The organism is Streptomyces sp. NPDC093064 (assembly GCF_044754605.1).
Taxonomy (GTDB): domain Bacteria; phylum Actinomycetota; class Actinomycetes; order Streptomycetales; family Streptomycetaceae; genus Streptomyces.
The window spans coordinates 1-112733 of the sequence record NZ_JBIVPK010000025.1 but is presented as its reverse complement, the minus strand read 5'-3'; the positions used below and the strand labels follow the sequence as shown (position 1 = coordinate 112733).

General features: G+C 72.4%; 98 protein-coding genes and 4 pseudogenes (1 of these 102 running past the window's edge). 61 read left to right on the top strand and 41 right to left on the bottom strand.

From position 1 onward, the window contains the following. Positions 1 to 65, top strand: partial view of a cold-shock protein gene (locus ACIQFZ_RS26805; protein ID WP_311699250.1) — the end only. 139 nt of this gene lie to the left of the window's left edge; 65 of the gene's 204 nt are visible here — the last part of the coding sequence; its start codon lies beyond the left edge, outside the window; its stop codon occupies positions 63 to 65. A gap of 173 nt (positions 66 to 238) precedes the next feature. After that, positions 239 to 1723: a DEAD/DEAH box helicase gene (locus ACIQFZ_RS26800; protein WP_402692334.1), complete on the top strand. Its 1485-nt coding sequence runs from the start codon at positions 239 to 241 to the stop codon at positions 1721 to 1723. 54 nt (positions 1724 to 1777) lie between these two features. Here the strand turns inward: ACIQFZ_RS26800 and ACIQFZ_RS26795 are convergent. Then, positions 1778 to 2056 (bottom strand): annotated as a pseudogene (locus ACIQFZ_RS26795) (class I SAM-dependent methyltransferase); the annotation flags it as partial. A gap of 88 nt (positions 2057 to 2144) precedes the next feature. After that, positions 2145 to 3332 (bottom strand): cytochrome P450, encoded by a 1188-nt coding sequence (locus ACIQFZ_RS26790; RefSeq protein ID WP_402692333.1) that lies wholly within the window; start codon positions 3330 to 3332, stop codon positions 2145 to 2147. 640 nt (positions 3333 to 3972) lie between these two features. Here ACIQFZ_RS26790 and ACIQFZ_RS26785 point away from each other — a divergent pair. Together ACIQFZ_RS26785 and ACIQFZ_RS26780 are read left to right on the top strand one after the other, a co-directional pair. Next, entirely contained in the window at positions 3973 to 5172 is a 1200-nt protein-coding gene (locus tag ACIQFZ_RS26785) for an RNA-guided endonuclease InsQ/TnpB family protein (protein ID WP_402692332.1), read from the top strand. Positions 5173 to 5516: 344 nt separating this feature from the next. Beyond that, positions 5517 to 5783, top strand: coding sequence for a hypothetical protein (locus ACIQFZ_RS26780; RefSeq protein ID WP_402692331.1), 267 nt, complete (start codon positions 5517 to 5519; stop codon positions 5781 to 5783). Positions 5784 to 5826: 43 nt separating this feature from the next. On the opposite strand, the gene ACIQFZ_RS26775 is transcribed toward ACIQFZ_RS26780, so the two are convergent. Together ACIQFZ_RS26775 and ACIQFZ_RS26770 are read right to left on the bottom strand one after the other, a co-directional pair. Further along, on the bottom strand, positions 5827 to 6567 hold the full coding sequence (locus ACIQFZ_RS26775; protein ID WP_402692330.1) for a class I SAM-dependent DNA methyltransferase: 741 nt from the start codon (positions 6565 to 6567) through the stop codon (positions 5827 to 5829). An 84-nt stretch (positions 6568 to 6651) separates the two neighbouring features. Beyond that, positions 6652 to 7047, bottom strand: coding sequence for a DUF5997 family protein (locus ACIQFZ_RS26770; RefSeq protein ID WP_402692329.1), 396 nt, complete (start codon positions 7045 to 7047; stop codon positions 6652 to 6654). Positions 7048 to 7105: 58 nt separating this feature from the next. Between ACIQFZ_RS26770 and ACIQFZ_RS26765 the strand changes: the two genes are divergently transcribed. Further along, on the top strand, positions 7106 to 7987 hold the full coding sequence (locus ACIQFZ_RS26765; protein WP_402692328.1) for a LysR family substrate-binding domain-containing protein: 882 nt from the start codon (positions 7106 to 7108) through the stop codon (positions 7985 to 7987). Between the two features lie 10 nt (positions 7988 to 7997). On the opposite strand, the gene ACIQFZ_RS26760 is transcribed toward ACIQFZ_RS26765, so the two are convergent. Then, positions 7998 to 8474 carry an Lrp/AsnC family transcriptional regulator gene (locus ACIQFZ_RS26760; RefSeq protein ID WP_402692327.1) on the bottom strand — a complete coding sequence of 159 codons (477 nt, stop codon included), beginning with the start codon at positions 8472 to 8474 and terminating at the stop codon, positions 7998 to 8000. 285 nt (positions 8475 to 8759) lie between these two features. Here ACIQFZ_RS26760 and ACIQFZ_RS26755 point away from each other — a divergent pair, with 285 nt between their 5' ends. Together ACIQFZ_RS26755 and ACIQFZ_RS26750 are read left to right on the top strand one after the other, a co-directional pair. After that, on the top strand, positions 8760 to 10301 hold the full coding sequence (locus ACIQFZ_RS26755) for an FUSC family protein (RefSeq protein WP_402692326.1): 1542 nt from the start codon (positions 8760 to 8762) through the stop codon (positions 10299 to 10301). 100 nt (positions 10302 to 10401) lie between these two features. Beyond that, positions 10402 to 11436, top strand: a complete 1035-nt coding sequence (locus ACIQFZ_RS26750; RefSeq protein ID WP_402692325.1) for a lactonase family protein — start codon at positions 10402 to 10404, stop codon at positions 11434 to 11436. A gap of 156 nt (positions 11437 to 11592) precedes the next feature. Here ACIQFZ_RS26750 and ACIQFZ_RS26745 read toward each other — a convergent pair whose 3' ends face one another. Continuing rightward, positions 11593 to 12513, bottom strand: coding sequence for a hypothetical protein (locus ACIQFZ_RS26745; RefSeq protein ID WP_365434370.1), 921 nt, complete (start codon positions 12511 to 12513; stop codon positions 11593 to 11595). A gap of 187 nt (positions 12514 to 12700) precedes the next feature. After that, positions 12701 to 13693, bottom strand: coding sequence for an N-acetylglucosamine kinase (locus tag ACIQFZ_RS26740; protein ID WP_383062474.1), 993 nt, complete (start codon positions 13691 to 13693; stop codon positions 12701 to 12703). 246 nt (positions 13694 to 13939) lie between these two features. Here ACIQFZ_RS26740 and ACIQFZ_RS26735 point away from each other — a divergent pair, with 246 nt between their 5' ends. Both ACIQFZ_RS26735 and ACIQFZ_RS26730 read left to right on the top strand, forming a co-directional pair. Then, positions 13940 to 14617, top strand: coding sequence for a uracil-DNA glycosylase (locus ACIQFZ_RS26735; protein WP_365779214.1), 678 nt, complete (start codon positions 13940 to 13942; stop codon positions 14615 to 14617). Positions 14618 to 15105: 488 nt separating this feature from the next. Further along, a pseudogene (locus tag ACIQFZ_RS26730) lies at positions 15106 to 15910 on the top strand (SAM-dependent methyltransferase). 9 nt (positions 15911 to 15919) lie between these two features. On the opposite strand, the gene ACIQFZ_RS26725 reads toward ACIQFZ_RS26730, so the two are convergent. Next, positions 15920 to 17005 (bottom strand): exo-alpha-sialidase, encoded by a 1086-nt coding sequence (locus tag ACIQFZ_RS26725; RefSeq protein ID WP_365433986.1) that lies wholly within the window; start codon positions 17003 to 17005, stop codon positions 15920 to 15922. A gap of 284 nt (positions 17006 to 17289) precedes the next feature. On the opposite strand from ACIQFZ_RS26725, the gene ACIQFZ_RS26720 reads away from it, so the two are divergent. Continuing rightward, positions 17290 to 17877 (top strand): hypothetical protein, encoded by a 588-nt coding sequence (locus ACIQFZ_RS26720; RefSeq protein WP_376654026.1) that lies wholly within the window; start codon positions 17290 to 17292, stop codon positions 17875 to 17877. Positions 17878 to 17926: 49 nt separating this feature from the next. Here the strand turns inward: ACIQFZ_RS26720 and ACIQFZ_RS26715 are convergent, their stop codons facing one another. Continuing rightward, on the bottom strand, positions 17927 to 19675 hold the full coding sequence (locus ACIQFZ_RS26715; RefSeq protein ID WP_402692324.1) for an acyl-CoA dehydrogenase family protein: 1749 nt from the start codon (positions 19673 to 19675) through the stop codon (positions 17927 to 17929). Between the two features lie 73 nt (positions 19676 to 19748). On the opposite strand from ACIQFZ_RS26715, the gene ACIQFZ_RS26710 reads away from it, so the two are divergent. After that, positions 19749 to 20498, top strand: coding sequence for a PaaX family transcriptional regulator C-terminal domain-containing protein (locus ACIQFZ_RS26710; protein WP_402692323.1), 750 nt, complete (start codon positions 19749 to 19751; stop codon positions 20496 to 20498). A 67-nt stretch (positions 20499 to 20565) separates the two neighbouring features. On the opposite strand, the gene ACIQFZ_RS26705 is transcribed toward ACIQFZ_RS26710, so the two are convergent. Together ACIQFZ_RS26705 and ACIQFZ_RS26700 are read right to left on the bottom strand one after the other, a co-directional pair. After that, positions 20566 to 21369 (bottom strand): pectate lyase, encoded by an 804-nt coding sequence (locus ACIQFZ_RS26705; protein ID WP_402692322.1) that lies wholly within the window; start codon positions 21367 to 21369, stop codon positions 20566 to 20568. A gap of 43 nt (positions 21370 to 21412) precedes the next feature. Beyond that, the gene (locus ACIQFZ_RS26700; protein ID WP_402692321.1) at positions 21413 to 22387 is read right to left on the bottom strand and encodes a polysaccharide lyase family 1 protein; all 975 of its coding nucleotides are present in this window, start codon (positions 22385 to 22387) and stop codon (positions 21413 to 21415) included. A 430-nt stretch (positions 22388 to 22817) separates the two neighbouring features. On the opposite strand from ACIQFZ_RS26700, the gene ACIQFZ_RS26695 reads away from it, so the two are divergent. The 3 genes from ACIQFZ_RS26695 to ACIQFZ_RS26685 all read left to right on the top strand — a co-directional run bounded on the left by ACIQFZ_RS26695 (position 22818) and on the right by ACIQFZ_RS26685 (position 29515). After that, positions 22818 to 24119 (top strand): SGNH/GDSL hydrolase family protein, encoded by a 1302-nt coding sequence (locus ACIQFZ_RS26695; RefSeq protein WP_365778026.1) that lies wholly within the window; start codon positions 22818 to 22820, stop codon positions 24117 to 24119. A 524-nt stretch (positions 24120 to 24643) separates the two neighbouring features. Continuing rightward, positions 24644 to 25186 (top strand): hypothetical protein, encoded by a 543-nt coding sequence (locus ACIQFZ_RS26690; protein WP_365424473.1) that lies wholly within the window; start codon positions 24644 to 24646, stop codon positions 25184 to 25186. A 9-nt stretch (positions 25187 to 25195) separates the two neighbouring features. After that, the gene (locus ACIQFZ_RS26685; RefSeq protein ID WP_402692320.1) at positions 25196 to 29515 is read left to right on the top strand and encodes an HAD-IC family P-type ATPase; all 4320 of its coding nucleotides are present in this window, start codon (positions 25196 to 25198) and stop codon (positions 29513 to 29515) included. A 148-nt stretch (positions 29516 to 29663) separates the two neighbouring features. Here ACIQFZ_RS26685 and ACIQFZ_RS26680 read toward each other — a convergent pair whose 3' ends face one another. The 4 genes and pseudogenes from ACIQFZ_RS26680 to ACIQFZ_RS26665 form a co-directional block, all read right to left on the bottom strand. Then, complete coding sequence (locus tag ACIQFZ_RS26680) at positions 29664 to 31016, bottom strand: FAD-dependent oxidoreductase (RefSeq protein ID WP_365778008.1); 1353 nt, start codon at positions 31014 to 31016, stop codon at positions 29664 to 29666. Between the two features lie 143 nt (positions 31017 to 31159). Further along, positions 31160 to 31837, bottom strand: a complete 678-nt coding sequence (locus tag ACIQFZ_RS26675; protein ID WP_402692319.1) for a TetR/AcrR family transcriptional regulator — start codon at positions 31835 to 31837, stop codon at positions 31160 to 31162. A 206-nt stretch (positions 31838 to 32043) separates the two neighbouring features. Continuing rightward, positions 32044 to 32741: pseudogene (locus ACIQFZ_RS26670) on the bottom strand (HAD family hydrolase). A gap of 76 nt (positions 32742 to 32817) precedes the next feature. Further along, the gene (locus ACIQFZ_RS26665; RefSeq protein WP_365778010.1) at positions 32818 to 33753 is read right to left on the bottom strand and encodes a M56 family metallopeptidase; all 936 of its coding nucleotides are present in this window, start codon (positions 33751 to 33753) and stop codon (positions 32818 to 32820) included. Between the two features lie 440 nt (positions 33754 to 34193). Here ACIQFZ_RS26665 and ACIQFZ_RS26660 point away from each other — a divergent pair. Continuing rightward, a pseudogene (locus ACIQFZ_RS26660) lies at positions 34194 to 35355 on the top strand (RNA-guided endonuclease InsQ/TnpB family protein). 32 nt (positions 35356 to 35387) lie between these two features. On the opposite strand, the gene ACIQFZ_RS26655 reads toward ACIQFZ_RS26660, so the two are convergent. Further along, complete coding sequence (locus tag ACIQFZ_RS26655; protein ID WP_402692318.1) at positions 35388 to 35939, bottom strand: DUF5134 domain-containing protein; 552 nt, start codon at positions 35937 to 35939, stop codon at positions 35388 to 35390. A 207-nt stretch (positions 35940 to 36146) separates the two neighbouring features. Between ACIQFZ_RS26655 and ACIQFZ_RS26650 the strand changes: the two genes are divergently transcribed. Further along, complete coding sequence (locus ACIQFZ_RS26650) at positions 36147 to 37823, top strand: FUSC family protein (RefSeq protein ID WP_365436538.1); 1677 nt, start codon at positions 36147 to 36149, stop codon at positions 37821 to 37823. Continuing rightward, positions 37820 to 38413, top strand: coding sequence for a MarR family transcriptional regulator (locus ACIQFZ_RS26645; protein ID WP_365778012.1), 594 nt, complete (start codon positions 37820 to 37822; stop codon positions 38411 to 38413). The genes ACIQFZ_RS26650 and ACIQFZ_RS26645 overlap by 4 nt, the downstream gene beginning before the upstream one ends. A 63-nt stretch (positions 38414 to 38476) precedes the next feature. Here the strand turns inward: ACIQFZ_RS26645 and ACIQFZ_RS26640 are convergent, their stop codons facing one another. Then, complete coding sequence (locus ACIQFZ_RS26640; protein WP_361419268.1) at positions 38477 to 39244, bottom strand: VOC family protein; 768 nt, start codon at positions 39242 to 39244, stop codon at positions 38477 to 38479. Positions 39245 to 39347: 103 nt separating this feature from the next. Beyond that, a complete protein-coding gene (locus ACIQFZ_RS26635) occupies positions 39348 to 39740 on the bottom strand; it encodes a VOC family protein (protein ID WP_376552656.1) in 393 nt (130 codons plus the stop codon). 71 nt (positions 39741 to 39811) lie between these two features. On the opposite strand from ACIQFZ_RS26635, the gene ACIQFZ_RS26630 reads away from it, so the two are divergent. Further along, positions 39812 to 40351, top strand: a complete 540-nt coding sequence (locus tag ACIQFZ_RS26630; protein ID WP_365433292.1) for a GNAT family N-acetyltransferase — start codon at positions 39812 to 39814, stop codon at positions 40349 to 40351. A gap of 18 nt (positions 40352 to 40369) precedes the next feature. Here the strand turns inward: ACIQFZ_RS26630 and ACIQFZ_RS26625 are convergent, their stop codons facing one another. Then, the gene (locus ACIQFZ_RS26625; protein WP_402692317.1) at positions 40370 to 41053 is read right to left on the bottom strand and encodes a glycerophosphodiester phosphodiesterase; all 684 of its coding nucleotides are present in this window, start codon (positions 41051 to 41053) and stop codon (positions 40370 to 40372) included. A gap of 436 nt (positions 41054 to 41489) precedes the next feature. Between ACIQFZ_RS26625 and ACIQFZ_RS26620 the strand changes: the two genes are divergently transcribed. From ACIQFZ_RS26620 to ACIQFZ_RS26600, 5 genes are all read left to right on the top strand, one after another. After that, complete coding sequence (locus tag ACIQFZ_RS26620) at positions 41490 to 42887, top strand: DUF6421 family protein (protein WP_402692316.1); 1398 nt, start codon at positions 41490 to 41492, stop codon at positions 42885 to 42887. Between the two features lie 41 nt (positions 42888 to 42928). Next, entirely contained in the window at positions 42929 to 43687 is a 759-nt protein-coding gene (locus ACIQFZ_RS26615) for an SDR family NAD(P)-dependent oxidoreductase (RefSeq protein ID WP_376608673.1), read from the top strand. Continuing rightward, positions 43684 to 44754 (top strand): threonine aldolase family protein, encoded by a 1071-nt coding sequence (locus tag ACIQFZ_RS26610; RefSeq protein ID WP_376654015.1) that lies wholly within the window; start codon positions 43684 to 43686, stop codon positions 44752 to 44754. The genes ACIQFZ_RS26615 and ACIQFZ_RS26610 overlap by 4 nt, the downstream gene beginning before the upstream one ends. Positions 44755 to 44911: 157 nt before the next feature. Then, complete coding sequence (locus ACIQFZ_RS26605) at positions 44912 to 45505, top strand: transglutaminase domain-containing protein (RefSeq protein WP_402692315.1); 594 nt, start codon at positions 44912 to 44914, stop codon at positions 45503 to 45505. Between the two features lie 17 nt (positions 45506 to 45522). Beyond that, positions 45523 to 46218, top strand: coding sequence for a B3/4 domain-containing protein (locus tag ACIQFZ_RS26600; RefSeq protein ID WP_402692314.1), 696 nt, complete (start codon positions 45523 to 45525; stop codon positions 46216 to 46218). A gap of 540 nt (positions 46219 to 46758) precedes the next feature. On the opposite strand, the gene ACIQFZ_RS26595 is transcribed toward ACIQFZ_RS26600, so the two are convergent. From ACIQFZ_RS26595 to ACIQFZ_RS26585, 3 genes are all read right to left on the bottom strand, one after another. Beyond that, entirely contained in the window at positions 46759 to 47073 is a 315-nt protein-coding gene (locus tag ACIQFZ_RS26595) for a hypothetical protein (protein WP_365431682.1), read from the bottom strand. Positions 47074 to 47123: 50 nt separating this feature from the next. Further along, positions 47124 to 47414: a hypothetical protein gene (locus tag ACIQFZ_RS26590; RefSeq protein WP_402692313.1), complete on the bottom strand. Its 291-nt coding sequence runs from the start codon at positions 47412 to 47414 to the stop codon at positions 47124 to 47126. 206 nt (positions 47415 to 47620) lie between these two features. Then, a complete protein-coding gene (locus tag ACIQFZ_RS26585; protein ID WP_365431688.1) occupies positions 47621 to 48205 on the bottom strand; it encodes a TetR/AcrR family transcriptional regulator in 585 nt (194 codons plus the stop codon). 168 nt (positions 48206 to 48373) lie between these two features. Here ACIQFZ_RS26585 and ACIQFZ_RS26580 point away from each other — a divergent pair, with 168 nt between their 5' ends. Then, a complete protein-coding gene (locus tag ACIQFZ_RS26580; protein WP_402692312.1) occupies positions 48374 to 50884 on the top strand; it encodes an MMPL family transporter in 2511 nt (836 codons plus the stop codon). Positions 50885 to 50991: 107 nt separating this feature from the next. Here ACIQFZ_RS26580 and ACIQFZ_RS26575 read toward each other — a convergent pair whose 3' ends face one another. The 3 genes from ACIQFZ_RS26575 to ACIQFZ_RS26565 form a co-directional block, all read right to left on the bottom strand. After that, positions 50992 to 51138, bottom strand: coding sequence for a hypothetical protein (locus ACIQFZ_RS26575; protein ID WP_402692311.1), 147 nt, complete (start codon positions 51136 to 51138; stop codon positions 50992 to 50994). Between the two features lie 60 nt (positions 51139 to 51198). After that, complete coding sequence (locus ACIQFZ_RS26570; RefSeq protein ID WP_402692310.1) at positions 51199 to 51723, bottom strand: Tn3 family transposase; 525 nt, start codon at positions 51721 to 51723, stop codon at positions 51199 to 51201. Positions 51724 to 51788: 65 nt separating this feature from the next. After that, positions 51789 to 52517, bottom strand: coding sequence for a lysophospholipid acyltransferase family protein (locus ACIQFZ_RS26565; protein WP_365431697.1), 729 nt, complete (start codon positions 52515 to 52517; stop codon positions 51789 to 51791). 316 nt (positions 52518 to 52833) lie between these two features. Here ACIQFZ_RS26565 and ACIQFZ_RS26560 point away from each other — a divergent pair, with 316 nt between their 5' ends. From ACIQFZ_RS26560 to ACIQFZ_RS26540, 5 genes are all read left to right on the top strand, one after another. Further along, positions 52834 to 53184 carry a thioredoxin family protein gene (locus ACIQFZ_RS26560; RefSeq protein ID WP_365431703.1) on the top strand — a complete coding sequence of 117 codons (351 nt, stop codon included), beginning with the start codon at positions 52834 to 52836 and terminating at the stop codon, positions 53182 to 53184. A 208-nt stretch (positions 53185 to 53392) separates the two neighbouring features. Further along, the gene (locus ACIQFZ_RS26555) at positions 53393 to 53911 is read left to right on the top strand and encodes a flavin reductase family protein (protein ID WP_365431700.1); all 519 of its coding nucleotides are present in this window, start codon (positions 53393 to 53395) and stop codon (positions 53909 to 53911) included. Positions 53912 to 54130: 219 nt separating this feature from the next. After that, positions 54131 to 54925 carry an electron transfer flavoprotein subunit beta/FixA family protein gene (locus tag ACIQFZ_RS26550; RefSeq protein WP_402692309.1) on the top strand — a complete coding sequence of 265 codons (795 nt, stop codon included), beginning with the start codon at positions 54131 to 54133 and terminating at the stop codon, positions 54923 to 54925. Between the two features lie 52 nt (positions 54926 to 54977). Then, positions 54978 to 55940 carry an electron transfer flavoprotein subunit alpha/FixB family protein gene (locus ACIQFZ_RS26545; protein WP_402692308.1) on the top strand — a complete coding sequence of 321 codons (963 nt, stop codon included), beginning with the start codon at positions 54978 to 54980 and terminating at the stop codon, positions 55938 to 55940. Positions 55941 to 56176: 236 nt separating this feature from the next. After that, on the top strand, positions 56177 to 57481 hold the full coding sequence (locus ACIQFZ_RS26540) for a DUF6986 family protein (RefSeq protein ID WP_365434570.1): 1305 nt from the start codon (positions 56177 to 56179) through the stop codon (positions 57479 to 57481). Between the two features lie 315 nt (positions 57482 to 57796). Here ACIQFZ_RS26540 and ACIQFZ_RS26535 read toward each other — a convergent pair whose 3' ends face one another. Next, complete coding sequence (locus ACIQFZ_RS26535; protein ID WP_402692307.1) at positions 57797 to 58867, bottom strand: LacI family DNA-binding transcriptional regulator; 1071 nt, start codon at positions 58865 to 58867, stop codon at positions 57797 to 57799. Between the two features lie 225 nt (positions 58868 to 59092). Between ACIQFZ_RS26535 and ACIQFZ_RS26530 the strand changes: the two genes are divergently transcribed. Beyond that, entirely contained in the window at positions 59093 to 60046 is a 954-nt protein-coding gene (locus ACIQFZ_RS26530) for an ROK family protein (protein WP_376654564.1), read from the top strand. 60 nt (positions 60047 to 60106) lie between these two features. Continuing rightward, complete coding sequence (locus ACIQFZ_RS26525; RefSeq protein WP_402692306.1) at positions 60107 to 60694, top strand: hypothetical protein; 588 nt, start codon at positions 60107 to 60109, stop codon at positions 60692 to 60694. A 66-nt stretch (positions 60695 to 60760) separates the two neighbouring features. Here ACIQFZ_RS26525 and ACIQFZ_RS26520 read toward each other — a convergent pair whose 3' ends face one another. Further along, a complete protein-coding gene (locus ACIQFZ_RS26520; RefSeq protein ID WP_402692305.1) occupies positions 60761 to 62821 on the bottom strand; it encodes an NPCBM/NEW2 domain-containing protein in 2061 nt (686 codons plus the stop codon). 210 nt (positions 62822 to 63031) lie between these two features. On the opposite strand from ACIQFZ_RS26520, the gene ACIQFZ_RS26515 reads away from it, so the two are divergent. From ACIQFZ_RS26515 to ACIQFZ_RS26495, 5 genes are all read left to right on the top strand, one after another. After that, a complete protein-coding gene (locus ACIQFZ_RS26515) occupies positions 63032 to 64357 on the top strand; it encodes an ABC transporter substrate-binding protein (protein WP_383061944.1) in 1326 nt (441 codons plus the stop codon). 19 nt (positions 64358 to 64376) lie between these two features. Next, positions 64377 to 65291 (top strand): carbohydrate ABC transporter permease, encoded by a 915-nt coding sequence (locus ACIQFZ_RS26510; protein WP_402692304.1) that lies wholly within the window; start codon positions 64377 to 64379, stop codon positions 65289 to 65291. Beyond that, entirely contained in the window at positions 65288 to 66211 is a 924-nt protein-coding gene (locus tag ACIQFZ_RS26505) for a carbohydrate ABC transporter permease (protein ID WP_402692303.1), read from the top strand. The genes ACIQFZ_RS26510 and ACIQFZ_RS26505 overlap by 4 nt, the downstream gene beginning before the upstream one ends. 68 nt (positions 66212 to 66279) lie before the next feature. Then, positions 66280 to 66477, top strand: coding sequence for a hypothetical protein (locus tag ACIQFZ_RS26500; RefSeq protein ID WP_376654569.1), 198 nt, complete (start codon positions 66280 to 66282; stop codon positions 66475 to 66477). A 140-nt stretch (positions 66478 to 66617) separates the two neighbouring features. Further along, on the top strand, positions 66618 to 67658 hold the full coding sequence (locus ACIQFZ_RS26495) for an NUDIX domain-containing protein (RefSeq protein ID WP_402692302.1): 1041 nt from the start codon (positions 66618 to 66620) through the stop codon (positions 67656 to 67658). Positions 67659 to 67850: 192 nt separating this feature from the next. Here ACIQFZ_RS26495 and ACIQFZ_RS26490 read toward each other — a convergent pair whose 3' ends face one another. Then, a complete protein-coding gene (locus ACIQFZ_RS26490) occupies positions 67851 to 69206 on the bottom strand; it encodes a dipeptidase (RefSeq protein ID WP_376653409.1) in 1356 nt (451 codons plus the stop codon). A 216-nt stretch (positions 69207 to 69422) separates the two neighbouring features. Between ACIQFZ_RS26490 and ACIQFZ_RS26485 the strand changes: the two genes are divergently transcribed. Next, positions 69423 to 70667, top strand: a complete 1245-nt coding sequence (locus ACIQFZ_RS26485) for a geranylgeranyl reductase family protein (protein ID WP_365777384.1) — start codon at positions 69423 to 69425, stop codon at positions 70665 to 70667. Here the strand turns inward: ACIQFZ_RS26485 and ACIQFZ_RS26480 are convergent. Next, positions 70657 to 71073 carry a nitroreductase family deazaflavin-dependent oxidoreductase gene (locus tag ACIQFZ_RS26480; protein WP_365421589.1) on the bottom strand — a complete coding sequence of 139 codons (417 nt, stop codon included), beginning with the start codon at positions 71071 to 71073 and terminating at the stop codon, positions 70657 to 70659. The two genes, ACIQFZ_RS26485 and ACIQFZ_RS26480, sit on opposite strands and share 11 nt — an antisense overlap. A gap of 196 nt (positions 71074 to 71269) precedes the next feature. Here ACIQFZ_RS26480 and ACIQFZ_RS26475 point away from each other — a divergent pair, with 196 nt between their 5' ends. From ACIQFZ_RS26475 to ACIQFZ_RS26465, 3 genes are all read left to right on the top strand, one after another. After that, positions 71270 to 71959 (top strand): TetR/AcrR family transcriptional regulator, encoded by a 690-nt coding sequence (locus ACIQFZ_RS26475; RefSeq protein ID WP_365421564.1) that lies wholly within the window; start codon positions 71270 to 71272, stop codon positions 71957 to 71959. A 191-nt stretch (positions 71960 to 72150) separates the two neighbouring features. Then, complete coding sequence (locus ACIQFZ_RS26470; protein ID WP_402692301.1) at positions 72151 to 73383, top strand: sensor histidine kinase; 1233 nt, start codon at positions 72151 to 72153, stop codon at positions 73381 to 73383. Continuing rightward, positions 73380 to 74045: a response regulator gene (locus ACIQFZ_RS26465; protein ID WP_383060582.1), complete on the top strand. Its 666-nt coding sequence runs from the start codon at positions 73380 to 73382 to the stop codon at positions 74043 to 74045. The genes ACIQFZ_RS26470 and ACIQFZ_RS26465 overlap by 4 nt, the downstream gene beginning before the upstream one ends. Here ACIQFZ_RS26465 and ACIQFZ_RS26460 read toward each other — a convergent pair. Both ACIQFZ_RS26460 and ACIQFZ_RS26455 read right to left on the bottom strand, forming a co-directional pair. Continuing rightward, positions 74006 to 74290: a DUF6332 family protein gene (locus ACIQFZ_RS26460; RefSeq protein ID WP_365777380.1), complete on the bottom strand. Its 285-nt coding sequence runs from the start codon at positions 74288 to 74290 to the stop codon at positions 74006 to 74008. The two genes, ACIQFZ_RS26465 and ACIQFZ_RS26460, sit on opposite strands and share 40 nt — an antisense overlap. A 52-nt stretch (positions 74291 to 74342) precedes the next feature. After that, positions 74343 to 75080 (bottom strand): maleylpyruvate isomerase family mycothiol-dependent enzyme, encoded by a 738-nt coding sequence (locus tag ACIQFZ_RS26455; RefSeq protein ID WP_402692300.1) that lies wholly within the window; start codon positions 75078 to 75080, stop codon positions 74343 to 74345. 137 nt (positions 75081 to 75217) lie between these two features. On the opposite strand from ACIQFZ_RS26455, the gene ACIQFZ_RS26450 reads away from it, so the two are divergent. Beyond that, on the top strand, positions 75218 to 77728 hold the full coding sequence (locus ACIQFZ_RS26450) for an ATP-dependent Clp protease ATP-binding subunit (RefSeq protein WP_402692339.1): 2511 nt from the start codon (positions 75218 to 75220) through the stop codon (positions 77726 to 77728). Positions 77729 to 77766: 38 nt separating this feature from the next. Here the strand turns inward: ACIQFZ_RS26450 and ACIQFZ_RS26445 are convergent, their stop codons facing one another. After that, positions 77767 to 79053, bottom strand: coding sequence for a cytochrome P450 (locus ACIQFZ_RS26445; RefSeq protein ID WP_402692299.1), 1287 nt, complete (start codon positions 79051 to 79053; stop codon positions 77767 to 77769). A gap of 92 nt (positions 79054 to 79145) precedes the next feature. After that, a complete protein-coding gene (locus ACIQFZ_RS26440) occupies positions 79146 to 80501 on the bottom strand; it encodes a glutamine synthetase family protein (RefSeq protein ID WP_402692298.1) in 1356 nt (451 codons plus the stop codon). Positions 80502 to 80844: 343 nt separating this feature from the next. Here ACIQFZ_RS26440 and ACIQFZ_RS26435 point away from each other — a divergent pair, with 343 nt between their 5' ends. From ACIQFZ_RS26435 to ACIQFZ_RS26390, 10 genes are all read left to right on the top strand, one after another. After that, on the top strand, positions 80845 to 81033 hold the full coding sequence (locus ACIQFZ_RS26435; RefSeq protein ID WP_141363829.1) for a ferredoxin: 189 nt from the start codon (positions 80845 to 80847) through the stop codon (positions 81031 to 81033). A gap of 3 nt (positions 81034 to 81036) precedes the next feature. Continuing rightward, positions 81037 to 82245, top strand: coding sequence for an NAD(P)/FAD-dependent oxidoreductase (locus ACIQFZ_RS26430; RefSeq protein ID WP_402692297.1), 1209 nt, complete (start codon positions 81037 to 81039; stop codon positions 82243 to 82245). A gap of 12 nt (positions 82246 to 82257) precedes the next feature. Then, positions 82258 to 83064 carry an acetoacetate decarboxylase family protein gene (locus ACIQFZ_RS26425; protein WP_402692296.1) on the top strand — a complete coding sequence of 269 codons (807 nt, stop codon included), beginning with the start codon at positions 82258 to 82260 and terminating at the stop codon, positions 83062 to 83064. 34 nt (positions 83065 to 83098) lie between these two features. Further along, complete coding sequence (locus ACIQFZ_RS26420) at positions 83099 to 84589, top strand: aldehyde dehydrogenase (protein ID WP_376653403.1); 1491 nt, start codon at positions 83099 to 83101, stop codon at positions 84587 to 84589. Next, positions 84582 to 85517, top strand: coding sequence for a 3,4-dihydroxyphenylacetate 2,3-dioxygenase (locus ACIQFZ_RS26415; protein ID WP_383060571.1), 936 nt, complete (start codon positions 84582 to 84584; stop codon positions 85515 to 85517). Before ACIQFZ_RS26420 ends, ACIQFZ_RS26415 begins: the two co-directional genes overlap by 8 nt. Before the next feature lie 11 nt (positions 85518 to 85528). Continuing rightward, complete coding sequence (locus ACIQFZ_RS26410) at positions 85529 to 86374, top strand: fumarylacetoacetate hydrolase family protein (RefSeq protein ID WP_365424265.1); 846 nt, start codon at positions 85529 to 85531, stop codon at positions 86372 to 86374. Positions 86375 to 86906: 532 nt separating this feature from the next. Continuing rightward, the gene (locus tag ACIQFZ_RS26405; RefSeq protein WP_365424266.1) at positions 86907 to 87473 is read left to right on the top strand and encodes a TetR family transcriptional regulator; all 567 of its coding nucleotides are present in this window, start codon (positions 86907 to 86909) and stop codon (positions 87471 to 87473) included. Between the two features lie 171 nt (positions 87474 to 87644). Beyond that, positions 87645 to 89099 carry an APC family permease gene (locus ACIQFZ_RS26400; protein ID WP_402692295.1) on the top strand — a complete coding sequence of 485 codons (1455 nt, stop codon included), beginning with the start codon at positions 87645 to 87647 and terminating at the stop codon, positions 89097 to 89099. 53 nt (positions 89100 to 89152) lie between these two features. Further along, complete coding sequence (locus tag ACIQFZ_RS26395) at positions 89153 to 90643, top strand: aldehyde dehydrogenase (RefSeq protein WP_402692294.1); 1491 nt, start codon at positions 89153 to 89155, stop codon at positions 90641 to 90643. Next, entirely contained in the window at positions 90640 to 91356 is a 717-nt protein-coding gene (locus ACIQFZ_RS26390) for a gamma-glutamyl-gamma-aminobutyrate hydrolase family protein (RefSeq protein ID WP_365424271.1), read from the top strand. Before ACIQFZ_RS26395 ends, ACIQFZ_RS26390 begins: the two co-directional genes overlap by 4 nt. Before the next feature lie 39 nt (positions 91357 to 91395). Here ACIQFZ_RS26390 and ACIQFZ_RS26385 read toward each other — a convergent pair whose 3' ends face one another. Both ACIQFZ_RS26385 and ACIQFZ_RS26380 read right to left on the bottom strand, forming a co-directional pair. Continuing rightward, a complete protein-coding gene (locus tag ACIQFZ_RS26385) occupies positions 91396 to 91968 on the bottom strand; it encodes a MarR family transcriptional regulator (RefSeq protein ID WP_365424273.1) in 573 nt (190 codons plus the stop codon). A 341-nt stretch (positions 91969 to 92309) separates the two neighbouring features. After that, on the bottom strand, positions 92310 to 92882 hold the full coding sequence (locus ACIQFZ_RS26380) for a hypothetical protein (RefSeq protein WP_365424274.1): 573 nt from the start codon (positions 92880 to 92882) through the stop codon (positions 92310 to 92312). A gap of 218 nt (positions 92883 to 93100) precedes the next feature. On the opposite strand from ACIQFZ_RS26380, the gene ACIQFZ_RS26375 reads away from it, so the two are divergent. Continuing rightward, positions 93101 to 93481 (top strand): luciferase family protein, encoded by a 381-nt coding sequence (locus ACIQFZ_RS26375; protein WP_365424275.1) that lies wholly within the window; start codon positions 93101 to 93103, stop codon positions 93479 to 93481. Positions 93482 to 93503: 22 nt separating this feature from the next. On the opposite strand, the gene ACIQFZ_RS26370 is transcribed toward ACIQFZ_RS26375, so the two are convergent. Beyond that, entirely contained in the window at positions 93504 to 94283 is a 780-nt protein-coding gene (locus ACIQFZ_RS26370; RefSeq protein ID WP_365424277.1) for a DeoR/GlpR family DNA-binding transcription regulator, read from the bottom strand. Positions 94284 to 94414: 131 nt separating this feature from the next. Between ACIQFZ_RS26370 and ACIQFZ_RS26365 the strand changes: the two genes are divergently transcribed. Together ACIQFZ_RS26365 and ACIQFZ_RS26360 are read left to right on the top strand one after the other, a co-directional pair. Next, positions 94415 to 95296 carry a sugar isomerase gene (locus tag ACIQFZ_RS26365; RefSeq protein ID WP_365424279.1) on the top strand — a complete coding sequence of 294 codons (882 nt, stop codon included), beginning with the start codon at positions 94415 to 94417 and terminating at the stop codon, positions 95294 to 95296. Positions 95297 to 95335: 39 nt separating this feature from the next. Further along, positions 95336 to 96208, top strand: coding sequence for a ketose-bisphosphate aldolase (locus tag ACIQFZ_RS26360; RefSeq protein ID WP_365424281.1), 873 nt, complete (start codon positions 95336 to 95338; stop codon positions 96206 to 96208). Here the strand turns inward: ACIQFZ_RS26360 and ACIQFZ_RS26355 are convergent. Then, positions 96198 to 97328 (bottom strand): methyltransferase, encoded by a 1131-nt coding sequence (locus ACIQFZ_RS26355; protein WP_365424283.1) that lies wholly within the window; start codon positions 97326 to 97328, stop codon positions 96198 to 96200. The two genes, ACIQFZ_RS26360 and ACIQFZ_RS26355, sit on opposite strands and share 11 nt — an antisense overlap. Positions 97329 to 97396: 68 nt before the next feature. On the opposite strand from ACIQFZ_RS26355, the gene ACIQFZ_RS26350 reads away from it, so the two are divergent. The 5 genes from ACIQFZ_RS26350 (at position 97397) to ACIQFZ_RS26330 (ending at position 103253) form a co-directional block, all read left to right on the top strand. Continuing rightward, positions 97397 to 98047: an alpha-ketoglutarate-dependent dioxygenase AlkB gene (locus tag ACIQFZ_RS26350; RefSeq protein ID WP_365424284.1), complete on the top strand. Its 651-nt coding sequence runs from the start codon at positions 97397 to 97399 to the stop codon at positions 98045 to 98047. Positions 98048 to 98107: 60 nt separating this feature from the next. Continuing rightward, on the top strand, positions 98108 to 99346 hold the full coding sequence (locus tag ACIQFZ_RS26345; RefSeq protein ID WP_365424286.1) for an ROK family protein: 1239 nt from the start codon (positions 98108 to 98110) through the stop codon (positions 99344 to 99346). 261 nt (positions 99347 to 99607) lie between these two features. Next, a complete protein-coding gene (locus ACIQFZ_RS26340; protein ID WP_361420738.1) occupies positions 99608 to 99913 on the top strand; it encodes an SHOCT domain-containing protein in 306 nt (101 codons plus the stop codon). Next, positions 99910 to 100695: an ABC transporter ATP-binding protein gene (locus ACIQFZ_RS26335; protein WP_402692293.1), complete on the top strand. Its 786-nt coding sequence runs from the start codon at positions 99910 to 99912 to the stop codon at positions 100693 to 100695. Before ACIQFZ_RS26340 ends, ACIQFZ_RS26335 begins: the two co-directional genes overlap by 4 nt. Continuing rightward, entirely contained in the window at positions 100692 to 103253 is a 2562-nt protein-coding gene (locus ACIQFZ_RS26330; RefSeq protein WP_402692292.1) for an ABC transporter permease, read from the top strand. Before ACIQFZ_RS26335 ends, ACIQFZ_RS26330 begins: the two co-directional genes overlap by 4 nt. Positions 103254 to 103831: 578 nt before the next feature. On the opposite strand, the gene ACIQFZ_RS26325 is transcribed toward ACIQFZ_RS26330, so the two are convergent. Then, positions 103832 to 104383: an ATP-binding protein gene (locus tag ACIQFZ_RS26325; protein WP_376549777.1), complete on the bottom strand. Its 552-nt coding sequence runs from the start codon at positions 104381 to 104383 to the stop codon at positions 103832 to 103834. Positions 104384 to 104565: 182 nt separating this feature from the next. Next, positions 104566 to 104889 carry a hypothetical protein gene (locus ACIQFZ_RS26320; RefSeq protein WP_376404259.1) on the bottom strand — a complete coding sequence of 108 codons (324 nt, stop codon included), beginning with the start codon at positions 104887 to 104889 and terminating at the stop codon, positions 104566 to 104568. A gap of 367 nt (positions 104890 to 105256) precedes the next feature. Between ACIQFZ_RS26320 and ACIQFZ_RS26315 the strand changes: the two genes are divergently transcribed. Next, positions 105257 to 106381, top strand: a complete 1125-nt coding sequence (locus ACIQFZ_RS26315) for a PLP-dependent cysteine synthase family protein (protein WP_383063502.1) — start codon at positions 105257 to 105259, stop codon at positions 106379 to 106381. A 110-nt stretch (positions 106382 to 106491) separates the two neighbouring features. Here ACIQFZ_RS26315 and ACIQFZ_RS26310 read toward each other — a convergent pair whose 3' ends face one another. Next, on the bottom strand, positions 106492 to 107319 hold the full coding sequence (locus ACIQFZ_RS26310) for a DeoR/GlpR family DNA-binding transcription regulator (protein WP_402692291.1): 828 nt from the start codon (positions 107317 to 107319) through the stop codon (positions 106492 to 106494). A 295-nt stretch (positions 107320 to 107614) separates the two neighbouring features. On the opposite strand from ACIQFZ_RS26310, the gene ACIQFZ_RS26305 reads away from it, so the two are divergent. Then, complete coding sequence (locus ACIQFZ_RS26305; protein WP_402692290.1) at positions 107615 to 110032, top strand: hypothetical protein; 2418 nt, start codon at positions 107615 to 107617, stop codon at positions 110030 to 110032. Here ACIQFZ_RS26305 and ACIQFZ_RS26300 read toward each other — a convergent pair. Next, entirely contained in the window at positions 110002 to 112440 is a 2439-nt protein-coding gene (locus ACIQFZ_RS26300) for a right-handed parallel beta-helix repeat-containing protein (RefSeq protein ID WP_402692289.1), read from the bottom strand. The genes ACIQFZ_RS26305 and ACIQFZ_RS26300 overlap by 31 nt on opposite strands. Positions 112441 to 112733 lie beyond the last annotated feature (293 nt).

The following is a 112733-nucleotide window of genomic DNA, read 5'->3' as shown; positions in this document are numbered from 1 at the left end:
AGGTGAACTTCGACATCACGCAGGGCCAGAAGGGTCCGCAGGCGGAGAACATCACTCCCGCCTGACGTCGAAGCGTATGAGTAAGCTGGGACCCCGTCTTGCGGCGGGGTCCCAGCTTACTGTTTTTTGAATTCCGGTGGAATTCTTTTAGTCTCACATTCGGCTCGTTCTTGCAATTCATCCGGCTCATTCCTGTCGGGAATTCCTCGATGCGCGCCCTGTCGAGGAGAGGTTCTCCATGAGCCGTTCAGCTCGCACGAATGACCGTTTCCGCTCACAGGATCAGAGGCGCCCCGGCGCCGGCCCAGGTGATACCGGGCGCCGCCCCTCCGCACCACAGGGGGAGTTCGCGCTGCCGGTCACCGTCACCCCGGCCTTGCCCGCGGTCGCGACCTTCGGTGAACTGGACATGCCCGTCGAGTTGCTGAAGATGCTCACCAGTCTCGGCCTGAACGAGCCGTTCCCGATCCAGGCCGCCACGTTGCCGAACTCCCTCGCAGGGCGCGACGTCCTGGGCCGCGGGCGCACCGGATCGGGCAAGACGCTCGCCTTCGGCCTGGCGCTCCTCGTGCGTACGAGCGGGCAGCGTGCCGAGGCGCGGAAGCCGCTGGCCCTGATCCTCGTCCCCACGCGCGAGCTGGCCCAGCAGGTCACCGATGTGCTCGCCCCGTACGCCCGGCTGCTGAAGCTGCGACTGGCCACTGTGGTCGGCGGCATGTCGATCGGCAGGCAGGCCGGCGCACTGCGTGCCGGGGCCGAGGTGGTCGTCGCGACTCCTGGCCGCCTCGCGGATCTCGTCGAGCGCAAGGACTGCCGCCTGGACCGGGTGAAGATCACCGTCCTGGACGAGGCCGACCAGATGGCGGACATGGGTTTCATGCCGCAGGTCACCGAACTGCTGGACCAGGTACGTCCCGACGGCCAGCGCATGCTGTTCTCGGCCACGCTGGACCGCAACATCGACCTCCTGGTCCGTCGTTACCTCCATGACCCGGTCGTCCATTCGGTCGACCCGTCGGCGGGCGCGGTCACCACGATGGAGCATCACGTGTTGCAGGTGCACGGCGCCGACAAGTTCGCCACCGCCACCGAAATCGCTGCCCGCGAGGGGCGCGTAATCATGTTCCTGGACACCAAGCACGCCGTCGACCAGTTCACCAAGCACCTGCTGAGCAGCGGCGTCAAGGCCGCGGCGCTGCACGGTGGCAAGTCGCAGCCCCAGCGCACCCGCACCCTGGCACAGTTCAAGGCCGGCGACGTCACGGCGCTGGTGGCCACCAACGTCGCGGCTCGGGGCATTCACGTCGACAACCTCGATCTCGTCGTCAACGTCGACCCGCCCAACGACCACAAGGATTACCTGCACCGCGGTGGCCGAACTGCCCGCGCCGGCGAGTCCGGCAGTGTCGTCACACTGGTCCTCCCCGGCCAGCGCCGGGACATGGCCCGTCTCATGTCCGACGCAGGCATCAGGCCGCAGATCACGCAGGTCCGCTCTGGCGAGGCCGAGCTGAGCCGCATCACCGGCGCCCAGGCTCCCTCCGGTGTCCCCGTTGCCGGCAGCGGGCCGGTCGCGGAGCGCCCGAAGCGCGGCGGTGCCCCTTTCCGCGGTCTGGGCACCCGCCCGGGGCGGGCCGGCGGCGGTGGCGAGTCTCGCCGGTCTGCTGAGGCCCGCCAGATTGCCGAGGCCCGCAAGGCCGCACGGGTCCGTCGTGGCGCATAGACCGGCATGCGTGCCCTCGTACGCTGTGTCCGTGACTCAGGCCGGCTCGCGCCAGAACCGGCCGCCGGGCGTCAGGTGACGTGCGGCGTTGCGGAAGCATTCGACCTGCTCGTCCCGGGTGAGCAGGTTCGTGATCGTGTTGCACACGAGGCAGACGAGGGTGAACTCGCCGGAGACGGTGGTCGTGGCCATGTCCCCGATGGTGGCCGGGAGCGTGCCCTCGTCGGTCTTGCGCCGCAGGACCGCCGCCATGTGGTCGGACGGTTCGACCGCACGCGCCCTGTACGGCCTTTGCCGTCGGCGGACGTGATCGCCTTGAGGGCCCAGCCGTCCTCGGCGTGCTGGTCGCCGGAACCGTTCGCCACCTGACCTTCTTCGGCGGTGCCGGTACCGCGCAAAGCGGAGGTGACCAGGCGTCGCGTCAGCGCTGCGCCGGCACGTCCCAGCGGACGCGCAGAGCCGGGGGCTTCCGGAAGACCAGGCCTCTGGGCGCGGTGGGCGAGGCCGGGTCGAGCCGCAGGTCGGGGAGACGGTCGAGGAGTGCGAGGAGGCAGGCACGGGTTTCCAGGCGGGCAAGGTGGGCGCCCAGGCAGAAGTGCGGGCCGTGCGCGAAGGCCAGCTGGAGGCGGGAGTTGCCCCGTCGCAGGTCGAAACCGTCGGGGTCCTGGAAGACCTCGGGGTCGCGGTTCGCGCCGGCGAGCGAGACGACCACCAGATCACCGCGCCGCACGTCGGCACCGCCGATCGTCACGTCGGCGGTTGCGTAGCGGTCCACGACCGCCGCAGCGGGTTCCAGGCGAAGCGATTCCTCGATCGCCGCGTCGACCAGGTCCGGATCGGCACGCACGAGGGCGAGTTGACCAGGGTGTGCCAGCAAGTGCAGTACGGCGTTGGCGATCATGCCCTCGGTGGTCTCGATACCGCCGAACATCAGCACGGCGGCGTTGGCGACCACCTCCGGCAGCTTCAGGCGCTTGCTCTCGGCCGCCGCGACCAGCAGCGACGCGTCGCCTCCTGCCGCGACCGTCGCCTCGACGCTTCCTCGCAGCTGGTCGAACGCCGCCGCCCCGGCGGGGTTCGCCGACAGCCCGGCGGTGATGTCGGAGACCGCGCTCACGATGGCGTCATACCAGGACAGCACCGCCTCGGCGTCCGCGCCGACCAGGCCCAGCGACTCGGCAACAACGGAGACGGCCAGAGGCCCGGCCACCTCCCGGCGCAGTTCGGCGCTGCCACGCGGCCGGACGCCTTCCACGAGCCGGGCGGCTTCCTGTTCCACGAACCCGGTGAACCGGGCGTGTACATCTTGCGTGCGGAACGGGTCGGTGAAGGGGGCGCGGTGCCGCTTGTGCTCGGCGCCCTCCACGGAGAGCATGCTCGGACCGACCACCTGGGCGGTGGAGAAGCGGGGGTCGTCCACCGTGAAGGTCGCCGCGTCGCGCATCACGCCCAGCGCGAGATCACGCCGGGTCACCAGCCAGCCGCCCAGCACGGGGAGCCACGAAACCGGTTCGCGGGCGCGCAGCAGGGCCAGCCGGGGGTGAGGGTCGTCCTCCAGCTCCGTGAGCGTGGTCGCGGAACCGAGCGGAAACCGGCGCGCTGTCACCATAGAAGCTCCCCCTGTTCCCGTTCCTGGAATGGCTTCTGTGGAGCCCACTCAGAGCGTATGCGTCTCCGGCGGTGCGTTGAGCTGGTCCCACACCGTGGGTGACTCGCCCCCTGCGGTCCTCGGATGGTTCCGGCGCCCCGCATCGCCGCCGTCCCTGCCCGGTGCGTTGCCGCAGTCGGCACCGGGCCGCAGGGGGCCGGCCAGCCGCCCGTTGTCAGTGGCCCCTGCCAGGATGGCGGCGTATTCCACAGAACGGGAGCAGCAGCGCATGGTCGAGCAGGTAGCCCGCCGCATGGCCGAGCAGATCGTCAGGAGCGCGCCGGAGGGATGGACACGGGCCGTGCTCTCCGGTCACGCGGGCCGCGGTGGTACCGGGTTCACCTGCTCTCTTGCGAGGAGGGCCCGGCGTTCAGGCCGGGTGGGAATCGCATCCTGTGACAGCGGCGCGGAGCGCCACCGCATCCGGGTTCCGGGGCGCGGAGCGTCCTGGCAGCCTGCCCGGCGGAGCCGGACGAGCGCGAACACGTGTACCAGTGTTCGCTGATTGGGGTGATCGCATCGGAAGGGGGGTGCGGCTGTTCGGGTGTCGTGCGTACGGTCGCATGGTGGGTGCCGGGTGATCGGGACAAGGCCTGGGGGGATGGCGGTGCGGGAGGGCGACGGGGGCGGACATGCCCGGTATACGTACCGGTTGCGGGTGTCGGCCACGGCCGGGGCGGGGCTGGAGGGGGAGTGGGGGCGGTGCCGGTGGGTGTGGAACGAGTGCGTGGCCCGTTCCAGGAAGGCACACGCCGAAGGCGAGCCGTGCGGTCCGGCCCGGCTGGACCGGATGCTGACCCAGGCCCGCGCGGTGACGCCGTGGCTGGCCGCGGGCTCCTGTGTGCCACAGCAGCAGATCATCCGCGACTTCGCCGCATCCCGCACGAAGGCACTCAAGGGCATCAAGGACCGGCTGCCTGTGAGGCGGCGGGCCGGAATGCCCCGGCACAAGAGGAAACGCGAAACGGATCCGACGCTGAACTACACGCGGCGCGGGTTCCGGCTCAAGGACGGGCGGCTGCACGTGGCGGGCGGGATCGTCCTGACGGTGGTGTGGTCCCGTCCCCTGCCGGCCGAGCCCTCCTCGGTGCGCGTCTACCGCGACCGTCTGGGCGCCTGGTACTGCTCGTTCGTCGTCCCCGTCACGATCGAGCCACTCCCGCCGACCGGTGCGGTGATCGGCATCGACTGGGGAGTGAGGGAGACCGCGACCACCACCTCCGACGCCCATGATCTCCCCCACGCCCAGCACGGTCAGAAGGCGAAGGAGAGGCTGTCCCGCTACGACCGGATGATGGCCCGGCGCAGGCCCAAGAAGGGGCAGCCCGCGTCGAAGGGATATCGGGAGGCGAAGAGGTGGCGGGCGAAGACCTACGCGAAGATCGCCCGGCAGCGGCAGGACACCGCCCGCAAGTGGGCGAAGAAAGTCGTGCGCGACCACGATGCGATCGCGGTGGAGGACTTCCGGCCCAGATTCCTTGCCCGGACGTCGATGGCCCGCAAGGCGGCCGACGCCGCGATCGGTGCCACCAAGCAGGCGTTGATCGAGATGGGCCGCAAGCACGCGCGGGACGTGCGTCTGGTGCATCCTGCGCACACCACTATGGACTGCGCGCGGTGCGGGGCGAGAACCAAGCACGCACTGCCGCTGTCGGAACGCACCTATACCTGCACCGGGTGCGGAGCCGTCTGTCCCAGGGACAAGAACTCTGCCCGCGTGATGCTCGTCCGGGCAGGTCTGGACCCGGCTGGTGTCGAGGGCACAAGACCTCCTGGAGCGCTGCTCCAGGAGGCGGCCTGAGCCAGGAATCCCCTCTCCTTCAGGGAGGGGAGCAGTCAAGGGCGGCTACATCCTCCCCGGGGGCCGCGTACTCCCATAGGGCTGCCCGAGCTGCATTCCCGGTTGACGGAACTCGCGGAGGCGGTACGCGGCGACCGCGGCTGGGATCCCGTCAGCTGGGCACGCGTCAGCAGAGGGGCAGGGCCGCCCCCGCAGGCGATCCGGGACTGGCCGCGCCCCTGCGCGACCTGCCGGTCGAGTCCGTCCGCGTCGCACTCACCGGCGGCGACCTCACCGCGCTGGCAGGTCACCCCCACCTCGCGTCGCTCGACCTGAACACCACCGCACCGGCCGACCTCACGCCGGTGCGCGGCGCCCCCAACCTGCACGGACTCGACCTCTCCGGCGCCGAGACAGCCGACCTGACCGTCCTCGCCCACCTCGCGAACCTGCGTTACCTCGCCCTGGGCCGGCAGCAGTGGACCACGCTGCTCGACCACGGCAAGGTCCCACCCGCGCCAGCCGCCGTCCGCCTCGCCGGCGACGACGTCACTTTCGACGACGCCCTCGCCCTGGCCTCCCGTGTCGGCCTGGACACCGGCGACGCGCTCCACGTCGCCGGCAGCCTCTGAGCGGTTACGGGAGGCAGGGCCAGGAAGGCGAGGCAGGGGTGTCTCAAGCCGGCTTGCGCCACACGGAGATGTGCTTCGGGGAGTCCTGGGCGAACGGCGCCCCGTCCCAGTCGGCGACGCGCCGTTCCAGCTCGAGCCCCGCGATCCGCGCCATCAGGTCGAGTTCCGCCGGCCACGCGTACCGGTGCCGGGAGTCCGCGCGGCGGTAGCGGCCGTCCTCACCGTCACGGCTGAAGTGGTGCGAGACGAGGATCTGCTCGACGAGGTCGAAGGTGTCGAAGCCGAGGTGCCGGTCGGAGACGTCGAACGGCACCGCGATCTGCCCGGGCGGCAGGAACCGCAGCGGCGGCACGCCCAGTTCGATGACGAACCGGCCGCCGGGCGACAGATGGCGCGCGGCGTTGCGGAAGCATTCGACCTGCTCGTCCTGGGTGAGCAGGTTCGTGATCGTGTTGTAGACGAGGTAGACCAGGGTGAACTCGCCGGGGACGGTGGTCGTGGCCATGTCCCCGAGAGCGACCGGGAGCCCGTCCTCGTCGATCTTGCGTCGCAGCACCGCCGCCATGTGCTCGGACAGTTCGATGCCCACCACGGGCACGCCGCGTTCCCGCAGCGGGACGCCGACGCGTCCGGTCCCGATGGCGAACTCCAACGCCCGGCCGTCACCGGCGAGTTCGGCGAGGAAGTCGAGAGTCGGGCCGAGGAAGGCGGCCGAGGACCTCTCGGCCTCCCCGGCGTCGTAGCGTTCGGCGGTTTCGCGGCTCCACAGTTCGCTGCTCGTCACGGGCGGCCACTCTGCCGGGCGGGTCGGGACGCTGTCCACGCATTTTCCCGCCACCGCCCCGTCGGCAGGTCAGTGGCCCGGCGGTTACTCCGAGTCCTGCTCGGCGCGTTCGGCGGCGCGCTGCTTCAGGCGTGCTGTCTCCTTGCGCACCTCGGCCTGCGTGGCGCGCTCCTTCTCCAGCCACTCGGGCTGCTCGTGCTTCAGCGCCTCGATCTGCTCGGTGGTCAGGGCCTCGGTGACGCCGCCGCGCGCGAGACCGGAGACGGAGACACCCAGCTTGGCCGCGACCACCGGACGCGGGTGGGGGCCGTCGCGTCGCAGGTCCCGCAGCCACTCGGGCGGATCGGCCTGGAGCTCGTTGAGCTCGGCACGCGAGACGACGCCCTCCTGGAACTCGGCGGGCGTGGCGGGGAGGTACACACCCAGCTTCTTCGCCGCGGTGGCGGGCTTCATCGTCTGGGCGGTCTGGTGCGACTTCATGGTGTCCAGACTATCGACCGCGGACGAGGGGGCCGACCACGCCGGGTAACCTGGCGGCGTGACCGGCTCGGATGCATCTGCCTCGTTCCGGCTCGCGTACGTCCCCGGGGCGACGCCCGCCAAGTGGGTGCGCATCTGGAACGAGCGCCTGCCGGACGTCTCCCTCGCCCTCGTCCAGGTCCCGGCCGCCGAGGTGGCCGAGGCGCTGCGCGGTGGCGCTGCGGACGCGGGGATCGTACGCCTGCCGGTGGACCGTACGTACTTCAGCGCGATCCCCCTTTACACCGAGACCACGGTGGTGATCGTCCCCAAGGACCATCTGGTGACCGCCGTGGACGAGGTGTCCGTGGCGGACCTGGCCGACGAGGTCGTCCTCCACCCGCTCGACGACGTCCTCGGCTGGGACCGGCCGCCCGGTGAGGAGGCCTTCGAGCGGCCCGCCACCACGGCGGACGCCGTGGAGCTGGTGGCGGCCGGAGTGGGGCTGCTCGTCGTTCCCCAGTCGCTGGCCCGCCTCCACCACCGCAGGGACCTCACGTACCGGCCGGTCGCCGACGCCCCGCAGTCGAGCATCGCGCTGTGCTGGCCGGAGGAGGCGCACACCGACCTGGTGGAGCACTTCATCGGGATCGTCCGCGGCCGGACCGTCAACAGCACCCGGGGCCGCGCGCAGGCCCGGCCCGAGGAGCAGTCCCGGGGCAAGGACCGGCGTGCCGAGGCGGCGGACACCCGCCGCAAGCCCGCTGCCGGTGGAAAGACCGGTGGAAAGACGGGCGGCAAGGCGGATGGCCGTACGGGCCAGGCGTCGGGCCGCTCCGGCCGGGTGACCGGCCGTGCGGGCGGGCCCGCGGCCCGCAACCGGCGCGGTGGCTCGGGCGGCTCCGGCGGCTCGGCCGGTGGCAGGAGCGGCGGACGGGGCAGGCCGGGCCGCGGGGCGTAGTCGCCCCGCGTCACTTCCGTGCGCCGCGGCCGATCGACTCCACCAGCGGCAGCAGCCGGTACGGGACACGCTCGCGCAACGCCACCTCCGTGCGGGTGCGGACCACGCCCGGCAGGCTGATGAGCTTCTGGATCACGTCCTCCAGATGGGCGTTGTCGCGCGCCACGACACGGGTGAGCAGGTCGCCTCCGCCGGTGATCGAGAACGCCTCGACGATCTCCGGTACGGCGGCCAGCGCGTCCCCGACGTCGTCCAGGTGCCCCTGGGTGACCTCGATGTGCACGAACGCCAGGACCGGGTGGCCGAGCGCGACGGGGGAGAGGGTGGGGCCCGTGCCGGTGATCACCCCGTCCCGTTCGAGACGGTCGAGGCGGGCCTGGAGAGTGCCCCGCGCGACACCGAGAATGCGGGCGCACTCGCGCACGCTGGTGCGCGGCTGCTCCAGAAGCAGCCGCAGAATGCGGGTGTCGAGTTCGTCCACGGCCATGGCGACGCGGGCCTCCTCCCAAATCGGTGATCGGCACTGACTGTACCAATGGCTCACCAGAACGCCGCACAGATGGGCCAGGTGCTGTAGTCCATTGGCTCTCTGCCAGCATGCCGACGAGATGTCCGAATGTGCCAATGGCTCAGTGTTGCCGTGTTGGCTTGAGCCAGGGGCGCCGGTGATGCTCTCATGGACATGTCGATGGCGCTGCGGATCCCCGCGGCGCCTTTCTCATGCCGGTGTCGCGCCGGCGTTCCAGGTGTCTTCCACAGGGGGCGGTAAGCAGTGCTGAAGAGGGTGTTCGTGGCTCCGGACCCGGGCCGGACGCGGCTGCGTTTCGCCGCCAGGGCCGTGCTCGGCATCGGCCTGGCGGTCGCCGTCTGCGGGGCGGCGGGACACTCCCTTCCGGGCGCCGTCACCGGCGGGCTCGCCGCGCTGCTCGCCCTGTTCACCGTCATGGACCCCACGGTGCGCGGACAGCTCGTCACCACTGTGCTGCTGCCGGTCGCCGGACTGCCCGTGCTCGCCGTCGCGGCCGGGCTGCACGACCACCCCGTGGCACGCGACCTCGCCTTCCTCGCCGTGGTCGGCGCGGGCGTGTACGCGCGCCGCTGGGGGCCGCGCGGCCACAGTCTCGGCGTGTTCGCGTTCATGACCTTCTTCGTGGCGCAGTTCCTGCACACCACGACAGGCCAGCTGGCCGAGGTGTCCGCCGCCGTCCTGCTGTCCGTGCTCACCGCGGCGGTGGTGCGCTTCGGGGTGTGGTGCTACGAACGCCGGCTGCCTGCCGCAGCCGCTCCCGCGGTCCTGGGCGGCGGCGGACTGGACCGGGTGACCACCCGGCAGGCCGTGCAGGCGACGGCGGGCGCCGGCTTCGCCCTCGTCATGGGGCAGATGGTGTCCGGCGAGCGCTGGTACTGGGCCGTCGGCGCCACCTGGTGGGTGTTCGTGAACACGGCCTCGCGCGGCGAGACCCTGGTCCGCGGCTTCCGCCGGGTCCTCGGCACGGTGCTCGGCATCGGTCTGGCCGCCCTGGTCGTCGTCCCGCTGCACGGGGCCGCGCTCTCCACCGCAGTCCTGGTCGCCGTCTGCGTCTTCGGCATCTTCTACACGGCCGCGGTGTCCTACACCTGGATGATGCTCTGGGTCACGCTGCTCGCCACGGCGCTCTACGGCCTTCTCGGCGTCCTTGTGCCTGGGGTTCCCGGGGCTTCCGGGTTTCCCGGGGTGCCCGGGCTGCTTGCCCTGCGGTTCGGGGAGACGGCGGTCGGCGCGCTCGGCGCCTGGCTGGCCGTGCTGTTCGTCCTGCCCGTCACCACCCACGCCGTCACGGACGCCTGGATCCAACGGGCCCTGCGCTGTGTCCACGCGTGCACGGCCGAGGCCGCGGCCCGGTTGGCCGGCACCCCCGGCGCCGACCCGGCGCCCCGCGTGGCCGAACTCGAACAGCTCCTCGGCCGGGTACGGCTCTCCGTGGCCCCCCTCGTGCATCCGCTGAACCCGATGCGCGGCCGCAAGCGGCGCGCCCGCCAGGTGCTCGCCCTGCTCGACGACTGCGCCCGCGAGATCCGCGGCCTCGTCGCCGTCGCCGCCGACCCGGAGGCCTCCCACGACGAGCGGCTGGCCGCCGCGTGCCACCGCGTGGAACTCGCGGTGGAAGCCCTCATCGACGACGGCTCGGACACCGCCCCGCGGGTCGCCCCCGCCCACCCCCGGCCGACAGCCGCGGAAGCCGCCCTCACCCATCTCCACGACCTGGAACACGCCTTGGCGGAACTGGCCGCGCCCCTGCGGGCGCCGTCGGGTTCGCCGCTGGTCGGTGCGTGACGCCGACGGCACGTCGCGAGCCACGTCCCCAACTTGGTCTAGACCTAGAGGGGGTGACTGCTACCGTCGCTCGGACGGGACGACCGAGAGGGGACCAGTGGTGGCACACGGCGGCAGGCGGCGGGCGTTCATCGGGTCGTTCACGGCGGCGGGAGGGCCCGGGGTCGTCACCGCGGCGGTGTCCGAGGAGGGCGGGGCGCTGACCGTGCTCAGCGGCGTCGACGGCGTCCTCGACCCCTCGTACCTGGCCCTGTCCCGCGACGGCGGCACGCTCTACGCGGTGAGCGAGACGGCCGAGGGCGCCGTGGCGGCCTACCGCGTGAAGGGCGAGACGGTCGAGCTGACCGGCCCGCCGGTGGGTGTCGGCGGTAGCGGCCCCACCCACCTGAGCCTGCTCGACGGGCATGTCCTGACGGCCAACTACGGTTCCGGCAGCGTCAGCGCCGTTCCCGTCCACGCCGACGGGCGCCTCGCCCCGGCCGCCTCGGACGTGCTGCGGCACACCGGCTCGGGCCCGCACGAGCGCCGCCAGCGCGGTCCGCACGCCCACCAGGTCCAGCCGGACCCGAGCGGCCGCTGGGCCGTCAGCGTGGACCTCGGCACCGACTCGGTCCGGGTGTGCACGCTGACGGACGGGCGGCTCGCCGTGCACCGGGAGATCGCGCTGCGGCCCGGCTCCGGGCCCCGCCACCTGGCGTTCCACCCGGACGGCGCGTACGCCTACGTGGTCAACGAACTCACGCCCACCGTCACGGTCTGCCGCTGGGACGCCGCCGAGGGCTCGCTCAAGCCTCTGACAGAGAACCCGGTCCTGCCCGACGCCCCGGCCGGCGACGCCTACCCCTCGGGGATCGCGGTCGCGCCGGACGGCCGATTCCTGTGGACCGCGACGCGCGGCGAGGACGTCCTGTCCGTGTTCGCGGTCGAGGGGGACGGGGAGCGGCTGCGGCTGGTCGGGAGCGTGCCGTGCGGCGGCCACTGGCCCCGGGCGCTGACCCTGTCCGACGGCTTCCTGTACGTCGCCAACGAGCGCTCCGGGGACGTCACCTGGTTCGCCGTGGACGAGGCGACGGGGCTGACCGCGCGGGCCGGCGCGGTCGAGGTGGCGGCGGCGTCCTGCGTGGTCTTCGGCTGAACGCGCGCACGGGCGCCGGGCGCCCCCGACGGCACGAACGAAACGAACGACACGAACGACCCCGATGGTCCGGCCGGCAGCGTGGTCGGTATGGCGAAGGGCCCGCTCCTCGGCGTGAGGAGCGGGCCCTGGTCGTACGGGGTGGGGCTGCGGGCGTCAGCGGGCCGGCGCGCTCTGCGGCTGCGGGGCGATGCCCAGGGCCGTCGTGTAGCTGGCCAGGGCGAGCTTGCCGATCGCCGGGTACGGGCCGAGCGCCTCGGCGGCGGCGCAGCCGGCCTCCTCGGCGGCGGCCTGGATCAGTTCCGCTTCGATCTCCGGGCCGATCAGGTACGGCGCCAGGGCGAGCTGCTGTGAGCCGGCGGACCGCAGCTGCTCGGCGACGGAGGCGATCGAGCCGTCCTGGTCGAGAGCGGCCGCCATCACCGGCACGGCGAGGCGGGCGGCGAGCAGCATGCCGGTGATCCCGGCCGCCTGCACGGCCTCCTCGCCACCCACCGAGGCCAGGATGATCCCGTCCGCCGCGGTGGCCACGGTGAACAGGCGGGCGCGGTCGGCACGGGCCAGGCCCGCCTCCGACAGCCGGACGTGCAGTGCCTCGGCGAGCAGCGGGTGCGGGCCGAGCACATCGGTCAGCTCGGCGGCGACCCGGCTGTCCATGACGGCCTGGCGGATCCGGCGCAGCAGCGCGTTGTCCGGACCGGCCAGCAGCGGCACCACGACCGCGACCGGGCCGTCGGGCTCCTTGACGTCCGCGCCCGCGGCGACAGCCTGCTCGTAGCGGGCGGTCCGCTCCTCGGCCGCACGGGTGAGGACGGACTGCACGGTCGGGTGGTCCGCGTCGTCCCCGTCGAGGTAGCCGATCCGGGCGTCGAGTCCGGGCAGCTCGGAGCGGGCGATGCTCACGACCTCCTCGGCGAGGCCCCGCGTGGCGTCGCCAGGGGTGCCCGGAACCGCGAGGACGAGAGCGGGCGCGCCCTCGGGCGCCGCCAGCGGTTCGGGCCGGCGGTGCCGTCCGGGCTGGCGGGGGCGCGGCATTCGTACTGGTAGGCCGGGCGCGGGCCCAGTGGGGGAGCTCATGGCGCCGCATGTTACTGGCTTCCGGGGCTCCCCTGTTCGGGGAGGGTGCAGGTGAGCGGTATCCGTCCGGTTTTGTCTGATGAGTTACGTACGTATACCAAGCGCCGATGTGGCCCCATCGGACCGGATGGGGACAACTCGGTCGGCCCATCGGCGTACTTGTCCGGCAGGTGCGGATGTGGGCGGATCAATCCTTTTGTGGGGGTGGTACGTACAGCAACTTCTCATCACCCGGCAGGGCGAGGACGTCTCTGGCCAGGTCGGTCGCGATGCGCACGCAGCCGTGCAGCGGATCGCCTTCGGCGCGCACCCGCCGTGCGTGCGGGAGCCGCTCGCAGAGTTCCTTCTCCAGCGGTACGAGGAGGGGGTCGCCCAACTTGAACAGGCCGCCGGTGAGCGCGAGCAGCGGCTCTCCCGTGGGCGGGCAGACGGCCACGGCGGACTCGGCCATGTGCCGGGCCGCCGCGCGCAGCACACCGGCCGCGACCGGGTCGTCGGCCGCGCAGGCGGCCACCTCGGGCGCGAAGGAGGCCAGGACGGCGGCGCGGTCGGAGCGCGGGTAGAGCTTGCCGGGCAGTTCCGTCATCGGCCCGAACGCCTCCTGGGCGCGGGCCAGCAGCCGCGCCGAGCCGCCGTCCCGACCGTCGTGGGCGCGCAGCGCGGCCTCCAGGCCCGCCCGTCCGATCCAGGCTCCGCTGCCGCAGTCGCCGAGCAGATGCCCCCAGCCGTCCGCGCGCCGCCAGCCCGTGAGGTCGGTGCCGATCGCGATCAGGCCGGTCCCGGCGGCGACGACGGCGCCGGGGCGGGGGCCCAGGGCGCCGGTGTAGGCGGTGACCGCGTCGGCGGCCAGCGCGACCCGGCGCACGCCGAGGTGCCGTGCCAGCGCGCCGGGCAGTTCGGCGCGCAGCGCGTCGCCCAGGGTGGCGAGCCCGGCTGCCCCCAGTACGGCGGTCTCCAGCCGCCCCACTCCGGCCTCGGCGGCCAACGCCCGGGCCATGGGAACGAGTTGGTCCATGAGATGTACGGGGTCGATGCCCCGCGCGCCGGTGCGCACCGGCTCACCGGACTCCCCTCGCGCCAGCGGCCCGCGCCCGGGCACACCGACGACGGCCCGGAGCCCGGAGCCGCCCGAGTCCACGGCGAGGAATCCGGCCGTACCGGCCTGTACGTCCCCGGTCACGGCAGCACCCCGCCCCCGACGGGGTCCGCCGACGTGGGGGAGGGGAACGAGGGGGCGCGGCGCCCGCGAGGGAGTGGCTCGGTCACTGGACGCACCGGGCTTCCCTCCCTCTGACGGCCGGCTGCGTGATCCGCCCGACCGGCTCGATGACTTTGGTGAGGAGGAAGACTAGCGTCGCGGACGCTCCCCCGCAGCGGCCGGTCCGCGGGCACGGGTTGTCGGTGTGGGCCGCTAGAGTGACGCGGCGTGGCACCACGACCGTTGCATGAACTAGTAGAGGCCGGCTGGGCGAAGGCTCTGGAACCGGTGGCCGGGCGTATCGCGGGCATGGGTGACTTCCTGCGCGCCGAAGTCGCGGCCGGCCGGACGTATCTCCCGGCGGGAGCGAACGTCCTGCGGGCGTTCCAGCAACCCTTCGACGATGTAAGGGTCCTGATCCTGGGTCAGGACCCCTATCCGACACCGGGAATGGCGATCGGCCTGAGTTTCGCGGTCTCGCCGCAGGTGCGGTCGCTGCCGGGCAGCCTGGAGAACATCTACCGGGAGATGAACTCGGATCTGGGTCTGCCCAGGCCCTCCAACGGTGATCTGACCCCGTGGACCCAGCAGGGCGTACTGCTGCTCAACAGGGCGCTCACCACGGCCCCGCGCAAGCCGGGCGCCCACCGCGGCAAGGGCTGGGAGGAGGTCACCGAGCAGGCCATCCGCGCCCTCGTCGCGCGGGAACGGCCGCTGGTGTCGATCCTGTGGGGGCGGGACGCGCGCAACCTGCGCCCCCTGCTCGGCGAGTATCCGGCGATCGAGTCGGCGCACCCTTCGCCAATGTCCGCCGACCGGGGCTTCTTCGGCTCCCGCCCGTTCAGCCGGGCCAACGATCTCCTCCAGCGGCAGGGGGCCGAGCCGGTGGACTGGCGACTGCCCTAGGTCTTGGCCGCCGCCGACGGGTGAGTAGCCCGGCCGTGGTCAACGGACCGGACGGGAAAGGCCAGTTCGCGGCCGGAGGTCGGGCCGGCTGACAAGGAGGCCCGCCGGCAAGGAAGTTGATCTTGCCGGCGATCCCGTGTGCGATGCTCTCCCCTTGACATCTCCCCCAGCTGAAGCAGGGGATTCAACCCTCACGGGTTGATCTTTCTGTTTCATCGACAGCAGCCGACCCGAATCAACGGCGAGGACTGGTGTACCAGTCATCGGTCTTACGCCAGCTCCACAGACCTGACATCCCGCCAGCCCGGCGGTAGGTCCGGTCAGCTTGGTTATCGCCGACCGGACACCCGAAACCTATCACCCCACCGGAAGGCCGCGGATGGTCGAAGACGAATCGCCCTGACGGCGATTCGTCTTTCCCTGCCCTGCTCCGCAGGGGTCCGATTCCTCCCCGCCCTGAAGGACGAGGTTTCCTCGCAGGAGATCAGATGACTGATCGAAGCGACTGGGAAAGCAGACTGCAGACCGATCGCCCCCCACTCTGCCCGCGTGTGGAACTACCTGCTCGGTGGCAAGGACCACTACCCGGTGGACAGCGAGACCGGCGCCGTGATCCTGCGGATGTTCCCCGAGATCGCGGCCATCGCACGTCAGCAACGGAGCTTCCTGGTACGGGCGGTGCGGTACCTGGCAGGCGAGGCCGGGATCCGCCAGTTCCTCGACATCGGCACCGGGCTGCCCACCGCGAACAACACGCACGAGGTCGCCCAGAGCATCGCGCCCGACAGCAAGATCGTCTACGTCGACAACGACCCCATCGTCCTCGTCCACGCCGACGCGTTGCTGCGCGGCACGACCGAGGGCGAGTGCGCCTACCTCGACGCCGATGTGCGCGATCCGCGGAAGATCCTCGCCCAGGCGGCCCAGACGCTGGACTTCGACCAGCCCATCGGCCTGATCCTGCTCGGCATCATCGGGCAGGTCCCGGACGAGGAGGAGCCCGAGCGGATCGTGGCCGAGCTGATCGACGCCCTGCCCCGCGGCAGCTACGTGGCCCTCAGCGACGGCACGGACACCAGCGACAAGCTCAACGCGGCCATCACGGCCTACAACGCGCAGTCCGCCAACTCGTACCACCTGCGCTCGCCCGAGCACGTCGGGCGCTTGCTGCGGGGGCTGATTCAGGTCGAGCCGGGCCTGGTCAGGTCCGCCGACTGGCGCCCGGACCCCGATACGGAGGACATCAGACGCGATCAGGGCCACGCCGTCGCGGCGGTGGGCCTGAAGGAGTAGGAGCCCCTCTCAACCGATGACCGCCGCGCGCACGCAGAGCACGTCGGGCAGGTGCGAGGTCAGTTGCCGCCAGCTGTCGCCGTCGTCCGCCGAGGCGTACACCTCCCCGTTGCGATTGCCGAAGTAGATGCCGGCCGGGTCCGCGTCGTCGGTGCACAGCGCGTCCCGCAGCACCGTGCCGTAATGGTCCTCCGAGGGCAGGCCCGCCGAGAGCGGCTCCCAGCTCCTGCCCGCGTCCTCGGTGCGGAACACACGGCAGCGGCGGTCGGCGGGCACCCGGTCCGCGTCCGCGTTGATCGGGAAGACGTACGCGGTGTCGCCGCGGTGCGGGTGGGCGGCCGCGGCGAAGCCGAACGTCGACGGCAGGCCCTCGCCGATGTCCGTCCAGCGCGCGCCCCCGTCGTCGCTGCGGTACACGCCCCAGTGGTTCTGCAGGTACAGCCGGTCGAGGTTCTCCGCGTCCTGCGCGACCTTGTGCACGCACTGGCCGAACTCCGGGTTCGGATCGGGCAGGAACACGGCGGACACCCCGGAGTTGGCAGGCGTCCAGCTCACTCCGCCGTCGGCCGTGCGGAACACCCCGGCGGTGGACACGGCGACCGTGACCGCCTGCGGATCGCGCCGGTCCGTCACCACGGTGTGCAGGCCCTCACCGCCGCCGCCCGGCACCCACTTCGACCGGGTGGGGTGCTCCCACAGCGGGCGGACCAGCTCGAAGCTCTCGCCGCGGTCCTCCGAGCGGTACAGCGCCGCCGGTTCCGTGCCCGCGTAGACCACGTCGGGCTCGGCGGCGGCCGGGTGCAGTTGCCACACCCGCTCCAGCGAGGCGCCGGTGTCCTTGGGGAACTTCACGGCGGGGCGGGCCGGCTCGGTCCAGGTGCGGCCCAGGTCGTCGGAGTGGAACACCGAGGGGCCCCAGTGCGCGCTGTCCCCGCCAGCCAGCAGCCGCGGGACGGAGCCGCGGACGTCGATGGCGACCGAGTACACGGCCTGGGCGTTGAAATGGGGACTGTCGTCGAACTCCCAGACGCCGTCCCGCCGCCGCCCGATGAACAAGCCCTTGCGCGTGCCCACGGCGAGCAGTACTTCGGTCATGCCGATCACCTCCGCGAGGTCTTCGTCCGAACCTCTTTGTCCCGGACACCGGCCAGTGTGCACCCCACCACTGACAGTCCTCTCCGCATCAGCGTCGTCGCAGGTCACAGCGGCATGGCTGGGAGACGGCGCCCGGTCGCGCCCGCCGTGGGAGCCGGGGACGGCCGGGCCGCGGCACCCATGGGAGGGCCGGGGCGGGGAACCCGGCGTGAGCATCGGGGAGCCCTCCGCCGTATGGGAGGGCGGTCCGGCAGGTCTGTGCGCTCGTGAGGAGGATGCCGTCGATGGCGTTCCGTGGTCCGAAGGTGTGGCTGTGGCGGTGGCGCCGCAATCCGCTCAAACGCCGCGCCGACATGGTGGAAGCCTGGGTCGTGCTCGGCACCTGGGTGCTCGGTGTTCTCGCCGGGGTGCTCGCCGGATGGACGGCGGCCCGGGGCGCGGAACAGGCCATGGCCCTGGAACCCCTCGCGCGGACGCCCACGGTCGCGCGGGTGACCGAGCGGGTGCCCGGCTCGTCCGCCGGGACCGGCGGGGCTCCCGGCACCACCCTCCGGGTGTGGGGAAAGGTGCGCTGGACCACGCCGGACGGCATCGCGCGCACCGGCTGGGCCCGGGTATGGCCCGGCAGCGCCGCCGGCACCCCGGTCACCGTGTGGACCGACTCCCGGGGCCGGCTGGTGACCGGACCGGCCACGCCCGCTCAGGCCCGCACGCGGGCCGTGATGTCCGGCGGCCTGGTGGGAGTGGGCGCCGCCGCCGTCCCCTTCGTCACCGGCCGCGCCCTGCGCGCCTGCCTGGAACGCCGTCGCCTGGACCAGTGGGACACCGAGTGGGCCCGCTTCGGCCCGCTGTGGAGCCGCAAGGCCTGGTGACCGATCCCGGGGGTGGCGTGCTGGTGCCTGGAGACGCCCGGCACGGCCCCTAACCCGGAAGTGACCGTTCCAGAATGGCGTCGACGTCCGCGCTGTCCGGCAGCGTGCCGAAGGAGTGGCCCCAGTCGCCGCCCAGCCGGGTCGCGCAGAAGACGTCGGCGACGGGGGACGGGGCGTGCCGCACGAGCAGGGAGGCCTGCAGGGTCAGGGCCATGAGCTCGACCAGGCGGCGGGCGCCGGCCGGAGACGCCTCGCCCAGACCTGCCCGGAGCCGGGTCACGGCAGCGTCGAGGCGGGCGTCGGCACCACGGGCCAGGTCGAGTTCGGCGAACAGCGCCTCCGCGGTGCCGGGCTCCCGGCCGAGCGCCCGCAGGACGTCCAGGGCGTTGACGTTCCCCGAGCCCTCCCAGATCGACAGCAGCGGCGCTTCCCGGTAGTGCCGGGGCATCCCGGACTCCTCGACGTAGCCGTTGCCGCCCAGGCACTCCAGGGCCTCCGCCGTGAAGGCGGGCCCCCGCTTGGTGACCCAGAACTTGCCGACCGCGGTCGCGACCCTCCGGAACGCGGCCTCGTCATCCCCGCCGCCCGCGCGCACCGTCCGGTCGGCCGCACCGGCCAGCCGCAGCGTGAGCGTCGTCGCGGCCTCGGACTCCAGCGCCAGGTCGGCCAGCACGTTCCGCATCAGCGGCTGGTCGATGAGCAGCGCGCCGAAGGCGCCGCGGTGCCGCACGTGGTGGCCCGCCTCGACGAGTGTCTTGCGCATGAGCGCCGCCGACATCATCACGCAGTCCAGGCGCGTGCAGTTGACCATCTCGATGATCGTCTTGACGCCCCGCCCCTCGGGCCCGACCAGCCAGGCCACCGTCCCGTCGAACTCCGGCTCGGAGGAGGCGTTGGACCGGTTGCCCAGCTTGTCCTTGAGCCGCTGGATGCGGAAGGTGTTGCGGCTGCCGTCGGGCAGGACGCGCGGCACCAGGAAGCAGGACAGCCCGCCCGGAGCCTGGGCGAGCACCAGGAAGACGTCGCACATGGGCGCCGAGGTGAACCACTTGTGCCCGCGCAGGGTGTACACCCCGGGCTCCGCGGTCGGCGTGGCCGTCGTGGTGTTCGTCCGTACGTCCGAGCCGCCCTGCTTCTCGGTCATCCCCATACCCGCCAGCAGGCCCTGCTTCTCGGCCGGCACCCGCAGCCCGGGCTCGTACACCCGGGCGGCCAGCAGGGGTTCGTACACGGCGGCCAGCTCCGGCTGGGCGCGCAGGGCGGGTACGGCGGCGTACGTCATCGACGTCGGGCAGCCGTGCCCGGCGTCCGTGTGCCCCCACACCAGGCCGCCGGCGCTGCGGGCCACGTGCGCGCCGGGCCGCTCGTCCGCCCAGGGTGCGCCGGCCAGGCCCTCGGCGACCGCTGTCCCCATCAGGTGGTGCCAGGCGGGGTGGAACTCGACCTCGTCGATCCGGTTGCCGTAGCGGTCGTGGGTGCGCAGTTCCGGCTCGTGCCGGTTGGCCTGGTCGGCCCACTCCTGCGCCTGAACGCTCCCGGCCAGCGTCCCGAGCCGCCGTACGTCCTCCTCGGCCCAGCCCGCGCCCTCCCGGCGCAGCCCCTCCAGCAGCGCCGCGTCGTCGGACGCGTCGTAGGGCGCCAGGGGAGGGGCCTGGTTGGTGACGGCGTGCGCGGCGTCCTGCCCGTGCGGCCCGGGCCGCGGTTCGAGCGGCGCCTCTCCGTCCGGGCGCACCGCCGGTCCCTGCCGCACTTGCCGTGCCTGTCGTTCCTGCTGCTCGTGCGCGAGTGTCGAGGCCATGGCATCCATGTTGCACTGTGGCTGCGGTCGCAGCAATAGTGCAACATGTCGGGTGTCCGTACAGTACGTGACCATGAACGCCTCCCAGGAGCCCGCCGGGGCCGGGCTGCGCCCGCTGTCCGCGCGGTCGGTCGTCCTGAGCCTGCTGCTGGGCACGCACCCGCCTGAACTGCCGGTGAAGGACCTCGTACGGGCGGTCGAACCCTTCGGGATCGGCGGATCCACCCTGCGCGCGGCCCTGAGCCGGATGGTGGCCGCCGGAGACCTGCGACGCTCCGACACCGTCCACGGCCTTAGCGACCGGCTGCTGGAGCGCCAGCGGCGCCAGGACGCGGCCGTGCACCCCGAGACGTGCCCCTGGGACGGGAAGTGGGAGATGGTCGTCGTGACGGCGACCGGCCGCGAGCCCGCCGAACGCGCCGAGCTGCGCGCCCGGTTGACGGCTCTCCGGCTCGCCGAACTCCGCGAGGGCGTCTGGCTGCGCCCCGCCAATCTGCGCCGCCCCTGGTCGGGCGGACTGTCCCCGGTGGTTCGGCGTTTCACCGCCCGGCCCGAAGAGCCGGCCGCCGACCTGGCCGCGCGCCTGTGGCCGGTCGACGACTGGGCGGCGACCGCTCGCACGCTGCTCGATCTTGTCGCGCGCACGGACCGGCCCGCCGACCGCTTCACCGCCCTCGCGGCCGTCGTACGGCACCTGCTGGCCGACCCCGTGCTGCCCGCGCCCCTGCTGCCCGCGCACTGGCCGGGCCCGGCGCTGCGCACCGTGTACACCGACTGCCGGCGGGAGTTGACCGAGGAGATGCTCGGTCGCGCGAGGCGGTGAGCGTACGGCGGTCGCGCGCGGCGCCCTCGGGCACACCGCGCGCGACCGCGCTCTCACCGCGTCGGCATCACTTGTAAGTGATGTCGGACGCCGTGTACTTGCAGTACGTGCCGTCGGCGTCGGTGCCGCCCTTGGTCGGCTCGGCGCCCGTGTTGTTCCCGGTGTACTTCTGGCAGGGGACGATCTTCTTGCCGGAGTCCCCGATGATGGTGATCTTCTTCAGCGAGGCGCTGTCCCCGTAGTTGGTGTTGATGCCGGCGATCCGGCCGCCCTTGTAGGTGGCCTCGATCGTGTTGAGGTTGATGGTCCGCTTGTACTGCGTCTTGCAGTTGCCGCACGAGCGGACGAAGGTGCCGAAGTTCTGTACCGCGAAGTTCGACACGTTCAGCGTGCCGGCGCCGTTGAACTGGAAGACCTTGTCGCTGGCCTCCTTCGCGCCGCCGCCGGAGACGGTGTAGACGTTGGAGGACGAGGAGCCGAGGAACGTCGCGGCGTCCTCGCCGACGTCCTCCCACCAGACGTTCTGGAGCGTGCAGCTGCCCAGGCAGTGGATGCCGTCGGCGGCGGGGGAGCCGATGATGACGTTCTTCAGGACGGCGCCGGCGGCCAGTTCCAGGATCGGCTTCTGGTTCTCCTCCTGGCCGCCGGTGCCCAGGGCTCCGCTGCCGTACAGGCGCGTCATCCCGTAGTCCTTGGTGCCGGACACCGAGATGGTGGCGGAAACTGCCTGACTGCCGTTGGCGGAGGGCCAGGTGGCGGCGCTCGCCGAAGGCGCCCCTTCGGTCATGAGCATGGCAACCGAGAGCCCGAGTGCGGCCAGGCCCCCGGTCAGTGCGCGCCGTCGCAGGCTTGGTCGTGCTGCGGACGTCATGTCCTTGTTCCTTCCGTGCGGTCGGGTGATGGCCGGGCGGCGGTCAGATCTTCCCGGTGCCCGCGCCCGCGGTCACCGAGGAGGTCACGCCGGAGGCGGCCTCTGCCGTATAGCTGTACGGAGGGCTGGTGAAGGAGCCGGTCTGCGACACCTCGGTCGCGGCGCCGCCGAGGTCGTTGCCCCGCAGGTTGGCGTAACCGTCCTGCTTGCTGTCCCGGTTGGTGGTGACGGCGACCGACGTGCTGCGGAAGACGTTGTTCTCGACCAGCATCTGGGCGCCCATGCGCGAGTGCACGGCGGTCTCGGCGCCCACGACGTAGTTGTCGTAGAAGTGCCCCGTGCCGAAACGCAGGCTCGGGATGCGGGAGTTGACGTTGTTGAACCAGTTGTGGTGGTACGTCACCCGCAGATGCCCGGTGTCCTCGCTCGCGTTGCTGTCGCTGTGGCCGACCAGCGAGCCCTTGTAGTGGTCCTTGAAGGTGTTCCAGGACACCGTGACGTAGTCGGAGGCGTGCGAGACGTCGAGCAGGCCGTCGTAGTAGTCCTTGCCGTGGTCGCGGTCGGAGGACAGGGAGTTGTGGTCGATCCAGACCTTGGTCGAGCCTTGGACGGTGATCGCGTCCGTGCCGACGGCCTTGCTGATCTGGAGGTTGCGCACGGCGACGTTGCTGACGTTCTTCAGCCGCAGTCCGCCGCCGGTGAACCCGGACGACGAACCGACGCCCAGCACCGTGGTGTTGGAGCCGACGTCGACCTGACCGCTCAGTGGGATCAGGCCGCTCACCTTGATCACCTTGGCGGTGTTGCCGGTCACGGCCGACTTGAAGGCGCTGAGCGTCGAGACGGTCACCGCCGAGGCGCTGCCGCCGCCGGTCGTGCCGGCGCCGAAACCGACCGGTGAGCTCTCGGCGGCCCCGGCCTGCTGCGGCAGGGCGAGCACCGCGAGGGTCGCGGCCGCGGCGACGGCCGCCGCCAGCGCCGACCTGGGCGCGTGTGGACGTGAGAGGCGAGTTCGCATGCGGATGCTGTCCCTTCGGAAGGACTGGGTGGGGGGTCGTATACGAGACCGTGTGAGGTCGTATACGTGAATGGCGAACATCATGTGGAACGACTCGCGTGAGCAGTGGGCCTCAGAGGGCCTGAAGTAGCGCCTGCTGGTCACACTGTTGAACGGACCGTAGAGTGCAAGCGCTTTCTAGTCAACGCCTCGCGCAGGTCACATCCGGCCACTCGCGGGTGGATGGCGAAAGGGTGCCGACGCTGGCGTGGGAGCGCTTCCATGGTGGCCATGTTCATGCCACCATGCAGCAGCGGCAGCCCGCCGGGGGCAGTTCCGCGCGCCTCGGGCCGCCGCCCGGACCCGTCCGATCGCACCCCCGCACATCCAACGGAGGACGCAAGTGACACCGACCGGAAGAACGCGCCCCGCCAGAACCCGCCGTGCCGACCTGATCGGCGTGTGCGTCCTGGTGCTGGCCCTCGTCGTCACCGTCTCGGCCGTCACCGCCCTGGTGCGCGGGCCGGACCGCGTGACCGCCGCCGACCGGCCGCCGGCCGCGGCCGCACGGCACTGGGTGAACACCTGGACGGCGATGCCGCAGCTCACCGAACCCGGCAACCTGCCGCCGGCGCCCTTCACCGGCGACCGCGCCGTCCTCGTCGACACCACCGTGCGGCAGACGCTGCGCGTCTCCACCGGCGGCCACCGCATCCGGCTGCGCTTCTCCAACGCCTTCGGTGACACCCCGCTGCCCCTGACCGCCGTGACGGTGGCGCTGCCGCGCGACGGCGCGGCCGGAGTCAGCGCCGTCGAGCCGCGTACGACCCGGAAGGTGACGTTCTCCGGGCGGGCGTCGACGACCGTGCCCACCGGGGCGCAGGTCGTCTCCGACCCGCTGGACCTCGACCTGCGCGCCGCGTCCACCCTCACCGTGACGGCGTACCTGGCCGAGGGCCAGCCCTCCCTCGCGCTCACCTCCCACCCGGGCTCGCGCACGACGTCGTACCTCGTCCACGGTGACCACACCCGGGACGCCGATCTGGCCGGGGCGACCCCGGTAGACCACTGGTACCTGATCAGCGACGTCGAGGTGGAGGCCAAGGCCTCGACCGAGGCCGTGGCGATACTCGGCGACTCGCTCACCGACGGGCGCGGCTCCACCACCAACGCCAACGACCGCTGGCCCGACCAGCTCCACGACCGGCTCCGCTCCCGCCCCGCCACCGCGGACCTCGCCGTCCTGAACCAGGCCGCCGGGGGCAACCGCGTCCTGAACGACGGTCTCGGCCCCAACGTCCTCGCCCGCCTCGACCGCGACATCCTCTCGCGCAGCGGCGTCGCCTGGCTGATCGTCTTCGAGGGCGTCAACGACATCGGCACCGCCGACGCCACCCCGGCCGCCCAGCGCCGGGTCACCGAGGACCTGATCGCCGCCTACCAGCAGATCGTGGTGCGCGCCCATGCCCAGGGCATCCGCGTCTACGGCGCCACCCTGTTGCCGTTCGGTGGCAACGACTCCTACGACGACCCGGCGGGCCTGCGGGAGAAGTCCCGCCAGGCGGTCAACGCCTGGATCCGGGCGCGCGGGCACTTCGACGCGCTCATCGACTTCGACCGCGCGGTCCGCGAGCCCGGGCAGCCGAGCCGGCTGCGGCCCGACCTCCACGCCGGGGACTGGCTGCACCTCAACCCGCAGGGTTACGGGCTCCTCGCGGGCGCGGTTCCCGCGGGACTGTTCCGCCACTCCTGACGCGGGGGACGGACGGCTTCGCCGTCGGGCTGCCGGGCGCCGGCCTTCGGGGCGGGCGCCTGTCGGCCCTTCGGGTGGGGGCTCGGTGCGGCGGGTGCACCTGTGCGGGTGGAGTTCTTGCCGCTTCCTTGGGTCCGTTGTCTCTGGTGTGGGGGGAGGGACGGCTCGGCCGTTGGGCTGCTGGGTGTCGGCCTTTCGGGCGGGGTGTCTGTCGGCCTTTGGGTGGGTGTTCGGCGCCGCGTGCACTCGTAGCCGCAGGGGTGTGGGAGCGTGGCGGGTGCCCTTTTCCCGAGCGGTTCCGCTGGTTCCGGCGCGGGGGCGGGCCGTCTCCGATCGGCATCCCGCCGGTGCTGCGGGCAGGGTTCGGGTCGGCGTTTCGGCCGCAATGCGGAACGTGGTGGATGGCGGAGCCCGGTGGCGCGGACGAGAGCGGTGGCGTTGTCTGGGAGAGACGGGGTGACCAGCACGGTTGTGGGCACCCGGTGGCCACAAGGAGTCGATCTCACCCCCATGCGAGGAGAGTCATGGCTGAGCGGAAGTCGTCGTCTGCCCTTGCGGCGCCGCTGCACGGTGCGGCCTCGGTGCTGCGAAAGGTGCCCGGCGCCGAGGCGGTGGGCCGGGCCGCGCAGGGGACGCTGGACAAGGTCGGCGCGGTCTCGCCGCGCGGGCGGCGGCTCGCGGTGTACACGGGAGCCGGAGTGCTCGGTGTCGCCGGAGTGGTGGAGTGGCCGGTGGCGCTCACCGGCGCGGCCGTGGTCTGGCTCACCCAGCCCCGCCCCGAGCGGCCCGCCGCCGAGGAGGAGCAGACACAGGCACCGGAGCTGCCACCGGCCACCACTGCGGCCCGCAAGCCCGGGAAGAAGCGCGGCACGGCTGCCCGGGAGACCGAGCAGGGCGCCGGTACCGGCATCAAGAAGCAGGCGTCCGCGCCGGACGCGGACACCGGGCCCGACGAACCGGCGAAGACCAAGGCGTCAGGGGCCGGCCGAGGCAAGTCCTCGAAGGGGCAGGCATCGGCCGCCGGACCCCTCGGCCCGACGGCGCGGCCCGACCGCACCTCCCTCTGAGGACGCGCCATGGTGCTAGGACTGCTGACTGCGCCGTCGGCCGCTGCCCGGCTGGTCACCCGGACGGCCGCCCCTGCGGTCGGGGCCGCCGCGGGAGCGGTGGCCGGAACGGCACGGGCCGGCGTACGCGGCGTCGACGCCGCCACGCGGGTCGTGCGTGTCGCCCGCAACGCCCTGCCCGGCACGGACCACCACTGGCGGTCCGGCACCCGGGCGCATCTGTCACTGCGCTCCCTGGACCCGGAGAGGGTGCTGCGCGCGGGCGGGAAGGAACATCTGGCCCGGCACATCGCCGCGACACTCGCCGAGCGGCCCGACGTGCTCTTCGCGTGCTGGGACGAGGGTCTCGGACGGCTGGTCGTCGCCGTGACGGAGGAGGAGGTCGCCGACGAGGTCGTGGACCAGGCGGCCGACCTCGCGACCCGGCACGGGCTCGTTCTGGACGGCGACGATCCGGACGAGATCACACATCCGGGGGACCCGGCCGGGGTGCGGGCGGCCGCGGCCACGTTCGCCGCCGACGTGGTGGGCGTTGGCGTCGCACTGACCTCCTACGCGTTGCGCCTGCCGCCCTCGCCGCGCATGGTGACCGCCGTGGTGACGCTGCTGCGGGAGAATCCACGCTTTCGTGCCGCCCTGGGCTCCCGGATGGGCAGGTCCCGTATGGACCTCCTGCTCGCCTGCGCGAACGCGGCCGCCCACGGCAGCGGCCAGACCCCCACCGCGCTGGTCCTGGACGGAGCGCTGCGCGCCTCCCAACTGGCCGACACGGTGGCCCGCACGGCCGCCTTCGACGCGTTCCACGACCAGCTGTGCGCACCCGGCCGCGTCAGCGTCGCCGCGGACGACACCCCGCGCCCGCCGCTGCGCATCACACCGGCCCAGGAGTACGCCAACCACGCCTCCGCCGGCAGTCTGGTGGGCGCGGCGCTGACCATGCTGGTCAAGCGCAACGGGGCCGAGGCGGCCGAGGCGGTGCTCGCCGGTTCTCCCAAGGCCGCGCGTTACGGACCCGCCGTCTTCCACGCCGTGCTCGGCACCCTGCTCGCCCGGACCGGCGTGCTGGTCCGGGCCCCGGAACGGCTGCGGCAACTGGAGATGGCGGGCACCGTCGTCCTGCACTCGAGCGCCCTGCGCACCGAGGAGGGGGAGGCGGACCCGTGGGCCGAACCGGTCCTGGACGCGGCACGCCGGGCCGGACTGCGGGTGGTCCTGGTGGACGATCCGGCCCTGGAGGACCTGACCGGCCTCGCCGACCAGGTCGTGGACGCCCGGCGGCCCCTGGACGACGTGGTGTACGGGCTGCGCGGCGAGGAGGGCACGGTGCTCACCGTCGCCCGGATGCGCTCCGCCGACGACCACGACGTCCTGGCCGGACTGCGCGGCAGCGACCTCGCCGTCGCCCTCGTGGACGGCGACGCCGCCGTCGTCTGGGGCGCGGACCTCCTCGCCCTGCACGGACTGTCCGACGTGTGGCGGGTGCTGACGGCCGTCCCGATGGCCAGGACGACCGGCCACCGGGCGCAGACCCTGGCCCGGTCCGGTGCCGCGCTGTCCGGGCTGCTCGTGGCCATCGGCGAGTCCAAGCGCGGCCGCGGCCGCCGTGCCATCCTGCCCGGGTTGCGGCACGCACCGGTCGACGCCGCCGCGGCCGCCGCCCTGCTGTCCGGGACGCGCGCCGCCTTCGCCGTGGCGGCGGCGCACGCCCCGCACCCGCGACCGCGCGTGCACTGGCACGAACTCGACGCGAAGGAGGCCCAGGAACGGCTGGAGCAGGAAGCGGAGGGCCGGCTCACCCCGTTCGAGTGGCTCGCCGTCCAGGCCCGTAAGGCGGTCGCCGCCATCGTCCGGAACCCCGTCCTCGCCCCGGTCCGCTGGACGTACGAGCTGGGGCAGGCCGTGCGCGGCGAACTGCGGGACCCCCTCACCCCGGTCCTGGCCGTCGGCTCGGCGGCCTCGGCGATCCTCGGCTCCGTGGTGGACGCCCTCCTCGTGATCGGCGCCCTCGACCTGAACGCCCTGGTCGGCGGCTTCCAGCGGCTGCGCGCAGAGCGTGCCCTGTCCGGCCTGATCGCCGAGCAGAAGCGCAAGGCACGCATCGCGCCCCCGGACGCGCAGGCCCCGGCCGGCGCCACCGTCACGGTCGACGCCGGGAAGCTCAAGCCGGGCGACGTGATCGAGCTGAAGGGCGACGAGGTGGTGCCTGCCGACGCCCGGCTGCTGTGGGAGGACGGCCTGGAGGTCGACGAGTCCGCGCTGACCGGGGAGTCCCTTCCGGTGGAGAAGCAGACCGACCCGACCCCGCACGCCGCGGTCGCGGACCGCAGCTGCATGGTCTTCGAGGGCACCACCGTGGTGGCCGGGCAGGCCCGGGCCGTCGTGGTCGACACCGGCGAGAGCACCGAGGCCGCCCGCGCCGTGCACCTCGCCGCCCGCACGCCCCCGTCCGCGGGCGTGCAGGCCAGGCTCCAGGAACTCACCCGCAAGGCACTCCCGTTGACGCTGGCGGGCGGAGCCGCGCTGACCGGTATCGCGCTGCTGCGCGGCACCTCCGTCCGAGAGGCGGTCAGCGGCGGTGTGGCCGTCGCCGTGGCCGCCGTCCCGGAGGGCCTGCCCCTGGTCGCCACTGTGGCGCAGCTGGCGGCGGCCCGGCGGCTCAGCCGCGACGGCGTCCTGGTCCGCACCCCGCGCGCGCTGGAGGCGCTGGGCCGGATGGACACCATCTGCTTCGACAAGACCGGCACTCTCACCGAGAACCGGCTGCGCGTGGTGCGGGCGTCCGACGCCGACGGTGAGGTCCACGTGGTGGGCGACGAGGCCTCCGCACGGACACTGCGGTCCGCGGCGCGGGCCTGCCCGCGTCTCAACGGCGACTCGGACCGGCCGGTGCACGCCACCGACGAGGCCGTCCTCGACGCGGCCGGTCCCGACCCGGACTGGGCCGAGCTGGAGGACCTCGGCTTCGAGGCGGCACGCGGATACGCGGCCGCCGTCGGCCGGGTCGCGAACGGCCCCCGCCTGCTGGTCGTCAAGGGCGCCCCCGAGACGGTGCTGCCCGCCTGCCCCGCCCTCCCGGCCCACGCGATCGACACCTCGCACGCCCTGGCCGGCGACGGACTGCGGGTGCTGGCGGTGGCGCAGCGGCGGCTCGACGAGCACGAGAGCGAGGAGGACGCACTCGAGCGGACGCTTGAGGGCCTGGAGTTCATCGGGCTGCTGGCGCTGTCGGACGTGCCGCGCGACACGTCCATGGCGCTCGTGAGCGGGCTGTACGAAGAGGGCGTACGGCCGGTCATGCTCACCGGCGACCACCCGCAGACCGCCCGGGCCATCGCCACCGAGCTGGGCTGGCCCAAGGACACCACCGTGGTCACCGGGGACGAACTCGCCGCCGCGGACAGGACGGCCCGCGCCCGGATGCTGCGCGACGCCGGCGTGGTCGCCCGGGTGGCGCCCGAGCAGAAGCTCCAGGTCGTCGAGGCCCTGCGGGATGCCGGCCGGGTGGTCGGCATGGTCGGGGACGGCGCCAACGACGCCGCGGCGATCCGCGCCGCCGACATCGGCGTGGGCATCAACGCCCGCGGTTCCGCGGCCGCGCGCAACGCCGCCGACATCGTCCTGACCGACGACGACCTGACGGTCCTGATCGACGCGATCGGCGAGGGCCGCGCCCTGTGGCACAGCGTCGCCGACGCCATCGCCATCCTGATCGGCGGCAACGCGGGCGAGATCGGCTTCGGTCTGTTCGGCACGCTGCTGTCGGGCACCGCGCCGCTGTCCACCCGGCAGATGCTCATGGTGAACCTGTTCACGGACCTCTTCCCGGCGATGGCCGTCGCGGTGACCCCGAAGGAGGACCCCGAGCAGGCGCGGTCGGCGACTCCGGAGGACGCGGCGGGCTCCGTCCTGGGCGAGGGACTGATCCGGCAGATCCGCCACCGTGCCCTGACCACCTGTCTGGGCGCGGTCACGGCCTGGATGATCGGCCGCTGGACACCGGGCACCGCCCGCCGCTCCAGCACGATGGCCCTGTGCGGTGTGGTCGGAACCCAGCTGGTCCAGACCCTGCTCGACCGCCGGGGCAGCACGCTGGTCCGGGTGACGTCCCTGGGCTCCGCCCTCACCCTGGCCGCACTGATCCAGACCCCCGGCGTCAGCCGGGCCCTGGGCTGCACCCCGCTCGGTCCGGTGGCCTGGGCCGGCGTCGGCGCGGCGATCACCCTGGCCCTGGCCGGTCAGCGGGTCCTGCCCCAACTGGAGGAGACCGTCGTACGGCTGCTGCCGGAGAGCGGTCCCGCGGTCGTCCGAGAGCTGACGGCCGGAGGATGACCAGAGGTCCGGTCCCGCCAGAGTCTGGCGGGACCGGACCGGTTCATGGATTCCCGCGGGCATGTGCCAGGGCGATCCCGCTGTCTTGGGACCTCTCTTTTGGATCATTCCGGGCTCGCGGGCCCGGGCATGATCCAAACGAAGGGCCCTAGGCCTGGGAGACCGCGGTGCCGGCCGCCGACCGCAGGGACTCCCAGTCCGGCAGCTTGACCACGCTGCGCCCCAGGGAGACGCCGAGTTCCGCCTCGGCCCGCTCGATGGCCTGCCAGCCCGCCCACCGCACGGGCTCGACACCCTCGGCCCGCAGCACCGGGAGGCTGTCGTCCGGCACCTGCCTGCCCACGAGCCCGGGCGCGTCCTGGAGCAGCGAGGCCACCGTCTCCTTCGCGCACGGCCGGTTGGTGCCGATGACGCCCGTGGGACCCCGCTTGATCCAGCCGGCCACGTACTCGCCCGGCGCGACGGCACCGTCGCGCAGCACGCGCCCGTCCCGGTGCGGCACCGTGCCGGTGCCCGCGTCGAACGGCAGCCCGTCCAGCGGCACTCCGCGGTAGCCCACCGACCGCAGCACCAGCTGGGCCGCGATGTCCTCGTACCGACCCGTCCCGACGACGCCGCCGTGCCCGTCGGGCGCCGTGCGCTCCAGCCGCACCGTGCCCACGCGGCCGTCGTCGGCGAGCAGTTCGACGGGGCGCAGGAAGAAGCGCAGCCGGATCCGGCGGCTGCCGCCCTTCGGCGGCGTCGCGGCCCAGCCGCGCAGGACCTCGATGTTGCGGCGCTGGGCGGCCGGCAGCGCCGAGGGGTCGGCCCAGGCCGGGTCCAGCGCCAGCTCCTCCGGGTCGACGACGACGTCGGTGTCCGGCAGGGCGCCCAGCTCGCGCAGCTCCTTGGTCGTGAAGCGGGCCTGCGACGGGCCGCGCCGGCCCACCATGTGGATCTCGGTCACCCGGCTCGCGGTGAGCGCGGCGAGCGCGGCCTCGGGCATGTCGGTGGGGCTCAGCTCGGTCGCGCCGCGTGCCAGGATGCGCGTGACGTCCACGGCGACGTTGCCCACGCCGACGACGACGGCCGACCGCGCGCCCCGCACGAAACCGCTGTCCACGGAGTCGGGGTGGGCGCTGTACCAGGAGACGAACTCGGTCGCCGACCAGCTGCCCGGCAGGTCCTCGCCCGGGATGTGCAGACGGCGGTCGGTGGCGGCGCCCACGCAGTACACCACCGCGTGGTACAGCTCGCGCAGCCGCGCGGCGGGCAGTCCGCCGGGGCCGCCGACCTGGACGCCGCCCAGGAACCGGACCCGCTCGTGCTCCAGGACCGTCCGCAGGTTGTTCTGCAGGGACTTGATCTTCTCGTGGTCCGGCGCCACGCCGTAGCGCACGAGCCCGTACGGGCACGGCAGACGGTCGAGGACGTCGACGCGCACCGAGGGGTCCTGCTGGACCAGGCCCTGAGCGGTGTAGCACCCGCTCGGCCCCGAGCCGATGACGGCGACACGCAGCACGGCGGAACTCCTTACCCCGATGGATCGCACATGGACCGCAGGAGATCGCTGATGGCTCCAGCATGGCACCAAGCGGACCGCCGGGGGAGGCCGCGCGGGACCGCCCGCGTGTCGCGGCCCGGATCCTTACGCCGGCCGCCGGTCTACCGCTCCGGCGGGGGCGCCGGGATCCCGCCGGTCGCGAAGAAGCGGGACAGGTCCGTGTCGCAGGAGCTGCCGGGCGGCTGCGCCTCCGGCGGCGCTCCCATGTCCCAGTCGAGCCGGTAGCGCTCGAACAGCTCGGCCCGCAGCACCGGCACCGGCATCGGCGCCCCGGGCACCAGCGCGGCGTAGACGGCGCCCATGAGCAGGGCGCGCAGCATCGGGTAGTCGGCGTCGACGTCCTGCGAACCGCGCCGGGCCACCGTGTCCCGCAGCAGCTCGGAGAGGCGCTGCTGCTCCGGGCACTGCACGAAGCCCTCCTCGTGCAGGATCCCCGCCATGTGCTGGCGCATCAGCACCGGCCGGTCCCGGGCAAGACCCAGGATCGCGTCGACGGCCCGCGCCAGCCGCTCCCGACCGTCCTCGGTGTGCGGCTCGCGTTCCAGTGCCTCCTGGAGTGTGCGGTGCATCAGCCGGTGCACGGCGGACTGCACCAGCTGGCGCTTGCCGGGGAAGTAGTAGGAGACCAGTCCGCGTGCCGACCCCGCGCGGTCGGCGATGGCGCCGAGCGTCGTCGCGTCGTACCCGTGCTCGCCGACCAGCTCGACCGCCGCCTGGAGGAGCCGCTCCCGGGAACGCCGTCGCAACTCTTCATTGACCGAGGCGCTTCGCGGGGACATGCTGTGACTCCTGCGTTGACTGGCTGTCAGCCAACTATACTCAGCGCGAGCGGACCGGCCCCGGCAGGGGCCCGTCGTGCTGCCGTCCGTCTCGGGCGAAACGGGGGATCGTCCGAGGCGGGCGGACTTTTGCGTACTCGGTGCCGTCAAGGGGCTGCCGCCGGGGCCGGGTGGGCGTGCCGGCGGCGCGGCCGTGCGGTGGCGGCTCAGTCCGTCGGATCGAGCAGGCCGAGGACCGGCAGCAGCGCGTCCGGCCGCCGAGTGACCGGCAGGTGGTCCACGAAGTGCACGCCGCAGCCCAGGGCGGCCGCGCCGCCGCCCGCGTGGCGGCTGTCGCCGACCATCAGTACGTCCTTCGGGTCGGCGCCGAGCGCCGCGCAGGCGAGAGCGAACAGGCGCGGGTCCGGCTTCTGGACGCCGTGCTCGTACGACAGCACGTAGGCGTCCACGTACGCGTCGAGGCCGTGGGCACGGAACACCGGGCGCAGGTCCCAGCCGATGTTGCTCACCACGCCCACGCCGACCCCGCGCTCGTGCAGCGTCCGCAGCACCTCGGCCGCGTCCGGGTAGGGGGCCCAGGCCGCGGGTGTCATGTGCCGCTCGTACAGCGCATCGTGCAACGCCGGGTCCGGCAGCGGCACTTGGCGGGACAGGGTGGTGTAGGCGGACCGGTGCAGTTCGGCGCTGCGGTCCCGGATCTCCCACAGCCCGGCCGCCTCGTCGGGCAGCCGCGTCGGTGGCGCCCCGCCCGGCAGCGCCCCGGCCTCCTCCAGTGCCTGTGCCGTCCGGACCAACTCGCTTTATCAAGGTTGAGTTCAGCCTCGTCCAGGACGGCTCTCAGCCAGGACTCGCAGGACTCGATGCGGAAGAGGGTCCCGGAGAAGTCGAAGAGCACGGCAGTCATGGGCCGATGATGGCCCAACCGCGTACATCCCGGCCACCGATCACCGGACACCGGTCACGGACCGTTGCCGCCGTTCCTAGCCCAGCGCCCTCAATCCGGGTATCACCGCCACCAGGACCGGTATCACCGGGACGAGGGAGGCGACCGCCGTCAGGCGCAGTCTGCGGGCAGCAGGGAGGCGGTTCGGGGGAGTGAGGAGGCGGTGCACGCGCTGAGGGACGTGCGCTTGGGCGGCGGGGCAGGGGCCGAACACGCCGCGGTGCTCGTTGAGTCCGACCAGGGCGAGGGCGGTCGTCAGGCGGCCGAAGCGGCGTGAGGCCATGTCGTCGGCGGCGAGTTCGACCAGGCGGTGCATCTCGTCGCGGAACGCGGCGAACACCGGCACCTGCGGAAAGCCGCCGGCGAGCGCCGCGGAGCAGTGCAGCAGCCAGTCGTGCCGGGCTCGCGCGTGGCCCTGCTCGTGCGCGAGGACGGCGTCCAGCTGCCGCCCCTTCAGCTTGCGCAACGCGGCCGTGGTGATGACCAGTCGGGGCGACGGGCCGGGCAGCCACCAGGCGTCCGGCTGCTCGCCCTCCAGCACCACGAGCCGGTCGGTGCCGGACTCCTCGCCGGGCAGCAGCGGGGCGCGGACGAGGAGTTCGGCGCGGCGCAGCCTGCGTCGCGCCCGGGCCCGTACCACCTCGCGGAGCAGCATGGCCGCGCTCCACGCTCCGCCGCACGCGAGCGCCACCGCGGTCGTCGGCGCCCAGGCGTCGGCCGTGCCGAGCGCGTACGCCTCCACCACCGAACGCGGAGCCGGGGCGAACACATGGCCGCGCACCGCCTGCCAGGCGGCCGCGGCGCTGAGCGTCATCGACAGCGCGCAGCACAACAGGACCGCGGCGACCACGCACTGCCACACCCACAGCGCGAGCACCGGTTCGCGGTCCGGCCAGTCGGCCCGGGCGAGCAGCCGAGGGGCGGCGACGGCGGTCAGGGCGCCGAGCAGCAGCAGGACCGCGGGGACCATCATGCGAGCCACCCTATGAGCGGGCGACAGTCCCACGGGTACGGCTCCGCGGCAAAGTGACGCAGGCCACGGCGCCCTGGAGCCGACCTCGCCGTCCCGGCGGATCACAGCGCCGCTCTCGCCGTCCCGGCGGATCTCTGGTCCGATCTCGCCGTCCTGCCGGTCACATGGTCACCGGTCACCTGCTCTCTTGCTAGGAGGGCCCGGCGTTCACGCCGGGTAGGTACCGCATCCTGTCGGCGTCGCGGAGCGCCGCCGCATCCGGGTTCCGGGGCGCGGAGCGCCCTGGCAGCCTGCCCGGCGGAGCAGGATGAACGCGAACACGTGCACTGGTGTTCGCTGATCGGGGTGATCGCACGGAAGAGGGGTGCGGGCGTTCGGGTGTCGTGCGTACGGTCGCATGGTGGGTGCCGGGTGATCGGGACAAGTGCCGGGGGGTGGGTGTGGCGGGGGTGCGGGAGGCCGACGGGGGCGGACATGCCCGGTACACGTACCGGCTGCGGGTGTCGGCCACGGCCCGTACTGCGCTGGAGGGGGAGTGGGGGCGGTCGGAAGGCACACGCCGAAGGCGAGCCGTGCGGTCCGGCCCGGCTGGACCGGATGCTGACCCAGGCCCGCGCGGTGACGCCGTGGCCGGCCGCGGGTGCCTCGGTGCCGCAGCAGCAGATCATCCGCGACTTCGCCGCATCCGGCGCGAAAGCCCTGGAGGACCTCAAGGACCGGCTGACGCGGCGGGCCGGAATGCCGCGGCACAAGAAGAAGCACGAGGCCGATCCGACGCTGAACTACACGCGGCACGGCTTCCGGCTCAAGGACGGGCGGCTGCACTTGGCGGGCGGGATCGTCCTGACGGTGGTGTGGTCCCGTCCTCTCCCGGCCGAACCCTCCTCGGTGCGCGTCCACCGCGACCACGTCGGCCACTGGTACGCCTCGTTCGTCGTCCCCGCCCTGCTGGAGCCGCTGCCTTCGACCGGTGCGGTGATCGGAATCGACTGGGGCGTCAAGGAGAAAGCCACCACCACCTCCTACGCCCACGACCTCCCCCACGCCCAGCACGGCCAGAGGTCCCAGGCCGAGCTGTCCCGTTACGACCGGATGATGGCCCGCCGCAGGCCGAAGAAGGGGCAGGCCGCGTCGAAGGGATATCGGGAGGCGAAGAGGTGGCGGGCGAAGGCCTACGCGAAGATCGCCCGCCAGCGCCAGGACACCGCCCGCAAGTGGGCGAAGAAGGTCGTGCGCGACCATGACGTGATCGCGGTGGAGGACTTCCGGCCCAAGTTCCTCGCCCGGACGTCGATGGCCCGCAAGGCGGCCGACGCCGCGATCGGCGCCACCAAGCAGGCCCTGATCGAGATGGGCCGCAAACACGCGCGGGACGTACGCCTGGTGCATCCCGTGCACACCACCATGGACTGCGGATCGTGCGGAGCGAGAACCAAGCACGCACTGCCGCTGTCGGAACGCACCTATACCTGCACCGGGTGCGGAGCCGTCTGTCCCAGGGACAAGAACTCTGCCCGCGTGATGCTCGTCCGGGCAGGTCTGGACCCGGCTGGTGTCGAGGGCACAAGACCTCCTGGAGCGCTGCTCCAGGAGGCGGCCTGAGCCAGGAATCCCCTCCCTCAGGGAGGGGGCAGTCAAATGGTCAGCAGCATCGCCACCATCGCGATCCCCATCGACAGCCGGCACGCCTGCGCCAGCTCCGGCCGGTCGCCCCACCCCGTGGCGCCGCGCGCGCCGCTCCCCGCCACCGCCCCGGCGGGGACCAGCCGGACGCCGGACAGCAGGACGTATCCGGCGAAGTACAGCAGCAGCGCGCCGGTGAGCGGCGGCACTCCCGTCCCGCCGTGGTGATGGGAGCCGGGCGAGACGGCCATCACCACGCACATGTAGACCATGGCCGCCGCACCCACCAGGTGGTGCAGATGGTGCGGGCTCGTCCGCTCCGACCACAGCGAGTGCAGCGCGGTCGCGCCGAAGACCGCCCCATAGGCAGACCAGGCCCACACCGGTGGTGTGAACACCGCCGCCGGGACGGCCATGGCGGCCATGCCGAAGCCCATGACCGCCTCGCCGCCCGCGGCACGGCGCTGGTCCTCGACGGTGCTGCGCATCCGCAGCAGGCAGTACACCCCGGTCGCCGCGCACAGCGCGACCAGCAGCCAGCCGGGCGAAGTCGATCCGTGCACCCCCCACCTCCCCGTTCGACGGATCACGGCCGCCGCCGGACGGCCGGTCGGTCAAGCGATGCCCGGGGCACGCGGTGCGCACACGAGCGCAAGGGGGTAAACGGGGCGCGTTCGGGGAAGCACGGTACGTCACGGCACGTCACGAGCCAGGGGCGGTGCGACCGAGCAATATGTTTCACGAGTAAAACACCTGTTAAGCTTGTCGGCATGAGCAGTGTGCCCCCCGCCCCCAGCCGGATCGCCCGGCATCTTCCGCTCGCCGGCGTGCTGCGGCTCGGCCGCCCCTCGGACATCTGGTTCAAGCCCGCCCTGAGCGTCCTCGTCTCGGTCGCCGTGCCCAACCTCATCCTGCTCGTCCTCGGCCGGCTCGACCTGGCCATGTACACGATGGCGGGCTCGCTGTGCGCCCTGTACGCGCACAACCGCCCCTACGCAGCCAGGGCCCGCGCACTGGCCTGGGTGGTCCTCGGCATGATCGGCGGCCTCGCCATCGCCCTGGTCACCGCCTCGCTCACCACCGACCCGGTCGTCCTGGTCACCATCGGCGCCCTGATGGCCGCCGTGCAGAAGGCGCTCTGCGACGCCACCCGCATCGGACCGCCCGGCAACGTCGTCCTCACCTTCATCAGCTCCGCCTCCCTGTTCGCCCCGCAGACCCTCGGCCAGATCCCGGCCCACCTGGCGCTGGCCCTCGCCGCGGCGGCCTGGGCCTGGCTGGTCGGCATGGCTCCCGGGCTGCTGCGCCCGCACGGCCCGGAGCGCCGCGCCACCGCACAGGCACTGAACGCGGCCGCCGCCCACGCGGCCACCGGCGGCACCGGCGAAGGCCACGCCCGGACCCGCGCCGCCGCGGCCGCCGCCGTCCAGGCCGCCTGGCAGACGCTGCTGTCCACCGGCGCCCGCACCGCTCCCCGGCGCGCCTTGGAACGCCTCGTCGTGCGCGCCGAGGTCGCGCTCGCCGCCCCGGCGGACACGGACCCCGAGAGGCTGCGCACCTGGGCCCGCCGACTGCGCGGGACCGGGCCGATCCCCGAGGTCGGCGAGACGGCGGCGGACACCGAGGAACTGCTCGGCGTGGACGCCGAGACCACCGCCCCCCACCGGCCCTGGTGGACCCGGCTCGGCCCGCTCACCCCGATCGTGGTGCGCACCGCGCTGGGCTGCGCCCTCGCCGGCTACGCCTCCCTCGCACTCGGCGTCGGCCGCCCCTACTGGGCCCTGGTCACCGCCGCCTCCCTGTACCAGGCCAACGTGACCCTGACCTGGAAGCGGGGCATTCAGCGCGTCGTCGGCAACCTCGTCGGCGTCCTCGTCTTCGCCGCCGTCGCCCCGCTCGCGCACGCCAGTGACCTGGCCCTCGTCCTGCTCTGCATGGCCTTCAACTCCGGCGCCGAGGCGCTGATGGGCCGCAACTACTGGCTCGGCAGCATCTGCGTGACCCCGCTGGCGCTGCTCATCATCGAGTTCGCCGGGTACCACGAGCCGAGCGAGCTGATCACCGAGCGGGCCGTGGACACCCTGGTCGGCGCACTGGTCGGCTTCGTGGCCGCCGTCGCCGTCACCAACCGCCGGGCCGGCGACCGCATCGAGCACGCCCTGGCCGCCGTCGACCGGGCCCGCGAAGGGGCCGCCCGCCTGCTCGCCGAGGAGCGGCCCGCGCCCGCCGCCCTGGAGTCCGCCCGCCGGAGCCTGGCCGCCGCGGTGGCCGACCTGCGCGCCACCGTCGACGCCGCGTCCGGCGAGTGGTGGCAACGCGCCCTGCCCCAGGAGCGGGTCGTGCTCACCGAGCAGTCCGCACACCGTACGCTCGCCGCGACGGTACGACGCCAGGGCCTGCACGCCCCGGCGAGCACGGGCGAGACGACGGAGGACGTACGGCCATGACGGCGAGGAACGGACGGCCGCCCCACGAGGAGGCGGCGACCGGGGACGCGGCGCACGAGCGGACCCGGCCCACGGGGACCGAGCCGGGCGACGACACCGTCGCCGGCGTGGTCCGCCAGTGGCGGGCCGTCCACCCCGACCTGGACACCGCGCCGATGGAGATCATCGGCCGGATCAACCGCTGCGCCGCCCTCCTCCAGCAGGCCGAGGACGCGCCGCTGCGCCGGGCGGGTCTGAGCCGGCCCGAGTTCGACCTGCTCGGGGCGCTGCGGCGGACCGGGGACGAGCTCACCCCGAGCGAACTGACCCGCGAGACGTTCTCCTCGGGAGCCGCCGTCACCAAACGCCTGAAGCAGCTGACCGAACGCGGACTGGTGGAGCGCCGCGGCGACACCCGCGACCGCCGGGTCGCCCACGTGCGCCTCACGGACGCCGGACGGGACCTCGTCGACGGCATCCTGCCGGAACAACTCGCCTACGAACGGGCTGTCCTGTCCGGCCTGGCCAGCCGGGAACGGGACGGCCTGGCCGCGCTCCTGGGCGAGCTGCTCGGCCGGCTGGAGGGCCGCCCGGGCGCCCTGCGCCTCTGAGCCGGAGGTCCGCCCCGGGGTCTCGTCTCTCCTGGGCGGACCCTCGGCCTTCCTGGACGGATCTCAGCTCTCCTGGGCGGACCGGTAGATGCCGAAGGTCGCGCCCTGGGGGTCCCGCAGGACCGCGATGCGGGGGCCGTCCTCCGGGAGCGAGGTGGGCTCCAGCAGGGCCTTGGCGCCGGCCCGTACGGCGATGTCCGTGGTCGCGTCGACGTCCTCGACCGCGAAGTACGGCAGCCAGTGCGGCGGCACGTCGGCCGGGAAGCGGTCGTGCATCGCCGTCACGCCGCCGAAGTCCTCGCCGTGCAGACCCCACTGCGTGTACCACTCCGAGGCGTTGACGCTCCAGCCGAACACGCTCGTGTAGAAGTCCCTGGCCCGCTTGGGGTTGCGGGTGACGAGTTCCACCCAGCCGAGCGAGCCGGGCCGGTTGAACACCCCGGCACCGGAGAACTCCCGCGCCTGCCACATCTGGAAGGCCGCGCCCGACGGGTCGAGTGCGACGGTGAAGCGGCCCTCGTCGTAGATGTCCCGCGGGCCGTGGATCACCGTCCCGCCGGCCTCCACCACCTTGTTCGCCGCGGCGTCAGCGTCGGCGACGGCGAACGAGACGTTCCACGCGACCGGCTGCGACCTCTGGTACAGGGGCGTGATCGCGGCGACCGGCGCGTCCCCGAGGTGAGCGAGGGTGTAGTCACCCGAGACCAGCCGGGGGTCGCTCCGCATGCGCCAGCCGAACACCTCCGTGTAGAACCGTGTGGCGGCCTCCAGATCGCTGGTGCCCAGCTCCGCCCAGCAGGGTCCGCCGACCACAGGCTTGTCGAACTCCATGGCACTCCTCCGGGAAGGCTCACCCCCACTCACCAGCACGCTAGCCCCGGCCGCCGACGCGGGCCAGCGGGAGCCGCCGCGCCCGCCCGCGCCCGGATTCGGCTCAGATCCCCGCCCGGTAGCGCAGCGGGTGCTCCGCCGGCACCTCGACGAGGACGATGGGCGTGCCGTCCGGATCGGCGATCCACATCTCGATCAGACCCCACGGCTCGCGCACCGGTTCACGCGTGATCTCGACGCCCTTCGCCCGCAGCTCCTCGTGGGCCGCCGCCACGTCCTCGACCTGGAGCCACAGCCGCACGGAGGGGGACGGCGGGCCGTCGGAGCGCCCGGAGAGCTCCAGGAAGCCGCCACCGAGGAAGTAGACGGTGCCCCGCTCCGGCCCCGCGCCGAACTCGCGGTAGACGGCGAGGCCGAGCCGCTCGCCGTAGAAGACACGGGAGCGCTCGGGGTCCCTGGGCCGGACCAGTGTCCGGCTGCTGAGTACGTGCACCATGCACCCGGACCCTAGTGGCAGGATGGCGCTCATTCCTGCCCGACAGCGCCCGAATCGAAAGGCTCGCCCCCATGAAGACCGCCGCCAGCGGACTGACCTTCCGTGACGCCCGCGACGCCGATGCCGACACGCTGGTGCGCCTGATCGAGTCGGCGTACCGCGGGGACTCCAGCCGGGCCGGCTGGACCACCGAGGCGGACATCCTCCAGGGGCAGCGGACGGACCCCGAGGGCGTGCTGGAGGTGATCAAGTCGCCCGGTAGCAGGCTGCTGACGGTCGAGCGGGACGGCCGCGTGGTCGCCTGCTGCCAACTGGAGCACCAGGGGGACCACGCCTACTTCGGCATGTTCGCGGTCAGCCCCGCACTTCAGGGCGCGGGCCTGGGCAAGGTGGTCATCGCGGAGGCCGAGCGCCAGGCCCGGGAGGACTGGGGCGCCAGGGAGATGCACATGACCGTGATCTCCGTGCGCGAGGACCTGATCGCCTGGTACGAGCGCCGCGGCTACCGCCGTACGGGAAGGACGACCCCCTTCCCGTACGGCGACGAGCGGTTCGGCATTCCGCAGCGCGACGACCTGGAGTTCGAGCTGCTGGTCAAGGAACTCGTCTAGGCGTCCTCGGCCAGGGGGTCAGGCGGTGAAGCGGCCCGTGAGCTTGATCTCCGGGTAGTCGGTGGTCGCCCCGTCCAGCTCCAGGGCGCGGACCAGGCGCAGATGGTCCAGGGTGTTGACGACCCAGCCGATGATCCTCAGGTCCGCCTTGCGCGCGTGCTCGACGATCTCGAGGGTGAGCCGGCGGATGTTGAGGCAGACGGTCGCGGCGCCGGCGGCGGTGGCGCGTTCGACGACCTCGGCGCCGTAGCGGCTGGCCACGAGCGCGGTGCGCACCCCCGGCACGAGTCGGGCGACCTCGGCGATCGCCTCGTCGTGGAACGAGGACACCTCCACGCGGGAGACCAGGTCCCGCTCGTGCAGGATCTCGGCCAGCGCGCGGGCCGCGGCCACGTCCTTGATCTCGGCCTGGAGCGGCGCCCGCACCGCGTCGAGGACCTCTTCGAAGACCGGGATCCGCTCGCCGCGGCCGACGTCCAGGGAGCGCAGCTCGGCGAGTGTCTTGTCGGCGATCGCGCCGCTGCCGTCGGTGGTGCGGTCCACCTTGTCGTCGTGCATGACGACGAGGGCGCCGTCCTTGCTCAGGTGCAGATCGAGTTCGATGACGTCCAGGCCGGCCTGCTGGGCGGCGACGAAGGAACGGAGGGTGTTCTCGGGCTCGACTCCCATGACTCCGCGGTGACCGATGGTAAGGAAGTTCAAAGTTCAACTCGCTTCCGTCGACGGCGGCTCTGCGCGGCGCGGAGCGAACGGACCTCGTCGTCCGCGCGGTAGTGACGCAGCCTAATGGCCCACACGCTGGTTGAACCCCCGCGTACACGCCGCAGTGGGGTGACGGCCCGCAGGATGGGGCCGGATCCGTCGCGGCGGTCACTCCGGCTTGGGCGAGTCCTCCGTGCATTGACCGCCGGACCGTGAGGCCTTCACACGGTCGCCCATGGCCGGAAACCGCCCCTGGAGAGACGTGGCGTCCGTCACCCGACCGGCCCATCGAGTCTGGCCCCGTCCGGGTGTACGGCAGGAAAATAGCCGGTGACCATGGCCGCGCGCAGAATAATTTCCCGAGGGTCCCCTTGCTGGGAGAAACCCTGTATGTATACGGTCTCCTTACGCGAGGTTGTCCCGTGGAGGATGAGACATGACGGAAATTCTTGTGCAGGTGGGTGCGGAGGAGAAGGTTCCTCCGGTGGTCAGGGTGGTTGAGCACCCGGCGTGGCCCGTGCTCAAGGATGCCGTGGAGCGAATCCGGCCATGGCAGTCGAAGGACGGCTCGATCGACTTCACGGCCGACGGCGCCCCCGGCCGCGCGGACGCCGACGCCGCCGTACGCCGTGTGATCGACGCCGTCGAGGAGCTGTCCCCGCTGCTGCCGCACGACGCCGCCTACCACGAGGCGCTCGTGCGGGATCTGCGCCGCTGGGCCGAAGGCGGCTTCGAGGTGCCGGACTTCCTGGACTCCCTGCTGGCCTTCCAGCCCGCCGCGAACCGCGCGGACGGCCTCCAGTACCTGGTCGTCTTCCCCATGTACACGCAGAACGGCAACCCGGACCGCAACCTCGAGGCGGTCGTGCTGCGCATGGTCTGGCCGGAGTGGCTGGCCGAACTGGAGCGCAACCGCTACGACAACCCGCTGTTCTGCGGCATCACCTTCGAGGACTTCACGGGCGGCTACGACACCAACTCCGCCGTCCTCTTCCCGGAGACCATCGCCGTGCGCGAGGCGCCGGAACGGTTCTCCTGGGGCGGCATCTTCTGCGACCGCGAGGCCGCCCGCTTCCGCCGCGTCACCGCCGCCGCCGTCGACCTCCTGGGCCTCGAACTGCCCGAGGACATCGCCGCCATGGTCCACGACCAGAAGCGCAGCGAGGAGGCCTTCGTGCTGTGGGACATGGTCCACGACCGCACCCACAGCCACGGCGACCTGCCGTTCGACCCGTTCATGATCAAGCAGCGCCAGCCGTTCTGGATGTACGGCCTGGAGGAGCTGCGCTGCGACCTCACCGCCTTCAAGGAGGCCGTGAAGCTCCAGGCCGACGGTGTCGCGCAGGCCCGTGACGTGCAGTACGCGGTGCTGTTCGACCGCATGTTCCGCTTCCCGGTCACCGGCGAGCGCGTGCGCAACTACGACGGCCTCGGCGGGCAGCTGCTCTTCGCCTACCTGCACAAGCACGACGTGGTGCGCTGGACCGACAACAAGCTGACCATCGACTGGGAGCGCGCCCCGCAGGTCACCAACCAGCTGTGCGCCGAGATCGAGAAGCTCTACCGCGACGGCATCGACCGCCCCAAGCTGGTCCACTGGTTCGCCGGCTACGAACTGGTCTCCACCTACCTCGCTCCGCACCCGGGCTCCAAGTGGGCCAAGGGTCCCGAGGCCCTGGACCTGGCCCAGCCCCCGCGCAAGCTCGTGGATGACGTGCTTCCGGACGAGTTTCCGCTCAGCATGTTCTACGAGGCACTGTCCAAGAAGCTGAAGAATGTGATCGCCTCGACCAGGGGCATCACGGGGGACAGCGCCGAGCGGGTCGCCGCGTGAGCGGCCGCGAATCCGAGAACACTGCGCAGGAGGCGAGGAACATGGTGGGCAACGGGGCTCTCAGCGGTGCGGTGATCGCGGTGGCCGGCGCGGGCGGACCGGCCGGCCGGGCGGCGCTGCTCAGGCTCGCCGAGGCGGGGGCGACCGTCGTCGGCGCGGACAACGACCCGGAGCGGCTGTCGCAGGCCGTGGACGCCGCCCGGTACGCCTCCGGCGGCGCCCGCGTCACCGGGGACACCGTCGACCTGCTCGACCTCCAGTCCACCCGCGACTGGGCCGCGCACATCGAGAAGGACTTCGGCCGGATCGACGGCCTGGTCCATCTCGTGGGCGGCTGGCGCGGCAGCGAGACCTTCACCAAGACCAGCCTGGACGACTGGGACTTCCTGGAGCTGCTGCTCATCCGCACCGTGCAGCACACCTCCCTGGCCTTCCACGAGGCGCTGCAGCGCAGCGAGCGCGGCCGGTACCTCCTGATCAGCGCGGCCGGCGCCAGCAAGCCCACCGCGGGCAACGCGGCGTACTCCGCCGCCAAGGCGGCCGCCGAGGCGTGGACGCTGGCCATGGCCGACTACTTCCGCAAGGCAGGAAAGGCCGAGGGCGCCGAAGGGCCGACGTCCGCGGCTGGGATCCTGGTGGTGAAGGCGTTGGTGCACGACGCGATGCGCGCCGAACGCCCCAACGCGAAGTTCGCGGGCTTCACGGACGTCAAGGACCTGGCCGAGGCCATCGTCGACGTGTGGAGCAAGCCCGCCGCGGAAGTGAACGGAAACCGTCTGTGGCTGACCGACAAGCCGTGAACCCTCCCAGGACCGACGCGCGTCGCCATCACGACCCCGAGGTCCGCGGGTTCGCCAGCGACAACTACGCCGGCGTCCACCCGGAGGTGCTCGCCGCCCTGGCCATGGCCAACGGCGGGCACCAGGTCGCGTACGGCGAGGACGACTACACCGAGAACCTCCAGCGGATCGTCCGCAGCCACTTCGGTGCCACTGCGGAGGCGTTCCCGGTGTTCAACGGAACCGGCGCGAACGTCGTGGCGCTCCAGGCGGTCACCGACCGCTGGGGCGCGGTGATCTGCGCGGAGAGCGCGCACATCAACGTCGACGAGGGTGGCGCCCCCGAGCGCATGGGCGGCCTGAAGCTGCTCACTGTGCCCACGCCCGACGGCAAGCTCACCCCCGAGCTGATCGACCGGCAGGCATACGGCTGGGAGGATGAGCACCGGGCGATGCCGCAGGTCGTCTCGATCACCCAGAGCACCGAACTCGGCACCCTCTACACGCCCGAGGAGATCCGCGCCATCTGCGAGCACGCGCACGCGCGGGGCATGAAGGTGCACCTGGACGGCTCCCGCATCGCCAACGCGGCCGCCTCCCTGAACGTGCCGATGCGGACGTTCACCAACGCCGTCGGCGTCGACATCCTCTCCCTGGGCGGGACGAAGAACGGCGCGATGTTCGGCGAGGCGGTCGTGGTCCTCAACCAGGACGCCGTCCGCCGGATGAAGCACATCCGCAAGATGAGCATGCAGCTCGCCTCCAAGATGCGTTTCGTGTCGGTGCAGTTGGAGGCGCTGCTCGCCAAGGACCTGTGGCTGCGCAACGCCCGGCACGCCAACGAGATGGCCCAGCGGCTCGCGGAGGGCGTGCGCGCCGTGCACGGCGTGGAGATCCTCTACCCGGTGCAGGCCAACGGCGTCTTCGCCAAGCTCCCGCACGACGTGAGCGAGCGCCTGCAGAGGCGGTTCCGCTTCTACTTCTGGGACGAGGCGGAGGGCGTCGTGCGCTGGATGTGCGCCTTCGACACCACCGAGGACGACGTGGACACGTTCGTGGCCGCGCTGAAGGAGGAGATGGCCCGCTAGGGCCTCTCGTTTGGATCATGCCGGGCTCGCGGGCCCTGATCCGGCCTGATCCAAACGAAAGACCCTCGCCCCGGCACGCCGGCCGGGTCTGCATAGTTATGCGATCACTCGAAAAGTCATTGACGCTCGAGTGGTCGCGTTCCTATGCTCTTCGGGCATGGAGCTGATCCAGAACACCCCCGACCTGTCTGCGTATTTGGCCGCCGACGAGGTGATCGACCATGAGCACCCGATGGTCCGCGAGACGGCTGCCCGCCTCGCCGAAGGGGTGGCGGACTCGTATGCCTATGCGCGGTCCACGTACGAGTTCGTGCGCGACGGCATCCCGCACTCGCAGGACGCGGGTGACCCGCGCGTCACCTGGCGCGCCTCCGACGTCCTCCGGCTGCGCACCGGCATCTGCTACGCCAAGGCCCATGCCCTGGCGGCGCTGCTGCGGGCCGAGGACATCCCGACGGCGCTGTGCTATCAGCGGCTGACGCACGACGAGGGCGGCGGGCACGTGGTGCACGGACTGGTCGCCGTCCGGTTCAACGGAGCCTGGCACCGGCAGGACCCGCGCGGCAACAAGCCGGGCGTCGACGCCCGGTTCTCCCTCGCCGGTGAGCGCCTGGCCTTCGTGCCGGACCCGAAGTCCAACGAGCTGGACTATCCGGTACTGTACGCTGAACCGCACCCGGCCGTGCTGGCCGCCCTCACGGCCGCTCCGGACCGGCCGCGGCTGTGGAAGACGCTCCCTGCCGCACTCTGACCGCGAGGCGGGAGAACATGGCACTGACGCTCACCGTGTCCGACGAGGTGCGCGCACTCGCGCCCGGCTTCACCCACGTGGCCGTCGAGGCCCACGGGCTGGCGGGCGGACCGAGCACCGAGGCCTCCTCGGCGCTCCTCGACGACGCCGCACGCCGCCTGGCGGCACGTCTGGACGGGCGCGCCCCGCACGAGGACCCGCACATGGCCGCCTGGCGCGAGACGTACACGGCGTTCGGCTCCAAGCCGTCCCGTACCCGCAACTCGGCGGAGGCGCTGGCCCGGCGGGCGCTGACCGGAGCCGGACTGCCTCGCATCAACCTGCTCGTCGACCTCTACAACGCCATCAGCGTCGCCCGTCTCATCCCCGTCGGAGGCGAGGACCTCGACCGGATCGAGGGCGGTATGCGCGTGGTGCGTGCCAGTGGTGAGGAGGACTTTGCGACCGTCGCGGGCGGCGAGGAGATCGTCGAACACCCGGACGCGGGCGAGGTGGTGTGGTGCGACGAGGCCGGCGTGACCTGCCGCCGCTGGAACTGGCGCCAGGGCCCGCGCACCCGCCTCACCGAGCAGACCGCGTCGGGCATCTTCCTGCTGGAGAGCCTGCTCCCGATGCCGGTGGCCGAGGTTCAGGCAGCGGCGGCCGAACTCGCCGAACTGCTGGAGAAGTTCAACCCGGGCGCCGAGGTCACCGTACGACCGCCCGCGTCCTAGGCGCAGGCCTGTCCGCCGCCTTCCCGGCCTGTCGTGCGGCTCCGGCCGGGGTTTGAGCTGCTGCCGTTTGACGGCGGTTGGGTGTGTTCTGGCGTGCGTGAGTGAACTTCGCAGTTGTGGTGCGCGGCGTGGGGAGGCGGTGGGCGGCAGGGCGACGGGAGTTCTGGTTTCGAATACGTGACCTTCGGTCGGGGGTGGTCGTTGGATGCGGTGCGCGCGGAACTTCGGGCGCTGGAGGGGGTGGAGGCGGCTGGAGGTGCCCGGGTCCTCCTCGAAGAGGACCCGGTCCTCGATTCCGGCTCGTGAAGGACGAGGTTCTGCTGGTCGGTCGACTGCTGGTCGGTCGAGACCCGCTTGTCGACCAGCTTCGCCACCGAGGGGCCCCTTCCGGACGGAGGATCGGACCCTATCTGTCGTCAAACCCTGTCAGCAATCGCCATCGGATCTGATTGGATTCGAGCCGCCGCGACCCCCGGATTGCGCGGGTTCATTGGACGCGTCGGCCGCCTGTCGGCAAACGATCGTTTGCCGACAGCCTTCTCAGGTGAAGGCGATGGCCGCTCCGGTCGAGACCGAGAGTTTTGCAGCGTGGAGGAGTTGAAGACAGACGTAGGACTCGACGCGGTAGCGCTGCCACCCCTCGGCGGCCGGATTCTCGGCTTCGGCGGCGTCGGAGACCTCTTCCGAGTCCGGGTCGAGGTCTTCTGGAAGGCCGAGGGCTTCAGCGAGTCGACGGGTTTCCGCCAGCAGTGGCACCGAGGAGGCCAGGTAGCCGCCCGGTGCCTTTTTGTCGACGATGACGTGGGCGAAGTCGACGGGGACGTAGTAGCCCTCGCAGTCCGAATGATGGACCAAATGGGCGAACGGTCCAGGAGGATCACTCGGGAGAGCCTCGTACACCTTGCTCAGGAGCGGGGCGTCAGTCGCCCGCTGGGTCCTGTCGAACGGCTCGGGCAGGCGCCCGCTGGCTGCAAGGTGGACGGCGAGACGGCGAGACGGCGAACGGTGTGCAAGCCCGAGTGGCCCCATGCCTCGAACTTCGCGCCTTCCTCCTCATCCAGGTCGGGCTCAGTCCACTGTCGCGCTCCCGCACGCTCCAGTAGCTCGCCGATCGCGACGAAGTCGGCGCGGACCATCTCGGTGTAGTCGTCGTCCTCGGTATCGACGAGGGCACCGACAACTATGTTCAATCCCATGACCTGATCTTGCCATCGGCGATCGGATGACCACACCTGGCCCACGACCCGACCGCACCGCCCGCCGTCGATCGGGCGGTTTCCGCCCCGCGCAGGTCGCGCCGTGGTCCACGGCCAGGCCGAGGTACTCCCTTCTGCCGACGGGGCGCCCGTTCGTCACGACGGTCGAGCATCATGCCTGCCCGGTGTGGGACATGACCGAGGAGTCAGTGGTGGTCGTGCGCGAGCAGCCGACGTGTGGCTCCCGCCGCGAAGTCGGACACGGTCGTCAGTTCGTCGCCCTGGTCGATTCTGCGGATGCATCCATCGACAACGGCCTGGAGCACGGCGACGGTCAGCTCCGGCTGCGGATGGCCCAGTTCGCGGACAACCTGGGCGAGTGCCTCGTGCAGTGAGGTGTGCAGATTCCTCACACGCTCCCGCGTCGACGGGGAGAGCGAGGCGCGCGAGAGCGAGGCCCGCCAACCGTGGGTGCCGCGCGCGGCCTGTTCGAGATTGGCCCTGACGTAGGCGACTGCCTGCTCCTCGGGGGTGGCCTCGGCCGCGATGGCCCGCTCCACGGCGCCGATCCAGGCGGGGAACTCGCGGGTCACGACGAGTTCGAGCAGGTCTTCGATGGAGTCGAAGTAACGGTAGATGCTGTTGCGGGCGATGCCGGCCCGCGCGGCGACCGCGCCGGCGGTGAGGCTCTCCACGCCGCCCTCGCTCAGGAGTGCCTCGGCCGCGTCGATCAGCCGAGCGAGCCGCTGGGCCCGGTGCTCACGGACACTACCGGCTTCGATCTTGGGCATTCTCTCCGCTCCGCCTCGGGCACTGCGCCATCTCGCGCCAATCTACCCCGTGCCCGGGGCGCCGAGGGGGCCGTGTTAGCTTGACACCCGACTTAGCGACACCCCTGTCGCTAAGGTCTGTCCGTGCTTCCGGTCGAAGGCTCCCTGATGCAACCGATGTACTCCCGCATGCTCCGATGTCTCCTGGGATCAAGAAAACGTGCCGCCGTGGTGGTGGTGTTCTGGGTATTGATCGCGGGCCTCCTCGCCGGGGCCGCTCCCGCTCTGGAATCCGTCGAGGACAACGCCTCCGCCAACCTTCCGCCCGCCGCTTCGGATTCCATGAAGGCCCGCGACCTCGTCCGCGCGCAGTTTCCGGGCCAGGAAGCGACGCCGGCGATCATCGTGGTGCACGGTAAGGGCGCCGATGCCGCGGCGAACGCCGGGGAAGCCGTCACCCGCATCACCTCGGTCCTCTCGGAAACCGCCCGGCCCCACCATGTGGCGAGCGTGATCTCCACGGTGACCGCTCCCGACGCCGCGGCCGAATTGGTCTCGCAGGACCGCGGCGCCCAGCTGGTCATCGTGCCCATGACCGGAAGCCCCTCGGACAAGTCCTTCCAGAACGCTGTCGACAAGGTCCGTGCCCTCGCAGCCGACCGTGCAGGTCCCACCGAAGTCGCCGTGACCGGCCCCGCCGGGATCGCCACCGACACCGTGAAGGTCTTCAGCGGCGGCGACAAGGTCATGCTCCTGGCCACCATTCTGCTCGTCCTCGTCATCCTCCTGGCCATCCACCGCTCACCCCTGATGGCCCTGGTACCTCTCCTCGCCGTCGGCGTGGCCATGCGCGTGGCGGAGACGACCGGCGCGCTCCTCGCGGACGCCGGAATCATCACGGTCAGTTCCCAGACCGCCTCGATCATGACCGTGCTGCTGTTCGGAGTGGGCACGGACTACGCGCTGATCATCACCGCCCGCTACCGCGAGGCGCTCCTCGACGAGGCGGACCGTCCGCGCGCGATGCAGACCGCGGTGAGCCGGACGGCCGAATCCGTCCTCGCCAGCGCCTCCACCATCGTGCTCGCTATGTTCGCCCTGCTCGTGGCCGTCTCCCCGGCACTGCACGGCTTCGGGCCCTACCTCGCTCTCGGCGTGGCCGTCATGGCGCTGGTGGCGTTCACCTTCATCCCCGCCCTGGTCCTGCTGCTGGGCGGGAGCGTCTTCTGGCCGGGGGGCGTGGCCAAAGCCGCCGAACGAAGCCGCGGCACGGGCATCTGGCACCGCATTGCCGCTCTCGTCGCCCGGGCCCCGGTCCGGGTGGTCACGGCCGTGGTCGCGCTGCTCGTGGTGATGAGTGCCGGGTTGCTCGGCTACCACGAGAGCTTCAACACGCTCAGCGGCTTCCGTGCCGCCACCGAGTCGGAGCGCGGGCAGCACCTCATCCAGGAGGAGTTCGGCCCGGGTGAGATCGCGCCCAGCACCGTCGTCGTCCAGTCCCGGGTCGACCTGCGCTCCAGTACCGCGCCCGCCGACATCGCCGCCGCGCTCGCCGGCGTCGACGACGTCAGTCGGGTCGGACAGCACCCCCGCTTCGGAGACGACGGCAGGACGGTCTTCTACGACGTCGTCCTCGACCTCGACCCGTACAGTTCCAAGGCGCTCGATGCCATCAGTCCGCTCAAGGAGACCGCGCAGGCCGCGGCCGACGCCGCCGGCGTGAAGGACGCCACGGTGCTCGTCGCGGGAGAGACGGCGCAGAACGCCGAAATCCGCTCCGCGCTCGACCGCGACACGACCTTCCTCGTGCTCCTGGTCCTGGCCATCGTCACAGCGGTCCTGATCCTCCTGCTGCGCTCGCTCCTCGCGCCGCTCTACCTGGTGGCAACGCTCCTCCTGTCCTTCCTGGCCACCTTGGGCGCCACCACCTTCTTCACCGTCACCGTCCTCGGTGACGAAGGCATCGGCAACCGCGTCACCGCATACATCTTCGTCTTCCTCGTCGCACTCGGCGTCGACTACAACATCTTCATCATGAGCCGGTTCAAGCAGGAGCTGCGCACCCTGCCTCCGGCCAAGGCCATCAGCGCCGCCCTCACGCGTACCGGCGGCGTCGTCTCCTCCGCGGGCCTCATCCTTGCGGCGACCTTCGCGGTCCTGATGACCCAACCGATCCGCGAACTGTTCCAGTTCGGCTTCGCCATGGCCTTCGGCATCCTGCTGGACACCTTCCTTATCCGGCCGCTCCTGGTCCCCGCCATCGTCCGCCTTCTCGGTGACCACGCCCTGTGGCCCGCACGCCCCCGCCACAAGACACCTCCCGCACGCGCCGTCGCCCCGCCCGCCGGCGGAACCGCAATCCCGACAGGGCGCCTGCTGCGCGCCTTCACCTGGATCGCCGTCATCGAGGCATGCACCTGGGCCGGCCTGCTGATCGGGATGTACTTCAAGTACATCCCGAAGACCACCGAACTCGGCGTACGGATCTTCGGAACACTCCACGGAGCCGCCTTCATCGCCTATGTACTCCTGACCGTCCTGGTGGCGATCCGGCTGAAGTGGCGGCTGGGCCGGACGGCGCTCTTCGCCCTGCTGGCCGCCATACCGCCGTTCATGACCGTGGCATTCGAGATGTGGGCCCGCCATACCGGTCGGCTCACCGAGCCGACCCCGGCCCCGCGCCCCACTCCCTCCCCATAGCCGAGTGCCCGCATACAGCCCCCGGCGCCGCACGGCGCCGGGGGCGCACTGGCCGACTTCCCCGCCCCTTCCCGAAGGGGGCCAGGGCAGCGGCGGCGTACGGATCTTCAGGATGCCGACCCTGCCGCACCCTCCGCCGCCGGTTCGGGAGTCTGCGTATCGGGCGCGGTGCGGAGGCCGGGCACCATGGACGCCGCGGCGGCGAGGTCGAGGTGGGAGTCTATGTCCAGCTCGAACCGGCCGTAGGGGTTCACGTGGGTCCAGAACAGCGGGGACAGGGCCCGCCGGTCGGCGTCGGTGAGCCGCTTTTGCCACTACTCCTTGCTCAGGATGTCCTGAAGGAGCAGGGTGTTGACGTGCACCAGCGCGGACTGGAGCAGGTGCAGGGCGAGCATGGACACCTCCTGGGACTCTTTGTGGGAGCCGGTCAGGTCGCCGTCCTTGCCGTAGAACAGATCGTGGTTGGCGGAGTTCCAGTTCTCCACGACTTGTAGCCCGTCGTTGATCTCGCGGCGCAGGTCCGCGTCGGCGAGGTAGTCACAGATGAACGCTGTACGCACCGCCCGGCCCAGCTCCTCGATCGCCCGGTACGTCGGGTGCTTGGGCCCGCCGCGGGTGAAGCGGCGCAGGACCTGCTCGGCCTCGGCGGTGCCCAGGCGCAGGGCGGTGGTGTACTTCACGATCCGGTCGTACTGCTGGCGGATCAGGTCCCAGTCGATCGTCTTGGTCGACAGCCCCGGCGCCAGGTTCGGCCACTTCTCGTCCTCCCCGGCCGCCAGCCGGTACAGACGGGCTGAGCTGGCGTTCTTCAGCCTGGGGAGCAGGTTGAAGCCGAGCATGTGGACGGGACCAGGAGCGGCCGCCCTGGCACCAGGACTCACTCCCGCTCAGCTTCTAGGAACGGTCAGTGCGCCCCGGCCGTGCGGAGCTGGTCCGGGGTCGGGGCCGTGCCGCCGAGGTGGGCGGGCATCCACCAGGTGTCGTCGGTGGACCGGGGGCGGACCGGGTAGGCGCGCTGGGCGGCCTCCAGGAGCTCCTGGACACGTTCGCGCAGCCGGCGGGTGATGGCGCCGGCGTACTGCTCCCGGGAGGCCTCCATGGCCTCGCCCACCCGGATCGTGATCGGGAAGTGGCTGCGCTTGAAGTTGCGCGGGTGGCCCTTGGTCCACAGCCGCTGCGTGCCCCAGACGGCCGTCGGGATCAGGGGAACGCCCGCCTCCTGGGCGAGGCGCACCGCGCCCGACTTGAAGCTCTTCAGCGTGAACGACTCCGAGATCGTGGCCTCCGGGAACACCCCGACCACCTCGCCGGACCTCAGCGAGTCCAGCGCTCGCGCGTACGCAGCCTCACCGTTGGCGCGGTCCACCGGGATGTGCTTCATGCCGCGCATCAGGGGGCCGGAGATCCGGTGCCGGAAGACCGACTCCTTGGCCATGAAACGCACCAGGCGCTTCTGCGGGAGCGCCGCGAGCCCGTTGAAGACGAAGTCCAGATAGCTGATGTGATTGCTCACCAGCACGGCGCCGCCCGAGCGCGGGATGTTCTCCGATCCCCGGCAGTCGATCTTGAGGTCCCACGCCTTGAACATCGTGCGGGCGAGACCGATGACGGGGCGGTAGACGAGCTCTGCCATGAGCGGGACGGACCCTTCTGTCTGCCAGGGAAGGGGATCCCGGCGGAAGTTACGCTGCCGTAGGTTTACGGCCTGTCGCAGATCGTGCCCCAAGAACGGTCCGGGAGCCAGTCCACGTGCCCGTCCAAGGCGAGATCCTCGTCACGTCACCCGTGAGATTCCGCCCGACGGCCCACAGGGGCCACACCGCGTCCGCGGACCGCCGGCCGCGGCCACCGCTCGGCGAACCCGTCCCGGGCGCCGGGAATCTCCGCGCTTCCGGGCGCGCTGAACCGGTTGGCGCGCACGGGCGCGTTCGTGAAGGTACGGCGGCGGTATACGGCGGAACAGGAGAGCGGGCGTGCGGGGATGCGACGAGGGCAGGCGGCTCGGGGCGGCCGAACTCGGTGAGGGCCTCGGCGCGCGGGCCACGCTGGTTCAGTTCTCCAGCGCGTTCTGCGCTCCCTGCCGGGCGACCCGGCGAGTCCTCGGCGAGGTGGCCGGGATGGTCCCCGGGGTGGCGCACGTCGAGGTCGATGCCGAGGCCCGGCTCGACCTCGTGCGCGAACTCGGGATCCTCAGTACGCCGACCGTGCTCGTCCTCGACGCGGACGGCCGCGTGGTACGGCGGGCCGCCGGACAGCCGCGCAAGGCGGACGTCATCGCGGCCCTGGGGGAGGCGCTGTGAGGTCCCTGTCCATGACGGCGGGACAGCTCCCACATCCCGGGACGTACTTGACCGGGTACGCCAACTATCGTGAGCCTGACTGCATGCCCTCGGAACTCCTTCTTCTCGGGCGGCCCCGCGTCGACCCAGCCCGCCCCACGAGCGCGCGCCGCCCGGACTGTTGAGCAGCCACGGTTCCCGCTCGTCCGACCAGCAGAAGGGGAGCTCCATGACGGCCACTTCCGATCTGGGCGCCTCCGCCACCGTCCAGCTCGCCTCCCCTCATCTGCTGCGCTCCGTCTTCCGGCGGCACGCGGCGGGCGTCGCGGTCATCACCGCCCGGGGCGACGCCGGTCCGGTCGGATTCACCGCCACCTCCCTCACCTCCGTCTCCGCCGAGCCGCCGTTGCTCTCCTTCGGCGTCGGCACCGGCGGCTCCAGCTGGCCGGCCATAGCTGCGACCGACCACGTCGGTGTCCACATACTCGGGGAGCACCAGGAGGAACTGGCCGCCACCTTCGCGCGCAGCGGTGCCGACCGCTTCGGAGCGCAGACGGCGTGGCGCGAGGGTCCCGAGGGGGTGCCCGTCCTCGACGGCGTGCTCGCCTGGATGGTGTGCCGGGTCGTCACGCGGGTGCCCGCCGGGGACCACCGCATCGTGCTGGCCGAGGTCGTCCTGGGCGACCCCACGGGCGCCGGCCGTCCGCTCCTCTATCACCAGGGCCGCTTCAGCGCGCTGCGTGATTGATCACCTCGGCTCTCTCCTGCGAAGCCGTCGGGTTCCGGTTACGCTGCGTTGCGAAGGTCACAGTTCAAAGCGCTTGCTCAGCGGGCATGAACTGGGTGTACTGACGAGTAATATTCCGCTCGGAGCGCGCGGTCGCCCTGACCGGGATCGGCCGCTTCAGGCGCCTATGCTGCCTGCAGGAAGGCAGCCCAGAGAAGACGATGCAGTAGGAGAGCCGGCGTGAGCTTGAGGATCGTTGTCACTGTGAAGTACGTGCCCGACGCCACTGGCGACCGGCACTTCGCCGAGGATCTGACCGTCGACCGGGACGACGTGGACGGTCTGCTCTCCGAGCTGGACGAGTACGCGGTCGAGCAGGCCCTGCAGATCGCCGAGAACTACGACGGGGACGGCGACGCCGAGGTCACCGTTCTGACGGTGGGTCCGGAGGACGCCAAGGACGCGCTGCGCAAGGCGCTTTCGATGGGCGCGGACAAGGCGGTCCACGTCGAGGACGACGACCTGCACGGCACGGACGCCATCGGCACCTCGCTGGTGCTGGCCAAGGCGGTCGAGAAGGCCGGTTACGACCTGGTGATCTCCGGCATGGCCTCCACCGACGGCTCCATGGGTGTGGTCCCGGCGCTGCTGGCCGAGCGCCTGGGCGTGCCGCAGGTCACGCTGCTGGCCGAGGTCGCGGTCGAAGGCGGCGTGGTCAAGGGCCGCCGCGACGGTGACACGGCCTCCGAGCAGCTCGAGGCGTCCCTCCCGGCCGTCGTGTCGGTCACCGACCAGTCGGGCGAGGCCCGTTACCCGTCCTTCAAGGGCATCATGGCGGCCAAGAAGAAGCCGGTTCAGTCCTGGGACCTGTCCGACCTGGACATCGACGAGGACGAGGTCGGCCTGGACAACGCCTGGACGGCCGTGGACTCCGCGGCGGAGCGCCCGGCCCGCACCGCCGGCACGATCGTCAAGGACGAGGGCGAGGGCGGCAGGCAGCTCGCCGAGTTCCTCGCGAGCCAGAAGTTCATCTAAGGCCCGCCCCCCGTCGACCGCCCCCCTTCGCAAGCAGGAGAGAAGAAGTCCCATGGCTGAAGTCCTCGTCTACGTCGACCACGTGGACGGTGCCGTCCGCAAGCCGACCCTGGAGCTGCTGACCCTGGCCCGCCGCATCGGCGAGCCGGTCGCCGTCGCCCTCGGCGCGGGCGCCGCGGACACCGCCGCCACGCTCGCCGAGCACGGCGCGGTGAAGGTACTCACCCACGACGCGTCCGAGTACGCCGACTACCTGGTCGTGCCGAAGGTGGACGCCCTGCAGGCCGCCGTCGAGGCCGTCTCCCCGGCCGCCGTCCTCGTCCCCTCCTCCGCGGAGGGCAAGGAGATCGCCGCCCGCCTGGCGCTGCGCATCGGTTCCGGCATCATCACCGACGCCGTCGACCTGGAGGCCGGCGACGAGGGTCCGGTGGCCACCCAGTCGGTGTTCGCCGCCTCGTACAGCACCAAGTCCCGTGTCTCCAAGGGCGCCCCGGTCATCACGGTCAAGCCGAACTCGGCCGCCGTCGAGGCCGCCCCGGCCGCCGGTACGGTCGAGGCGCTGAACGTCACGTTCTCCGCCCAGGCCACCGGCACCAAGGTGACCGCGCGCACGCCGCGTGAGTCGACGGGCCGTCCGGAGCTGACCGAGGCCGCGATCGTGGTCTCCGGCGGCCGTGGCGTCAACGGCGCGGAGAACTTCTCGATCATCGAGGCGCTCGCCGACTCCCTCGGCGCGGCCGTCGGCGCCTCGCGCGCCGCCGTCGACGCCGGCTGGTACCCGCACACCAGCCAGGTCGGCCAGACCGGCAAGTCGGTCTCGCCGCAGCTGTACATCGCCAACGGCATCTCCGGCGCGATCCAGCACCGCGCCGGCATGCAGACCTCGAAGACGATCGTCGCGGTCAACAAGGACCCCGAGGCCCCGATCTTCGACCTGGTCGACTACGGCGTGGTCGGCGACCTGTTCGAGGTCGTCCCCCAGCTCACCGAGGAGATCAAGGCCCGCAAGGGCTGAGCCTCAGACGCCGACCGAGGCCCCCGTGCCCCGCCCTCTCCGGGTGGGACGCGGGGGCCTCGGCTCGTCCTGGGGGCACGCCCCCTGAGCTTCGGCAGGTGATCCCCTCCTCCCGCGCGCCAGGATGAAGGCGTGGGCGGTCGCGCGAAAGACGGTGTTGACCCACGGGAAGATCCACGGATAACTTCGTACTGCGGATTATTAATTCCGTGTGGCGGAAAACAGGAGGGTGTGGGATGGGTCAGGGCCAGCAGGAGAACGTGGCGACGAGCCTCGCGGGCGCCGTCAGCGAGGAGATCAGTGCCTCCCTCGCGCCGGTCGACGCCGAACTGGAGCGCCTCTACCCGGGCGACCCCGGTACCCGCCAGCCCGTGCACACCGTCTACGTGCCCGGCGACGTCTTCGACGCCGGCACCATCCGCTCCTGGGGTGACCAGGCGCTCGCCGCGCTCGACGAACACGCCCCGGACGCGGCCTCCTTCGCCGCCGTCCTCGGCCTGAGTGACGAGCTGGCCGCTCCCGTGTACGACCGCGTCCGCGCCAAGCTGGAGCGGGAGCCCATCGAGGACCTGCGGATCGACTTCGAGGACGGCTACGGTCCCCGCCCGGACGCGGAGGAGGACGAGGCGGCCGCCCGCGCGGCCAGGCTGGTCGCCGAGGCGTACGGGAACGGGACGGCCGCCCCGTACATGGGCATCCGCATGAAGTGCCTGGAGGCGGCGGTCCGCGACCGGGGCATCCGCACCCTCGACATCTTCCTCACCGGCCTGATGGCGGCCGGCGGCCTGCCCGACGGGCTCGTCCTCACCCTGCCGAAGGTGACCTATCCCGAGCAGGTCACGGCCATGGCCCGGCTGCTCGAGGCCTTCGAGAAGGCCCATGGACTGGCGCCCGGCCGCCTCGGCTTCGAGCTCCAGATCGAGACCAGCCAGTCCATCCTGGCGGCCGACGGCACCGCCACCGTCGCCCGGATGATCCAGGCCGCCGAGGGCCGCGCGACCGGACTGCACTACGGCACCTTCGACTACAGTGCCTGCCTCGGTGTCTCCGCCGCCTACCAGGCCAGCGACCACCCGGCCGCCGACTACGCCAAGGCCGTGATGCAGGTCGCCGCGGCCGGCACGGGCGTACGCGTCTCGGACGGCTCCACCAACGTCCTGCCCGTCGGCCCGACCGAGAAGGTGCACGACGCCTGGCGGCTGCACTTCGGCCTCACCCGCCGTGCCCTGGCCCGCGCCTACTACCAGGGCTGGGACATGCACCCCGGCCACATCCCCACCCGGTACGCGGCCGTGTTCGCCTTCTACCGCGAGGGCTTCGAGCAGGCGGCGGCCCGCCTGGCCCGCTACGTCAGCCGCGCCGGCGGCGACGTCATGGACGAGCCCGCCACCGCCAAGGCGCTCAGCGGCTACCTGCTGCGCGGCCTGGACTGCGGCGCCCTCGACTCCGCCGAGGTCGCCCAGCTCACCGGCCTGAACCGTGCCGACCTGGAGTCCTTCTCCGCCCCGCGCCGCGGCGACCTGACCGCCTCGGCGCAGTAGCGGGGGAGCACCGGCAGGGGCGTGACCGCGGGGCCCTGACCCCCGCGGTCACGCCTCCGCGTTGCTTCCGCGCCGCCCCTGGCCCCCGCCCCGATCATCCGCATGCTCCACCTGGCGCGGGTGTCCAGTCGCGTGTCCCACCCGCCCCGCGCGCGACGGCGGCGGGTCCGGCCGTGCCGCGCGCAGAGTCGCTGGGGTGCCGGGAGAAGCGGGTGCCGGGACGCGTCCGGCCGGGGCGGTGGGCGGGTCTCGGTCAGGGCGTGCGGGTGGGGCGGCGCGGTGCGGTTCGCCGGTCGCGGGGTGGGCGGCGGCCGTTCAGTCCGACGGTGGCAGTTCGCCCGAGCCGCGGGTGACCAGGCGGGTCGGGAGCTCGATGCGTTCCGGGGCGAGGAGGCTGCCGTCCAACTGGCGGAAGAGGCGTTCGGCGGCCGTCCGGCCGAGGGCCGCCGCGTCCTGGGCGACGACGGTGACGCCCGGCTGGAGCAGATCGGCCAGTTCGAAGTCGTCGAAGCCGACAAGGGCGACCCGGCGCGTCTGCTCGGCCAGCACGCGGATCACGGTGACGGTCACCCGGTTGTTGCCCGTGAAGACCGCGGTGACCGGATCGGGGCCGGACAGCATCGTCTCGGCGGCTCGGCGCACCCGCTCCGGGTCCGTGACGCCCAGCGACATCCAGGAGTCCTCGACCGGTATGCCCGCGCCCTCCATCGCCGCCCGGTAGCCGCGCAGTCGTTCGGCGGCCGTGTGGATGCGGGGCATGTCGCCGATGAAGCCGATCCGGCGGTGGCCGTGGGCGATCAGGTGGGCGACGCCGTCGCGGGCGCCGCCGAAGTTGTCCGACAGTACGACGTCGGCCTCGATGCTCCCGGCCGGACGGTCCACGAACACGGTCGCGACGCCCGCCTTGATCTCCGGCTCCAGATACCGGTGGTCGTCACCGGCCGGGATCACTACCAGCCCGTCCACCCGCCGTGCGCACAGTGCCAGCGCCAGTTCCTGCTCGCGCTCCGGGTCCTCCGCGCTGGAGCCGTTGATGAGCAGGGCGCCGTGGGCGCGGGCGACCTCCTCCACCGCGCGGCTCAGCGGCCCGTAGAACGGGTCGGCGAGGTCTTCCAGGACCAGTCCCACGCTCGCGGTGCGGCCCTTGCGCAGTACCCGCGCGCTGTCGTTGCGGCGGAAGCCGAGGGCCGCGATGGCGTCTTGGACGCGCCGCCCCGTGTCCGGCGTGACCCCGGGCTCGCCGTTGACCACGCGGGAGACGGTCTTCAAACCGACGCCCGCGCGTGCCGCCACGTCCTTCATGGTCGGACGGCTGCCGTAGCGATTCCCGGAGGCGCGGTTCGGGCGGTCTGCGGGGCGGTCTGCTCGACGGGCGGTCTCGGGCACGGTGCGGCGTCCTGTCCTGTCGTCCACGGGGACGAGTCGCGTCCACAGGGATGCGTCGGTCCATGGGTTCGTATGAGGATGTGGCGTCGAGCATAGAACCTGGACAACGTTGTCATATGCACGAGAGACTGTCCATCGCATACTCCGGACTGCGCGCCCCCACAGCGATGCCGGACTGCGCCCACCTCTTGGTTTTCTCATGGTTGACGGGGAGATCTGACTCTGATGCACACCGACCTCGTGGCTGCGCTGGACATCGGCGGCACCAAGATCGCCGGAGCGCTGGTGGACGGCCGCGGCGGCATCCTGGTGCGCGCGCAGCGCCCGACGCCCGCGCAGGAGGACGGGGACACCGTGATGCGGGCCGTGGAGGGGGTGCTCGGGGAACTGGGCGCGTCGCCGCTGTGGGGGCGTGCCACGGCCCTGGGTATCGGCAGCGCGGGCCCGGTGGACGCCTCCGCGGGCACGGTCAGCCCGGTCAATGTGCCCGGCTGGCGCGGCTACCCGCTGGTCGAGCGGGCCCGCGCCGCGGCCGGCGGTCTGCCCGTGGAGCTGATCGGCGACGGTGTGGCGATCACGGCGGCCGAGCACTGGCAGGGTGCCGCCCGGGGACACGACAACGCGCTGTGCATGGTCGTCTCCACCGGCGTCGGCGGCGGCCTGGTCCTGGACGGGCGGCTGCATCCCGGCCCGACCGGCAACTCCGGACACATCGGCCACATCAGCGTCGACCTCGACGGCGACCCGTGCCCGTGCGGTTCGCGGGGCTGCGTGGAGCGCATCGCGAGCGGCCCGAACATCGCCCGCCGGGCTCTGGACCACGGCTGGCGCCCGGGCCCCGACGGCGACACCTCGGCGGCCGCGGTGGCCGCCGCCGCCCGCGCCGGGGACCCGGTCGCCGTGGCCTCCTTCGCCCGCGCCGCCCGCGCTCTGGCCGCGGGTATCGCCGCCACCGCGACCCTGGTCGAGATCGACATCGCGGTGATCGGCGGGGGAGTGGCCAAGGCGGGGGACGTGCTCCTCGCCCCACTGCGCCGGGCCCTGGCCGACTACGCCACCCTCTCCTTCGTGCGGCGTCTGACGGTCGCCCCGGCCCAGATGGGCACGGATGCCGGACTGGTGGGAGCGGCGGCGGCAGCACTCGCGGCGCGAACGGGCGTGACGGCCGCCGGGGTCTGAAACGGCGGCCGCGGTCCATGATGTGGGCCGTGCACGTCGGAAGCCGGAGGGGGACTTGTGGTGGCACAGCAGAGTACGGCCGGGGGCGGAAACGCCTTGGCCCTCTTCCTGATGGTGTGGGGAATCATGGCCGTCGTGTTCGGCGGCGGACTGGCTTTCGACTATCGCGGGGTGACACGGGAGAGATTCCGGTTGAACGGCCGGCCGTGGCGGGCGAAAACGCCCCGCGACTTTGCGCTCGTCCGGACGATCGGTGGAGCCTTCGCCCTGATCGGCGCCGGGGTGCTCGTCCAAGGCGCGCTGATGCTCGAACCGAGCTCCGGGGTGGAGTGGCAGAAGCTCCCGCGCATCGGCCTGCCGACCTGCGTCGTGACGACATCCGTGGTCGTGCTCAGCATGGTCCTGCAGTGGCGGGCGAACCCGAGCCTGCTGCGGACGGCCTGGTCGGCCGGGGTCACCCAGCGCATCGCGTTGGTGGCGGTCACCGTTTCGCCGCCGCTGTTCGTCGTGTGCTGGTGGGCGCTGGGGCCGGGCCCGCTCAGCGTGGTGCCGGGGCTGGTGGCCGTCGCCGCCTCGCTGGTGCTCTTCCTGGGGCGGAAGCGGCCGGACGCGCACGAGGACCCGCTGGGTGACCTCGGCCCCCTCTGAGAGCCGGACGCGTGCGAGGAGGCGTCCCCGGCGCGGCTTTCCCCGGGGAACGCCTCCTCGGCCGGCTCAGCACATCAGGCGGGCGTCCGCCCAGTCCGCGTGGTCGGAGTCGATGCCGTCGCCGCCGTCCGTGACGACGAGGCGGACCACCTGCGCGCCGGTCACGTCGGCCGACAGCGGCTGGGCGCCCATCGCGTTGGTGAGGACCCCGGTGGCGGCGGCCTTCCTGCCGTCCGCCCAGATCTCGAACGCGACCGTGCCCTTGCCGTTCTTCTCGTCGTCGACGCCGACGTCCGCGGTGACCGTCCGGCAGGTCCCGCCGGTGTAGAACTCGACGGCGCTCTCCGCGTGGACGCCGAGTCCCTTGGCGTACACCACCTTGCCGAGGGTGATCGGGTGGCCGTCGCGGGCGGCGCTCTCGCCGTTGCTGGTGTCGCGTTCCACCGGGCCGTAGCCGTTGGTGGCCGAGAGCCAGGGAAGGTCACTGAGGTACGAGGTCCCGGCGGGCGGCCGCACCACCACGCCGGCGGCGAAGGCCAGGGCGCTGTCGGCGCGGGCGCCGCCGGGGGAGCGGTGACTCGCCCGGAGCGTCAGGTCGTACGACCCCGTCGGTGTTCCGGCCGGTGCGGTGACCGTCCAGCGGGTGCTCAGCGCCTTGCCCGTCGGTACCGAGTCGGCGTGGGTCGCGGACTCGGGCCGTACCGTCCAGCCCTCGGGGCCGGTCAGGGACACGGAGACCTGCGTGGCCGGCGTACGGCCCAGGTCGGTGACGGTCGTGGTCAGTGTCGCCGGCTTGCCCGCCTCCAGCAACGGGGCGCCGTCCAGGCCGAGTTCGACGGCGGGCGGGTTCACGGCCCAGCGGCGGTCGGGGAAGACCCGGACCAGGACGGTGCCGTGGGCCGGAACGGTCGCCGAGATCGTGCCCGCGGTGTTGTAGGAGCGGTGCCGCCACAGATCGCGCAGGGTGTAGGCGGCCGCGTCGGGCAGGCCCACGGCCTGCGCGGTGGTGGCGATGCGCTGCGGGCTGCCGGTCTCGTTGAACAGGGCGACGGCGCGGCTGCCGTCCTCCATCTCCTTGACCACGACCCAGCGGCCGCCCTCGGAGGAGAGGACGGCGCCCTGCTTGCCCAGCGGGTCCTGGTCGACGGCGATGACCTCCTTGTTGGCCAGGATGTCGAAGGTCGCATCGGAGGCCTTGCGCAGGTCCGAGCCGATGAGGAGGGGCGCGGCCATCACGGACCACATCGAGAAGTGGGTGCGGTACTCGGTGTCCGTCATGCCGCCGTTGCCGACCTCCAGCATGTCGGGGTCGTTCCAGTGGCCCGGACCGGCGTACGGGGCGAGCGGCAGGTTCTGCTTCAGGATCGACAGCATCGAGCCCCAGCTGTCGCTGATGTCACCGGTCGTGCGCCACAGGTGCCCGAGGTCGGATGCCCATTCCCAGGGCTTGTTCTGGCCCCATTCGCAGAGGCTGTAGACGATGGGCCGGCCGGTCGCCTCCAGCGCGTCCCGCATGGTGGTGTACCGCAGCCTGGCGTCCACGCCCTGGTTGTTGCAGTTGTCGTACTTGAGGTAGTCCACGCCCCAGTCGGCGAACTGCTGGGCGTCGCTGTACTCGTGGCCGAGCGCGCCGGGGAATCCGGCGCTGTTGCACGTCTTGGTACCGGCGCTGGTGTAGATGCCCAGTTTGAGTCCCTTGGAGTGCACGTAGTCCGCGACAGCCTTGATGCCGTTCGGGAACCGGACCGGGTCGGGCACGAGCTTGCCGTTCGCGTCGCGGGCGGGCAGGGCCCAGCAGTCGTCGAGGTTGACGTACTGGTACCCGGCCTCCTTCAGGCCCTTGGCGACGAAGAGGTCGGCGATGCCCTTGACCATGGACTCGTCGAACTCGGCCCGGCAGTGCGTGGAGTTCCAGTTGTTGAAGCCCATCGGAGGGGTGAGGGCGAGCCCGTCGGCCCGCGTGGGCGTGACGGAGTCCCGAGCGGGGGCCGCGGCGGTGGGCGCGGTGGGCGCGTCGACGGCTGGGACGGCGACGGCTGGGACGGCGAGTCCCGCGGTGCACAGCAGTCCTGCGGCCAGAGCCCCGACCACTGTGCGGCGGGCGGTGCGCGTGTGCGGGTGACGCATAAGAACGCTCCTCCGAACTCGCGAAAGATGGGATGACATCATGTCCGCGTCATCGGTGCGCGGTTATGGTAGGAGCTGTCGGACTCTGTTGGAAGAGAAGCGGTAACGGTTGTTGGACATCCCGTCAGGCCCCTTGACTCCATAGCCGGTTGGCGGTGAGATCCAACCCTCTCGTTCGGTTGTGTTGGGTGACACCCCGAGGAGGGGGACATGGCGCAGTCATCGTTCAACCGGCTCGTCCCGCCGACAGATGAAGCAGGACATCCGATCTCCCGGCGCAGTGTTCTGCGGGGTGCGGCCGTCGGAGCGGGCGCGGTCACGCTTCCCGCCCTGCTGTCCGCCTGCGGCTCCGGCCCCGGCGGAGGCAAGAACGAGGTCAGCGTCGGGTCGAACGCCTCGGACGCGGTGCCGAAGAAGGCGTACGCGGCGGCGTTCGATGCCTACCGGAAGCAGTCCGGCAAGAAGGTCAAGGTCAACACCAAGGACCACAACGACTTCCAGGAGAACATCAACCGGTATCTCCAGGGCCGGCCCGACGACGTCTTCATGTGGTTCGCTGGGTACCGCATGCAGTACTTCGCGGAGAAGGGGCTGCTGACCGACATCAGCGACGTGTGGTCGTCCTTCTCCGGGTTCTCCGACGCCCTCAAGGCGCAGTCGACCCACGACGGTCGGCAGTTCTTCGTGCCGTACTACTACTATCCGTGGGCCGTCTTCCACCGTAAGAGCCTGTTCCAGCAGAAGGGCTACCAACAGCCCAAGACCTGGGACGAGTTCATCGCGCTGGCCAAGCAGATGTCCAAGGACGGCACCCCGGTCGCCTTCAGCGACAAGGACGGCTGGCCCGCCATGGGCACCTTCGACTACATCAATCTGCGCCTGAACGGATACGACTTCCACAAGTCCCTGATGGCGGGCCAGGAAGCGTGGACCGACAACCGGGTGAAGAAGGTCTTCGACACCTGGCGCGAACTCATGCCGTACTACCAGAAGGGCGCCCTCGGCCGGACCTGGGAGGAGGCCGGGCAGAGCCTTCAGCAGCGCAAGACGGGCATGGCGGTCTTCGGCATGCCGCACCCCGGCAGCCAGTTCCCGGAGAACGAGCGTGACGACATCGACTTCTTCGCGTTCCCCGAGATCGACCCGCAGTACGGCCAGGACGCCGTGGAGGCGCCCATCGACGGCTTCCTCGTAGCGAAGAAGTCCAAGAACGTCGCCGCCGCCAAGGACCTGCTCAAGTGGCTCGGCACACCGAAGGCCGAGGACATCTACCTCCAGTACGACCCGAACAACGTGGCCGTCAACTCCGGCGCCGACACCTCCAAGTACAGCGCCCTGCAGAAGAAGTCCGCCGAACTCGTCTCCGGCGCCCGGCAGATCTCGCAGTTCCTGGACCGCGACACCCGCCCCGACTTCGCCTCCACCGTGATGATCCAGGCGATCCAGGACTTCATCGGCAACCCGAAGGACGTCGACGGGCTGTGCAACAGCGTCGAACGGCAGAAGAAGACCATCTTCTCGCAGCCCGTCGGCTGATCACTGGGGGACATCTTCCGTGGCGCTCACCTCCCCGCGGCGCGCCGGACGGCCACGGCTGCACCGGTTCACCCGCCGCGACCTCGCCGTCCTCGTCGTGCTGCTCGGCCTACCGGTGCTGCTCGACGTCGCCATCGTCTGGGGTCCGACGCTGGCCTCCATCGGCCTGTCCTTCACCTCCTGGGACGGCATCGGGGACATCCACTGGGCCGGCGGTGAGAACTACCGGAACCTCGCGGAGAACTACCCGCCGTTCTGGCCCGCGGTCCGCCACAACGTCCTCTGGTTGCTCTTCCTCGGACTGATCGCGACGCCGTTCGGGCTGTTCCTGGCCGTACTGATCGACCGGGGGGTCCGCTTCAGCCGCTTCTACCAGTCCGTGCTCTACCTGCCGGTGGTGCTCTCGCTGGCCATCGTCGGCTTCATCGCCCAACTGCTGCTGGGCACCGACCAGGGCGCGGTCAACACCCTCCTCGGCAACCACACCGACCCCATCGACTGGCTCGGCGACTCCCACCTCAACATCTGGATGATGATGATCGCGGCGAGCTGGCGACACGTCGGCTACGTCATGATCCTCTACCTGGCCGGGCTGAAGTCCGTCGATCCGGTGCTGAAGGAGGCGGCGGCGATCGACGGGGCGAACGAACGCCAGACGTTCTTCAGCGTGGTCCTGCCGACCCTGCGCCCGGTGAACGTCGTCGTCGGCGTCATCACGGTCATCGAGGCGCTGCGCGCCTTCGACATCGTCTACGCGGTCAACAAGGGCCGCAACGGCCTGGAACTGCTGTCGGTGCTGATCACCGACAACATCATCGGCGAGGCGAGCCGCATCGGCTTCGGCTCCGCCGTCGCCGTGGTCCTGCTCACCGTGTCCCTGGGGTGCATCGTGACGTTCCTGGTCCAAGAGCTGCGAGGGGCCCGCGACCGATGACGGCAGACATCCGCACCACCGCGCCCGTACACCGCCCGGCGCCGGCGTCCGCACGGCCGGCGGGGCACCGGCGGCGGGGCCGCTGGGGCGTGCAGATCTTCCTGGCGGCGGTGTCGCTGGCGTTCGTCGCGCCGCTGCTGCTCGCCGTCTACGCCTCCCTGCGCCCGTACCAGGACACGGCGCAGAACGGCTACTTCTCCTGGCCCAGCCATCTGTCCTTCGCGTACTACCGCCAGGCCTACACCGAGTCCGGCATGGGCAGGTACTTCGCCAACACGCTGATCATCGCGGTGCCCGCGGTGATCGTCACGCTGTTCCTGTCGGCGTTCGTGGCGTTCGCGGTCTCACGGCTGAGACTGCGCGGCGGCCTCGTCCTGCTGATGTTCTTCACGGCGGGCAACCTGCTTCCGCAGCAGGTGATCGTCACGCCCCTCTACGTCCTGTTCAACAGGATCCCGTTTCCGTGGTGGATGTCCGACTCACTGACGTTGTACGACTCGTACTGGGCCGTCATCGTCGTCAACATCGGCTTCCAGCTGGGCTTCTGCGTCTTCGTCCTGGCCAACTTCATGCGCACGCTGCCCCAGGAGATCCTGGAGGCGGCGATCGTCGACGGCGCCGGCGTGTGGACCCGGTTCTGGCGCATCACGCTGCCGCTGTGCCGCCCGGCCCTCGCGGCCCTGGCCACCCTCGAGTTCACCTGGGTCTACAACGACTTCCTCTGGGCCCTGATCTTCATCTCCGACCCCGGCAAGCTCCCGATCACCTCCTCCCTGAACAACCTGCGCGGACAGTTTTTTACCGACTACAACCTGCTCGCGGCCGGATCGGTCCTGGTGGCCCTTCCGACGATCCTGGTCTTCCTGCTCCTGCAACGCCACTTCATCGCGGGCCTGACGCTGGGGTCGACGAAGGGGTGAGTGCTCCTGAGTGCTCCCGTCGGGCGCACGAGCGTGACCCGCGGGCGGTCGGCGCAGTTGAACCGAGCATGAAGAAGCGCAGCATGCTCGCCCTCGCGTCCCTGGCCACCGGATTCGTCGTGGCCGCCATCACTCCGTCGCACGCCGTCGACCGCGACGGGCTCGGTGATCGGAGCGTGAAGGACATCGTGGGCACCGTCGACCAGGTCGTCGGTCAGGAAGGCCTCACCACGGACGACGACGCGCCCGGGCATCACCGCGGCTGACGCCCGTCGGTCCGGCGCGGCGCCGGCGCCCCCGTCGCGGGGGTGCCGGCGCCGTCCTGTGGGCAGCCCTCAACTGGGGCTGGTTTCCGTGGCAGGGTGGAGCGGGCAAGCCACAGGGGGCCGACAGCAGAGGGGGACCCGTGATCGTCTGGATCAACGGCGCTTTCGGTGCGGGGAAGACGACCACCGCACGGGAACTGATCGAACTGATCCCGAACAGTACGCTCTTCGACCCCGAGGTCATCGGCGGTGCGCTGACGTATCTGCTGCCGCCCAAACACCTCGCCGAGGTCGGCGACTACCAGGATCTGCCGATCTGGCGGCGCATGGTGATCGACACGGCGGCCGCGATGCTCGCCGAACTGGGCGGAACCCTCGTGGTGCCCATGACCCTGCTGCGCCAGGAGCACCGCGACGAGATCTTCGGCGGGCTCGCCGCCCGCCGTATCGCCGTGCGGCACATCCTCCTGGCCCCGGCCGAAACGATCCTGCGGGAGCGGATAGCCCATCGGGAGGTCCCTCCCGACCTGCCCGACGGCGAGATACGCGTCCGCCAGTGGTCCTACGACCACATCGAGCCCTACCGGGCTGCCATGGCCTCCTGGCTCACCGCAGATGCCCACCCCGTCGACACCAGCGCCCTCACCCCGCACGAGACGGCCGTCCGCATCGTCGAGGCCGTCAGCAGCGGTGCCGTGCCCGTCTGCGACATCGTGCAGACCCCGGAGCCCACTGCCGAGACCGTCGCCTCCGGGGTGCTCCTGTTCGACGAACGGGACCGCGTGCTGCTCGTCGACCCCACCTACAAGCCCGGCTGGGAGTTCCCCGGCGGTGTCGTCGAACCCGGCGAGGCCCCGGCCCGTGCGGGGATGCGCGAGGTCGCCGAGGAGACGGGGATACGGCTGGACGACGTGCCCCGGCTGCTCGTCGTCGACTGGGAGTCGCCCGCGCCCCCCGCCTTCGGCGGTCTGCGCTTCCTCTTCGACGGCGGCCGGCTGGACTCCGCGGCGGCCGAGCGCCTTCTGTTGCCCGGACCCGAGCTGCGCGCCTGCCGCTTCGTCACCGAGCGGGAGGCCGCCGACCTGCTCCCACCCGTCCGCTACGCCCGGCTGCGCCGGGCACTGCGGGCCCGCGAGCGCGGCAGGGCGGCGTACTTGGAGGCCGGCGTCCCGGTCGACTGACCGGCCGCCGGCCACAGCGGGGCCCTGCCGGGCGCTCGGACAAGTCCGGCTTGTCTTCGGCGGTTCGGGGGTGTCCTCGGTGCGTCTGGCGTGTCCCCGTCGGCTCGGGCGCGTCTGCCGTCCGCCGTTCCGTACAGGGCCCCCGCTGCGAAGCGAGGGCCCTGTGCTGCCGGGGGCTGTGTGGGTGTTCGTTCAGTCGGTCGCGTAGTTGCGCAGGAACAGGGCCTCCGCCACCGACAGGCGCTCCAGCTCCTCGGGGGAGACGCTCTCGTTCAGGGCGTGGATCTGCGCCTCCGGCTCGCTCAGGCCGATCAGCAGGATCTCGGCCTGCGGGTAGAGCGCGGCGAGGGTGTTGCACAGCGGGATGGAGCCGCCCTGACCGGCGTACTGCATGTCCTGACCGGGGTAGGCGACCGCCATCGCGTCGGCCATCGCCCGGTAGGCCGGGCTGGTGGTGTCGGCGCGGAAGGCCTGGCCCTGGCCGATCTGCTCGGTGCTCACCCGGGCGCCCCACGGCGTGTGGGCCTCCAGGTGGGCCTGGAGCAGCTTGGTCGCCTCGCCCGCGTCGACGCCCGGTGGCACCCGCAGGCTGACCAGGGCGCGGGCGCCGGCCTGCACGGACGGGGTGGCGCCGACGACCGGCGGGCAGTCGATGCCGAGCACGGTGACGGCCGGGCGGGCCCAGATACGGTCGGCGACCGTGCCGGAGCCGATCAGCTCCACGCCCTCCAGCACCTTGGCGTCCTTGCGGAACTGCTCCTCCTCGTAGGCCAGGCCGTCCCAGACGGAGTCGCCGGACAGGCCGTCGACGGTCGTCGAGCCGTCCTCGGCGCGCAGCGAGTCCAGCACACGGATCAGCGCCGCGAGCGCGTCCGGGGCGGCACCGCCGAACTGGCCGGAGTGCAGGTTGCCTTCGAGGGTGTCGACCTGGATGCGGACCAGGGTCATGCCGCGCAGGGTGCTGGTGACGGTGGGCAGACCGACGCGGAAGTTGCCGGTGTCGCCGATCACGATGGTGTCGGCCGCCAGGAGTTCGGGGTGCTCCTCGGCGTAGCGCTCCAGGCCGCCGGTGCCCTGCTCCTCGGAGCCTTCGGCAATCACCTTGACGTTGACCGGGACGCCGCCGTCGGCCTTCAGGGCACGCAGCGCGAGCAGGTGCATGATGAGGCCGCCCTTGCAGTCGGCGGCGCCGCGCCCGTACCAGCGGCCGTCGCGCTCGGTCAGCTCGAAGGGCGGGCTGGTCCAGCCGGCCTCGTCCAGCGGCGGCTGCACGTCGTAGTGGGCGTAGAGCAGGACCGTCTTCGCGCCCTCAGGGCCGGGCAGGTAGCCGTAGACCGACTGGGTGCCGTCCGGGGTGTCGAGGAGCGCCACGTCCGTGAAGCCCTCGGCACGCAGCGCGTCGGCGATCCAGTTCGCGGCGCCCTCGCTCTCGCTCTTCGGGTACTGGTCGAAGTCCGCCACCGACTGGAAGGCCACCAGTTCGGCGAGTTCCGCCCGCGCCCTGGGCATGAGGGAGGCGACGGTCTCGACGACCGGATTCGACGACATGGGCACGCTCCTTGTAGGTGCGAAGGCGCACTCGTGAGTACCAGAGTGATACTTCCGAGCACTTCTGTATTCCGGATGATCGTGTCAGCGTAGGCGCGACCCGGTGTACGGGGTACGTACGCTGCTGATCCTCCCACAGCGGCGCACCGCCGGGGCCGCCGTAGGATGCGGGAGACAGCAGCGGCAGGCGGCTTGGATCGGGAGCGGTAGACCATCGTGAGCAGCGAGAACTCTTCGGCGGACGACGTGCAGCAGGTGTGGGACGTCGTCGTGGTGGGCGCGGGACCCGCGGGGGCCTCGGCCGCCTACGCGGCGGCGGTCGCGGGGCGGCGCGTGCTGTTGCTGGAGAAGGCGGAGCTGCCCCGGTACAAGACGTGCGGCGGCGGGATCATCGGCCCCTCGCGCGACTCGCTGCCGCCCGGCTTCGAGCTCCCGCTGAAGGACCGCGTGCACGCGGTGACCTTCTCCCACAACGGCCGCTTCACCCGCACCCGCCGCTCCAAGCAGATGCTGTTCGGGCTGATCAACCGGCCCGAGTTCGACCAGCAGTTGGTCGGGCACGCGCAGAAGGCGGGCGCCGAGCTGCGGACCGGCGCCGCGGTCTCCCGGGTCGAGCAGCACGGTTCGGCGGTGCCGGACCGGCGTACGGTCGCCGTGGTGCTCCAGGGCGGTGAGACGGTGCTCGCGCGCGCGGTGGTCGGCGCCGACGGCAGCGCCGGCCGGATAGGAGCCCATGTCGGGGTGAAGGTGGACCAGGTGGACCTCGGCCTGGAGGCGGAGATCCCGGTGCCCGAGACCGTCGCCGAGGACTGGCGCGGGCGGGTGCTCATCGACTGGGGCCCGATGCCCGGCAGTTACGGCTGGGTCTTCCCCAAGGCGGACACGCTGACCGTCGGGGTGATCTCGGCACGCGGCGAAGGCGCCGCCACCAAGCGGTACTTGGAGGACTTCATCGCCAGGCTGGGCCTGGCGGGGTTCGAACCGAGCATCTCCTCGGGGCATCTGACCCGCTGTCGGGCCGAGGACTCGCCGCTCTCGCGCGGGCGGGTGCTGGTGTGCGGGGACGCGGCCGGACTCCTCGAACCGTGGACGCGCGAGGGCATCTCCTTCGCGCTCAGGTCCGGTCGGCTCGCGGGGGAGTGGGCGGTGCGCGTCGCCGAGGCGCACGACGCGGTGGACACCCGGCGCCAGGCCCTGAACTACGCCTTCGCGATCAAGGCGGGACTGGGCGTGGAGATGGCCGTCGGCAAGCGGATGCTCGCGGTGTTCGAGCGCCGGCCGGGGATCTTCCACGCCGTCCTGACCGGCTTCCGGCCCGCCTGGAAGGCGTTCAAGGACATCACGCGGGGTTCGACCTCGCTCGGCGAGATCGTCCGCACCCACCCCATGGCCCATCGCGCCCTGACCGCGCTGGACCGGCGGCCGGCCCCGCCCGCCGCCGAGGACCCGGTCAGTTCCTGACCGTGATGCGGAAGACCGGGTGGTCGGGGGCGGACGCGGTGATCTCCTCGTCGGAGGACTTCGCCGTCACGCCCTTGAAGTACCCGTCGACCTGCCAGCCCCACCTCTCCAGGTAGGTGCGCAGGATCGGGAGCTTCTCGGCGTCGGGCAGCTCCACCGCGGTGAACTCGCGGACCTTCCGCCCGACGCGCAGTTCCCCGCCGCCCGCCGCGCGCATGTTGCGCACCCACTGGGAGTGGCCGCGCGCCGAGACGAGGTACTGCCCGCCCTCGTACGTGTGCGGGTTGACCGGAATGCGCTGCGGCTCGCCGCTCTTGCGACCGCGGACCGACAGCTGGGCCGAGCCGGCGAGGCTCAGCCCGTGGCGGGCCAGCCAGCCGATGACGCCGTTGAGACGGACGGCCATCGGGCTGCCCTTGAGGTAGTACGGCGACGAGGACGAAGACGACGAAGGCGACGAAGACGACGACACGATGACCCCCACGGGTTCGGGAGAGCAGTGCTCTCGCTTGATGAACAGTGTGGGGTGGATCGGTGATCCAAAGCAAGAGCACTGCTCTTTTTTGTGTGCAATGCTCTGAATTCATGGAACACTGGTCCGCATGAGCACCGCACAGGGAGCCCGCGCCCGGGCCAGGACGGAGATCAGCGCGGCGATCAAGGACGAGGCCCGCAGACAGCTCGCGGCCGAGGGCGCCGCGAAACTCTCGCTGCGCGCCGTGGCCCGCGAACTCGGCATGGTGTCCTCCGCGCTGTACCGGTACTTCCCGAGCCGTGACGACCTGCTGACCGCGCTCATCATCGACGCCTACGACTCCGTGGGCGAGGCCGCGGAGGCCGCGAACGCGGAAGCGTCCGGCGCCGAGCCCCTGGCGCGCTGGACCGCCGTGTGCGAGGCGGTGCGCGGCTGGGCGCTCGCACACCCGCACGAGTACGCCCTCATCTACGGCTCCCCCGTGCCCGGCTACACCGCCCCGAGGACGACCGTCCCGGCCGCGTCCCGCGTCGGACTGGTCCTGATCGGCATCTTGCGCGACGCCCACGAGCGGTACGGGCTGACCGCGCCACCGCTCCCCGCCGAGCTGCGGGGCGAGGCCGAGCGGATGACCGCGGACCTCGCGCCCGGCCTGCCGCCCGAGGTGGGGGCCGCGCTCGTCGCCGCGTGGGCGCAGCTCTTCGGGCTGGTCGGGTTCGAGCTGTTCGGGCAGTTCAACCGGGTGGTGGAGGACCGAGAGCCGTTCTTCCGGCACGCGGTGGTCCGGCTCGCACACGGGATCGGCCTGGTGACCTGACCGCCGCCGTGACCGGCCGCGCGTCCGAGAGGGCCCGCACTTCCCGGCACCTGCGAGGGCCCGCACTTTCCGGCACCTGCGAAGGCGCGTGCTCCCGGGCACCCGCGAGGGCGCGTACTCCCCGGGAAGTACGCGTGATCACCTCGTCCGGCTGACGCCCCCGGCGGCGTCGGCCGTCTAGCGTGGCGGTCATGACGGAGCAGCGCGTACGCCGAGGCGGCCCGCCGCAGTGGTGGCGGCACGGCCCCCCGTGGTGGCACCGCGCCGACGAGGAGGGGGCGCCCCGCCGCCACTGGCCCTGGTTCTCCACCGCGCTGTTCACCGCCTTCGCGCTCGTCGGCACACACTTCGCGGCCCGCAACCAGCACGGCCACCGGGAGCCCCTGGACGGCTACGGGCTCGCGCTGCTGCTCGTGACCTCGGGGCTGCTGCTGTGGCGCAAGCGGTATCCGGCGTTCGTGGTGTTCGGCACGGCGGCGACCACCCTCGTCTACTACGCCGCCGGATACCCGTACGGACCCGTCTTCCTGGCCGTCGCCGTCAGCTGCTTCAGCGCCGTCGTCGCCGGGCACCGCAGGGCCGCATGGGCATCGGTGGGCATGCTGTGGGCCGGGCACGCGCTGATCGCGCTCTGGCTGTACCGCCGGCTGCCGCCACCCGGGGCCACCGCCTCCTCCTGGGGGCAGGAACTGGCCATCGCCACCTGGGTGGTGGCCGTCGTGGCGGTCTCGGAGCTGGCCCGTGTGCGCCGCGAGCAGTGGGTCAAGGAACGCGCCGAGCGCGCCCAGGCCGCCCGGCGGCGGGCCGACGAGGAACGCCTGCGGATCGCCCGTGAACTGCACGACGTCCTCGCGCACAGCATCTCCGTCATCAACGTCCAGGCGGGCGTCGGCCTCGCCCTGCTCGACACCGACCCGGAGCAGGCGCGCACGGCGCTGACCACCATCAAGGCCGCCAGCAAGGAGGCGCTGGGGGAGGTCCGTCAGGTGCTCGACACCCTGCGCACCCCCGGCGACGCCCCGCGCACCCCCGCACCCGGCCTCGGCCGGCTGCCCGAACTGGTGGACCAGGCGGCGACCGCCGGCCTCACCGTCGAGGTCCAGGGGGCACCGCCCCGGCTGCCGCCCGGCACGGACCTCGCCGCCTTCCGCATCGTCCAGGAGGCGCTCACCAACGTCGTACGCCACTCGGGCTCGCGGCACGCGCGCGTCCGCCTCGACCACGACCGCCGCGCGCTGCGGCTGCGCATCGACGACGACGGGCCCGCGACCGGGGCGGACGCCGGCGGCAGCGGCAACGGCCTGGCGGGGATGCGTGAGCGCGCCGCCGCCCTGGGTGGCACCATCGACGCGGGAGCGCGCCCCGACGGCGGCTGGCGGGTGCTCGCCGTACTGCCCCTGACGACCGAGGAGGAGAACCGGTGATCCGGGTACTGCTGGCCGACGACCAGTCGCTGGTACGGGCCGGCTTCAAGGCACTGCTCGACGCCCAGCCGGACATCGACGTCGCCGGGGAGGCCGCGGACGGGGAGGAGGCCCTGCGCAAGGTGCGCGACCTGAGCCCCGACGTGGTGCTCATGGACATCCGCATGCCGCTGCTCGACGGACTGGCCGCGACCCGCCGCATCACCGGCGAGCCGGACCTGAAGGACGTCAAGGTGGTCATGCTCACCACCTTCGAACTCGACGAGTACGTCTTCGAGGCGATCCGCTCGGGCGCCTCCGGCTTCCTGGTCAAGGACACCGAACCCGACGAACTCCTGCGCGCGGTACGGGCAGTGGTCGGCGGCGACGCCCTGCTGTCGCCCGGCGTGACGCGCCGCCTGATCGCCGAGTTCGCCGCCCGCTCCAAGGAACCGGCGGCCGCCGACGCCCTCGCGCAGCTCACCGAACGCGAACGCGAGGTGATGGCCCTGGTCGGCATCGGCCTGTCCAACGAGGAGATCGCCCGCCGCCTGGTCGTCAGCCCCCTCACCGCCAAGACCCACGTCAGCCGCACCATGGTGAAACTCGGCGCCCGCGACCGCGCCCAACTGGTCGTCCTGGCCTACGAATCGGGCCTGGTACGACCGGGATGGCTGGGCTGAGACGCCTGCCGGAAACGCACCAGCACGCCGACGACCCGGACGGTGAAGACGACCGGCGCGAGCACCAGGCCGGCCCACAGGAGCACCGTGGAGACGACCCGCGGCAGATCGAACAGCAGCACCGGGCCGGCCACGGCCCCGCAGACCACCACCGCCGCGAACGCCGCGCTGCACAGCGCGTACCCGATCTCGACGGTCATCGCGTCCCGCTCGGCCTGACTCCGCCGTCCCCCGTGAGCCTTCATGCAGGGAGTCAAACAGCCGCGTGCCCGGCGGGCAAGGGCGGCGCGGCGAGGCTCAGACGATCCCCGACGTCTCCCGCCACAACGTAGCGAGGGAGCGGTCTCCCGTCACGTTCGGTACGGGGACGCGGTTCCACAGGGCGAGGTACAACTGCTCGGCGGGGCCGGAGAGTTCGGTGTCGCAGGCGGTGGAAGCGGTCCGGGTGGTGACCGGTGGATCGTCGGACAGGCGCACGGTCCACACCGCGTCCGCGTCCGTGGCGCGCACCCGCAGGACCCGAGGTGCGCGGCTGCGGACCCGGCTGCGGGAGCGGGCGTGGAAGCCGCGCAGCAGTTCGTCGATGCCGTCCACGGCGAAGGCCGTGCCGAGGATGTCCGGGGTGCCGCCGCGCGCGGCCTCGGCGTCGTGGCGGTGGACCGCCGTCTCGTGTGCCTGCCGCCGGGTCCAGAAGGCCAGCGGGGACGGGGACGGAGCCGGGTGGAACGTCCAGCAGTCCACGTCGGCGGGCGCCGCGGCCAGCGTCTCGACGAGCAGGCGGTGACCGGCCCGGTACCAGGCCACCAGCGCGGCGCCGTCGATATCCGGCGGATCGTCCATCGGGCGCGGTGACGTGCGGGCGTCGGCGACGATGCCGGCGGCCCACCGGTGCACCACGCCCGTGTGCCGCAGGAGGTCCCGTACCTGCCAGTCCGGGCAGGCCGGCACGGCGGCGTCGGGCCCCGCCTGCTCGGCGGCGGCCGCCAGCAGACGGCCCTGGCGGTCCAGTGCGTGAAGGTGCGCGGCGGTCTCCATGCCGGGAGTCTGCCGGACGCGGCCCGGCTCCGGGGAGAGCCGCCTGCGGCACCGGACCGGCGTAGGCCGCGTTGCGGTACTCCATTCGGCGGGTTGGGCTGGAAGGTGACTCATTGCCCACGTTCCGGACGGCGATCATGACGATGTCCCCCTTCGGCGCCTCCTTCGGCGGCCCGGACCCGTTCTCCGAGATCCTCAACCGCTTCTTCGGCATGACGCCGGGCGCGGCGCCCCCGCAGGTGCAGCGCGTGCCGATCGGACGGCTGCTGACCGACTCCGCGCGCGAGCTGATCAACCAGGCCACCGGGCGGGCGGCCGAGGACGGCAGCTCCGACCTGGACACCGAGCACCTGCTCTGGGCGTGCACCCAGGTGGAGCCGGCCCGCGGCCTGCTCGCCCAGGCCGGAGCCGACCCGGACCGGCTCGGCGCGGCCCTCGCCGAGGCGCTGCCGGGCGAGAGCGGCACCCCCTCCGCGCAGCCCGGCCTGACCCCGGCCGCCAAGCGGGTGCTGCTGCGTGCCTACGAGCACTCCCGGGCGGCCGGAGTGTCGTACATCGGCCCCGAGCACATCCTCGGCGCGCTGCTGGACACCCCGGGGGCCGCGGCGGCGCGTGCCCTGAGCGCCCACGGCATCGAGGCGGACCAGCTGCGCCGCAGCGCCGACACGGCTTCCCGCCCCGACACCGCGCCCGGCGGGGCCGAGCCCCCGAGCGACACCCCGACCCTGGACCAGTACGGGCGCGACCTGACCGAGGAGGCCAGGGCCGCGAAGCTGGATCCGGTGGTGGGGCGGGCCGTCGAGATCGAGCAGACCGTCGAGGTCCTCTCCCGCCGCACGAAGAACAACCCCGTCCTGATCGGCGAGCCGGGCGTCGGCAAGACCGCCATCGTCGAGGGGCTGGCCCAGCGGATCGTCAACGGGGACGTGCCGAAGACCCTGGAGAACAAGCGGGTGGTCGCCCTGGACCTCACCGGACTGGTGGCGGGCGCCCAGTACCGGGGCCAGTTCGAGGAGCGGCTGAAGAACGTCATCGACGAGGTCAAGGCGGCCTCCGAGTCGACGATCCTGTTCCTGGACGAACTGCACACCGTCGTCGGCGCCGGAGCCACCGGCGAGGGCTCCATGGACGCGGGCAACATCCTCAAGCCGGCCCTCGCCCGCGGTGAGCTGCACGTCGTCGGAGCCACCACCCTCGACGAGTACCGGCGGTACGTGGAGAAGGACGCCGCCCTGGAGCGCCGCTTCCAGCCCGTCATGGTGCCCGAGCCGAGCGTCGAGGAGACCGTGCAGATCCTGGAGGGTCTGCGTGACTCCTACGAGGCCCACCATCAGATCCGCTACAGCGACGACGCCCTCGTCGCCGCGGCGGAGCTGTCGGACCGCTACGTCACCGACCGGTTCCTGCCCGACAAGGCCATCGACCTGCTCGACCAGGCAGGCGCCCGGGTGCGTCTGCGGTCCCTGGGCCGGTCCACCGAGGTGGTCGAGCGCGAGGACCGGCTGGCCAAGCTGCGTCGTGAGAAGGACCAGGCCATCGCCGCCGAGGACTTCGAACGGGCCTCCGAGGTCAAGGACCGGATCGCCGAGGTGGAGACGGAGCTGGAGGGCCTGGCCGAGCGCCGCGAGGGCGTGCTGGAGGTGACCGTCGACGACATCGCCGACGTGCTGTCCCGGCGTACCGGCATCCCTGTCTCCCAGCTGACCGAGAGCGAGAAGGAGCGGCTGCTGAAGCTGGAGGAGGCGCTGCACTCCCGGGTCGTCGGCCAGGACGAGGCCGTCACCGCGATCGCGCAGGCGGTGCGCCGCAGCCGCGCCGGCATGGGCGACCCGAACCGGCCCGTGGGCTCCTTCCTGTTCCTCGGCCCCACCGGGGTCGGCAAGACCGAGCTGGCCAAGGCGCTCGCCGAGTTGCTGTTCGGGGACGAGAACCGGATGGTCCGCTTCGACATGAGCGAGTTCCAGGAGAGGCACACCGTCTCCCGGCTCGTCGGGGCCCCGCCCGGCTACGTCGGCCACGAGGAGGCCGGCCAGCTCACCGAGAAGGTGCGCCGCCAGCCCTACAGCGTGCTGCTCTTCGACGAGGTGGAGAAGGCCCACCCGGACGTCTTCAACACCCTGCTCCAGGTCCTCGACGACGGCCGCCTCACCGACGCCCAGGGCCGTACCGTCGACTTCCGCAACACCGTGGTCATCATGACCTCCAACATCGGCGCCCAGCGGATCCTCGCCCACCACGGGAACGTCGCCGCCATCAAGGACCAGCTGATGCAGGACCTGCGCGGAAGGTTCCTGCCCGAGTTCCTCAACCGCATCGACGACATCATCATCTTCCACAGCCTGAGCAAGGAGGACCTCGACCGGATCCTGGACCTGCTGCTGGACCACAGCCGCCGGCGGGTGCGCGCCCAGGGCCTGGAACTGGAGGTCACCGACGCCGCGAAGCGACTGCTGGTCGCCCACGGCCACCAGCCCGAGTTCGGCGCCCGTCCGCTGCGCCGCACCATCCAGGCCGAACTCGACAACCGCATCGCCTCCCTGCTGCTGAGCGACTCCGCCGACCCCGGTGACACGATCGTGGCGGACGTCGAGAAGGACGCCCTGGTCTGCCGGGTCGAACACCCGGAGGTCCCCGGCCGGATGACCTGATGAGGCAGGCTGCCGTGGGGCGGGACCGCCTGCGCCCGTCAGGCGAGGGTCACCGCCACCGGCAGCCTCTTGATGCCGTTGACGAAGTTGGAGCGGACCCGGGGCACGTCGCCGGCCAGACGGATGCCGGCCAGGCGCGGGATGAGCTCCTCGAACATGATCCGGATCTCGGTGCGGGCCAGGAGGTTGCCCAGGCACAGGTGCGGGCTGCCCTTGCCGAAGGTGACGTGGTCGTTGTTCTGCCGGGTGACGTCGAAGTCGTACGGGTTGCCGAAGACCTCCTCGTCGCGGTTGCCGGAGGCGAACCACATGACCACCTTGTCGCCCTCCTTGATCCGCTTGCCGCCGAGTTCGGCGTCGCGGGTGGCGGTGCGGCGGAAGTGGTACACGGGTGAGGCCCAGCGCAGGAACTCCTCGACCGCGGTGGGGATCAGCGAGGGGTCCTCCTGGAGGCGGGCCAGCTGCTCGGGGTGCTGGAGCAGGGCCAGCATGGAGTGGCTGATGGTGTGGCGGGTCGTCTCGTTGCCCGCCACCACCAGCAGCAGGAAGTAGTTGTCGAAGTCCTGCGCCGAGAGCGGGACGCCGTCCCGCGGGGTGCCGTTGACCAGCCGGGAGACCAGGTCGGTGCCGTCGCCGCCGCGCCGCTGCCGGGCCAGCTCCCGGCCGTAGGCGAAGACCTCCAGGGAGGCGGGGGAGCGGAAGGGCAGGTCGCGGTACTTCTCGCTCTCCTCGCTGTGCAGGAGCACGTCGGCGTAGTCCGGGTCGGTGTTGCCGATGATGCGGTTGCCCCAGTCGATGAGCTGCTGGTTGTCCTCCGGGGGCACGTCGAGCAGCCGGGCCAGCACATTGATGGGGAAGTCGGCGGAGACCTCCTTGACGAAGTCGAAGGTGCCGTTGGCCAGGGCCGCGTCCAGGGTGGTCGCGGTCAGGCCGCGCAGGAAGTCGCCGTAGCTGTTGATCACGTTCGCGCCGAACTGGCGCTGGATCAGGCTGCGCAGCGCGCGGTGGCGGACCCCGTCGAGTTCGAGGATGGAGGCGCGCTTCTTGATCTGGTCGTCGTCGACCTCCTCGAGGTTGACGAACCGGGTGGAGGTGAAGGTGTCGGCGTCGCGGTCGACGCGGGCGATGTCCGCGTGCCGGGTCACGCTCCAGAAACCGGAGTTGGGCGCCTCCTCGGGCTGCCAGTGCACCGGGTCCTCGTGGCGCAGGGTGTGGAACATGCGCCAGGGCGTGACGCCGTCGGTGAAGTTGTCCAGGTCGGCGAGGTTCACGTCGGCCAGCGGCAGCGGCTCGCGGACGGCGTCGGACAGGATCGGGGTGGTCATGGGCGGTTTCTCCTCGGCGTCACGGGGCTCGGTGCCGGCGGGATGCGGCGTCAGGGGGCAGGGGCGCGGTGCCACGGGCGGGGCGGGTTCGGTCAGAGGTGGTAGGCGTACTCGGTGAACTCCCAGTCGGTGACGTGCCGTCCGAAGCGTTCGACCTCGTCGCGCTTGTAGGTGAGGTAGGAGGCGGTGAAGTCCTTGCCGAGGACGCCGGCCAGCGCGGTGTCCGCCTCCAGGGCGTCCAGCGCGGCGGACAGGGTGGCCGGGAGCATGGCGGACCGGTCGGTGTCGTAGCCGTATCCGTCCAGCGGGGCCGGCGGTTCCTCGCCGGCCAGGACGCCGAGCAGGGCGGCGGCCAGGGTCCCGGCGATGAGCAGGTAGGGGTTGGCGCCGGCGTCGCCGAGGCGCAGTTCGAGCCGGGAGCCGGCGCCCCGCTCGGGCGGGATGCGGACCATGGCGCTGCGGTTGTCCAGGCCCCAGTCGATCAGCCAGGGGGCGAGGGTGTCCGGGCCGAAGCGCTTGTACGAGTTGACCGTCGGGTTGGCCAGCGCGGCGAGCGCGGGCGCGTGGGCGAGGATGCCGGCGACGGCGTGCCGGGCGGTCGCGGACAGGCCGTACGGCGCCGCCGGGTCGTCGAAGACGTTGTCGCCGTCGTCGTCCTCGCAGGACAGGTGCAGATGGAAGCCGGAGCCTCCCGCGTCGTTGAACGGCTTGGCCATGAAGGTGGCCAGGCGTCCCTCCTTGCGGGCGAGTTCCTTGACCGCCGACTTGAAGCGGAAGGCCCGGTCGGCGGCCGACAGCGCCTCCGAGTGGGTCAGGTTGATCTCGAACTGGCCCCCGTCGAACTCGTGGTTCCCGCTGCTCACGCCGAGGTCGGCGGCGCGCAGCAGGCGCAGGGTGCGCAGCAGGTGGTTGTCGTCGTCGGCGCGCAGGCCCGCGGTGTAGACGACGCCCCGGGCGTCGCTGTAGCGGCGCCAGCCGCGCGGGGAGCCGGGCGCGGGCTCGCACAGGAAGTACTCCAGCTCGGGGCCGATCACCGGGTGCAGTCCGTGCTCGCGGCAGCGGTCGAGGACGGCGCGGAGCAGGTCGCGGGGTGATTCGGGGGCGGGCAGCCCGGTGGCCGGGTCGGTGACGTCTCCCAGGCAGCTCGCCACGCCGGGTTCCCAGGGCAGGGACACGAGGGTGTCGAGATCCGGTCGTACGCAGATGTCGGGCAGTCCCGCGTCCAGGCCGCCGGCGACCGGGACGACGTCGCCCTGCGGGCTGGTGTGGTAGACGGCGCGGCAGAAGGACAGTCCGTGGTCGCAGGCCGAGGGCAGGTGCTCCAGCAGGACGTCCCGGGCGCGGTCGGTGCCGATGAGGTCGGGGTAGGTCACCCGGACCACGTCGACGCCCTCGGCGGCGAGCCGGTCCTGGTGCCGGTGGACGGATGGGGAGTCGGATGCGCTCACCGGGGTCTCCTCTGGGGAATGTGGGGCGCTTCCCAGGCCGGAGCGGGCGCTGGGAGAGGGGAAGACGGGCGGCGCCGCACTGCGGGGAGGAGCAGGGGCCGCTCAATGTTTGAGGCCAAACGGTATGGACCCTGTCACCCCGCCGCAAGAGGCCGGCCGCAAAAATTTATCCATCCGGATAGCTATTGACCAGGGACCGGCCGCTTCCTATGTTGTTTGACGCCAAACGAGTTCGGGGTGCGGTGTCACCCACCCCGTTGGCCGGGGCCCGGCCGCATCCGGTCCGGGCCCCATTCCCTCCCAGCTCCCCCGCCCGACGCCCTCAGCACCAGGAGGACCGGCCATGAAGGTCGTCGTCGACATGAACAAGTGCCAGGACCACGGTCAGTGTGTCTTCGCCGCCCCCGACGTCTTCAGCTTCGACGACACCGGCCGTCTGGCCTACGTCGGCGACCCCGACGACGCGCTGCGCGACGAGGTCGAGGAGGCCGCCGACGTCTGCCCGCTCCAGGCCATCCGGATCGAGGACTGAGCCGTGAGCGCACCCGTCGTCGTGGCCGGCGCCTCCATGGCCGGCCTGCGCGCCGCCGAGCAGCTCCGGGCCGCCGGATACCCCGGCCCGATCACCCTGGTCGGCGAGGAACCCCACATGCCCTACAACCGGCCGCCGCTGTCCAAGGAGGTCCTGGCCGGCAAGGCGGCCTTCGAGTCGCTGGCCTTCCGGCCCCGTGCCGCCGTCGCCGACGCCGAATGGCGCCTGGGCTCCAGGGTCGCCGCCGCCGACCTCGACCGGCGCCTGGTCGAACTCGACGACGGCGAGACCCTGTCCTACGCCGGACTCGTCGTCGCCACCGGGATGCGGCCCCGCCGCCTGCGCTGCCCCGGACCCCTGCGCGGACGGCACACCGTCCGCACGATCGACGACGCCCGCGAGCTGCGCGCGGCCCTGACCCGCCCGGGCGTCCGGGTGGTCGTGGTGGGCGCGGGCTTCATCGGCTGCGAGGTCGCCGCCACCGCCGTCGCCCTCGGCGCCGCCGAGGTGACCGTCGTGGACCCGCTGCCCCTGCCCATGGCCGCACCGCTCGGTGAACTGCTCGCCGGGGCCCTGCTGGAACGGCACGAGGAACGCGGAGTGCGCTTCGCGCTCGGCACCGGCGTGGCCGGCTTCGAGGGCGCGGACCGGGTCACCGGCCTGCTGCTCGGCGACGGGACCGTGCTCCCCGCGGACGTCGTGGTGGAGTCGGTCGGATCGGTCGCCAACACCGAGTGGCTCGACGGCAACGGCCTCGACCTCACCGACGGGGTGCTCACCGACGAGCACCTGCGCGTCGGCTCACGCCCCGAGGTGGTGGCGGTCGGCGACGTCGCGCGCTTCCCCAACGCCCGCTACGACGGCGTACCGCGCCGCGTCGAGCACTGGTCGATCCCCACCGACACCGCCAAGCACGCCGCCCGCGTGCTCGCCGCCCACCTCGGCGGCGCCGACGCCGGCCTCGACCCGTTCGCGCCGCTGCCCACCTTCTGGAGCGACCAGCACGACTTCCGCCTCCAGTCCTTCGGCGCGCCCGGGCTCGGCCTCGGCGACGTACGGATCCTCGACGGCGATCCGGAGGGGGACGTGCTCGCCGGGTACCACCGGGACGGCCGCCTGGTCGGCGTCGTCGCCCTCGGCGGCCAGGCCGCGGCGGCCGCCGCCGCCCGCCACCGCGCGGAACTGCTCAAGCCGCCCGCCCTCACCGCGTAAGGAACGCCTGCCATGACCACCGTCCGCGGATTCTTCCACCCCAAGACGGCGACGGGCGCCTCGTCGCTGATCCCCTCCCCGCCGTGGCACTACTCCGGCGACCTGCTCACCGTCGAGTACCGCACCGACCCGGCACGCGTGCGCGAACTGCTGCCCGAGCCGCTGGAACTCGCCGATGATGACCCCGGCGCCGTGGCGCTGATCTGGGCCGACTGGCAGTCCTGCGCGGCTTTTGGCGAAGAGCTGATCGACCCGGTGCGCGCCCAGTACAAGGAGGCCTTCGCCCTCGTCCGCTGCACCTACAAGGAGCAGACGTACACGCGCTGCGTCCACATCTGGGTGGACAAGGACTTCGCCATCGCCCGCGGGCTGCACCAGGGCTATCCGAAGAAGCTCGGCTCGATCCACCAGACCCGCCCGCACCCCTACGGGCCGGCTCCGCGGATCGAGGCGGGCGCCCGCTTCGGCGCGACGCTCGCCGCCGCCGACCGCCGTATCGCCCAGGCCGTGGTCACCCTGCGCGAGCCGTCCGAGACCAACGGCTTCGTCAACGGCCACCCCATGGCCCACCACCGCTGGCTGCCCTCGATCGAGAAGGGCAAGGGCCTCGCCCTGGACGAGCTCATCGAGTCCGGCGCCGCCTCCTTCGAGGGCGGGCAGCCGTGGGTCGGCGACGCCGACCTGGAGCTGTTCGAGGCGCCCACCGAGGAACTGGCCCGGCTGGAGGTGCGCGAGCCCATCGCCGCGTACTACCGCCAGGTCGGCGTGGTGTGGGACGGCGGCCGCCTGCTGGAGTCCGGCACGTCCGGAGCCGAGTGACGCACCCGCAGACGAAACATCCTGGAGACCGGACATGACCGACACCCACACCGCCACCGTCGCCTCAGTCGCCGTCGACACCCGGCACTGGATCGGCGGCGAACGCGTCGCCTCCGCAGGCACCTTCACCGATGTCTCGCCCATCGACGGCGCCGCACTCGGCGAGATCTCCCGCGGTACCGCGAGCGAGGCCGCCGCCGCCGTGGCCGCCGCCAAGGCCGCCTTCCCCGGCTGGGCCGCCACCCCGCGCGCCGAACGCGCCCGCCTCCTGCACGCCATCGCCGACGGCGTGGAGAAGCGGCTCGAAGAACTCGCGATCGTCGAGACCACCGACAACGGCGCCCTGCTGCGCTCCCACCGCCGCGGTGTCATGCCGCGCGTCGCGCACAACTTCCGCTTCTTCGCCGACTGGCTGCTCCGGCTCGACCACGAGGACTTCACGACGTACATCGGCGGCTCCGCCGCGGGTCGCGGCCACACCAACCACGTCAGCTGGGACCCGGCCGGTCCCTGTGTGCTGATCACGCCGTGGAACGCGCCGCTGATGCTGGCCACCTGGAAGGTCGCCCCGGCCCTCGCCGCCGGCAACACGGTGATCCTGAAGCCCGCCGAGTGGTCCCCGCTGACCGCCTCGCTGCTCGCCGACATCGCCGCCGAGGCCGGGCTCCCGGCCGGTGTCCTCAACGTCGTCCAGGGCCTCGGCTCGGAGATCGGCGACGCGCTCACCTCGCACCCGGACGTGCGCCGGATCAGCTTCACGGGCTCCGTCCCGACGGCCAGGCGCATCTCCGCGTCGGCCGTCGCGAACCTCACCCCGCTCAGCCTCGAACTCGGCGGCAAGTCCCCGCTGCTGGTGTTCGCCGACGCCGACCTCGACCTCGCCGTGGACCTCGCGGTGGAGCAGTACGACAACGCCGGCCAGGTCTGCCTGGCGGCCACCCGGCTGCTGGTGGAGGAGCCGATCGCCGAGGAGTTCACCCGGCGCTTCACGGAGAAGGCCTCCCGGCTGGTGCAGGGCGACCCGCGCGACGAGGCCACCGACATCGGCCCCAACATCCACCCCCGCCAACTGGAGAAGATCGACGGCTTCGTGCGGCGGGCGCTCGCGGCCGGGGCCCGGGCCGTCATCGGCGGCCACCGGAAGGACGACCGGTTCTACGCGCCGACGCTGCTGACCGACGTCGCCCAGGACTCGGAGATCGTGCAGGAGGAGGTCTTCGGCCCCGTGCTGACCCTCCAGACCTTCCGCACCGAGGAAGAGGCCGTCCGCCTCGCCAACGACACCCGCTTCGGCCTGGCCGCCACCCTCGCCACCGGCGACCACGAGCGCGCCGAGCGCGTCACCGCACGGCTCGTCGCCGGCACCGTCTGGGTCAACTGCTTCTTCGTCCGCGACCTCCAGGCGCCCTTCGGCGGCTCCCGCCACTCCGGCGTCGGCCGTGAGGGCGGCACCTGGAGCTTCGACTTCTACTGCGACCTGAAGAACACCGTCACCGCCCCGAAGGGATGGAAGGACCATGGGTGAGATCGTCGGCGCGGGGCTGCTCGCCCACGTCCCCACCGTCGTACTGCCGAAGGAGACCCGGCTGGAGCTGAACGAGGGCAAGGAGATCACCCTCGTCACCGGCCTGCAGCAACTGCGCGAGGACGTCTTCGCACGCGACGCCGCCCACGCATACGACACCGTGGTCGTCCTGGACTCCCACTGGGCGACCACCGTCGAGTTCGTCGTCACCGCCCAGCACCGGCGCGCGGGCCTGTTCACCTCCGAGGAGCTGCCGCGCGGCATGTGCCGGATGCCCTTCGATTTCCCCGGCGACCCCGAACTCGCGCGGAACATCGCCTCGTTCGCCGACAAGCACGGCACCTGGATCACGGCGATCGACGACGAGTACCTGCCGATCTACTACGCCACGATCAACCTGTGGAAGTTCCTCGGCGAGGGACTGCCCGACAAGCGGTGGGTGACCATCGGCGTCTGCCAGACCGGCGACATGGAGGACCACCTGCGCCTTGGCCGCGCCCTGGCCGACGGGATCGCCGCCACCCCCGGCCGCCGGGTCCTGCTCATCGCCTCCGGCGCCCTGTCGCACACCTTCTGGCCGCTGCGCGAGCTGCGCGACCACGAGGTCAGCGACCCGGCCCACATCTTCACACCCGAGGCCCGCGAGGCGGACCACGAGCGCATCGCCTGGTTCAAGGAGGGCCGCCACGACCGGGTCCTCGACACCATGGACGAGTTCTGGAAGTACAAGCCCGAGGCGAAGTTCTCCCACTACCTGATGATGGCCGGCGCGCTCGGCGAGCGGGGCTGCGTCGCCAGGGCCCGCCAGTACGGCGAGTACGAGAACTCCATCGGCACCGGCCAGGTCCACCTGTGGTTCGACCGTCCGGCCGAGGGCTGGACCGGCACCGGTCTGCCCACGTCCCCCGCCCCCCACCCGACCGCCTAGAGAGGCCCCTCATGCCCGAGTACCGCCGCATCCTGCTCGACGGTGCCGCCGTCCAGGTCACCGTCGACGGGGACGAACTGGTCGCCGGGGACGGCCGTCGCGTCAAGACCGAGGACGCGCGGCACCTGCCCCCGGTGGTCCCTTCCAAGGTGATCGCCGTCCACCTCAACCACCGCAGCCGGGTCGACGAGTTCCGGATCGGCCTGCCCGACACCCCGACGTACTTCCACAAGCCGACCTCCGCCCTCAACTCCCACAAGGGCGCGATCGTGCGCCCCGAGGGCTGCAAGTGGCTCAACTACGAGGGCGAGGTCGCCATCGTCATCGGCAGGACGGCGCGCAACATCTCGCCGGCCGAGGCGGGGGAGTACATCGCCGGGTACACCGTCGCCAACGACTACGGCCTGCACGACTTCCGCGACACCGACGCCGGTTCCATGCTGCGCGTCAAGGGCTCCGACACCCTCTGCCCGCTCGGCCCCGGCCTGGTCACCGACTGGGACTTCCACGGCAAGCGGCTGCGGACCTACGTCAACGGCGAAGTCGTCCAGGACGGCTCGACCGACGAGATGACCTGGGACATGCACTACCTGGTCGCGGACATCGCCCGCACCATCACCCTTCACCCCGGTGACGTGCTGCTCTCCGGCACCCCCGCCAACTCGCGTCCCGTCCGCCCGGGCGACGTCGTCGAGGTCGAGGTCGAGGGACTGGGCCGGCTCACCAACCACGTCGTCACCGGCCCGACCCCGATCCGGGCCGACGTCGGCGCCCAGCCCACCGAGTCCGAGGAGGTGCTGTCCACCGCGCTCGGCGGCGACTGGGAATTCCGTGGCATCCGTCCACCGCGCCGCTGAACGGCCCGTGGTCGATAGGGTCGGTGCCATGACCGAGCCCGGACAGCCAGACGAGGCAGCGGAGTCCGGGGCACCTGCGGAGAGCACGGACCCCACGGCTCCCGGCAGCCCCGCCGCCCCCGCGCCCACCGCGGGGAAGGGGGCGCCCGCCGGGTCCGCCGAGCCGGGCTGGTTGGGGGATTCTGCGGTCTCCGGCGGGTCAGTCGGGTCGGTGGGGGCCGCCGGGGTTGTGCGTGCCGCCGGGTCTGTCGAGGCCGACGGGTCCAGGGATGCTTCGGTTTCTGGCGCGTCAGCCGGGTCGGCGGGGTCGTCCTCCGGGGCTCTGCCTGCCGCCGAGTCCGGCGAGCCTGGTGGGCCAGGAGAGCCCGCGGGCCTTCCAGAGCCTGCCGCCTTCGCGGGGGCGGTGGAACCCGGACCGTCCGTGGACGAGCCTCAAGGGTCGGCGGAGCCCGGTGAGGTCGGTGAGTCAGGCCAGGCCGCGGCGTCCGGTGCGGCCGGCGACGGTGGTCCCGGGCGGCGGTCGCGTAAGCGGGTGCGGAACTACGGGGCCGGCCGGGACGCGCTGCTCGACGCCGCCGTGCGGGTGGTGGCCCGCGGGGGGCTGCGCAAGCTGACCTACCGGGCCGTGGCGCAGGAGGCCGGCGTCACCCACGGGCTCGTCGTGCACCACTTCGGCTCGCGCGATGCCCTGATCGAGGAGGCGCTCGCCCACGCCGTGCGCTCCTCCCTGAACAGCAGCGCGCTCGAACCCGGCACGGGCAGGGTCGCGGACTTCTCCGCCGGGCTGTCGGACATGGTGGAGTCCGGCCCGGACCTCCAGGCCTTCCAGTACGAGCTGCTGCTGGAGGCGCGCCGCCGTCCCGAGCTCATGCCGCACCTGCGCGCCCTGTACGAGGAGTATTTCGGCGCCACCCGGCGGGAGCTGTCCCAGATGCTCGCACGGCCGGTCGACCGGGGCCTGTACCGGCTGGTCTTCGCGGCCCTGGAGGGCCTGGTCCTGCACCAGCTCGTGTTCGGCGAGCGCGAGGTCACCGAAGAGGCCCTCGCCCGGCTGCGCGAAATGCTCCAGCAGCTCGCCGCCGACCCGGACGAGGCCTGACTCCTACGCGCGACCGGCGTGGCCACGGACCGCAGGCCACGGCGGCACAGGAATCGCCGATCCGCACGGATTCCCCACCCTCACCCCCTTGTCAAACGGATAGTTGCGCCCTCACGATGAGGCAACTCGTTTGGCCTGAAACGACCCTCCTTTCTCTGGCAGGTGATCCGAGTGGACAGTCAGACGGCCTCCGCGGAGCGGACCGTACGGGACACATCCACCACAGCCACGCTCAAGCCCAATGCGCTGGGCGTTTTGGGCATCCTCTTCTTCGTCCTGTCCGCGCAGGCCCCCCTGACCGGGATCGCCGGGGCGACCCCGATCTCCGTAGCCATCGGCAACGGAGCCGGCACCCCCGCCGCCTATGTGCTCGCGGGCGCCATGATCCTGCTGTTCTCGGTCGGCTTCGTCGCCATGGGACGGCACGTCGTCGACGCCGGCGCCTTCTACACCTACATCGGCACCGGGCTCGGCCGTACCGCCGGAGCCGGCAGCGCGGGCCTCGCCCTGTTCTCCTACTGCGTCATCCAGGCGGCCATGTACGGGCTGTACGGCTCCATCGTCGGCGGACTGGTCGCCCACCACACCGGCCTGGACCTGCCGTGGTGGGTCTGGGCGCTGGCCACCATGGCCGTGGTGAAGGTGCTCGGGGCCGCCGGCATCGAGATGGGCGCCCGCGTACTGGCCGTCTTCGTCACCGCCGAGTTCAGCATCCTGCTGGTGTTCGGACTGGTCACGCTGTTCAAGGGCGGCGGTCCCGAGGGGCTCGGCATGACCGACAGCTTCTCGCCGACCGCGGCGCTCCAGGGCGCACCCGGAGTCGCCGTGATGTTCGCCGTCGCCTCCATGTTCGGCTTCGAGGCCACCGCGATCTACGGCGAGGAGGCGCGCAACCCCAGCAGGACCGTCCCGCGGGCCACCTACCTGTCCGTCCTCGTGGTCACCGGCTTCTTCGCACTGACCTCCTGGATGCTGATCTCCGCCTACGGCGCCTCTAAGGCGTCGGCGGCCGCGGGCGAGGCGCTGGCGAGCGGGGACTCCACCGGCTTCGTCTTCGCGCCGATCGCCGCGGAGTTCGGCGGCTGGGTGAACCAGGTGCTGCCGATCCTGCTCGCCACCTCCCTGTTCGCGGGCATCCTCACCTTCCACAACTCCGCCAACCGATACCTGTTCTCGCTCGGCCGCGACGGGCTGCTGCCACCGGGCCTGTGCCGGCTCAACTCCCGCCACGCGCCCGCCGCCGCCGGCTGGGTGCAGACCATGGTCGCCGTGGCCCTGGTCGTCCCGTTCGCGCTGACCGGCAAGGACCCGGTGCTGACCCTCTTCTCCTGGTTCAGCGGGGTGGCCGTCCTGGCGATGATGCTGCTCTACCTGCTGACCTCGGTGTCGGTGGTCGTCTTCTTCCGCCGCGAGCGCCTGGACAGACGGGTGTGGAACACCCTCGTCGCCCCGGTGCTGGGCGTGCTGTGCCTGGCGGGCGCGATCTGGCTGATCCTCGCCAACTTCACCACCCTGATCGGCGGTTCGACCGGCACGGCCGTGTGCCTCACCCTCCTGGTGCCGGTGGTACTGGCGCTCGGCGCGGTCAACGAACGGGTCAGGCGACGGCGCGTGGCGACGCCGTAACCCCCCTCACCCGCCCTGAGACGACGCACGATCAACGTGGTCTGGAGGACCGCATGTCCGCTGTCACCCACGACGAATGGCTCCACCGGGCCAAGGAGTTCCAGCCCCCTCGCGCGCACCACATCGACGGCGGCGAGGAGGCCGGTGGCGGCGCCGCCTTCCGAGTCGTCTCGCCCCGGGACGGCCAGGTGCTGACCGAGGCCGCCGACGCCGGCCCCGCCGAGGTCGACGCCGCCGTGGCCGCCGCTCGCCGTGCCTTCGACAGCGGACCGTGGCCGCGGTGGGCGCCCGCCGACCGCGGCCGGGTCCTCCTGCGCATCGCCGATCTCCTCCAGGAGCGGCGCGCGGAGCTCGCCCTCGCCGTGAGCCTGGAGATGGGCAAGCCGATCAGCGACGCCCACGACATCGAACTGCGCGCCGTGATCAACACCTTCCGCTGGTACGGGCAACTCGCCGACAAGCTCACGGACGAGTCCCCGCACACCACCGCGGACGCGCTCGCCCTGGTCACCCGGGAGCCGGCCGGTGTCGTCGGCGCGGTGGTGCCCTGGAACTTCCCCCTCACGCTCGCCGGCTGGAAGGTCGCGCCCGCGCTGGCGGCCGGCTGCACCGTCGTACTGAAGCCCTCGGAGAACGCGCCGCTGTCCGCGCTGCTGCTCGCCCGGATCGCCACCGAGGCAGGGCTGCCGCCCGGGGTGCTCAACGTGGTGAACGGCGACGGGCCGGTGGCCGGGCGGGCCCTCGGCCTCCACCCGGACGTCGACGTGCTGGCGTTCACCGGCTCCACTGCCGTCGGCCGCCACTTCCTGCGCTACTCCGCCGACTCCAACCTCAAGCGGGTCTGGCTGGAGCTCGGCGGCAAGTCGCCGAACATCGTGCTGCCCGACGCGCCCGACCTGGCGAAGGCCGCCGCCACCGCCGCCTGGGGCATCTTCTTCAACCAGGGCGAGATGTGCACCGCGCCCTCCCGGCTGCTGGTGCACTCCTCGATCGCCGAGGAGGTCACCGAGGCGGTCGTGGCCCGGGCACGCGAGCTGCGGGTGGGCGACCCCCTGGACCCGGCCACCGAGATGGGCGCCCTGGTCGGCGAGGCCCATCTGAGCCGCGTACTGGACCACGTCCGGCAGGGCACCGGCGACGGGGCCCGCCTGCGCACCGGCGGCCGGCGGATCCTGGCGGAGACCGGCGGCGTCTACGCCGAGCCCACCGTCTTCGACCGCGTCGACCCGCGCAGCCGGCTCGCCCGCGAGGAGATCTTCGGCCCGGTCCTGTCCGTGCTGGCCTTCGACGGGATCGACGAGGCGGTCGCGCTCGCCAACGCCACCGAGTACGGCCTCGCCGCCGGCCTGTGGACCTCCGACCTGTCCACCGCGCACCGGGTCTCCCGGGCACTGAGGGCCGGCACCGTCTGGGTCAACTGCTACGAGGAGGGCGACCTCACCGTCCCCTTCGGCGGTATGAAGCAGTCGGGCAACGGCCGGGACAAGTCCGTCCACGCCCTGGAGAAGTACACCGAACTGAAGACCACCTGGATCCAGCTGTGAGCCGAACCCCCGTGCGTCCCCTGATCGCGATCCCCGCCCGCTTCTGCGCCACCACCTCCGCGCTGCGCTTCGCCGCCGAGGTCAACGCCCGGGCCCTGATCGAGGCGGTGTGGCGGGCCGGCGGCGAACCGGCCGGCATGCACCCGGCGGACCCCGCCGAGCACGACGTCGCCGCGCGGCTCGCCCGCTTCGACGGCGTTCTGCTGCCCGGCGGCGGCGACCTGGCGCCGCACCGGTACGGCGTCGCCGACGCCCACGACAGCGTCTACGACGTCGACGACCTCCAGGACGCCTTCGACCTGGAGGTGGCCCGCCGGGCCCTGGAGTCCGGGCTGCCGCTGCTGGCGATCTGCCGTGGCCTCCAGGTGGTCAACACCGTGCTGGGCGGCACGCTGCACCAGGACATGGGCGGCCCCGGTCGGGACCATCGGCACGTCCGGCACCCTGTGTCCCTCGCCCCCGGCTCGGCCCTGGCCCGGATCACCCATGCCGACAAGGTGGAGGCCTCCTGCTACCACCACCAGCACATCGACCGGCTCGGCGAGGGCCTGACGGTCACCGCACGGGCCGCCGACGGCACCGTGGAGGGCGTGGAGCGCGCGGGCGGCACGGGCTGGTTCGCTGCCGTGCAGTGGCATCCCGAGGACACCGCACACGAGGATCCGGCGCAGCAGCGCCTGTTCGAGGCGCTGGTGGGAGCGGCCCGTGCCTGAGCGCCCCGGCCCGCCAGGCGCGGCGCGCAAACCGGCGGGTCAGCCCTTGGCGCGGCGCCCGCTGCGGCGCGGCGCCGGGTCCGCGCCGTCCAGCAGCGACCGGCGGCGTTCCTCGCCGTGCTCCTCGACCTGGAGGACCACACGCCGCAGCAACTCCGCCAGCCCCCGGCACTCCTCGCCGCTCAACTGCGAGGTGACGAAGGCTTCTTCCTCGTTGAACTCCGGAAAGACCCGGCTCATGAACTCCTCGCCCTCGGCGGTGAGCGAGAGCAGGACGAGCCGGCCGTCGGTGGGGTGCCCGGTGCGGCGCAGCAGCCCGCGCGACTCCAGCGTGCGGGAGACGCCCGTCAGGGTGCCCTTGGAGATGCCGGCCTCCTCGGCCACGTGCCGGGTCTCCGACTCGCCCCACACCCAGACCACCCACAGCACGACGAACGCGGTCCAGGTCAGGTCCGAGCCGCGCAGCACCGAGTTCTCCAGGTGCTGGCGGACCGCGGAGGCGGCCCGGTAGATGTTGGCGACCGCCGCCATCTGCTCCCGGCGCACGCGGATGCCGCCGAGCTTGGCCTGCGCGAGCTTCTCCGCCTCGGTGATGGAACGGTGGCCGGGCACGGGCACTCCCTCGCTCTGATCGCCGGGACCGGACGGGCCGGTGCCGCCCGCCCGGTCATTCGGGCTCAAAGTGTACGGCGATCAGTTCCGGGGCCAGGGCCCCGCGAGCCCGGCATGATCCAGACGAGAGGCCCTCCAGGCCCTGTCGTCACATTCCCGCCTGCCCCGCGACGCCTGCCATGCACTCTCGCCACACCGGGCGAAAGCCCAAGTACGTCCAGTACGAGGACTTCCGCCCGGCACGCCGAGAGCACGCACCGGACGCCGCGGAGCCGCCCTTCGGGCGACGACGGGAATGTGACGACAGGACCTGGGTGCCCCACCTCGTGCTCGACCCGCCTTCAGCCTGTCTTCCAGCCCCAAGGCGTGTCCGCGCGCGCCCACTCCTCGTCCCACTGGGCGAAGCGCCGGCGGTCGAGCCGGGTCCGGGCCAGCTTGGCGCCGCCGAAGACGACGCCCACCGTGGTCGATCCCGCCCAGAGTCCGCCCAGGGTCGTCTGGAAGGCGATGTCGGCCCGTGAGGCCGGCGGCGGGACCAGCGTGCCCTGCCCGTTCGTCCACACCGTGACGCGGGCGCCTGGTGTCGCGGAGACCGGGACCCTGGTCCGGCCCGTGTGCGCCGAGCCGTCCGCGTCCGTCCAGCGGACCGTGCCCCAGCCCAGGGAACTGCTCACCGGCCGGATGCCCCCGCGGGCCGCCTCCTGCGTCACCACGGCCGGCACCGGGCGGGTCTCGGCGCGGACCCGGTCCGCAGACCGCTGCATCGCGCCCGCCGTCAGCACACCCGCGAGGACACCACCGGCCACGGCGAGGACCCAGGCGACGAGCAGGATCCACGCCTCCACCACGTCGCTGGTCCGCCTGAGCGGATTGCGCCGCCATCGCCACAGCCACACTCGCGCACGACGTGTCACCTTCGACACCCCCTCGTGAGCATCGACGGCCCCTACTGCCCAGTGTGCCCCCAGGTGCGACCCAAGGCTTCCGGGGAGCCCGGAAAGGGGCGGCCGGGGTCGGCGGCACGGCCGATTTCGCGCACGGACCGCCGGTCCGCGCCGGGCCTTCGGACACGGAACGGTTAAGGCTTTCAGACGGGGCCGTTGCCGTACGGTGAGCGCGCCATGATGGAACCATGACGCTCGCCGCGCGCGCTCTCGCCCAGCTGGCAACCTGGCCCGATCTCACGGAGGCGGTGCCGAGCTGCGGAAGCGGGCAGGCGCTCAGCTCGGCGAGCGGGGAGATCGCCCACTTCCACTCCGACCGGGACGTCGACCTCCACCTGACCGCCCGGGCGATCCGCCGCCTGCAGGGCGACCTGCGGCGCTTCGCCGCGGTCCGCGTCGTGCCGGGCTCCTCGTGGGTGACGCTCCGCCTCGACGCCTCGGCCGACGTGGATCTGCTGATGAGCCTGATGAGCGTGGCGCTCAAGGCCCACCAGGGACCGCCGGACGACGGCCGCACCACCCCCTGCGGCTGCAACGACGCCCGCGGTGTGGGCTTCGTGCGGATATGACGTGGCAGCGGGACGGGCGACGTCAGACGGCCAGCACCCGCAGGCCCGCCTCCTCGAACGCGCGCACCGTCTCCGGCCCCGCAGCCGCGTCCGTGACGAGGGTGTCCACCGACTCGGCCGAGCAGATGCGGGCGAAGGCCCGCCGGCCCAGCTTGCTGGAGTCGGCGGCCACGACGACGCGCTCGGCGCGCTCGCACAGCAGCCGGTTGACGGCGGCCTCGGCCTCGTCGTGCGCCGCCGCGCCGTGCGCGACGTCGAAGCCGACCACGCCGAGCACCGCCACGTCGAGCGTGACCTGACTCAGCACCCCGTCCGCCAGCGGCCCGATGAGCTCGTACGACTGCGGTCGCGCGACCCCTCCGGTCAGCACGATCTTGAACTGGGGCCTGACGGCGAGCTCGTTGGCGATGTTGAGCGCGTTGGTCACCACGGTCAGCGCGGGGGAGCCGGAGGCGAGGTCGGCGCGCACCGCCAGGGCGCGGGCCACCTCCGTGGTGGTGGTGCCGCCCGTCAGGCCCACCGCCTCGCCGGGCGCCAGGAGATCCGCGACGGCCTTGGCGATGCGTTGCTTCTCGGAGGCGTGGCGGGCGGTCTTGTAGCGCAGCGGCAGCTCGTAGGAGACGCCGTGCACCACGGCGCCGCCCCGGGTGCGGACCAGCATCTGCTGCTCGGCGAGCTGGTCGAAGTCCCGCCGGATCGTCGCGGCCGACACCCCCAGTCCGGCCGCCGCCTCCTCGACGTCCAGCCGGCCGTGCTCGACGAGCAGCTCCAGCAGCGCCTTCCAGCGGGCGTCGCGTGACATCCGCCTCCTCCGTTCCCTGGGTACCTCCCGCGACCCTAGCGCACTCGGTACCCCTCTGGATGCTTGATTTTGTTTGAAAGTCGGCGATATCTTGCACAAACACGCATCCGTGTCGAGCAGGAGGAGGGGCCATGAGCCATGTCGAGGACGAGCTGACCAGTCAGCCCGAGTGCTGGGCCCGTGTCGCGGCCGACGTCGCCGTCCACGGCCGGGCGCTGCCGGCCCAGGGGGAGCGGGTCGCGATCGTCGGCTGTGGCACGTCGTACTTCATGGCCCAGGCCGCCGCCGCGCTGCGCGAGGGTTCGGGGCAGGGGGAGACGGACGCCTTTGCCGCCTCGGAGTTCCCCTACGACCGCGTCTACGACCGGGTCGTCGCCCTCACCCGCTCCGGCACCACCACCGAAGTGCTCGACGTGCTGGGGGAGGTGAAGGGGCGCACCCGCACCACGGCGGTCACCGCGGACCCCGAGACCCCCGTGATGGACGCCGCCGACGAGGTCGTGGTCCTCGACTTCGCGGACGAACGCTCCGTGGTGCAGACCCGGTTCGCGACCACCGCCCTCACCCTGCTGCGCGCCCACCTCGGACTGCACACCGACGAGGTCGTCGTCGACGCCCGCACCGCCCTGACCGATCCCCTGCCCGAACGGCTCGTCGACTGCAAGCAGTTCACCTTCCTGGGCCGGGGCTGGACCGTCGGACTGGCCAACGAGGCCGGGCTGAAGATGCGCGAAGCCTCGCTGTCCTGGACCGAGGCCTACCCGGCGATGGAGTACCGGCACGGCCCGATCAGCGTCACCACCGACGGAACGGCCACCTGGATGCTCGGCCGGGCACCGGAAGGGCTCGCCGAACAGGTCCGCGCCACGGGCGCGTTGTGGATCGAGGGCGAACTCGACCCGCTGGCCGAACTGATCCGCGCCCAGCGGCTCGCCGTCGCCGTCGCCGCGGCCCGCGGCCTGGATCCTGACCAGCCCCGCCACCTCACCCGCTCGGTGATCCTCGCCCCCTGACGCCCCGTCATACCGATCCGGCACCGGAAAGGACAGACCGTGCCGCTTGCAGCCACCGGCGAGCTGGTCGCCCGCGCCACCGCCGCGCGCTCCGCAGTCGTCGCCTTCAACATCATCACGCTGGAACACGTCGAGGCCGTCGTCGCCGGGGCCGAGGCGGCCGGCGCCCCCGTCATCCTCCAGGTCAGCGAGAACGCCGTCATGTTCCGCTACGGACGGCTGCTGCCACTCGCCCGCGCCGCCGCCGCGGCGGCCGAACGCGCCACCGTACCCGTGTCGTTGCACCTCGATCATGTGCAGAGCGACGACCTGCTGCGCCAGGCGGCCGACGCCGGCTTCAGCTCCGTCATGTACGACGCCTCCCGGCTGCCGTACGCGCAGAACCTCGCCGCGACCAGCGCCGCCGCGGCCTGGGCACACGCCCAAGGGCTATGGATCGAGGCCGAGTTGGGCGAGGTCGGCGGCAAGAACGGCGCGCCGCCGCTGGACGCCCACGCCCCCGGCGCGCGCACCGACCCCGCCGAGGCCCACGCGTTCGTCACCGGCTCCGGGGTGGACGCCCTGGCCGTGGCCGTCGGCAGCACCCACGCCATGACCGAGCGCACCGCCGCCCTCGACCACGACCTCATCAAGCGACTCGCCGGAGCGCTGGACGTGCCGCTCGTCCTGCACGGCTCCTCCGGAGTCCCCGACGGCGAACTGGGCGCCGCCGTCACCGGGGGCATCGCCAAGGTCAACGTCGGCACCGCCCTCAACATCGCGATGACCGCCGCGATCCGCGACTTCCTCGCCGCGCACCCGGAGGCGGTCGACTCCCGCAAGTACCTCAGCGTGGGCCGCGAGGCGATGGTGGGGGAGGTGGAGCGGCTCGTCGGCGTGATCGGCTCACGCCGTACGGCACCTACCGCTTGACGGCCCGCAGCACCACGAACTTCGGGTCGCTCGCGACGAGCCGGCTGTTGCCGAACAGCCGGCGCAGCTTGACGTGGTAGCCGAGGTGCCGGTTGCCGATCACCCACAGCTCGCCGCCGGGGCGCAGCGCGCGCCGCGCCCCGGTGAACATCCTCCAGGCCGTCGCGTCCGTGGTCGCCTGGTGCGAGTGGAAGGGCGGGTTGTTCAGCACCAGGTCCACGCTGCCGGCCGGCACCCCGGCCAGCGCGTCGCCGACCCGGAACTCGGCCTGCCCCGGCACGCCGTTCGCCTTGTACGTCCCCTCCGCGGAGGCCACGGCCTGGAACGACTCGTCCGTGAACAGCACCTCGGCGCCAGGGCTCGCCAGCGCCAGCGCCGTACCGACGACGCCGTTGCCGCAGCCCAGGTCCACCACCCGGCGGCCGTCGCCGTCGGGCAGGTGCCGCAGGAAGAACCGGGTGCCGATGTCGAGCCGGTCGGCGCAGAAGACGCCCGCGTGGTTGACGACGGTCCGCCCGGAGGCGGCGCCGATGCCGTCGGGCAGCGTGTAGGTGTGCGGCCACGGGTTCGCGGGCCGCTCCAGCGAGGGGTCCGGCGTACAGAGGATCAGGCGGGCCTTGCGCCGCGCGAGCGAGGTCCGGGTGGGGCCGAGGATCCGCTCGAACAGCGTCAGCGTGGAGGTGTGGATCTCCTTCACCATCCCGGTGCCGACGACGACCGTGCCCTCGTGCACCGCGGGCGCCAGGCGCAGCAACTGGTCCTCCAGCAGCGCCAGGCTCTTGGGCACCCGCACCAGCAGCACGTCGATCCGGCCGGGCGGGGGATCCTGCGTGGTCAGCAGGCGCACCGCGCCGGGCTCCGCGCCGCGCCGGGCGAGGTTCGCGCGGGTCGCCTCCTGCGTGAGGAAGGAGTCGGTGATCTGCGCCGGCCGGTGCGCGGCCAGCGCCGTGACCAGGGCGCCCCAGCGGTCGCCGACGACCACGACGGTCCCGGACAGATCGGTCCCCTGCTCGTCGAGGTGCCCCAGCAGGTACTCGTCGGCGGTGTCCCAGGCCCGCAGCCGGTCACGCGGGTCCTGCGGGAACCGGGCGAGCTCCAGCTCGCCCCAAGGTGTGGTCATACGGTCTTTCATGGCCCGTCAAGGCTAGCGGAGCCGCAGCTCACCCCGTGTCCGGCAGGATGGGAAGCATGGACGCCGAGCTGTTCCCGCGCGATCGCAGGCAGATCGCGCCGGGCGCCGTGCACCTGCCGGACTGGCTGGATCCCGCCCGGCAGCGCGCGCTGCTCGCCGCCTGCCGGGAGTGGGCCCGCCCGCCGGCCGGCCTGCGCACGGTGCGCACACCCGGCGGCGGCACGATGACCGCCCGGCAGGTCTGCCTGGGCCGGCACTGGTACCCGTACGGCTACGCCGGCACCGCCGTCGACGGCGACGGCGCCCCGGTGAAGCCGTTCCCCGCGCGGCTGGACGAGCTGGCCCGCGACGCGGTGACCGACGCGCTGGGCCCCCGCGCGGCCGGCCCGGCGCCGTACGACATCGCCCTGATCAACTTCTACGACGCCGAGGCGCACATGGGCTTGCACCGCGACAGCGACGAGAAGTCCGGCGCGCCTGTGGTGTCGCTGAGCCTCGGCGACACGTGCGTGTTCCGCTTCGGCAACACCGAGACCCGCACCCGGCCCTGGACCGACGTCGAACTGCGCAGCGGAGACCTGTTCGTGTTCGGCGGGCCGTCCCGCCTCGCGTACCACGGGGTGCCGCGCGTCCATCCGGGCACGGCACCAGCCGAGTTGGGGCTGACCGGACGGCTGAACATCACCCTCAGGGTGAGCGGCTTCTAGCCCGGCCCGCCGGACGAGTCGCTGGTCACCGGATGTACGGATCATGGGAGACTCGCCCCCATGAGCGGCAAGGCGGACCCCCGGACGGCGGGGGAAGGGAGCACCTCCAGGACCCGGCTGGACCGGGGGCGCGGCGCGCTCGGGCCCGCGTTGGCACTCGTGCACACCGGGCGCGCCCCGACCCGCGCGGTCCTCACGACCGAGCTGGGGGTGACCCGGGCGACGGCCGGCGCGGTGGCCGCCGAACTGGAGGCGCTGGGCCTGATCCGCGTGGACGCCCGGCCCGGCGCGGCGGCCGGTTCCCAGGGACGCCCCTCACACCGCCTGGCGGTCGCCGAGGACGGGCCCGTCGCCCTCGCCGCGCAGGTGCACTCAGACGGATTCCGTGCCGCCCTGGTCGGCCTCGGCGGCCGGATCGTGGCGACCGCGCCCGGCTGCGGGACCGTCGACGCCGACCCGGCCAAAGTGCTCGGCTCCGTTGTCGAGGCCGGCGCCGAACTGCTGCGCACGACCGGCCGGCGCTGCGTCGGCGCCGGACTCGCCGTGCCGTCCGCGGTCGCCGAGCCGGAGGGCCTCGCCCTCAACCCGCTCCATCTGGCCTGGCCCGCCGGAGCGCCGGTCCGGCGCATCTTCGCGCAGTGCGTGCGCGCGGCCGGGATCACCGGACCGGCCTTCGCCGCCAACGACGTCAACCTCGCCGCGCTCGCCGAGCACCGGCACGGCGCCGGGCGCGGCGCCCGCGACCTGCTGTGCGTGGCGACCGGGCACCGGGGCGTGGGCGGCGCGCTGGTCCTCGACGGGCGGCTGCACACGGGCAGTTCGGGCCTGGCGCTCGAGGTCGGCCACCTCACCGTCAACCCCGAGGGCCGTCCCTGCCACTGCGGCAGCCGCGGCTGCCTGGACGTCGAGACGGACCCGCTGGCCTTCCTCACCGCCGCGGGCCGCGAACCGGGCCCCGAGGTGTCCCTGCTGCGACAGGCCGAGGACCTGATCCGCGACCAGTACGACGACCCGGCCGTCCGCGGGGCCGTCGAGACCCTCGTCGACCGCCTGGGCCTGGGCCTGGCCGGGCTGGTGAACATCCTCAACCCGGACCGGATCATCCTCGGCGGACTGCACCGCACCCTGCTCGACGCCGCCCCCGACCGTCTGCGCGCCGTCGTCGCCGACCGCAGCCTGTGGGGCCGGAGCGGCGTCGTCCCGATCCTCTCCTGCACCCTCGATCACAACAGCCTGGTCGGCGCGGCCGAACTGGCCTGGCAACCGGTCCTGGACGACCCGCTGGCAGCCCTGACCTGACCCGTCCCCGACGCCCCCGGTACTCCCCGCGCGGTAGGCCGCGTCTCCCCGCCCGCCGGACCGCGGCCCGCGCCGGATCCGCCCGGCGAGCCGAGACAGGCCGCACGGAGCAGCCGCGGCACGCCCCCGTACTCCCCGGGAGGTAGCCGCACTGCCGCTGGCCGTACGACGACCCGGAGCCCCTCCCCGAGCCACTGTCGATGCAGCACCGGAGAACTCTCCGCAGCCTCTCGGCAGACCCCTCAAGGGAGATGAACCAAGATGCAGACCCTGGCGAACTGGGACGGCGGCCCCGGGCCGTGGATCCTCTTCTTCCCGCTGTTCTGGGCGGCCGTCGTCGTCGGCGCCGTCACCCTCCTGCGCCGTACCGCCCGGCGCGGCCGCGGCGCCCCCTGGCGCGGCATGGACACCGGGCCCTGGCGCGGCCCGGACGGGCGCCCCGCCGCCGACTCGCCGCTCGCCGTCCTCGGCCGCCGCTTCGCCTCCGGCGAGATCGACGAGGACGAGTACTGGCGCCGGCTGTCGGTGCTTGAGGAGCAGTTCGGCCGCACCGGCGGTGCCCGGTGACCACCACGCCCACCTCCAGCACCTCTTCCACCACACCCACCACATCCGCCACCAGGGCGGCCGCGCGGGTCGTCGACGCCGTGAAGATCCACGGCGCCGGCGACACCGCCGTACGGGCCCTGGACGGCGTGAGCGTCGGCTTCCCGGCCGGGCGCTTCACGGCGATCATGGGCCCCTCGGGCTCCGGCAAGTCCACCCTGATGCACTGTGCGGCCGGGCTCGACACGCTCACCTCCGGCAGCGCGTACATCGGCGACACCGAACTGGGCGGCCTCGACGACCGCCGGCTGACCCTGCTGCGCCGCGACCGCGTCGGCTTCGTCTTCCAGGCGTTCAACCTGGTGCCCACCCTGACCGTCGCCGAGAACATCACGCTGCCCCTCGACCTGGCGGGCCGCCGGGGCGACCCCGAGTGGATCGACGCGCTCGTCGAGATCGTCGGCCTGCGCGACCGCCTGCACCACCGACCCTCCGAACTCTCCGGCGGACAGCAGCAACGCGTCGCGGTGGCCCGCGCGTTCGCCGCCCGCCCGGACGTCGTCTTCGCCGACGAGCCCACCGGCAACCTCGACTCCCGCTCCGGCCAGGAGGTGCTCGGCCTGCTCGGCCGTGCGGTGCGGCAGACGGACCGCACGGTCGTCATGGTCACCCACGACCCGGTCGCCGCCGCCCACGCCGACGAGGTGCTCTTCCTCGCCGACGGACGCCTCGTCGACCGCATGGAGTCCCCGACCGCCGACCGGGTCCTGGACCGGATGAAGGCCTTCGAGGTGCGGACATGAACGCCTCCCTGCGCCTGAGCCTCTCCTCCCTGCGCGCCCACAGACGGCGCTTCGCCGGCACCTTCCTCGCCGTGTTCCTCGGCGTCGCCTTCCTGGCCGGAACCCTGGTCATGGGCGACACCCTGCGCGCCAGTTTCGACTCCATGTTCGGCAAGGCGACCGACGGCACGGACGCCGTCGTCCGCAGCGCCGACGTCATCACGGCGGCCGGCGAGGGCCAGGGCGTACGCCGGCCGGTGGACACCGCGCTGGTGAGGACCGTCGAGCGGCTCCCCGGTGTCGCTGCCGCCGCCCCGGACATCCAGGGCGCGGGCCAACTCCTGGGCCGCGACGGCGAACCCATCGGCGGCCAGGGCCCGCCCACTCTCGCCGGCAACTGGATCACCGACCCGAAGCTCAACCCGTACCGGCTCGCCGAGGGGCGCGCCCCCGCGAGGTCCGGCGAGGCCGTCGTCAACCGCGGCGCCGCGAAGAAGGGCGGCCTGCGGATCGGCGACACCACGACGCTGCGCACCCCCGACCCCGTCAAGGTGACGATCGTGGGACTGGCGACCTTCGGCGGCGAGGACGGCATGGCGCAGGTGACCTTCACCGGGCTGACCCAGGCCGACGCCGAGAAGTACCTGACCGCCCGGCCCGGAGAGGCGGCGAGCATCGGGGTGCGGGCCGGGCCCGGGGTGAGCCAGGCCGAGCTGGTGCGGCGGCTGACACCCGTGCTGCCCAAGGGCGTCGAGGCGATCACCGGCCAGGAGGCGGCGCGGGAGAACACCGACATGGTCTCCAGCCAGTTCCTGACCGTCTTCACCACGTTCCTGCTGGTGTTCTCGGGCGTCGCGCTGCTGGTGGCGACCTTCTCCATCCACAACACGTTCGCGATCGTCGTCGCCCAGCGCACCCGCGAGAACGCGCTGCTGCGCGCGCTGGGCGCCTCCCGCCGCCAGGTCACCGCCGCCACCCTCGTCGAGGCGAGCGCCGTCGCGCTGACCGCGACCGCCGCCGGGCTGGCGGGCGGTATCGGGATCGCCGCCGGGCTCCAGGCGCTGTTCCCGGCGATCGGATTCCCCTTCCCGGAGGGCAGCCTGGTCGTCCGGCCGCTGTCGATGGCACTGCCGCTGGTGGTCGGTGTCGTGGTCTGCCTCGGCTCCGCGCTGACGCCCGCCGTACGGGCCGGTCGCACCGCACCCATGGCCGCGCTCCGCGAGACGGCCGTCGACACCTCCGGCGCCTCCCGCCCGCGCGCCGTGGCGGGAGCGGTCCTCGCCGCGACGGCCGTCGCGGTGACCCTCGCCGGTGTCCTGGTCTCCCCGTCCGTATGGGCGGCCGGAGTCGGCGCCGTCCTCGCCCTGGCCGCCTTCGTGGTGCTCGGCCCGGTCGCCTCCGCCACCGCCGTCCGCCTGCTCGGCAGCCCCCTCGGCCGGCTGCGCGGCATCACCGGCGGCCTGGCCCGGCGCAACGCGCTGCGCAGCCCCAAGCGCACCGCGGCCACCGCGAGCGCGCTGATGATCGGGGTCGCCGTCGTGTCGCTGTTCACGGTCTTCGGCGCCTCGCTCAAGGCCACCATGGACCAGACCGTCTCCCGGTCCTTCGCCGGCGACCTCGCCGTGAGCACCCCCTCCTTCGGGGCCGGCGGCAGCGGCCTGAGCCCGCGGCTGGCCGGGGCGATCCAGCGACTGCCCGAGGTGGACACGGCCGTCGGACTCGGCCGGGGCGTCGCCGAGGTCGACGGCGAGGGGAGGGCCCTGACCATCACCGACCCGGTCGCGCTCGCCCGCACCTTCGACCTCGGAACCGTGGACGGCTTCCTGAACGGCCTGGGCACCGACGGCATCGCCGTCACCCGCGACGAGGCCGACCGGCGGGGCCTGACGACGGGGGACCGGGCACGGCTCACCTTCACCGACGGCACCACGCGGACCTTCACCGTCCGCGCGGTCTACGGCCGGTCCGAACTCGCCGGCGACTACGTCGTCAGCCGCTCCGCCTGGGCCCCGCACCGCACCCAGGACTCCGACAGGCTCGTCGCCGTCTCCCTCCGGCCCGGCGTGAGCGCGGAGGCTGGCAAGGCAGCCGTCGAACGGGTCGCCGCCCGGTACGGCGACCCGCAGGTGCAGACCCGCGACGAGTACGCGCAGTCCTCGGCGGCCGGGATCGACATGATGCTGACGCTGGTCTACGCGCTGCTCGCCCTCGCGGTGTTCATCGCGCTCCTCGGCATCGCCAACACCCTCACCCTGGCGATCCACGAGCGGACCCGCGAACTCGGTCTGCTCAGGGCCGTCGGCCAGACCCGGTCCCAGCTGCGGGCCATGGTCCGCTGGGAGTCGGTCCTGGTCGCCGCCTTCGGCACGGCGGGCGGGCTCGCCCTGGGCGCCTTCCTCGGCTGGGTGCTGGTGAAGGCGTCCGACGGCGAGAGCGGCACCGCGTTCGCCTTCGCGGTACCGCCGGCGCAGCTGCTCGTGGTGGCACTGGTGGGAATCGCTGCGGGCGGGCTCGCGGGGCTGCGCCCGGCCCGGCGCGCCGCCCGGCTGGACGTGCTGCGGGCCATCGCCACCGAGTGAACACCGGGGCCGGGGTCTCACCGCGACGCCGGCCTGGCGGTCACTGCCGACTCCGGCCCGGTGCGACCCCGGCCCGGTGGTCACCTCGACTCCGGCCCGCGGTCGCTGCGACCCCGGGCCCAGCGGTCACCGCGACTTCGGGCCCAGCGGTCTCCGCGGGACTCCGGCACACCACCAGGCGGTGACCGGGCCGCAACCCGGTCACCGCCCACGACTCGTCACCGCCCTGGGCCTGTACGGTCAACGGCCTGTCACCGCCCTGGGCCCGTAGGCCATACGGCCCGTGGCTCGTCACCCTGGCCTGTAACGGCCTACGACCCGTCACCGTCCTGGGTCCGTATGGCCTACGGCCCATGGCCTGTCGCCGTCCCGGGCCTGTCGCCGTCCCGGGCCCGTCACGGCCTGCGGCCCGTCACGGCCTGCGGCCCGTCACGGCCTGCGGCCCCTCACGGTCCACGGCCCGTCACGGCCTGCGGCCCCTCACGGTCCACGGCCCGTCACCGCCCCGGCCGCCCCCCGTCGGCCGACGCGGTCGGCCGACCATGGCGGACGTGGTCGGCCGACCACGGCGGACGTGGTCAGCCGACGACGGCGGACCCGGCCGGCGCGTGGACCGGCCGTACGGGACGGACGCCGTCGAGCGCGGAGGCGGCCTCGGCCAAGCGGCGCGCGGACTGCTCCGCGGTCACGAGCGTCGGCACCCGGGCCGGCGCCGCGACCGAGGGGGCGGCGGTCGGCAGGGTGAACCAGACGACCTTGCCCTGCTCGCCGTCCGGCCGCGCGCCCCAGCTCTCGCTCATCGCGGCCACCATCGCCAGCCCTCGCCCTTCGGTGGCGAGCGGCGCGATGTCACCCATCTTCTCCACCACGGGGAGTCGAGGGTCGTGGTCGCGCACGGAGACCGTGAGCCGCTCGAGCAGCAGTTCGAGCTCCACGGTGCACAACTTGTCGGGTCGGGCGTGCTGGTGGACGTTGGTCAACAGCTCCGTCACACCGAGCGCGGCCCGGTCTATCAGAGGGTCCAGATGCCAGTAGCGCAAGTGCGCCGATACGATTCTGCGGACTTGGCCGATCCGCGACGGCAGGGCTTGGAGCTCCACCGTGCAGTGCCTGCTTGGGTGACTGATCACGGCTGCGACTCCCCGACGTTGAGGTCCGGAAGAACACGACGTTTCGGATGCAGCAGGACGCCTGCGTGACATTGCCGCCTGCTGTCTGGCCGGCGGGCTGGTTCGCAGCGTTATCGCCGGTAAACCCTGAGTGACGTGAGACAAGCGTGGCCCACGGGGTGGGGTGACGCAACTCGCCTCGCTCAGCCGCCGCGGCGAGCCGCCCGACGGACGGCCTCGACGAACCGGCGGGCCGCGGGCGGCCCCGGCTCGCCCGGTGCGGGGTCGTGGTCGCCCAGGGTCAGCAGGTACCGCTGCCCGTCCAGGTCGGCCAGCGCCCGGTCGTCCGGGGCGTACCAGGGTTGGGACGCGCGCACCGACTGCACCGGCGCGCTGTCGATCTCACTGCCGTTGCTGGTCAGCAGTTCCAGCCGGCCGTCGCGGATCCGGACCCGTCCGGCCCGGGTGAGTGAGCGCAGCCGCTTGTCGATGCGTACGCCCGTGGCCGTGAACTCCGGTTCGGCCATTTCCCCGCTCCTTCGTGCGTGTCGCCGGTTCCCGCTCCGCCTGGTCCACGAGCCGGCCCGGCTCGTTCGCGATCCCGTGTGTCACGACGGGCGCTTCGTCCCGCCGCGGTGCAGTCTGCACGCCTTCGGCACGGAGCACCAGTGCGCGGGGAGCGCTCGCGGGTGGCGCCCGGAGCACTCGCGCGAATGCGCCCCCACCCGTGCGCCCCCTCGCCGTGGATCGGCCCCGGCGAGGTGTGATCCCAAGCATCTCCTTGAGCCGCTCAAAGATGCGTTTATGCAGGTGAGAAGCGTGTTGAAGGTGTCTATCATCGAGCGTGTCCGGCCGCGCGGGACGCCGCCGGCGCATAGCGTAAGGAGCCCCGCCGTGAGCACCACCGAGCAGCGCCGGACCGGCGACACCCTCGACGTCGACCGCAGCGACAGCGGATACCGGGACTGGCTGAAAGAAGCCGTCCGCAAGGTGCAGGCCGACGCCAACCGCTCGGCCGACACGCATCTGCTGCGCTTCCCGCTGCCCGAGGAGTGGGGCATCGACCTGTACCTGAAGGACGAGTCGACGCATCCGACCGGCAGCCTCAAGCACCGGCTGGCGCGGTCGCTGTTCCTGTACGGGCTGTGCAATGGCTGGATCCGCCCGGGCCGCCCGGTCATCGAGGCCTCCAGCGGCTCGACGGCCGTCTCGGAGGCGTACTTCGCGAAGCTGATCGGCGTGCCCTTCATCGCGGTCATGCCGCGCACGACCAGCGCCGAGAAGTGCCGCCTGATCGAGTTCCACGGCGGGCGGTGCCACTTCGTGGACGACCCGCGCACGATGTACGAGGCCTCCGCCGCCCTCGCGGCCGAGACCGGGGGCCACTACATGGACCAGTTCACCTACGCCGAGCGGGCCACGGACTGGCGCGGCAACAACAACATCGCCGAATCCATCTTCCGGCAGCTGGAGTTGGAGCGCTTTCCGGAGCCGGCGTGGATCGTCGCCACCGCGGGCACCGGCGGCACCTCCGCGACCATCGCGCGCTACGTCCACTACATGCAGTACGACACGCGCGTCTGCGTCGCCGACCCCGACAACTCGTGCTTCTTCGAGGGCTGGACCACCGGCGATCCGAACGTCACCTGCGACCGCGGCTCGCGCATCGAGGGCATCGGGCGGCCGCGCATGGAACCGAGCTTCGTGCCCGGGGTCATCGACCGCATGATGAAGGTGCCGGACGCCGCCGCCGTGGCCGCCGTACGCGCCCTGGAGCGGGCCATCGGCCGCAAGGCGGGCGGCTCCACCGGAACGGGCCTGTGGAGCGCTCTGAAGATCGTCGCCGAAATGCTGGCGGAGGGCCGCCGGGGCAGCGTCGTGACCCTGCTGTGCGACCCGGGCGACCGCTACCTCGACAAGTACTACTCCGACGCCTGGCTGACCGAACAGGGCCTCGACAGCACCCCGTACAGGCAGGCGCTGGAGTCGTTCCTGACGACCGGGGAGTGGCCGGCCTGAGAAGGCCGTACGGCCGGACGGCCCAGATCCTCGGACCGGCCGGCCCCGGAGGGGGAGCGGAAGGGGCGCGGGCGGTCGGCCGGGTACGGCCGGCCCTCGCCGACGTTCCCTCAGATGTCCGTCTCGTCCCCGGGCTCGCCCGCCACCACCAGCCGCAGGTGCTCGGAGATCTCGGCGCGTGCCTCCGCGGGCAGCCCCGCGTCCGTCACCAGCGTGTCGATCCGGTCCAGCGCGGCGAAGGAACTCAGGCCGACCACACCCCACTTGGTGTGGTCGGCGACCACCACCACCCGGCGCGCCGAGTGCACCAGCCGCCGGTTGGTCTCGGCCTCCGCCAGGTTCGGCGTGGACAGGCCCGCCTCGGCCGATATCCCGTGCACACCCAGGAACAGCAGGTCGAAGTGGAGCGCGGCGATCGCCTGGTCGGCCACCGGACCCACCAGTGAGTCGGACGGCGTGCGCACCCCGCCGGTCAGCACGACCGTCGCCGCGCCCTGCCGCTGACCGGAGGTGCGCTGCGCCGAGTGGAAGACGTCGGCGACCCGGACCGAGTTGGTCACCACCGTCAGATCGGGCACGTCGAGCAGGTGCTGGGCCAGCGCGTACGTCGTCGTACCGCCCGAGAGGGCGATCGCCGTGCCCGGCGAGACCAGCCGGGCCGCCGCCCGCGCGATGTCCTCCTTGGCGGTCAGTTCCAGCCCCGACTTGGCCTCGAAGCCCGGCTCGTGCGTACTGGCCTCCACCACGGGAACCGCGCCGCCGTGCACCTTCTCCAGCACGCCCTGCCGGGCCAGTGCGTCCAGATCGCGGCGCACCGTCATGTCCGACACGCCGAGTTTCCGGGTCAGCTCGTTCACCCGGACACCGCCGCGGCGCCGGACCTCGTCCAGGATCAGGGCGCGCCGCTGCTCCGCGAGGAGGTTCTGATTCTCACTCACGTGCGCTCCGGTTCCTTTCGCCTCAAGCCGTCCGACCCGCCCCGCGCATCCGCCGGCGAAGAGAAGGTCCGTCATGTCCTCCGGTGCGCGGACCACCCATCCTTTCACGGGGTGGTTTCCTCCGCGCCATCGCCCGACCGACGCGCGCATGACATCGTTGCCCTCCTCATAAGCGCCTCTCGTCCCCCGGATCGGGGAGATTCGGTGACGAGGGGTGTGCCGCGTGCCACGGGAGGCGATCCTGGTGTCCGCACGGACACAGACCGAAGGACGCGTCACGGGGGAAGTGCGAACAGTGGAACGTGCGCAGCGGCAACCGGAGACCGCCGGGGCTGACGGCCCCGCCGCACCCGACCAGCCGACCGGATGCACCCTGGAACTCCTGGTCCACGGCGTCGGCGGCACCACGCCCGAGAAGATGCTGGACGCCCCGCGCACGGTGCGGATCACCGGCGACGACACCGCGGCCGTCTTCCGGCGCGCGGAGGACGTCGACGCCGAGAACCGTCCGGACGAGGAGCGTGAGCACCGTGGCACGCCGGTGCCCGAGGCGTACGTCTGGTGCAACCTCACCTCTGGCAACGGCGCCCGCGCCCTGTGGCTGTTGCTGCTGCCGTTCATGGTCGTCAACCTCGCCCACTGGATGCGCCCCGGCGCCCCCGGCCGCCCGCGCGCCGTGAGCCTGTACGGACTGCTGGTGCGGCTGGCGGGTCTGACCCTGACAGCGCTGCTCGTCGCCGCCGCCTGCGAGGTCGCCCTCGATCTGACGGCCTGGCAGTGCGCGGGCACGCACGCGTGTGCCGCACGGCACTCCTGGCTGGGCTTCCTGTCGCCCGCGGCCGGCGGCTGGTGGAGCGCGCCCGGCCGCCGACTCGCCCTGGCCGCCCTGGTGCCCGCCGCGCTCACCTGGCTGCTGTGGTACCTGGCGCACCGCACCTGGAGCGCCTACGAGTCCCAGCAGCCGATCTCCCGCGACCCGGAGCCCGAGGACGACTCCGGCAACGGATCCCTGAGCCGTCCCGGCTTCTGGTACGGGCGTCGACTGGTGGCCCGGCTGCGCGCCGCGCACACTGCCGCGGGCCTGCTGACGGTCGCCGCGACGATCGCCGTGCCCACGGCGGCCCTCGACCGCGGCCCCGGCGGCGTCCAGGCCCTCGACGCGGCGGGCCGGCTCCTGCTCACCGCCCTGTTCGTCTGGTCCGCCGCCGTCGTCTGGGTCGTCTGCCGCCGGGGCCGCACCGAGCACCTGCTCGACCGTCAACTGGACCGCCACGTGGTCCGGCGGCTGCCGCTCGGCGCCCTCCTGCTGCTCCTGCTCACCGCCGTGTACGCCGGATGGTCGCGCCCGGGCTGGCAGTCCACCGGCCGGCTGGCGGGCGACACCGCCTTCGGCGGTATCGCGCTGGGCCAGGGCCTCCTGGTCGTCGCCCTCGCCGCCGTCGCCCACGCGCTGTACCGCACCCGACCCGACCCGCGGGCCGCGCTGCGCGGCCTGGGCGGACCCGCGGTCGCGATGCTGGCCTGCGCCCTCGGCGGCGTGATGTCCGGCGGAGTCTGCCAGCGCGTGGCCGACTGGCTGGACGGCACCGGCGCCTCGATCCCGGGCCCGCCGGTCCTGCTCACCTGGCAGGCCTCCGTCATCCCGCCGCTCCTCGTCGTACTGCTGGCGCTCTGTGCCCGGCTGGCCCGGCGCGCCCGGCGGCTGGCCCGCGCCGAACGCCCCACGGTGGAACGCGACCACCCCGGCGAGCCGGCCGACCCCGAGCGCACCCGCCGGATCGCCCGCACCCGGGCGATGGCCACCCTCACGGACGACGGCCCGCTCCTGGTCGGCGCCACCTCCGCCGTCACCCTCCTCCTGGGCGCCGGCGCACTCGTCGGCGCCCTCGGCACCGACCGGACACCGGCCGGGGCCGCGGCGGGAACCCACCCCGTCCTGCACGGCGCGGCCCAGACCGCGCAGGCACTGGGCTCCTGGCTCATCGGACTGGGCTTCATACTCTTCGTCACCTGGGGCCGGCGCGCCTACAAGGACGCCTCCGCCCGGCGCACCATCGGCATCCTGTGGGACGTCGGCACCTTCTGGCCACGCGCCGCCCACCCCTTCGCCCCGCCCTGCTACGCCGAACGCGCCGTGCCCGACCTCACCTGGCGGATGGCGACCTGGACCCGGGCGACCGGCGGACGGCTGGTGCTGTCCGGGCACTCCCAGGGCAGTGTGCTGGCCGCCGCCGCGGCCTGGCAGCTCACCCCGCCGGTCCGCAAGCGCGTCGCCCTGCTGACCTACGGATCCCCGCTGGAACGGCTCTACGGACGCTGGTTCCCGGCCCACTTCGGCCCGGCCGCACTCGGCGCCCTGCACCGGGACGTGGACTGCTGGCGCAACCTGTACCGGCTCACCGACCCCATCGGCGGCCCGGTCCGGCTGCCCGGCGACTGCGGCCCCGAGGTGGACCGCGCCCCGCTCAAGGACCCGCTCGCCTACGGCCGCACCGCACGCCATCCGCTGCCCGCCCCGATCCTGGGCCACTCCGACTACCAGGCGGACCCGGCCTTCGACGAGGAACGCCGCCGGCTGCTGGCCCGGCTGCGCCCGGACCTGCCAGGGCCCCGCCACGGGCAGCCCGACGTCCCTGCCGGAGAAGCGGACACCGGTCCGGAGCCGCCGGACGGGCCCGGCTCTCAGGGCAGCGCGGGCAGGTCCTCGGCATAGAGCAGCGTCAGATCGTCCGTGCTCGGTTCGGCGAGCTGGGCGACCCGGCCGGCGTGCCGCTCCACCATGGCCTCGAAGGTCTGCCGCGCCGTGCGGCCGTTGCCGAACGCGGGGCCCTTCGGGACCGCGGTGAAGTACGCCAGCAGGGCCTCGGCCGTGTCCGGAGCCAGCCGGTACTCGTGCTCCTCCGCCTGCTGCTCCACGATCCGCAGCAGCTCGTCGGGGCCGTAGTCGCTGAAGGTGATGGTGCGGGAGAAGCGGGAGGCCACACCCGGGTTGACGGACAGGAAGCGCTCCATCTCCGCCGTGTAGCCGGCGACGATCACCACCACCGCGTCCCGCTGGTCCTCCATCAGCTTCACCAGCGTGTCGATGGCCTCCTTGCCGAAGTCGCGCCCGGAATCCTCAGGGGAGAGCGCGTACGCCTCGTCGATGAACAGCACTCCGCCGCGGGCCCGTTCGAAGGCCTCCTGGGTGCGGATCGCGGTGGATCCGATGTGCTCGCCGACCAGATCGACGCGGGACACCTCCACGAGGTGCCCCTTCTCCAGGACACCGAGGGAGGCCAGGATCTCGCCGTACAGGCGGGCGACCGTGGTCTTGCCGGTGCCGGGGGAGCCGGTGAAGACCAGATGCCGCTTGACCGAGGCGGCCTTCAGCCCGGCCTGCTGACGGCGCCGGCCCACCTCGATCATGTCGGTCAGGGCGCGCACCTCCTGCTTGACACTGTCCAGGCCGACCAGCGTGTCGAGTTCGCCGAGGACGTCCTTCGCGGTCCGCGCGGGCTTTTCCGGCTCACCGGCGGTCACCAGCGGCTCCTGCTCGGTGGTGCGCTGCCCGGGGATCGCGCCCAGCAGGCCGGTGGACGGGGGCGCGGACTGCACGGCCGTCTCCCGGGCCACGAGCGGGCGCACGCCGCCGCTCTCGTCGCTGGTGCAGTCCTCGACCACGGGGCCCGACCCGGCCCCGGCGTCCGGCCCGCCGTCCGCGAACTCGTAACCCCCGCGGGCACACCGCTCCGTACGGCACTTCTTCAGCGTCGTACGGCAGCCGTCGATCACATGGAAGCCGTAGCCGCCGCTGCCCGTCACCCGGCAGCCCAGGAAGCTGCCGCGGCCCCCGGCGGAGACGTAGAAGCCGGCCTCGGCGGGGGATGTGACCGTGCACCGCTCGATGGTGGGGTCGGCGCCTTTGGTGACGATCACGCCGGTCTGGGTGTCGTCCACGGTGCAGTTGTTGAGCGTGCCGCCGCTGCCGTGATCGCGGAACCAGGCGCCCGTGGCCGCGTCCTTGATCCGGCAGTCGTCGAGCTGCGCGGTGGCGCCGTCGCTCACCGACACCGCCGTGTTGCGCACCTGGGACAGATCGCTGTCGACGACGTCCGCGCGGGAACCGCGGTCCAGCACGAACAGCGCGTCGGGCACATCGTGCACCCGGCAGGAGTCGAGCACCGCGGTGGCGCCGTCGCTGACCCACACCGCGGGGTAGTCGCCGGTGCTGTCGAAGATCTCGCACTGGTTGGCGTCCACGCGCGTGCCCGGGTCCCACACCGACAGGCCGTTGCGCCCGAACTGACGCACCGTCGTCCGCGTCAGCGTCAGCACGGAGCGGGAACGCAGGTCCACCGCGTTCTCCGGGATGTCGTGGATGCGGCAGTCGGCCAGCGTCAGCACGGCGTCGGTGTCGAGCGTGACACCGTCCGCAGCGGTGCGGTGCACATCGCAGTCGGTGAGGTGCGCGGTGGCCCGGCCGGTGATCTGGACGCCGCTGCCCCGGACCTCGTAGACCTCGCAACCCACCGCCTCCAGGGCGGAGTTGTCACCCGTCGCCGTCAGGCCCGCGCCGGAGGTGTGGTGGATGCGGCAGTTCTCCAGGCGGGGGTGGGCGCCACCGCGGACCGCCACGCCCGACTGCCCGGCCGCGACGACCTCGCACTCCTCGAACACCCCACCGCCGCCGTCGAGTACGGCGATGCCGATACCGGCCGGGTTGTCGACCGTGCAGCGCCGCACGGTGGGCCGGGCGCCGCCGCGCACCTCGATGCCGGCCGCGGACCGGGTCACGATCCGCACGTCCTTGAGCTCCGGCGCGCCCTCCTCGACCAACAGGGCGGGCGCGGCGGCGTCCTGGCCCTCGACGTGCAGGTCCTGGACGACCGCGGAGGCACGCACGGTCAGGGGCACCCCCTCCGTGGGGGCGATGCGCACCGAGCCCGGGGCGCCCTCCGGGCCGCGCAGGGTCACCGCCCGCTGTACGACGAGGTTCTCCCGGTAGGTGCCCGGGGCGACGGTGAGCACGTCACCGTCGGCCGCGGCCTCCAGGGCGGCGGCGAGCGATGTGTACTCACCCGTGCGGCGCCGCCACCGCGATGTGCCGGTGTGCGTCACCTGGACCGTGCCCTGTGCCATGGCGCTGCTGTGCCCCCACCTCGTCGTACGCGGGTTGGTTGATGCCGAGTGCGTCGGCCGGTCCACCGTAGCGTGCGCGCGGACGCTCGGTTGACCGGATCTCTTCAGCGTAAGCGCCGTCCTTCAGGATGGGGTTAGCTCATCCCTGGTGCGGAGCCGCGCAGCGCGGCGGAGTTCTCTGCGTTGTCAGTGGTGTGCACTAGTGCTGCTCCGCGTTAGTTCGTGGAGGTGTCACGCGGCTTTGACTGGGCTGGCGTCGTAGGTCCAGCGGTAGGGCTTGGCGGTGGTGTTGT

Excerpts from the sequence above, each read along its gene's own strand:
- ACIQFZ_RS26545 (WP_402692308.1), top strand. The coding sequence starts at position 54,978 with ATGGCTGAAGTCCTCGTCTACGTCGACCACGTGGACGGTGCCGTCCGC.
- ACIQFZ_RS26585 (WP_365431688.1), bottom strand. The coding sequence starts at position 48,205 with ATGCCCAAGATCGAAGCCGGTAGTGTCCGTGAGCACCGGGCCCAGCGG.
- ACIQFZ_RS26635 (WP_376552656.1), bottom strand. The coding sequence starts at position 39,740 with ATGGTGCACGTACTCAGCAGCCGGACACTGGTCCGGCCCAGGGACCCC.
- ACIQFZ_RS26480 (WP_365421589.1), bottom strand. The coding sequence starts at position 71,073 with ATGGCCGTCCGTCTCAACGGCGTCATCGGCTGGCTGGCCCGCCACGGG.
- ACIQFZ_RS26565 (WP_365431697.1), bottom strand. The coding sequence starts at position 52,517 with ATGGCAGAGCTCGTCTACCGCCCCGTCATCGGTCTCGCCCGCACGATG.
- ACIQFZ_RS26420 (WP_376653403.1), top strand. The coding sequence starts at position 83,099 with ATGACCGACACCCACACCGCCACCGTCGCCTCAGTCGCCGTCGACACC.
- ACIQFZ_RS26345 (WP_365424286.1), top strand. The coding sequence starts at position 98,108 with ATGAGCGGCAAGGCGGACCCCCGGACGGCGGGGGAAGGGAGCACCTCC.
- ACIQFZ_RS26700 (WP_402692321.1), bottom strand. The coding sequence starts at position 22,387 with ATGCGAACTCGCCTCTCACGTCCACACGCGCCCAGGTCGGCGCTGGCG.
- ACIQFZ_RS26615 (WP_376608673.1), top strand. The coding sequence starts at position 42,929 with ATGGTGGGCAACGGGGCTCTCAGCGGTGCGGTGATCGCGGTGGCCGGC.
- ACIQFZ_RS26330 (WP_402692292.1), top strand. The coding sequence starts at position 100,692 with ATGAACGCCTCCCTGCGCCTGAGCCTCTCCTCCCTGCGCGCCCACAGA.
- ACIQFZ_RS26800 (WP_402692334.1), top strand. The coding sequence starts at position 239 with ATGAGCCGTTCAGCTCGCACGAATGACCGTTTCCGCTCACAGGATCAG.
- ACIQFZ_RS26515 (WP_383061944.1), top strand. The coding sequence starts at position 63,032 with ATGGCGCAGTCATCGTTCAACCGGCTCGTCCCGCCGACAGATGAAGCA.
- ACIQFZ_RS26590 (WP_402692313.1), bottom strand. The coding sequence starts at position 47,414 with ATGGGATTGAACATAGTTGTCGGTGCCCTCGTCGATACCGAGGACGAC.
- ACIQFZ_RS26650 (WP_365436538.1), top strand. The coding sequence starts at position 36,147 with ATGAGCAGTGTGCCCCCCGCCCCCAGCCGGATCGCCCGGCATCTTCCG.
- ACIQFZ_RS26605 (WP_402692315.1), top strand. The coding sequence starts at position 44,912 with ATGGAGCTGATCCAGAACACCCCCGACCTGTCTGCGTATTTGGCCGCC.
- ACIQFZ_RS26790 (WP_402692333.1), bottom strand. The coding sequence starts at position 3,332 with ATGGTGACAGCGCGCCGGTTTCCGCTCGGTTCCGCGACCACGCTCACG.
- ACIQFZ_RS26745 (WP_365434370.1), bottom strand. The coding sequence starts at position 12,513 with ATGAGCTCCCCCACTGGGCCCGCGCCCGGCCTACCAGTACGAATGCCG.
- ACIQFZ_RS26690 (WP_365424473.1), top strand. The coding sequence starts at position 24,644 with ATGGCTGAGCGGAAGTCGTCGTCTGCCCTTGCGGCGCCGCTGCACGGT.
- ACIQFZ_RS26600 (WP_402692314.1), top strand. The coding sequence starts at position 45,523 with ATGGCACTGACGCTCACCGTGTCCGACGAGGTGCGCGCACTCGCGCCC.
- ACIQFZ_RS26490 (WP_376653409.1), bottom strand. The coding sequence starts at position 69,206 with ATGTCGTCGAATCCGGTCGTCGAGACCGTCGCCTCCCTCATGCCCAGG.
- ACIQFZ_RS26710 (WP_402692323.1), top strand. The coding sequence starts at position 19,749 with ATGAACGCCTCCCAGGAGCCCGCCGGGGCCGGGCTGCGCCCGCTGTCC.
- ACIQFZ_RS26705 (WP_402692322.1), bottom strand. The coding sequence starts at position 21,369 with ATGACGTCCGCAGCACGACCAAGCCTGCGACGGCGCGCACTGACCGGG.
- ACIQFZ_RS26760 (WP_402692327.1), bottom strand. The coding sequence starts at position 8,474 with ATGGCCGTGGACGAACTCGACACCCGCATTCTGCGGCTGCTTCTGGAG.
- ACIQFZ_RS26355 (WP_365424283.1), bottom strand. The coding sequence starts at position 97,328 with ATGACCACACCTTGGGGCGAGCTGGAGCTCGCCCGGTTCCCGCAGGAC.
- ACIQFZ_RS26785 (WP_402692332.1), top strand. The coding sequence starts at position 3,973 with ATGGCGGTGCGGGAGGGCGACGGGGGCGGACATGCCCGGTATACGTAC.
- ACIQFZ_RS26520 (WP_402692305.1), bottom strand. The coding sequence starts at position 62,821 with ATGCGTCACCCGCACACGCGCACCGCCCGCCGCACAGTGGTCGGGGCT.
- ACIQFZ_RS26530 (WP_376654564.1), top strand. The coding sequence starts at position 59,093 with ATGCACACCGACCTCGTGGCTGCGCTGGACATCGGCGGCACCAAGATC.
- ACIQFZ_RS26340 (WP_361420738.1), top strand. The coding sequence starts at position 99,608 with ATGCAGACCCTGGCGAACTGGGACGGCGGCCCCGGGCCGTGGATCCTC.
- ACIQFZ_RS26505 (WP_402692303.1), top strand. The coding sequence starts at position 65,288 with ATGACGGCAGACATCCGCACCACCGCGCCCGTACACCGCCCGGCGCCG.
- ACIQFZ_RS26725 (WP_365433986.1), bottom strand. The coding sequence starts at position 17,005 with ATGACCGAAGTACTGCTCGCCGTGGGCACGCGCAAGGGCTTGTTCATC.
- ACIQFZ_RS26770 (WP_402692329.1), bottom strand. The coding sequence starts at position 7,047 with ATGAAGTCGCACCAGACCGCCCAGACGATGAAGCCCGCCACCGCGGCG.
- ACIQFZ_RS26395 (WP_402692294.1), top strand. The coding sequence starts at position 89,153 with ATGTCCGCTGTCACCCACGACGAATGGCTCCACCGGGCCAAGGAGTTC.
- ACIQFZ_RS26675 (WP_402692319.1), bottom strand. The coding sequence starts at position 31,837 with ATGTCCCCGCGAAGCGCCTCGGTCAATGAAGAGTTGCGACGGCGTTCC.
- ACIQFZ_RS26580 (WP_402692312.1), top strand. The coding sequence starts at position 48,374 with ATGCTCCGATGTCTCCTGGGATCAAGAAAACGTGCCGCCGTGGTGGTG.
- ACIQFZ_RS26555 (WP_365431700.1), top strand. The coding sequence starts at position 53,393 with ATGACGGCCACTTCCGATCTGGGCGCCTCCGCCACCGTCCAGCTCGCC.
- ACIQFZ_RS26720 (WP_376654026.1), top strand. The coding sequence starts at position 17,290 with ATGGCGTTCCGTGGTCCGAAGGTGTGGCTGTGGCGGTGGCGCCGCAAT.
- ACIQFZ_RS26375 (WP_365424275.1), top strand. The coding sequence starts at position 93,101 with ATGACGCTCGCCGCGCGCGCTCTCGCCCAGCTGGCAACCTGGCCCGAT.
- ACIQFZ_RS26470 (WP_402692301.1), top strand. The coding sequence starts at position 72,151 with ATGACGGAGCAGCGCGTACGCCGAGGCGGCCCGCCGCAGTGGTGGCGG.
- ACIQFZ_RS26460 (WP_365777380.1), bottom strand. The coding sequence starts at position 74,290 with ATGAAGGCTCACGGGGGACGGCGGAGTCAGGCCGAGCGGGACGCGATG.
- ACIQFZ_RS26350 (WP_365424284.1), top strand. The coding sequence starts at position 97,397 with ATGGACGCCGAGCTGTTCCCGCGCGATCGCAGGCAGATCGCGCCGGGC.
- ACIQFZ_RS26370 (WP_365424277.1), bottom strand. The coding sequence starts at position 94,283 with ATGTCACGCGACGCCCGCTGGAAGGCGCTGCTGGAGCTGCTCGTCGAG.
- ACIQFZ_RS26540 (WP_365434570.1), top strand. The coding sequence starts at position 56,177 with ATGGGTCAGGGCCAGCAGGAGAACGTGGCGACGAGCCTCGCGGGCGCC.
- ACIQFZ_RS26685 (WP_402692320.1), top strand. The coding sequence starts at position 25,196 with ATGGTGCTAGGACTGCTGACTGCGCCGTCGGCCGCTGCCCGGCTGGTC.
- ACIQFZ_RS26450 (WP_402692339.1), top strand. The coding sequence starts at position 75,218 with ATGACGATGTCCCCCTTCGGCGCCTCCTTCGGCGGCCCGGACCCGTTC.
- ACIQFZ_RS26630 (WP_365433292.1), top strand. The coding sequence starts at position 39,812 with ATGAAGACCGCCGCCAGCGGACTGACCTTCCGTGACGCCCGCGACGCC.
- ACIQFZ_RS26435 (WP_141363829.1), top strand. The coding sequence starts at position 80,845 with ATGAAGGTCGTCGTCGACATGAACAAGTGCCAGGACCACGGTCAGTGT.
- ACIQFZ_RS26715 (WP_402692324.1), bottom strand. The coding sequence starts at position 19,675 with ATGGCCTCGACACTCGCGCACGAGCAGCAGGAACGACAGGCACGGCAA.
- ACIQFZ_RS26445 (WP_402692299.1), bottom strand. The coding sequence starts at position 79,053 with ATGACCACCCCGATCCTGTCCGACGCCGTCCGCGAGCCGCTGCCGCTG.
- ACIQFZ_RS26415 (WP_383060571.1), top strand. The coding sequence starts at position 84,582 with ATGGGTGAGATCGTCGGCGCGGGGCTGCTCGCCCACGTCCCCACCGTC.
- ACIQFZ_RS26300 (WP_402692289.1), bottom strand. The coding sequence starts at position 112,440 with ATGGCACAGGGCACGGTCCAGGTGACGCACACCGGCACATCGCGGTGG.
- ACIQFZ_RS26365 (WP_365424279.1), top strand. The coding sequence starts at position 94,415 with ATGAGCCATGTCGAGGACGAGCTGACCAGTCAGCCCGAGTGCTGGGCC.
- ACIQFZ_RS26665 (WP_365778010.1), bottom strand. The coding sequence starts at position 33,753 with ATGATGGTCCCCGCGGTCCTGCTGCTGCTCGGCGCCCTGACCGCCGTC.
- ACIQFZ_RS26455 (WP_402692300.1), bottom strand. The coding sequence starts at position 75,080 with ATGGAGACCGCCGCGCACCTTCACGCACTGGACCGCCAGGGCCGTCTG.
- ACIQFZ_RS26640 (WP_361419268.1), bottom strand. The coding sequence starts at position 39,244 with ATGGAGTTCGACAAGCCTGTGGTCGGCGGACCCTGCTGGGCGGAGCTG.
- ACIQFZ_RS26500 (WP_376654569.1), top strand. The coding sequence starts at position 66,280 with ATGAAGAAGCGCAGCATGCTCGCCCTCGCGTCCCTGGCCACCGGATTC.
- ACIQFZ_RS26410 (WP_365424265.1), top strand. The coding sequence starts at position 85,529 with ATGCCCGAGTACCGCCGCATCCTGCTCGACGGTGCCGCCGTCCAGGTC.
- ACIQFZ_RS26475 (WP_365421564.1), top strand. The coding sequence starts at position 71,270 with ATGAGCACCGCACAGGGAGCCCGCGCCCGGGCCAGGACGGAGATCAGC.
- ACIQFZ_RS26570 (WP_402692310.1), bottom strand. The coding sequence starts at position 51,723 with ATGCTCGGCTTCAACCTGCTCCCCAGGCTGAAGAACGCCAGCTCAGCC.
- ACIQFZ_RS26320 (WP_376404259.1), bottom strand. The coding sequence starts at position 104,889 with ATGGCCGAACCGGAGTTCACGGCCACGGGCGTACGCATCGACAAGCGG.
- ACIQFZ_RS26645 (WP_365778012.1), top strand. The coding sequence starts at position 37,820 with ATGACGGCGAGGAACGGACGGCCGCCCCACGAGGAGGCGGCGACCGGG.
- ACIQFZ_RS26425 (WP_402692296.1), top strand. The coding sequence starts at position 82,258 with ATGACCACCGTCCGCGGATTCTTCCACCCCAAGACGGCGACGGGCGCC.
- ACIQFZ_RS26620 (WP_402692316.1), top strand. The coding sequence starts at position 41,490 with ATGACGGAAATTCTTGTGCAGGTGGGTGCGGAGGAGAAGGTTCCTCCG.